Origin of the sequence: Pseudomonas sp. LTGT-11-2Z, from assembly GCF_003691445.1 — a bacterium.
Classification (GTDB): Bacteria; Pseudomonadota; Gammaproteobacteria; order Pseudomonadales; family Pseudomonadaceae; genus Aquipseudomonas; species Aquipseudomonas monteilii.
The window spans coordinates 5,951,233-6,066,575 of the sequence record NZ_CP033104.1 but is presented as its reverse complement, the minus strand read 5'-3'; the positions used below and the strand labels follow the sequence as shown (position 1 = coordinate 6,066,575).

Genomic DNA, 115,343 nt, shown 5'->3' with positions numbered 1-115,343 from the left:
GCCCGTCGCGAATTCCTAAGCCTGCCCGAGTTGCCGCGTACACCGGAGTTGCGCCGCGTGGTGCAGGCAATGAACCAGATGGTCGAGAAGCTCAAGGCCCTTTTCACCGAGCAGGCCGAGCGCAGCGAGCGGCTGCGTGCCGAGTCGTACCAGGACAGTTTGACTGGCCTGTCCAACCGCCGCTATTTCGAGATGCAGTTGAACACCCGGGTGAGCAACCTGGAAGAAGCGCGCGCGGGCTACCTGCTGTTGCTGCGCGTTCAAGGCCTGGCGGGTTTGAACGCCCGCCTGGGTGGCCAGCGCACCGACCAGTTGCTGCAAGCTGTGGGTGAGCAGTTGCGCCGTACCTGTGCCAGTTTCCCGGAAACCAACGACCTGATTTCCCGCAGCCGTGGCGGCGAGTTTGCCGTGCTGGCGCCGGGCATGGTGCATGAGGAAGCGGTACACCTTGCCCAGGCGCTGGAAGCGACGCTGCAGAGCCTGCACGAGACCGGCGCCAGTGATATCGACCCGGTTGCCTGCATCGGCCTTGCGCCGTTCAGCCCCGGTGATGCACCACAGGCATTGCTCAAGCTTGCCGACGAAGCCCTGGCCCGTGCCGAAAACCAGCCGACGCCAGGCTGGGTGTGCCTTGAACAAGGCGTGGCTGCTGTTGCGGCGGACAGCCAGCACGACTGGCATGAGCGGCTTGACCAAGCCTTTATCAACGGGCATTTCGAACTGTTCTTCCAGCCCGTGGTGGACTCCGGCACGCCACAACGGGTGCTGCACCACAAAGTGATTTCGCGCTTGAAGGATGGCCAGGGCGAGGCGTTGCCCGCGGGCCGCTTCCTGCCCTGGCTGGAACGCTTTGGCTGGATGCCTCGGCTGGATGTGCTGGTGCTGGAGAAAGTGCTGGCGCACTTGCGTGGGCATGACCAGGTGCTGGCGCTGAACCTGTCTGCCGCCACGCTGGCCGACCCCAAGGCCCTGCAGCGCGTCTTCGAGCTGCTGGGCCAGAATACGGCCATGGGGCCTCGGCTGGTGTTTGAAATTGGTGAGGAGCAGTTGCCTGAACAGGCGGCCCTGGAACACCTGACCCGGCGCCTGCACGCGCTTGGCTTTGGTCTGGCGCTGCAGCGTTTCGGTGGCCGCTTCAGCATGATCGGCAACCTGGCGCACCTGGGCCTGGCGTACCTGAAAATCGATGGCAGCTATATCCGCAACATCGACCAAGAGCAGCACAAGCGTCTGTTCATCGAAGCGATCCAGCGCGCGGCACACAGCATCGACCTGCCTTTGATTGCCGAGCGGGTCGAGACGGAAGGGGAGCGGCGGGTGTTGAAGGATATGGGTGTAGGCGGGATTCAGGGGCAGCTGGTTGGCGAACCTGCGCCCTGGCGTTAACTGAACCCGATCCCCTGTAGGAGCGGCACAAGGCCGCTCCTACAATGAGCCGCGCAGACTTGCTATCACCGCTCGCGCAGCGCTTCCGAACGCGCCTTCATGATCGGCTTGAGCAGGTAGCTCATGATGGTTTTCTTGCCGGTCATGATATCCACCGTAGCCACCATCCCCGGAATGATCAGCAGCGGTTTTTCGTCAGTCCCCAGGTGGCTGCGATCGGTGCGCAGCTTGATCAGGTAATACGTGGTCTTCTTGTCTTCATCGGTGATGGTGTCCGCACCGATCTGTTCCAGCTTGGCCTTGAGCCCACCGTAGATGGTGTAGTCATAGGCCGTGAACTTCACCGTCGCTTCCTGGCCAGGGTGCAGGAAGGCGATGTCCTTGGGCAGGATTTTCGCTTCGATGACCAGCGTGTCGTCCAGTGGCACGATCTCGATGATATCGCTGCCTGGCTGGATGACTCCGCCAATGGTGTTCACCAACAGCTGCTTGACGATACCGCGCACCGGTGAAGTGACCATGGTGCGGTGTACCCGGTCGTCCAGTGCTTTACTGGTGGCGGTCGCCTTGTTCAGCTCGGTGCGTGCCTCGTTCAGCTGGGTCAATGCTTCGCTGCGGAACTTGCCACGGGTTTCTTCGATCTTGCTCTGCACCTCGCGGATGGCGGCCTCGGCACGCGGGATGGCCAGTGCGGTGGAGTCAAGCTGGCCGCGGTTTTCAACTTCTGCACGGCGCAGGCGCAGCACTTCTACCTGGGAAATCGCACCGGTCGCCACCAGCGGTTCGGACATGCCGATTTCCTTGCGCAGCAGCTCAAGGCTGTTGGCGTACTGGGCGCGTTTGGAGCTGTACTCACGCAGTTCCTGCTGGCGCTGGACCAGTTGCTGCTGCAGGCCGCCAATTTCGTCCTGCAGTTGCTGGCGCCGGCTCTGGTACAGCGACTCTTCACTGGCTGCCTGGCTGGGTGCGGCTTTGCGCAGTTCTTCGTCGATCTTGAGCGGGCTGTCCTGAACTTCCGCACTCAGTCGTTCGACCCGCAGGGCCATGGCCAGGCGATCTGCCTCGGTTTCACCCACGTTTGAAGCGAAACGGGTTTCGTCCAGGCGCAGTAGTGGCTGGCCCACCTCTACGATCTGCCCTTCCTTGGCGAAGATCTCGGCGACGATGCCGCCTTCCAGGTTCTGGATCTTCTGCACTTTGGAAGACGGGATAGCCTTGCCTTCGCCCCGCGTGACCTCATCGATGGGCGCAACGCTGGCCCATACGATCATGAACACGAAGAACAGGATCACGCCCCAGATGGTCAGCCTTACCACCCTTGGCGCATCCTCGATCAGGGCTTTGTTTACCTCTGGCAGCGGCTGGCCGCCCAGTGAGTCGGAGCCCTTGAAATAGCGCCTCAGGCCATCCTTGAATTGCCCCATATCCAGCTTATGCAACACTGATCTGCCCCTTCTTCAGCGCATCCATGACCGCGGCTTTCGGGCCGTCGGCGACTATCTGTCCGCGATCGATCACGATCAGTCGGTCCACCAGCGACAGCAGCGAGGCGCGGTGCGTGACCAACAGCACCGTCTTGCCCTCCACCACGGCTTGCAGGCGCTGTTTGAGGCGTTCTTCGCCCGTGTTGTCCATGGCGCTGGTCGGCTCATCCAGCAGCAGGAGCTGCGGGTTGAGCAGCAGCGCACGCCCCAGGGCAACGTTCTGCCGCTGGCCACCGGACAGGTTCTGCCCGCGCTCCCCCACTTGCAGCTCGTAGCCGTCCGGGTGCAGGCGGGCGAATTCATGCACGCCTGCCAGCTCGGCAGCTTGCAGGATAAGCTCGTCCTCGATGTAGCGGGCACCGCTGACCAGGTTGTCGCGCAGCGTGCCAGCCAGCAGCTGGATGTCCTGCGGTACATAGCCGATGTTGTGGCGCAGTTCGCTGACGTCGATCTGGCGAATGTCTACACCATCGACCAGCAGCGAGCCGCCATTGGCCTCGTACAGGCCAACGATGAGCTTGGCCAGCGAGCTCTTGCCCGAGCCGCTGCGGCCAATGATGCCGACCTTCTCGCCGGGGCGGATGGTCAGGTTGATATTCTTCAGGGCCAGGTTCTGCTGGTTGGGATAGGTGAAATCGACCCCGCGGAACTCGACGCTACCCTGCAGCACCTTACGACTCAGCGGGCGCTCTTCGAAGTTACGCTCTTGCGGTAGCTCCATCATGTGGTCGGTGGAAACCATGGTCACCTTGGCCTGCTGGTAGCGGGCGAGCAGGCCGTTCAGCTGGCCCAGTGGGCCGAGCGCGCGGCCGCTGAGCATGTAGCAGGCCACCAGGCCACCCATGCTCAGGTTGCCATCGATGATCAGGTACACGCCGACGCAGATCATCGCCACGCCCGCCAGTTGCTGGATCAGCAGGGTGATGTTCATCGCCAGGCTAGACAGCACCTTCACCCTCAGCTCCAGGCGGCTGAGCGTACCGAGGGTCTGCTCCCACATGTACTGGCGTTCGCTTTCGGCGTTGTTGACCTTCACCGCGTCCAGGCCGGCCAGGGTCTCGATCAGGCTGGATTGGCGCTCCGAGGCCAGAGCCATCGTCCGTTCCATGGTCGCCATCAGGGGCCGCTGCAGGGCGTAGCCGATGCCCAAGGCCAGTGGGAAGGCGATGACCGGGATCCATACAAGGTGCCCGCCAATGATGGCGATGACGACCAGGATCAGGATGGTGAAAGGCAGGTCGATCAGGCTGGTAAGCGTCAGCGACGCGAGGAAGTCGCGCAGGCCCTGGAACTCGTGAATGTTCTGGGCAAAGCTGCCCACCCGTGCCGGCCGGTACTTCATCGACATGCCGACGATGCGTTCGAACAGCGTTGCTGAAATGATCAGGTCGGTTTTCTTGCCAGCAAGGTCCAGGCACAGGCCGCGCAGACCTTTGAGGATCAGATCGAAAATGTAGGCGCCGGCGATGCCGACGGCCAGCACCCAAAGTGTCGACGTAGCCTGGTTAGGTACCACGCGGTCATACACGTTCATCACGAACAACGGCGCGGCCAAGGCAATCAGGTTGATCACCAGGCTGGCGGCAATGGCATCGATATAAAGCCATTTGCTGCGCAGCAGCGTGTCGCGGAACCACGACTTCGCCCGTGGGATCAGGTTGCCGTGGTTGACGTCGAACTTGTGTTGCGGCTGGGCAAAGAACACCCGGCCGCTGTAGTCGCTTTGCAGGGCTTCGCGGCTGACATGCACCTCGCCACCGTCGCTCTCGCTGAGCAGCAGGCGTGCGGTATCTTCATTTTCCCAGCCCAGCAGGACGGCGCTGCGGCCTTCCTTGAGCAGCAACATGGCCGGCATGGCGATGCTCGGGATCTGCTCCAGCTTGCGTTGCAGCAGGCGCCCTTGCAGGCCCGCCCGGGCGGCGGCGCGCGGCAGCAGCTCGGGGCTCAGGCGCTGGGCGGGCAGCGGCAGGCCCGTGGTCAGCATGACCCGGCTGGCGGGTTTCTGGTGCAGGACACACAGGCTCAGCAGACTATCCAGCAAGGGATCGTCATGCTGACTGCGTGGATCGTGGCTGAGTTGGACTCGACTGACTTCAGATTCCACGCGGCGCTCTCTTCATCCTTGTGGTGGGTGGGGTGGGTGTGCCGCCGTTCAGGTCTATCGGCTCACCCTGACGTTCAATTGTGCTGCAAAGCAGCTGCCAATGGTCGCCTTGAATCGACACTGAGTAAACAATTCTACGTTGTTATTGCTACGGCATAGACGCAGCCATGCGGTGACTGTTTCATTTCTGATCCTGTTGGGGATCCGTTTCATGTGCAGCATAGCCTGCCATCCAGGCAACGCCGTTTGGGTGAATGATCGGCTCGCGGGCTTGTCAGTAAACAGGCGCTGATTTGTTGACGTTTTAAAGCGGGCAGATCATTAAAATTCATCGCGCGAAGAGCCTTTGCACATTGAACCGTAGTTCTGTAATCACCGATGGTTTGCCATCATTCCCATGCCCAGTATTCGCGTGCGGGTTCGCTATCTGTTTGATCTGCGGTAAATCGTTTGTTGGTGGCCGCAATCAATAGCAGGCTTTGGTTTGCAATGGCATGAGTGCGGCCCTGATTCTGCCTGGGTTTCAGACCCTTTTCCGGGTGACTTCAGGCAAGGTTTGTGCTTGTAAACGCGCACGGGCCTAGGGCAGCGGAAGTGACCAGAATGTTGACGCCAACGACCTTGACGGTAGCCGATGGACGGTGCTTCTAAAGTGTGTAATGACATCTGCCCGTATGTGGAAAAGGCTCCTGAACTTAACGGCCAGCGCATTTTTGATGATGTACGACATTGGTCCTCGGCAAACGGTTGGCTAAGGTACAAATATCAATGTGACATTACATTGCCGATTGTTTAGGATGGCCTGTATAAGGTCAATACTTTGGCAGTGTTGCGGTTTCAAAAAGTTATAGACGGAATGTTGACGCAAGAAAGCGTCAAGAGATCATCGACATAAGTTCCGCCTGAAGTGGCTTGCAGTGCCGCTCTGGCAGGGAAGTACCCATCGGGTCACACGGAGAGTCCAATGAGCAGCGTTGTAGCCATCGTCAAAAGCATTGTCGGCCAGGTTATTGCGGTATCCCCAGAGGGCATTCGTCGTGTGCTCATCGAGGGGGACCGCCTGTTGGCAGGTGAGGAAGTGCTCACTGGCCCGGGCGGTGCGGTGACTCTGGAGCTGGCCGATGGCCGTCTGCTTGACCTGGGCCGTGACAGCCAGTGGAGCGCCGATACGCCCGACAGCAGCACCGACCTGAGCCAGGCGACCGCACAGGCCGCGCCGTCGGTGGAAGAGCTGCAGCAGGCGATCGCTGCGGGTGTCGACCCGACTACCGAGCTTGAAGCTACCGCAGCCGGTCCGTCGGCCGCAGGCGGTGGTGGCGCGCTGGGGGGTGGTCACAGCTTCGTGATGCTCGAAGAAACGGCGGGCCGGGTTGACCCCACCGTTGGATTCCCCACTGAAGGGCTGGGCTTTGCAGCCACGCTGGACAGTGAAGAAGTCGGCCTGCTGGGTGACACCAACAACAACCTGGTGACCACGCCGACGACGGACACCAACGTTGCTACCGACCTGATCCTTGGCGCCACTCCTTCCATCAGCGAAGCGGGTGGCGTAATCGTTTATACCGCCACGGTTGGACAGGCACCGACTACCAACCTGGTCATTACCCTATCCAATGGCGCCGTGATCGTCATTCCGGCCGGGCAGACCAGCGGTAGTGTCAATGTCGTGGTCCCGGCGAACGATACACCGTATATCGACGGTGGGCAGATCTCGGCGACTGTGACCGGTGCCACCGGTGGCAGCGGTTTGACGGTGACATTGCCGCAAACGCCGGCGGTTACCCAAGTGACCGATACCATCGATACGACCACTGCGACACTGACTGCTTCGCCAAGCGTTACTGAAGGCGGCGTCATCACTTACACCGTGACCCTGAGCAACCCTGCTCAGACGCCGGTAACCGTGACCCTGTCCAATGGGCAGGTCATTACCATCGAGGCCGGCAAGACCCAGGGCAGCGTTGATTTCCAGACCCCGGCGAACGACGTCTACAACAACGGTTCGACTGTCAGACCACGATCAATGACTCGGTCGACACCACCACCGCGACCCTGACTGCGAGCCCGTCGGTCACCGAAGGCGGCGTGATCACCTATACCGTGACCCTGAGCAACCCTGCCCAGACTCCGGTGACCGTGACCCTGTCCAACGGCCAGACCATTACCGTTGAAGCCGGTAAGACCCAGGGCAGCGTTGATTTCCAGACCCCGGCGAACGACGTCTACAACAACGGTTCGACCGTCAGCGTTACCATCGAAAACGCCACTGGCGGCAACTTCGAGCAGCTGACGCCGAACCCGACCCCGGCTCAGACCACGATCAATGACTCGGTCGACACCACCACCGCGACCCTGACTGCGAGCCCGTCGGTCACCGAAGGCGGCGTGATCACCTATACCGTGACCCTGAGTAACCCTGCCCAGACCCCGGTGACCGTGACCCTGTCCAACGGCCAGACCATTACCGTTGAGGCCGGCAAGACCCAGGGCAGCGTTGATTTCCAGACGCCTGCGAACGACGTTTACAACAACGGCTCGACCGTCAGCGTCACCATCGAAAACGCCACTGGCGGCAACTTCGAGCAACTGACCCCGAACCCGACCCCGGCTCAGACCACGATCAACGATTCGGTCGACACCACCACCGCGACCCTGACTGCGAGCCCGTCGGTGACCGAAGGCGGCGTGATCACCTACACCGTGACCCTGAGCAACCCTGCTCAGACGCCGGTAACCGTGACCCTGTCCAACGGCCAGACCATTACCGTTGAGGCCGGCAAGACCCAGGGCAGCGTTGATTTCCAGACCCCGGCGAACGACGTCTACAACAACGGTTCGACTGTCAGCGTCACCATCGAGAACGCCACTGGTGGCAACTTCGAGCAGTTGACCCCGAACCCGACCCCGGCTCAGACCACGATCAACGATTCGGTCGACACCACCACCGCGACCCTGACTGCGAGCCCGTCGGTGACCGAAGGCGGCGTGATCACCTACACCGTGACCCTGAGCAACCCTGCTCAGACGCCGGTAACCGTGACCCTGTCCAACGGCCAGACCATCACCGTTGAGGCCGGCAAGACCCAGGGCAGCGTTGATTTCCAGACGCCTGCGAACGACGTTTACAACAACGGCTCGACCGTCAGCGTCACCATCGAAAACGCCACTGGCGGCAACTTCGAACAACTGACGCCGAATCCGACTCCAGCTTCGACTGTCATCAATGACAGCATCGATACCGTCACCGTTAGCATCGTCAGCAATGGCAATGTGACCGAAGACCAGCAGCCTTCCTTCACTGTAAAAGTAAGCCAGGCGCTGGACCGTCCGTTGACCGTAACACTGTCGAACGGCGACATCGTGACCATCGAAGCGGGTAAAACCGAAGTCGAGTACAAGACCCCGGTCCAGGGTGATGACGTCTACAACGACGCAGGCTCCATTACCCTCGGCGTCACCGGCGCAACAGTTGCGGGTGCCACCTTCGAGAATCTGGCTTTGGGCGGTCCGGCTACTGTTGAAATTTCGGATACCATCAGTGAAGTGGTGGCCAAGCTGACCGCGACCCCTTCGGTCACCGAAGGCGGCGAGATCACCTACACCATCACCCTGACCAACAAAGATGGTCTGCCGATCAACAACCATGGCGCTCTGACCTTCACGCTGAGCGACGGTAAAACCGTCATCACCGTACCGGCCAACGGCACTACCGGTTCGATCACCGTGACTGCACCGGACAACGTCTACACCGGCAGTAATCCGCCTGTGGTGCAGTCGATCGCAACCGTTGCTGGCGCTGATGTCGGCAAGTTCGAGCAACTGACCCTGGATAAGACTCCGGTCAGCACCACCGTTACCGACGAGCCAGGTACTCCGGGCAACGAAGGCGACCTGGTCAAGGTCACCATCACGGCCGACCAGACCTCGGTGGCCGAGAACGTCAAACCGACGTTCACCGTGCACATCAACCAGCCGCTGGACCACGACTTGGTCGTGACCCTGAGCAACAACGCTCAAGTCACCATCAAGGCCGGCGAAACCAGCGCGCCGTACACCCACGATGCGCAGGGCGATGACGTCTATAAAGACTCGGGCGAAATCAGCCTGGGTATCAATTCGGCGGTGGACGCCACCGGTGCGACCTTCGAGAACCTGCAACTGGGCGGCAACGCCTCCGTTCAGGTCACCGACACCACCGATGAGGTGGTGGCCAAGCTGACCGCGACTCCTTCGGTCACCGAAGGCGGCGAGATCACCTACACCGTCACCCTGACCAACAAAGATGGTCTGCCGATCAACAACCATGGCGCTCTGACCTTCACGCTGAGCGACGGTAAAACCGTCATCACCGTACCGGCCAACGGCACTACCGGTTCGATCACCGTGACTGCACCGGACAACGTCTACACCGGCAGTAATCCGCCTGTGGTGCAGTCGATCGCAACCGTTGCTGGCGCTGATGTCGGCAAGTTCGAGCAACTGACCCTGGATAAGACTCCGGTCAGCACCACCGTTACCGACGAGCCAGGTACTCCGGGCAACGAAGGCGACCTGGTCAAGGTCACCATCACGGCCGACCAGACCTCGGTGGCCGAGAACGTCAAACCGACGTTCACCGTGCACATCAACCAGCCGCTGGACCACGACTTGGTCGTGACCCTGAGCAACAACGCTCAAGTCACCATCAAGGCCGGCGAAACCAGCGCGCCGTACACCCACGATGCGCAGGGCGATGACGTCTACAACGACGCCGGCAGCATCAGCCTGGGTATCAATTCGGCGGTGGACGCCACCGGTGCGACCTTCGAGAACCTGCAACTGGGCGGTGCGGCTACCGTCCAAGTCACTGACACCACTGATGAAGTGGTGGCCAAGCTGACCGCGACCCCTTCGGTCACCGAAGGCGGCGAGATCACCTACACCATCACGCTGACCAACAAAGATGGTCTGCCGATCAATAACCACTCGGCACTGACCTTCACGCTGAGCGACGGTAAAACCGTCATCACCGTGCCGGCCAACGGCACTACCGGTTCGATCACCGTCACCGCGCCGGACAATGTCTACACCGGCAGCAATCCGCCTGTGGTGCAGTCGATCGCAACCGTTGCTGGCGCTGATGTCGGCAAGTTCGAGCAACTGACCCTGGATAAGACTCCGGTCAGCACCACCGTTACCGACGAGCCAGGTACCCCGGGCAACGAAGGCGACTTGGTCAAGGTCACCATCACTGCCGACCAGACTTCGGTAGCCGAGAACGTCAAACCGACGTTCACCGTACACATCAACACTGCACTGGCCCACGACCTGGTCGTGACCCTGAGCAACAACGCGCAGGTCACCATCAAGGCCGGCGAGACCAGTGCGCCGTACGAGCACGCAGCACAGGGTGACGACGTCTATCTGGACAGCGGTGAAATCAGCCTCGGCATCAAGACGGCTGTGGACGCCACCGGTGCTACCTTCGAGAACCTTGAGTTGGGCGGTGCGGCTACCGTTCAAGTGACCGACACCGTCGACGAAGTTGTGGCCAAATTGACCGCAAGCCAGTCGGTCACCGAAGGCGGTGAGATTACCTACACGATCACGCTGACCAACAAAGACGGCCTGCCGATCAACAACCACGCAGAGCTGTACTTCAAACTGACCGATGGCACCACGGTCATCGTGCCCGCGAACAGCACCACCGGCTCGGCCACTGCAACCGCGCCGGATAACGTCTATGTCGGTGCTAACGAGCCGGTGGTCAATGCCATCGACGCCGTCAGCGGCGCGGATGCGTGGAAGTTCGAAAACCTGAACCTGGACAAGACGCCGGTCAGCACCGAGGTTACCGACGAGCCAGGTACCCCGGGCAACGAAGGCGACATCGTCAAGGTCACCATCACCGCCGACCAGACTTCGGTGGCCGAGAACGTCAAACCGACGTTCACCGTACACATCAACACTGCACTGGCCCACGACCTGGTCGTGACTCTGAGCAACAACGCTCAGGTCACCATCAAGGCCGGCCAGACCAGCGCGCCATACGAGCACGCGGCACAGGGCGATGACGTCTACAAAGACGCCGGTGAAATCAGCGTTGGCATCAAGTCCGCTGTGGACGTTGACGGCCGTACCTTCGAGAACCTGGAGCTGGGCGGCGCTGCGAAGGCATCAAGTCCGCTGTGGACGTTGACGGCCGTACCTTCGAGAACCTGGAGCTGGGCGGCGCTGCGAAAGTGGATGTCACCGACACCACCGACGAAGTCGTGGCCAAGCTGACCGCGACCCCTTCGGTTACCGAAGGCGGCGAGATCACTTACACCATCACGCTGACCAACAAAGACGGCCTGCCGATCAACAACCACGGCGCCCTGACCTTCACGCTGAGCGACGGCAAAACCGTCATCACCGTGCCGGCCAATGGCACTACTGGTTCGATCACCGTGACTGCCCCGGACAACGTCTACGTCGGCACCAACCCAGCGGTGGTTAACTCCATCGCGACCGTTGCAGGCGCTGACGTTGGCAAGTTCGAGAAGCTGACCCTGGACAAGACGCCGGTCAGCACTACCGTCACCGACGAGCCAGGTACTCCAGGCAACCCAGGCGGTAACAACGAAGGCGATCTGGTCAAGGTCACCATCACCGCCGACCAGCCTTCGGTGGCCGAGAACGTCAAACCAACCTTCACAGTGCACATCAACCAGCCGCTGGACCACGACCTGGTCGTGACCCTGAGCAACAACGCTCAGGTCACCATCAAGGCCGGCGACACCAGCGCCCCGTACGAGCACGCTGCACAGGGCGATGACGTTTACAACGACGCTGGCCAGATCAGCGTGGGCATCAAGTCCGCTGTGGACGTTGACGGCCGTACCTTCGAGAACCTGGAGCTGGGCGGCGCTGCGAAAGTGGATGTCACCGACACCACCGACGAAGTCGTGGCCAAGCTGACCGCCACCCCTTCGGTCACCGAAGGCGGCGAGATCACCTACACCATCACGCTGACCAACAAAGATGGTCTGCCGATCAACAACCACTCGGCCCTGACCTTCACGCTGAGCGACGGCAAGACCGTCATCACCGTACCGGCCAATGGCACTACTGGTTCGATCACTGTGACTGCCCCGGACAACGTCTACGTCGGCACCAACCCAGCGGTGGTTAACTCCATCGCGACCGTTGCAGGCGCTGACGTCGGTAAGTTCGAGAAGCTGACCCTGGACAAGACGCCGGTCAGCACCACCGTCACCGACGAGCCAGGTACTCCAGGCAACCCAGGCGGTAACAACGAAGGCGATCTGGTCAAGGTCACCATCACCGCCGACCAGCCTTCGGTGGCCGAGAACGTCAAACCGACCTTCACCGTGCACATCAACCAGCCGCTGGACCACGATTTGGTCGTGACCCTGAGCAACAACGCGCAGGTCACCATCAAGGCCGGCGACACCAGCGCGCCGTACACCCACGATGCGCAGGGCGATGACGTCTACAACGACGCCGGCAGCATCAGCCTGGGTATCAATTCGGCGGTGGACGCCACCGGTGCGACCTTCGAGAACCTGCAACTGGGCGGCAACGCCTCCGTTCAGGTCACCGACACCACCGATGAGGTGGTGGCCAAGCTGACCGCGACCCCTTCGGTCACCGAAGGCGGCGAGATCACCTACACCATCACGCTGACCAACAAAGACGGCCTGCCGATCAACAACCACTCGGCACTGACCTTCACGCTGAGCGACGGTAAAACCGTCATCACCGTGCCGGCCAATGGCACTACCGGTTCGATCACCGTCACTGCGCCGGACAACGTCTACGCCGGTGCCAACGATCCAGTGATCAAGTCGATCGCTTCGGTGGACGGCGCTGATGTCGGCAAGTTCGAGCAACTGACCCTGGATAAGACGCCGGTCAGCACCACCGTTACCGACGAGCCAGGTACTCCGGGCAACGAAGGCGATCTGGTGCTGGTCACTATCACCGCCGACCAGCCTTCGGTGGCCGAGAACGTCAAACCAACCTTCACCGTACACATCAACCAGCCGCTGGACCACGACCTGGTCGTGACCCTGAGCAACAACGCGCAGGTCACCATCAAGGCCGGCGACACCAGCGCGCCGTACACCCACGATGCGCAGGGCGATGACGTCTATAAAGACTCGGGCGAAATCAGCCTGGGTATCAATTCGGCGGTGGACGCCACCGGTGCGACCTTCGAGAACCTGCAACTGGGCGGTGCGGCTACCGTCCAAGTCACTGACACCACTGATGAAGTGGTGGCCAAGCTGACCGCGACCCCTTCGGTCACCGAAGGCGGCGAGATCACCTACACCATCACGCTGACCAACAAAGACGGCCTGCCGATCAACAACCACGGCGCCCTGACCTTCACGCTGAGCGACGGCAAAACCGTCATCACCGTGCCGGCCAACGGCACCGTGGGCACCACCACCGTGACTGCGCCGGACAACGTCTACACCGGTACCAACGACTCGATCGTGAAATCGATCGCCTCGGTCAGCGGCACCGACGTCGGCAAGTTCGAGCAACTGACCCTGGACAAGGTGCCGGTGACCACCACCGTCACCGACGAACCAGGCTCGGGCACCCCGGGCACTGGCAACGAAGGCGATCTGGTCAAGGTCACCATCACCGCCGACCAGCCTTCGGTGGCCGAGAACGTCAAACCGACCTTCACAGTGCACATCAACCAGCCGCTGGACCACGACCTGGTCGTGACCCTGAGCAACAACGCTCAGGTCACCATCAAGGCCGGCGACACCAGCGCCCCGTACGAGCACGCTGCACAGGGCGATGACGTTTACAACGACGCTGGCCAGATCAGCGTGGGCATCAAGTCCGCTGTGGACGTTGACGGCCGTACCTTCGAGAACCTGGAGCTGGGCGGCGCTGCGAAAGTGGATGTCACCGACACCACCGACGAAGTCGTGGCCAAGCTGACCGCGACCCCTTCGGTTACCGAAGGCGGCGTGATCACCTACACCGTGACCCTGACCAACAAAGACGGCCTGCCAATCGACAAGCACGGTGCGCTGACCTTTACCCTGGACGATGGCAAAACCACCATCACCATCCCGGCTAACGGTACAACCGGCACCGCTACGGTCACTGCTCCGGACAACGTCTACACCGGCACCAACGCTCCGGTAGTGAAGGCTATCCAGTCGGTCACGGGTGCTGATGTCGGCAAGTTCGAGCAACTGATCCTCGACAAGACCCCGGTCAGCACCGCCGTCACCGACGAGCCAGGTTCGGGCACTCCAGGCACCGGTAACCAGGGCGACCTGGTGCTGGTCACTATCACGGCCGACCAGACCTCGGTCGCCGAGAACGTGAAGCCGACCTTCACCGTGCACATCAACACGGCGCTGGCCAACGACCTGGTCGTGACCCTGAGCAACAATGCCCAGGTCACCATCAAGGCTGGCCAGACCAGCGCGCCATACGAGCACGCTGCGCAGGGCGACGACGTCTACAAAGACGGCGGTGAAATCAGCCTGGGCATCAAGTCGGCTGCCGACATCGGCAACCGTCCGTTCGAGAACCTGCAGCTGGGCGATGCGGCGAAAGTCACCGTCACCGACACCACCGACGAAGTCATCGCGAAACTGACTGCTACCCCGTCGGTCACTGAAGGCGGCGTGATCACTTACACCGTGACCCTGACCAACAAGGACGGCCTGCCGATCAACAACCACTCGGCCCTGACCTTCACGCTGAACGATGGCAAGACCACCATCACCGTGCCGGCCAACGGCACCGTGGGCACTACCACCGTCACCGCGCCGGACAACCCGTACGTGGGTGCCAACGACCCGGTTGTGAAGTCGATCGCTTCGGTCAGCGGCACGGACGTCGGCAAGTTCGAACAGCTGACTCTGGACAAGGCGCCGGTCACCACCACCGTGACCGACGAACCAGGTTCGGGCACACCGGGTACGGGCAACCAGGGCGACGTCACTACGGTCGGCATCACCGGTACCACTTCGCTGACTGAAGGCGAAACTGGCCAGTACACGCTGACCCTGAGCAATGCGTCCAAGTCCGAAGTCACCATCACGCTCAGCTACAGCGGCACCGCCAAGAACGGTGAGGACTTCTCTGGTGTCACCACCGTGAAGATCCCGGCCAACAGCACAGGCACGACGTTCAACATCGCTACCATCGACGACAAGCTGGTCGAAGGTACCGAGAACTTCACCGTGAAGATCGAGACCGCCACCGGTGGTACCTTCGAGAACCTGCAGGTTGACAGCACCAAGTCGAGCGTGACCACTGCCATCCTCGACAACGACCACCTGCCGGTTTCGCCCGGTGGCGCGGTGTTTGGTGTGGAAGACACTGACTACGTGTTTGCATGGAGTGATTTCAAAACCACCGATGCCGATGGCAACACTGGCTTGTCCGTAACCATTACCTCGCTCCCGGCCGCCGGCACCCTGCAGTTCTTCAACGGTACGGCATGGGTGAACGTGACGGTCAACCAGGTGATCAGCCAGGCCGACATCACTGCCAATAACCTGAAGTTTGTGCCGGCTCTCAACCAGTCGGGCGCGGACAACTATGGTGGCAACGGCGTAGGCAACCAGCAGGCCGACTACGCGCAGTTCAAGTTCAAACCGAACGACGGCACCAACCTGGGTAGCGAAGTGACCATGAAGGTCGACATCAGCCCGGTTGCCGACAAACCGACCCTGAGCTTCGGCAGCGCTGACATCGACTCCAAAGGCCTGACCAAGGAAGTCTGGAACACCCTGAAAAACCTGGGTACTGGTGGTAATGGCATTACCGGTGACGACCTGAAGACGGTCTTTGCCAACTCTGGCAGTGCCAACTCCAGCAGCACCATTACCAACGTGCAGTCCGATGGCAGCGTCACCGCTGGCACCGGTTCGAAGACCTCGGGCCTGATCTACCTGGAGGCAGGCAAGACCTATACCTTCAGCGGTACCGCTGACGACAGCTTCGTGCTCACGATCGGTGGCAACACTGTGGTCACGGCTACCTGGGGTGCTGGTGGCAAGATTTCGGGCACCTTTACCCCGACCACCAGCGGTTACTACCCGATCGAGGTCTACCATGCCAACCAGTCCGGTCCAGGCAGCTATGACCTGAACATCCAGGTAGGCTCGGGTACTGTCACCGACCTGAGCAGCTCGAACATCAAGATGTACCAGAACGTGACCGAGATGGCCAATGCTGGCCTTGGCGTATCCGATCTGCACACCGTGAATGGTCAGAGCTACTACGACGGCTACAAGCTCAACGAAGGGCCGGAAGGTGGCTCGGTGAAACTGGTCGGTATCTCCACCGCCCTGACCGATACCGACGGCTCGGAAACCTTGAACGTAACCCTCAGCGGCATTCCGAAAGGGACCGTGCTGAGCGATGGTGCTGGCCATACCGTAACGGTAGGCAGTAGCCCGGTTGATGTGACGGGCTGGAAACTCAGCAGCCTGACACTGACTCCGCCGGCCTACTACAAAGGCTCGTTCGACATCACGGTCACCTCGACTGCCACCGAAAGCCTGGGCGGCTCGGCCACCACTACCGGCAATATTCCGGTGACGGTGTATGCCGCAACCTACAAGGCCAGCGTGGGTACCTCGGGTAACGACACGATGACCGGCAGCGAAGGTAACGACATCGTCGTCGCTGACGTGGCGGGCCTGAACGTGGTTCAGGGCAAGAACTACAACATCGCCTTCATGGTCGACAGCTCGGGCAGTATGAGCGACAAGTCGATTGCCGACGCGAAGACGCAGCTGGCTTCGGTGTTCAATTCGCTCAAGGCCAGCCTGGGTTCCGACACCTCGGGTACCGTGAACATCTTCCTGGTCGACTTCGACACTCAGGTGAACAAGAACGTGGCGGTGAACCTTGCCGACCCGGATGCCCTGAGCAAGCTGCAGGCGGTACTGAACTCGATGGTGGGTGGCTACAACGGTGGCGGTACCAACTATGAAGACGCGTTCAAAACCACGTCCAACTTCTTCAACAGCACCATGGCCACCAGCAATAAAGGTGCAGAGAACCTGACCTACTTCATTACCGATGGTAATCCGACGTATTACCAGAGCGGGGAGAACACCAACCCTAGCCTGTGGAAGAATGGCAAGAACCTGGACGATGTGGTCAACGTCAACAACTACAAGATGGGCGATACCTTCAGTGCCTGGGCCGACGCGACGCACAAGGTCGAGATCAGCAGCAGTGGCGTAGTCAAGGTGCTGACATACTCCGAGAACCGCTGGGGTACGCTGGTGCTTGACTCCACCAAGACGGTCGGCACCCTGCATGCACAGGGCGATGGCACCTACGAGTTCTCCAACCTGGGCGGTACTGGCTACGCAGAGTACTGGAACTATGTGGACTCGGCGGCAGGCTCCACCGCGAGTTTCGCTGTGCTGGGTGGCACCAGCGGCTTGAGCAAAGTCCAGGCTATCGGCCTGAACAGCGATGTCACGCTGAACGACTTGAAGCCATACGACAGCGCCGGCAAGCCGCAGACCAACATCGACCCGTCCGACCTGGCGAAGGCGATTCTCGGTCACACCGAAGCAACGGTGCCAGGTGCCGACACCATTGATGGCGGCAACGGCAATGACATCATCTTCGGCGACTTGATCACCCTCAACGGTGTTGTCAGCGAGGGTTACCAGGCCATGCAGACTTACGTCGCGCAGAAGAGCGGTGTCGAGGTCAGCTCCGTTACCACCAGCAATGTCCACCAGTACATCACCGAGCACTACACCGAGTTCGATATCTCCGGTGCCAAAGACGGCAACGACATCCTGTCGGGCGGCAATGGCAACGATATCCTCTTCGGTCAGGGTGGTAACGACACGCTCGATGGCGGCAAAGGTAATGACATCCTGCTGGGCGGCACCGGCAATGACACCCTGATCGGTGGCCAGGGCAACGATATCCTGATCGGTGGCAGCGGTGCCGATACCTTCGTGTGGAAGGCGGGCGACATCGGTAACGACGTCATCAAGGACTTCAAGGTGGCCGAGGGCGACCGTATCGACCTGAAGGACCTGCTCCAGGGCGAGAAGGGCAGCACCATCGACAACTACCTGAAGCTCACCACGGTGGAAGGCACGACGACGCTGCAAGTCAGCAGCGAAGGCAAGCTGAACGCCGAAGGTGGTATCGCCAACGCTGACGTGACCATCAAGCTGGAAGGGGTGAACTGGTCCAACACCACGATCAACTCGTTGATCAGCGGTGCCGACCCAACCATCATCATCCACAACAAAGACAGCTGATAGACCACCGGGGCCGCTTAGCGGCCCCGGCTCTTTCCTGCCATCTGCCAACAGCGCATACTCTTGCGCCGGGCCTGCGTGCCTGGCGATCTTTGCCTATGCTGCTGTCTACCAACAAGGAACCAACGTGACGAGGGACACCGCCATGTTCTACGTGCAACGCGACGCCGCTGGCCAGTTGCTGCGGGTAGAAGCAGCCGCTTTTGACCAGTTCACCGAAATGCTCCCCGCCGACCATGCCGATGTTCAGGAATGGTTCGCCGATGACGTTGTGGAAAACAGCCTGAACCAGCTCAAGCAAAGCGACCTGGACATGATCCGCGTGCTTGAAGACCTTATCGATGTGCTGACCGCCAAGGGCCTGTTCAAAATCACTGACTTGCCCCCAGGCGCGCAGGCCAAGCTGCTCAACCGCTCCACGGCACGCAAGGCGCTCAGCAGCCTGAACAACCTCATCGACGAAGAAGAGCAGGGCGGGTTGATCTGATCGCAGGCCGCCCCGTCCTCAGTGCTATGGTTATGCGTTAAAGGTATTTAAAATATTGCTCTTATGACTTTATAGTCGCTTCCACTGCGTACCCGTCGACCAATCGATGCGCCGCACGACTTGAACCCACACGGGAAAACCCCGTGCGTTTCTGATCGTTGCGCGCCATTGAAGTCGCGCACTGCGTGGGAGTGAAAAATGTCAGCCGCCTTGAACGCCTTGTCGACCATCGACAGCGCCCAGCCGCAAGTTTTCGAAGTTCGCCCCTTCTCGGGTGCCGTCGGCGCCGAGATCATAGGCCTGGACCTGGCCAAACCGGTCAGCGCCGAAGATTTCACCCGTGTCCATCGCGCCCACCTCGACCACCATGTGCTGGTGTTCCGCGACCAGCGCATCAGCCCGGAACAGCAAATCGCCTTCAGCCGCCGCTTCGGTGAGTTGCAGATTCATGTGCTCAAGCAGTTCCTGCTGACTGGCCACCCCGAGATCCTGATCGTTTCCAACATCATCGAAAATGGCCAGAACATCGGCCTGGGTGATGCCGGCAAATTCTGGCACTCCGACCTGTCGTACAAGGAGCTGCCAAGCCTCGGTTCCATGCTGCATGCCCAGGAACTGCCCAGTGAAGGCGGTGACACCCTGTTCGCCGACATGCACAAAGCCTGGGATGCTGTACCTGACGTCCTGCGCAAAGTGGTCGAGGGACGCAGTGCCGCTCACTCCTACACCGCTCGTTACGCCGAGACCAAATTCGAAGGCAACTGGCGCCCGACCCTGACTGCCGAGCAACTGGCGCAGGTAAAGGAAGTCATTCACCCGGTGGTCCGCACTCACCCGGAAAACGGCCGCAAAGCCCTGTTCGTCAGTGAAGGCTTCACCACCCGCATTGTCGGCCTGCCAGACGACGAAAGCCGTGACGTGCTGCAGCAGCTGTATGCCCTTAGCGTGCTGGAGCAGAACATTTACCGCCACCAGTGGCAGCCCCATGACCTGGTGTTCTGGGATAACCGCTCACTGATCCACCTGGCCACCGGCTGCCCCGCGCACCTGCGGCGCAAGCTGTACCGCACCACCATCCAGGGCGATGCCCCGTTCTGACGACTGAGGAAATCATCATGCGCAAATCCATCAGCCGCCTGGCGGCAAGCATCGGCCTGGGCGCAAGCCTGGTCATCGGCAGCCTGACCGCCCCCGCCGTGGCCCAGGCCGAAGGCAAGATCCGCATTGCCGAACAATTCGGCATCGTCTACCTGCTGCTGAACGTGGTGCGTGACCAGCACCTGATTGAGAAACACGGCAAGGAGCAGGGCATCGACATCGAAGTCGACTGGGCGCAGCTGTCGGGTGGCTCGGCCATCAACGACGCACTGTTATCCGGTTCGGTGGACATCGCCGGCGCTGGCGTCGGGCCGCTGTTGACCGTCTGGGACCGCACCAAGGGCCGGCAGAATGTGAAGGCCGTGGCTTCGCTGGGCAACTTCCCGTACTACCTGGTCAGCAGCAACCCCAACGTGAAGACCATCGCCGATATCTCCGACAAAGACCGTATCGCCGTTCCGGCGGTGGGTGTTTCGGTGCAGTCGCGCTTCTTGCAATACGCCGCTGCTCAGCAGTGGGGCGACAAGGAATACAACCGCCTCGATAAATACACCCTGGCCGTGCCACACCCGGACGCCACCGCCGCGCTGCTGGCGGGCGGCACCGAGCTGAACGGGCACTTCTCCAACCCGCCGTTCCAGGACCAGGTGCTGGCCAACAAGGACGTGCACGTAGTGCTCAACAGCTACGACCTGCTCGGCCCCAACTCGCCGACCTTGCTGTTTGCTACCGAGAAGTTCCGCAAGGACAACCCCAAAACCTACAAGGCCTTCGTCGATGCTCTGGCCGAAGCCGCAGACTTCGCCCAGAAAGACAAAGCGGCTGCCGCCGACACCTATATCCGCGTAACCAAGGCCAAGATCGACCGCGACGCGCTGATCAAGCTGATCGACAACCCACAGTACGAATTCACCGTTACGCCCAAGAACACCTACAAGCTGGCCGATTTCCTCTTTCGGGTAGGCGCCATCAAGCACAAGCCGGAGTCGTGGAAGGACTACTTCTTCCAGGATGAACGCCCGCTGCAGGGGAGCTGACCGATCATGACCGCCCCATTGCCAGGCCACACGGCCAGCAACCTGAGCCGTGTCGCAACGCCGCCTTTGCTCAAGGTGGATAACCTCAGCCTCGAATACCGCACCGCGCAACGCGTGGTGCGGGCCACCCATCAGGTCAGCTTCGAAGTCGACCGCGCTGATCGTTTTGTACTGCTCGGTCCCTCCGGCTGTGGCAAGTCCACCCTGCTCAAAGCCGTGGCCGGTTTTATCCAGCCGCAAGAAGGGCAGATTCTGCTGCAGGGCCAGACAGTGCGTGGCCCAGGCCCCGACCGCATCGTGGTGTTTCAGGAGTTCGACCAGTTGCCGCCGTGGAAAACGGTGAAGCAGAACGTCATGTTTCCGCTGCTGGTATCTGGCCAGCTCAAGCGCGCAGAGGCGGAGGAGCGGGCGCTGCATTATCTGGAAAAGGTCGGTCTGGCCGCCTTTGCCGATGCTTATCCACACACGTTGTCCGGTGGTATGAAGGCACGTGTGGCAATTGCCCGGGCCTTGGCCACCCAGCCCAAGATCCTGTTGATGGATGAGCCGTTCGCCGCCCTGGATGCACTGACCCGGCGCAAGATGCAGGAAGAGCTGTTGCTGCTGTGGGAGGAGGTGCGGTTCACCCTGTTGTTCGTCACCCATTCCATCGAAGAAGCACTGGTGGTTGGCAACCGTATCCTGCTGTTGTCGCCGCACCCGGGGCGAGTGCGTGCCGAAGTGCACAGCCACCAATACAACCTGGGCAGCCTGGGTGGTAGCGACTTCCAGGCCAGTGCCCGGCGTATTCACCGTTTGCTGTTCGACGAGGCGGATACCCCTGAGCAGGCTGACGACCTTGGCTTCAACGATATCCGCATCGCCTACTGACAGGAGCTTCAGCCATGACCACTACACCTGTACGCCAGGAATACGAGGTGCAGCTGGAGCCGTTGCTCAGTGTGCCTTTGGAACGACAACTGCCGTTGGCCCAGCGCTTGTGGCAGCAAGGCTGGCTGCGCAAGGCGGTTATCCTGCTGGGAATCGCCATGCTGTGGGAGGCCGTAGCCCGTTATCAGGGTAACGACCTGCTGCTGCCAGGCTTCTTGCAAACCGCCGCCGCCCTGTGGGACGGCCTGGCCAGCGGTGAACTGCCCGCCAAAGTCGGGGTTTCGCTGGTGATACTGCTCAAGGGCTATGTGCTGGGTATCGTCCTGGCCTTTGGCCTGACCAGTCTGGCGGTTTCGACCCAGCTGGGGCGGGACCTGCTAGGTACGCTGACGTCGATGTTCAACCCGTTACCGGCCATTGCGCTGTTGCCACTGGCCTTGCTGTGGTTTGGGCTGGGCGACAACAGCCTGATTTTCGTGCTGGTGCATTCGGTGCTGTGGGCGTTGGCGCTCAATACCTACGCCGGCTTCCTTGGCGTGTCGGAAACGCTGCGCATGGCTGGCCGCAACTATGGCCTGAAAGGGCTGCGGCTGGTGTTGCACATCCTGGTGCCGGCGGCCTTGCCGTCGATCCTGTCGGGGCTGAAGATCGGCTGGGCGTTTGCCTGGCGTACCCTGATCGCTGCCGAACTGGTCTTCGGTGCCAGCAGCGGCAAGGGCGGGCTCGGCTGGTACATCTTCCAGAACCGCAACGAGCTGTATACCGACAAGGTGTTTGCCGGGTTGGCGGTGGTGATCTTGATCGGTTTGCTGGTGGAGGGGCTGGTCTTCAACACCCTGGAGCGGCTGACCGTGCGGCGCTGGGGGATGCAGCGCTAGGCCGTGAGCCTGTACTGGCCCTTTTGCCGGTGGCCCCGCGCAAGGGCCAGTACAGGCTACAGATTCTGGTACTGAGCAGCTGCATTGCTCAGAATCTTGCCAATCTCTCCCCGCAATTCTGCAGGCTGCTCCACCACCACCCCATCCCCATGGCTCAACAGCCACCAGCGCAATGGCCAGCCGTCACTCACCGTGGCCCGCTACCGATGCCCATGCTCCAGTGCCGTCAGCTGCATATCGTTGCTCAACGGTGCAACCCGCAACTGCCGCGCCAGTGCGTCGCTGATCCGCGCCACCAGCTCCACACCTTTACCCTGCGCCGGTTGCAACGCGTCCCCCCGCAGGTGCGTCAGCAAGTCGAAATTACCGCGCAATTCGCCCACCGCACTTGCCGACCAGTGCCAGCCGAACGGGATGCTCTTGTCATTGCGTTCTAGCGGAAATATCAGCGAAAGCTCGTTGAGGTCACGCTCGACCGTGCGTTTGCTGACCGTGAAGCCCACGTCACGCAGGCGCCACACCAACTCGGCGCTGGTTATGCCTGGGGAGCGGCTGGGCAGCTGGCGCAGCAGTGCCCACTGTCGGCTGAGGGTGGCGCGGGTGGTGGCGAACGGCAAAAGATAACGTCCTTGTCTAGGCTTGCCGCAATAGGATGGCGGCACGCGAGGGGCATGGCAATTGGCCACAGCCTGCTCAGATCAAGGAAGTCGCATTTGGTTGCCTGGTACCGAATCGTTCGCGACAGGTTTTGACGTGACGTCACGCAGAATCACGCCTCATCACAGCCGAAGGTTGGGGTTGTGCGTCGTTCAATGAGGATGAACATGTCTGCTGCCAGCAATATCCATTCGCTGCTTGCCCGCCTTCTGCCCGAGCGGGTCATAGCTCCACCGACCCCCGTCGGGAGGCGGCTACCCCTGTTCGCCGGCGTGGGCTTGCCCAGCCAGCGCTCATTGCTGGTCAACCGCCTGGATGAGGCCAGTGATCTGCAGGCGGTATACGTCGACCTGCGCCGTCAGGCATTGCAAGGCAGTGTGGCGGCCCTGAACGACCTCGGCTGGATCTGGCTCAACGGAAAGTACTGGCGCGCCGATACCGTGCTGGCCGGTCACCTGCTGCGCATGGCTGCTCTGCAGGGCAATGCCGCCGCCTGGTTCAATCTCGGGCAGCAGCATTATTTTGGCAAAGGCATCGACCCCTCCTACGTGCAGGCGGCGGAGTGCTACCGGCAGGCCTTCGAACGGGGCATGTTGCACGCGGCTGCAGCATTGGGTGACCTGTATGAGGAGGAAGTGTGCGATGGCGACCAGGATTGGCAGGTCGACTTGGTGCAGGCTTACCAGTGGTTCATGCGCGGGGCCGAGCGGGGTGAGGCACGCTGCCGTTTCGAGGTGGGTTACCGGTTGATGCACGGGCTGTATGTGGATGCCGACCTCAAGGCCGCGTTGTACTGGCTGGAGCTGGCGGCCGCGGCGGGGGTGGTACAGGCAGCCGAGGAGTTGGCGGTGCATTTCAGCAGCCGGGACGCGGTGCGCTACCAGGAGTGGCGGGACCGGGCGGTGCAGATGGGCAGCACACTGGCACTGACCATGAAGCTGGAGGACCAGATCCAGCCATAAGGCCGCGCAAAATCCCCGGCATGAACAACAATTCATTCATGCCCCCCGTCACCCCCTGTTGACGACAGGGGTAGGGCAAGGCGTATATTGATAGTTAGCAAACTATGAATATCCTTGGTTCCTTCCATGTCCCTTGATCTCCTGCGCCTGCAAGTCAGCAGCGGCATGGTGGTTGCCGCTCGCCACTGGCGGCGCATCTGCCACACCGCCCTGACCGGTTACGGTATTTCCGAGGCCTGCGCCGCGCCTCTGCTGATGATCGTGCGCCTGGGCGATGGCGTGCATCAGGTGGCTGTTGCCCAGGCTGCCGGCCTCGAAAGCCCGTCGCTGGTGCGCCTGCTCGACCAACTGTGCAAGGCCGGCCTGGTATGCCGCAGCGAGGACCCACTGGACCGCCGCGCCAAAGCCCTGAGCCTGACCGCCGAAGGCCGCGCCCTGGCCGAAGCCATCGAAACCGAGCTGGTTCGCCTGCGCCGCGATGTGCTGAACGGCATCGACCAGGCCGACCTGGAAGCTACCTTGCGCGTGCTGCGTGCCTTCGAAGCGGCCGGCCTGGGCAGCACGGGCGGGGCGGCATGAACGGTTTCTTCAGCTCAGTCCCCCCGGCGCGTGACTGGTTCTACGGCGTGCGTACCTTCGCTGCCTCGATGATCGCCCTGTACATTGCGCTGCTCATGCAGTTGCCACGTCCCTACTGGGCGATGGCCACGGTGTACATCGTCTCTAGCCCGTTCGTCGGCCCGACCAGTTCCAAGGCCCTGTACCGCGCAGTGGGCACCCTGTTGGGGGCCGGTGGCGCGATTTTCCTGGTGCCGCCACTGGTGCAGTCGCCGTTGTTGCTGAGCATCGCCATTGCCTTGTGGACGGGCACCTTGTTGTTCCTTTCGCTGAACCTGCGTACGGCCAACAACTACGTGCTGATGCTGGCCGGTTATACCCTGCCGATGATTGCGCTGGCGGTTGTGGATAACCCGCTGGCATTGTTCGACGTGGCATCGTCCCGTGCGCAGGAAATCTGCCTGGGTATCGTCTGCGCGGCAGTGGTCGGTGCCATTTTCTGGCCGCGCCGGCTTGCCCCTGTGGTGGTGGGCGCCACCGGTAGCTGGTTCACCGAAGCGATCCGCTACAGCGACACCTACCTGGCCCGCGAAGTCAGTGCCGACAAGGTCGGTGGCATGCGCGGGGCGATGGTCGCCACCTTCAACTCGCTGGAGCTGATGATCGGCCAGCTCGGCCATGAAGGCGCCGGCCCGCATACGCTGAAAAACGCCCGTGAGTTGCGCGGGCGCATGATTCATCTGCTGCCAGTGATCGACGCCCTTGATGACGCACTGGTTGCCCTGGAAGGCCGTGCCCCGGCGCAGTTCGTTCAGCTTCAGCCACTGCTTGAAGCTGCCCGCGAATGGCTCAAAGGCACTGCCGAAAGTGCTTCGGTCGCACGCTGGACCGCACTGCATGAACAGATCGATCGCCTGCAGCCCGGCGCTGCCGCGCTCGACCAACGTGCCGAGCTGCTGCTGTCCAACGCCCTGTACCGTCTGAGCGAATGGGCTGACCTGTGGCAGGACTGCTGTACCCTGCAACATGCCCTGCGTACCGACGATACCAAGCCTTGGCGCGCGGTGTACCGTCACTGGCGCCTAGGCCGCCTGACGGCGTTCTTCGACCGTGGCCTGATGCTATATTCAGTAGCCTCCACCGTACTGGCGATCGTTGTCGCCTGCGGCCTGTGGATCGGTTTGGGCTGGAACGACGGCGCCAGCGCGGTGATCCTCGCCGCTGTGTCATGCAGCTTCTTTGCCGCCATGGACGACCCGGCACCGCAGATCTACCGGTTCTTCTTCTGGACGCTGATGTCGGTCATCTTCTCCAGCCTGTACCTGTTCCTGGTGCTGCCCAACCTGCACGACTTCCCGATGCTGGTGCTGGCCTTCGCCGTGCCGTTCATCTGCGTCGGCACCCTGACCGTGCAGCCGCGCTTCTACCTGGGTACCTTGTTGACCATCGTCAACACCTCGACGTTTATCAGCATCCAGGGCGCCTACGACGCCGACTTCTTCACCTTCCTCAACTCCAACCTGGCCGGCCCCGTGGGCCTGCTGTTCGCTTTCATCTGGACCTTGGTAATGCGCCCGTTCGGTGTGGAACTGGCGGCCAAACGCATGACCCGCTTCGCCTGGCGCGACATCGTCGAAATGACCGAACCCGCCACCCTGGCCGAGCACCGCCAGGTGGGTGTGCAAATGCTCGACCGCCTGATGCAGCACCTGCCGCGGCTGTCGCAAACCGGCCAGGACAGCGGCGTGGCACTGCGCGACCTGCGCGTAGGGCTAAACCTGCTCGACTTGCTCGCCTACATGCCGCGTGCCGGCCAGCAAGCCCGCGAACGCCTGAACACGGTGGTCGAGGACGTTGGCGCACACTACGCCGCCTGCCTGCGTGCCGGTGAACGCCTGCATGCCCCGGCCGCGCTGCTACGCAACATGGAGCGCGCACGCCTGGCGTTGAACCTGGATGAGCTGTACGAGCGCGGCGATGCCCGCACCCACCTGCTGCATGCCCTGAGCGGCCTGCGACTGGCGCTGTTGCCGGGTGTGGAAGTGATGCTCGAACCCGCCGAACAACCGCAACTGCCCCCCGGCCTCGACGGAGCCCCCCTGTGATTGGTGAACTGGATATCAGCGGGGTGTTCCTGCCCACGCTGCTGGTGATGATGTTTGGCACCTACCTGTTGTTCCTGGGGGTGCACGCGGTGCTGGTGCGCCTGCACTTTTACCGCCTGGTCTGGCACCGGGCGTTGTTCAACGTTGCTCTGTATGCCGTGCTGCTTGGCGCGGTGGACCACTTTTGCCGAAACCTGATGCTGCCATGAAAAAACCTTTGCTGACTCTGGGCCGTGTGGTCCTGACCTTGCTGGTAGTGACCTTCGCCGCCGTGCTCGTGTGGCAGATGGTGGTGTACTACATGTTTGCCCCCTGGACCCGCGACGGCCACATTCGCGCCGACGTGATCCAGATTGCCCCGGATGTGTCCGGGTTGATCCAGAAGGTCGAGGTGCGCGACAACCAGACCGTCAAACGCGGCGACGTGCTGTTCACCATCGACCAGGACCGCTTCACCCTGGCCCTGCGCCAGGCCAAGGCCACCCTCGGTGAGCGGCAGGAAACCCTGGCCCAGGCCTCGCGCGAAGCACAGCGCAACCGCAAGCTGGGCAACCTGGTGGCCGCCGAGCAACTGGAAGAAAGCCAGTCCCGCGAGGCCCGTGCCCGCTCGGCTGTCAGCGAGGCACAGGTGGCGGTCGATACCGCCCAGCTCAACCTCGACCGCTCGGTGGTGCGCAGCCCGGTAGACGGCTACCTGAACGACCGCGCCCCGCGTAATCACGAATTCGTCACCGCCGGCCGTCCTGTACTGTCCGTGGTCGACAGCGCTTCGTACCACGTCGATGGCTACTTCGAAGAAACGAAGCTGGGCGGTATCCAAATCGGTGATGCCGTGGACATTCGTGTGATGGGCGACAACACCCGCCTGCGTGGCCATGTGCAAAGCTTCGCTGCCGGCATTGAAGACCGCGACCGTAGCAGCGGCGCCAACCTGCTGCCCAACGTCAACCCGGCGTTTAGCTGGGTGCGCCTGGCCCAGCGTATTCCGGTGCGCATCGCCTTCGACGAAGTGCCGGCAGACTTCCGCATGATTGCCGGGCGCACTGCCACGGTGTCGATCATCGAGGGCCAACACCCATGAAACAGCTGATCCTGGCCGGCCTGTGCCTGTCGCTTGGGGCCTGCATGATGGTGGGCCCGGACTATGAGGTGCCGCAGGACGGGGCGGTACAACGTAGCGACCTTAACGGCCCGTTGCGCCAGGATGCCGACAGCGTGGTCTCGGCACCAGTGCCTGAGGACTGGTGGCAGCTGTATCAGGATCAACGGCTGAACGAACTGGTGCGCCAGGCTTTGAGTGCCAACACCGAATTGCGCGTAGCCGCCGCCAACATCGCCAAGGCCCGCGCGCAGGTTGAAGTGGCCGAATCGCAAGGTGGCTTCAACGGCGGCGTCAAACTGGGTGCCCAGCGCCTGCAGGAGTCGGGTGAAGCCTTCCTGCTGCCCGAGAAGGTGCCGGTAGCCAACATCGGCGAGGCCATCATCAGCGCTTCGTATCAGTTCGACCTGTGGGGCACTTTCAAGCGGGGTACCGAGGCTGCCAAGGCCAACGCCGACGCAGTGCAGGCCGCTGCCGACACTGCCCGCATCACCCTGGTGGCGGATGTGGTCAAGGCTTATACCCAAGTGTGCTCGGCCAACGAGGAATACCACATCGCCCGCGAGTCGCTCGATTTGCAGGAGCAGAGCGTGAAGCTGAACCAGCGCTTGCGTGATGCCGGGCGTGGCGATGAAACCCAGGTCACCCGGTCGCAAACCCAGTTCAAGTCGTTGCGTGCCGAACTGCCGCGTTTCAAGGCAGAGCGCGAGACCGGCATGTATACCCTGGCGGCTCTGCTGGCCAAGCCTGTTGACCAGTTGCCTGCCGGTACCGCCGATTGTGCCGAGCTGCCGCACCTGAACCAACTGGTGCCAGTGGGCGATGGCGCCGCGTTGCTCAAGCGCCGTCCAGACGTGCGTCAGGCCGAGCGCCAGCTGGCTGCGGCCACTGCCTACATCGGTGTTGCCACCGGCGCGTTGTACCCCGACATCAGCATCGGCGCCCAGGTTGGCACCATCGGCATCCTGGAGAACCTGGGCGAGCCCGCGACCAACCGCTGGGGCTTTGGCCCGCAGATCAGCTGGAGCATCCCTACCAACGGCACCCGTGCGCGCATTCGCATGGCCGAAGCCTCTACTCAGGCGGCCTTGGCAAACTTTGATGGCGTAGTGCTGAACGCCATTCGCGAAACCCAGACCCGCCTGGCGCAATACAGCGCGTTGCTGGACCGGCGCGATGCGCTGGCCGAGGCAGAAAAATCGGCCAAGGAAGCGGCGGACCAGACGCACCGGTACTACCAGGCGGGGCGTGAGTCGTTCCTGGCGGATTTGCAGGCGACGCGGACCTATACCGACATGCGTGCGCAGCTGGCTGCGGCCAATAGCCAGGTGGCGATGGGGCAGATTGGGGTGTTCCTTGCCCTCGGTGGTGGCTGGAAGGATACCGCCAGGCCTTGAGGCCCAATCGCCAGCAAGCCAGCTCACAAGTTCCGCGAATCTCCGCCCCATCAGATTTGTAGCAAGATTTTTCATGAATTCCGCCAAGCACCCTTGAGGGAAACCAAGTCGGAGTGAACAATGTTCTCTTTCGCATTCCCTCCGAGACTGGCCATGAAAACCCGTTCCCGTCTGCTTGCCTGGCTTCTGTGGCCGGTGCTGGCGCTGTGCAGCACCATGGCGATGGCCGAAGCCCCCGCCGAGGCCACCAAGGCCTTGCACCTGCTTGATTACATTGGCGCCGACTACCCGCCGACTGTGCGCGATGGCAAGGTGATCGACGATGGCGAATACCGTGAACAACAGGAGTTCAGCACGGTATTGGCCGACCTGGTAAAAGCCTTGCCGGCACACGCTGAGCAAACTGGGCTTGAGCAGGGTGTACAGGCGCTGCGCCAAGCCATTGATGAACGCCAGGATGGCGCGGCTGTAGCCAGGCAAGCCAGGCAACTGGGCGCACGTCTGGCGGTGGCTTATGAAGTCAGTCAGGCCCCGGTGATTACCCCGGACCCTGCCCGTGGCGCTGCGTTGTATGCGCAGAACTGCTCGATCTGCCACGGCGACACAGGCGCAGGCGATGGTCCTGCGGGTGTCGGGTTGGAGCCGGCGCCCGCTAACCTGCGTGACGCTGCGCGCCTCGACCAGTTGAGCCTGTTCGACCTCTACAACACCTTGGCCCTTGGCATCGACGGCACCGAAATGCCGTCCTTCGCCGATCAGCTGGACGACCGTCAGCGCTGGGATGTGGCCGCTTACATCGCCAGTTTCTCAGCCAACCCACAGGCCGCCAAAGGCGACAAGACCTGGAACATCGCCGACCTGGCACGCCAGACTCCAGCCGAAGTCGCCGCCAACGAAGGCAATGCGGTCGTGGAGGCATTTCGCGCCCAGCGTGCCCAGCCGCCTCAGGTCAAGCGGGGCCCGGCGCAATTGCTGGAATACACCGCCAGTACCCTGGACAAAAGCCTCGCCGCCTACCGTGCAGGCGATCACGACCAGGCCTATGATCTGTCAGTGGCGGCCTACCTGGAAGGCTTCGAACTGGTGGAAAGCTCACTGGACAACATTGACACCCAAGTGCGCAAGGACACCGAAAAATCCCTGATGGCCTACCGCCAATCGTTGCAGGATGGGCTGCCCGTGGGCCAGGCCGAGCAACGGCTGGCCGAAGCCAAGACCAGGCTCGACCAGGCCGCGAAACTGTTGGGTAGCGATGGCCTGAGCTGGTCACTGAGCTTTATCTCCGGCTTGCTGATCCTGCTGCGCGAAGGCCTTGAAGCCATTCTGGTTCTGGCGGCGATCCTGGCCTTCCTGCGCAACACCGGCCAGCCGTCGGCGGTGCGCAGCGTCAACATCGGCTGGGGCCTGGCGCTGGTTGCAGGCTTTGCCACCTGGGCGCTGGCGGCTTACGTGATCGATGTGGGTGGGGCCCAGCGCGAGCTGCTGGAAGGTTGCACGGCGCTGTTCGCTGCAGTGATGGTGCTGTGGCTCGGCGTGTGGATGCATGACCGACGCCACGCCGCAGCCTGGCAGAACTACATCAAGAGCAGCCTGGTCAGTGGCGGAGGGCGTTTCGGCTTCGCCTTGCTGGCGTTCTTCTCGGTGTACCGCGAACTGTTTGAAGTGATTCTGTTCTACGAAACCCTGTGGCTGCAGGCAGGCCCTGCCGGGCATCAGGCGGTGCTGGCAGGTGGCGCAACCGCGCTGGTGCTGTTGGTGGGGTTGGCGTGGGTGATCCTGCGTGGCTCTGCGAAGCTGCCGCTTTCACTGTTCTTCAGCATCAACGCCGCGTTGCTGTGCGCGCTGTCGGTGGTGTTCGCCGGGCATGGCGTGAAAGCGCTGCAAGAGGCCGGTGTACTGGGTACGCGACCGGTGGCGTTCTTCGAGTTCGACTGGCTGGGGATTCATGCCGATGCCTACTCGCTGTCAGCGCAGGCGGTGGCCTTGCTGGCCATCATGTTCCTGTATGGGCGCTCGCGGTTGGCGGAAAAGCGCAGGGCGGCGGCCAGCTGAGGCCGCCATCCTGAAAAACCTATTTGATCAGGCAGGTTGTGGCGCCTTGAGAATGTTCTGCAGCAGCTGGACACTTTCGACGGCGTCATGACCCAGGCTGGTCAGGTAGCCGCCATCAGGTTGATCGGTCAGCCCTTTTTCATGCAGACGTTGCGCAGCCGCGATCAGGGCAGGTGCGGCGGTGCTGGTTATCTTGATGCCTTCCTGGCTACTGTCGTGTTTGAACAGTGCGAGTACTTCCAGTTCGTCGATCAGATCGGGGGTAAAAGGCATGGCGGCTCCTGACTTCCAGACAAGGATGGCGGCACCGTCAGCGGTGCCTGACCTTGGAGTGTAGTCGGATTATTCGTCCTCGCTTTGATCCATCTCAGGCGGCAGCTCCGGCAGCGCCCGCAGGGCGTTCTCGTACCACTCGCCGTTGAACTCGCGGTCTTCCGTCAGCATGTTGTCGATCTCGAAGGCCAATACATGAGCCATCAGGTTGAGGATGTCCTCACGCTCGTAGCCGACCAGGGTCAGCTTGTTGAAGGTGGCCTTGGCCGCAGCCGGTTCGCCGCTCTCAATCTGGTTCTCGATAGCTTGGGTCAGCGTCGCCTCGGCGAAGGCTTCGTCGTCGTCATTGTCGATGTCGGTGGGCTCGCTCATGGCGTTACTCCTGTTGTGGGGCACACAGTGTGCCATGCCTGCAGCGGCAATGCCCGGGCATTGACGGGGTGCATGACGCTGGTCAGGGACGGGCGTACGGTCTATAAAAGCCGGGCCAACCCCTTACGGCCTGGAGGCTGTTACCTCATGCTCAAGCTTTACGGATTCTCGGTCAGCAACTACTACAACATGGTCAAGCTGGCCCTGCTGGAAAAAGGCCTGCCCTTCGAGGAAGTCGCTTTCTATGGCGGCCAGGCGCCACAGGCCTTGGCAGTGAGCCCTCGGGGCAAGGTGCCAGTGCTTGAAACCGAACACGGCTTCCTGAGTGAAACCAGTGTGATCCTCGACTATATCGAACAGACCCAGGGCGGCAAGGCACTGCTGCCGGCCGACCCGTTCGGGCAGGCCAAGGTGCGTGAGCTGCTCAAGGAAATCGAGCTGTACATCGAGCTGCCGGCGCGTACCTGCTATGCCGAGTCGTTCTTTGGCATGTCGGTTGAGCCGCTGGTCAAAGAGAAAGCCCGGGCCGATCTGCTGGCCGGGTTTTCCACCCTCAAGCGTAACGGTCGCTTTGCGCCGTTTGTGGCAGGCGAGCAACTGACGCTGGCAGACCTGATGTTCTGCTTCTCGGTCGACCTGGCTTATGTCGTGGGCAAGAAGGTGCTGAACATCGACTTACTGGCGGACTTCCCGCAGGCCAAGGCGTTGTTGCAGCTGATGGGCGAGAACCCGCACATGGCGCGGATCGTGGCAGACAAGGAGGCGGCGATGCCAGCCTTCATGGAGATGATTCGAAGCGGTAAACGCTAAGGGTCCGGGGCCGCGAGGCGGCCCCGGTTCCTGATCAACGCGAGGCCAGCAATGCCTTGCCGCGAATAACCGCCGCGCGCACCTGCGCCGGCGCCGTACCACCAATGTGGTCACGGGCATTCACCGACCCTTCCAGGGTCAGCACGGCAAACACGTCCTGCTCGATCTGGTCGCTGAACTGGCGCAGTTCGTCCAGGCTCATTTCGGCCAAGTCTTTGCCAGTGTCCACGCCATACTTCACCGCGTGGCCAACGATTTCGTGGCAGTCACGGAACGGCAGGCCACGGCGTACCAGATAGTCGGCGAGGTCCGTGGCGGTGGAGAAGCCGCGCAGGGCCGCTTCACGCATGATGGCGTGCTTGGGCTTGATCGCCGGGATCATGTCGGCAAAGGCACGCAGCGAGTCGCGCAGGGTATCGGCAGCGTCGAACAGCGGCTCCTTGTCTTCCTGGTTGTCCTTGTTGTAGGCCAGCGGCTGGCCTTTCATCAGGGTCAGCAGGCCGGTCAGGGCGCCGAACACGCGGCCGCTCTTGCCACGTACCAGTTCTGGCACGTCCGGATTCTTTTTCTGCGGCATGATCGAGCTGCCGGTGCAGAAGCGGTCCGGCAGGTCGATGAACTGGAACTGCGCGCTGGTCCACAGCACCAGCTCTTCGGAGAAGCGCGACAGGTGCATCATCGCCACGCTGGCAGCGGCGCAGAATTCGATGGCGAAGTCGCGGTCCGACACGCCGTCCAGCGAGTTGCCGGCCACGGCTTCGAAGCCCAGCAGCTTGCAGGTGAGTTCGCGGTCGATCGGGTAGGTGGTGCCCGCCAGCGCGGCGCTGCCCAGCGGCATGCGGTTGGTGCGCTTGCGGCAGTCGACCAGGCGCTCGTAGTCGCGGCTGAGCATTTCGAACCAGGCCAGCAGGTGGTGGCCGAAGGTGACCGGCTGGGCCGTCTGCAGGTGGGTGAAGCCAGGCATGATGGTTTCGGCTTCACGCTCGGCCTGCTCCAGCAGGCCCTGCTGCAGGCGGGTGATTTCGGCCAGGATCAGGTCGATTTCATCGCGCAGCCACAGGCGGATATCGGTGGCCACCTGGTCGTTGCGGCTACGGCCGGTGTGCAGCTTCTTGCCGGTGATGCCGATACGGTCGGTCAGGCGTGCTTCGATGTTCATGTGCACGTCTTCGAGGTCGACGCGCCAGTCGAAGTTGCCAGCCTCGATCTCGCCCTGGATGGTTTTCAGGCCATCGATGATGGTGTCGCGCTCGGCATCGCTGAGCACGCCGACCTGCGCCAGCATGGTGGCATGGGCGATCGAACCCATGATGTCGTGGCGGTAAAGGCGCTTGTCGAAATCGACCGAGGCGGTGAAACGGGCGACGAAGGCGTCGACGGGCTCACTGAAGCGGCCGCCCCAGGACTGATTGGTCTTGTCGGTGCTCATGGATTCACTCATTGCAGGCGTGAACGAAAAAGTGGCGCCGATGATAGCAGGGTTGGGCTGGCCGCCGCAGGGCGCTGGTCGAGAGAAATGCCCGGATAACGGCAGAGAACGATTTTAAGGAATGAACGGCAGTGTTCCACGGACCGTCTACAGTTGGACAGAGGACAGGCAGTGAATCTGCCGTCCGAGTGAATCTTTGGCCATCGCACCGGTCTAGAGCGTGACCGCAGTGTCGCTCGAACCACACCTGTCTACGCTATACCTGTGCGAGACTCATTCAGGAATCCAGCGCAATTATGAATGTCCTGATCGTTGATGACGAACCCCAAGGCCGTGAACGCCTCAGCCGGCTGCTCGGCGAACTGGAGGGTTACACCGTGCTGGAGCCTAGCGCCACCAACGGCGAGGAGGCCTTGGCGCTGATCGAAAGCCTCAAGCCCGATGTGGTCCTGCTGGACATCGGCATGCCAGGCCTGGATGGCCTGCAGGTTGCCGCACGCTTGTGCGAACGCGAGGCGCCGCCGGCGGTGGTGTTTTGCACCGGGGATGATGAATACGGTGCCGAGGCATTCAAGGACAGTACCCTCAGCCATGTGACCAAGCCATTCCAGGCCCAGGCGCTGCGCGATGCCTTGCGCAAGGCCGAAAAACCCAACCGCGCCCAGCTGGCGGCGCTTACCCGGCCGGCCAATGAAGGTGGTGGCCCGCGCAGCCATATCAGTGCCCGCACGCGCAAAGGTATCGAGCTGATTCCTTTGCCTCAGGTGATCTATTTCATTGCTGATCACAAATACGTGACCTTGCGCCACGAGGCAGGGGAGGTGCTGCTCGACGAGCCGCTCAAGGCCCTGGAAGACGAGTTTGGCGAACGCTTCGTGCGTATCCACCGCAATGCGCTGGTGGCGCGCGAGCGCATCGAGCGCCTGCAACGCACCCCGCTGGGGCATTTTCAGTTGTACCTGAAAGGCCTGGACGGTGATGCCCTGACCGTCAGCCGGCGGCATGTGGCGGGCGTGCGCAAGATGATGCAAACCCTCTGATTCGGCGCCCGCATGGCAAGGGCTGCGCCCTTGTTCGCGGCTAAAGCCGCTCCTACAGGTACGGTACCGCTCCGAAGGCGGTGATTAGCCTGTGGGAGCGGGTTTACCTGCGAAGGGGCCCTCAACTGATCCACATCTGCAAGCGATACCGGCGATGCTGTTATCATCGACGGTATTTCTCTGGATCGGGGCGTTTCATGTCCACTCGCGAAATCCGCATTGCCACCCGTAAAAGTGCCTTGGCCCTGTGGCAGGCCGAATACGTCAAAGCCCGCCTCGAGCAGGCTCATCCCGGTCTGCTGGTGACCCTGGTGCCCATGGTCAGCCGTGGTGACAAGCTGCTCGATGCGCCGCTGGCCAAAATCGGCGGCAAGGGCCTGTTCGTCAAGGAACTGGAAACCGCCCTGCTGGACAACGAAGCCGACATCGCCGTGCATTCGATGAAGGACGTGCCTATGGACTTCCCCGAAGGCCTGGGCCTGTACTGCATCTGCGAGCGCGAAGACCCGCGCGATGCCTTCGTTTCCAATACCTTCGACAGCCTTGAAGCGCTGCCTGCCGGCAGCATCGTCGGCACCTCCAGCCTGCGCCGCCAGGCCCAGTTGCTGGCGCGCCGCCCAGACCTGCAAATCCGCTTCCTGCGAGGCAACGTCAACACCCGCCTGGCCAAGCTGGATGCTGGCGAGTACGACGCCATCATCCTCGCCGCCGCCGGCCTGATCCGCCTGGGTTTCGAAGACCGCATCACTTCCACCATCAGCGTCGATGACAGTCTGCCGGCTGGCGGGCAGGGTGCGGTGGGTATCGAATGCCGCAGCGCCGACGTCGAGATCCACGCGCTGCTGGCGCCACTGCACCATGCCGACACTGCCGACCGGGTAGTGGCCGAACGTGCTCTGAACAAACGCCTGAACGGCGGCTGCCAAGTGCCGATCGCCTGCTACGCGGTACTCGAAGGCGACCAGCTGTGGCTGCGTGGCCTGGTCGGTCAGCCTAGCGGCGGTACTTTGTTGGTGGCCGATGCCCGCGCCCCCCGCTCTGCTGCTGAAACGCTTGGCGTACAAGTGGCCGAAGACCTGCTGGGCCAGGGCGCCGAAGCCATCCTCAAGGAAGTCTACGGCGAGGCCGGTCACCCGTGAGCCAATGGCGCCTGTTGCTGACCCGCCCTGCCGAGGACTGCGCAGCACTGGCGCAAAGCTTGGCGGCAGCGGGGGTAGGCAGCAGCTGCATGCCGCTGCTGGAGATAGAGCCCGTCACCGTGGAGGCCCGGCAACGCCTGTTGCTGGAAGGCCTGCATGGCTTCCAGGCGATCATCGTGGTCAGCAAACCTGCCGCCCGGCTGTTGCTTGAGCAACTGGCCGAGGCCGGTTTGCAGCCGCCAGGGCTAGGCTGGTTCACCGTGGGCGAGGCCACTGCCGCAGTGTTGCAGGAGAAAGGTCTGGGGGCGAGCTGCCCGCCGCGTGGCGATGACAGCGAAGCCTTGCTGGCGCTCCCGGCCCTGCGCCAGGCCGTTGCCGTGCCTGCGCCGCGTGTGTTGATCGTTCGCGGCGTCGGAGGTCGCGAACTGCTGGCAGAGCGTCTTGCAGAGCAAGGTGCTAGTGTCGAATATCTGGAACTGTATCGTCGCTGCCTGCCGGCTTACCCGGCGGGCACCCTGAAGCGTCGCATCGAAGCGGAACGCCTCAATGGCCTGGTGGTCAGCAGTGGGCAGGGTTTTGAACATTTGCAGCAGCTGGCCGGCGCCGATTGGCCGCAGTTGGCACAGTTGCCGCTGTTCGTGCCCAGCCCGCGGGTCGCCGAGCAGGCCAGGGCCGCCGGGGCCCAACAGGTTGTGGATTGCCGTGGCGCCAGTGCCACGGCCTTGCTGGCAGCCGTGCAGCGCAGCGCTGCACCTGCCTCTTAAGGCGCTAAGCTGAACGCGATGCGCCCCCATGCAAAGGATGGATACGTGAGCGAGACTGTCTTGTCCAAAAACGATCAGCCGTCGGCACAAGCGCCGGTGGAACCCGTCACCGCCCCACCCGCCAAGCGCTCCGGCAGTGGCCTGGCAGCGCTGGCCTTGCTGCTGGGTGCAGCCGGGGTGGCGGTAGGTGGCTGGAGTGTCTGGCAGGTACGCCAACTGCAAGGCAGTGAGTTCAACCAGGGCCAGCACATCGAAGCGCTGAACCAGCGCGCCGAAGCCTTGCAACAACGCGAACAGCAAATCAGCGCGCAACTGGCCAGCCTGCCGGCTGCCAGCGAGCTGGAAGACCGCCGCCGCCTGGTGGCGCAATTGCAAGGTGACCAGCAACGCCTCAGCCAGCGCCTGGAAACCGTACTTGGCGAGAGCCGCAAGGAATGGCGCCTGGCCGAGGCCGAGCACTTGCTGCGCCTGGCCACCCTGCGCTTGTCGGCACTACAGGACATCACCAGCGCCAAGGCCCTGGTCGAGGGCGCTGACGAAATTCTGCGCGAACAGAGCGACCCAGGTGCCTTCGCCGCTCGCGAACAACTGGCACGCAGCCTGGCCACGCTCAACAGCACCCAGCAGCCAGACCGTACCGGTCTGTTCCTGAAGCTGGCCGCTCAGCGCGAGCTGGTGCAGCAGCTCAGTGCCCAGTCCCCCGAGTTTGCCAGCAACGCCGATGCACTCGGCGCCCTGACTGCCGAAGGTGATGGTGCCAGTCGCCTGTCGCAGTGGTGGGCAGAAATATCCAAGTACTTCCAGATCGACTTCAATGCCGATGACAACGTGCGGCCGTTGCTGGCCGGGCAGCAACTGAACCAGCTGCGCCTGGCCCTCAGCCTGACCATCGAGCAGGCCCAGTGGGCCGCACTCAATGGTGATGCCAAGGTTTACACCCAGGCGCTGGACGACGCCCGTAGCGTACTGTTGGCCAACTTCAACGCCGACAACCCACAAAGCAAGGCCATGCTCGACAGCCTGAATGCCCTGGCCGATCAGCCGGTGTCGGTGGTTACCCCCGACCTCAGCGAGAGCCTGGCGGCCGTGCAGGCCTACATTCAGCGCCGCCACCTGCCGGCCGAGGCTGAAGGGGGCAAGCCATGAAGCGTGTCTACCTGCTGGCTGTGCTGGCGATTGTGGTCGCTGCGGCGTTGGGGATCGCAGTCGCCAAGCACAGCGGCTACGTGCTGATTTCCTATGGTGGCTTCCGCTATCAGTCGGGGCTTTGGGCGGCCTTGGCCGGCCTGCTGGCCGTGGTCGCACTGCTGTGGCTGTTGCGTTACCTGGTTGGCCTGGTGCTGACCTCCAGCGGCGTGGTCAACCCGTGGTCGCGGCGCAACCGTAGCCGGCGCATTCGCGTGGCCATCGAACAGGGCCAGCTGGACCTCGCCGAAGGCCGCTGGGCCAGCGCCCAGCGCCACTTGCACCGTGCCGCCGAGGCCGAGCGCCAACCGCTGCTGTATTACCTTGGTGCCGCGCGTGCCGCCAACGAGCAAGGCCGCACCGAAGACAGTGACAACCTGCTGGAGCGGGCGCTGGAGCGCCAGCCACAAGCGGAACTGGCCATTGCCCTGACGCATGCCCAGTTGCAGATGGACCGTGGCGAAAGTGACGGGGCCCTGGAAACCCTGCTGGCCATGCAGGAGCGTCACCCGCACAACACTCAGGTGCTGCGCCTGCTGCAACGCCTGCACCTGGAACGTGGTGACTGGTCGGCCCTCATCCGCCTTTTGCCCGACCTACGCAAGGGCAAGGTACTGCCGCCCGCCGAGCTGGCTGCCCTTGAGCAACGCGCCTGGGGCCAGAACCTGAGCCTGGCCACTACCCGTGGCGAAGACGCACAAAGTGCGCGTCAGGCCCTGGAGCGAGCCTGGCAGCAATTGACAGCAGCCCAGCGCCAGGAGCCACAGCTGGTGCTGGCATACGCCGAGCAATTGCGCCAGGTGGGCGCGCAGAGCGAGGCCGAACAGGTGCTGCGCACTGCGCTCAAGCGTGACTACGAAAGCCACCTGGCCCGCTTGTACGGGTTGGTGCGCGGTGATGACCCGGCGCGCCAGCTGCAAACCGCCGAAGGCTGGCTCAAGGCTCATCCGCAAGACGCCAGCCTGCTGCTGACCCTGGGCCGCCTGAGCCTGCAGAACCGCCTGTGGGGCAAGGCTCGTGACTATCTGGAAAGCAGCCTGCGCATGGAGCGCAACCCCGAGGCTTGTGCCGAACTGGCCCGCCTGCTTGCTGGCCTGGGCGAGACCGAACGCAGCAACCAGCTGTTCCAGGAGGGCCTCGGCCTGCTGGACGAGCGCCTGCTGGCCCTGCCGTTGCCAGAAGGCGTACGCGCCTGACCCACCCCAAGGCCCGCGCCAAGGTGCGGGCTTTGGGGGTTGGTAATTTATCTACGCCCGCACGTTGGCGCTGCAATCCATTTCTTCAGTCAGCTCCTACCGCCACTCTGGAAATTTCCTACACGATTCAGCGACTTGTCGTTGCTGTCGCGCCTTGAAACAAAGCGCGTCTTTCCTCTACCGTTTCAAGCCACTACATCTTCCCCGGGACCTTCACCGCCCATGCTGCCGGCCCGTTTGCGCTCCTTTTTCCTTCCTGCCTGCCTGGCCGCACTGGCGGTGCTGGCTGCGTCTTTCCAACTGGAAAACATGCCAGGGCTGGTGCCGTGCCCCTTGTGCTTCAGCCAGCGTTTGCTGCTCGCGGCGTACGCGTTGTTGTGCCTGGGGGCTTTGCTGCAGGCGCCAGGCTTGCAGGGCATCCGCCAGTACGCGCGGGCGACGCTGGGCTGCTCGCTGGCCGGTGCGTTGCTGGCGGCGCGGCATGTCTGGTTGCAGGGCGCTGGTACGGTCATGCATGTATGCCCGGTGCCGATTGGGCGGGTGTTTGAGCAATCCTGGAGCGAGGCGGCGCGGCAACTGTTGTTGGGTGGCCCGGATTGCAACTCGCTGACCTGGAGCTTTCTCGACCTGACACTGCCCGAGTGGAGCCTGCTGGCCTTCCTGCTGCTGGCGGCGCTGCCCTTGAGTTGCCTGCTGGCGTATCGTTTCCGCACCCTGGCAATAAACTGACCTGGCGCAAGGTTGCGTCATGAGTGCGACCAATGGCGCTGTAACGGGGTATTAAACACTTGTATGAACTTTGTGTGCTGCGTACCTTGATGGGCAGCACGCGCGGGAATAATCTCGCAGCACGTATACCGAAAACACAACTGCTCGATGCCGTCCTGCTGATGTCACCTTTGTGCTGCGCGGTCGTGGTGCGAGGTGCAGCGGCATCTACCCAGAAGGGAAGAGATCGCCATGCTCGATAGTTGTCAGAATGCTCAGGAACGCTGGGGTGGGGTTCACGACCTGATCGACCGGTGGCTGAAAGAGCGCCAGGAACTGGTGCAGGCTTTCCGCGCCCTGCGCGATGTGAAGCCGGCCTTCGCCGACAAGGATACGCACGGGGACTTCTGCGCACTCCTTGTCGACTACGTTTCGGCGTGGCATTTCGAAGTCTGCGAACAACTGGTCAGTGAGGCCAAGGCGTTCGATGACGAGAAAGCGTTGAAGCTGGCTGAAGAGATCAACCCGCGGATCAATGACATCACCCAGATTGCACTGGCTTTCAATGATCATTGCAGCAAGGGCGAGTGCAAGGACACCGAGCGCTTCGCCGAGAAGCTGGCCAAGCTGGGCGGCCTGCTGCACGAGCGCTTTGAACTCGAAGACTGCCTGATCGAAGTGCTGCACACTGCGCACAAGGAAGAGGGCGCTGTCGAGGCCTGAAGGTTGGCGTCAGTCGCCAACCGCCAGCAGCTCTATCTCGAATACCAAAGGTGTATAGGGTGCGATCAGGTCACCCGCTCCTTCGGCGCCATAGGCTTGCGCTGAAGGAATCACCAGGCGCCATTTGGCGCCCGCGTGCATCTTTGGCAGGGCCACCTGCCAGCCTTCGATTACAGAATCCAGGCTGAACCATTGGGGCGTCTGGTTCTGGTCGAACACCGAGCCATCCGGCAACTTTCCCACATAGCGCACTTGTACTTTGCCACCTGCTTTGGGTTGCGCGCCCGTGCCTGCCTGCAGTTCGCTGTAGAGCACGCCTTCCGGCAGTTCGTGTACCCCATAACGTCCGCGCTCATTGGCCATGAAGCGTGTTTCGGCTGCCTGCAATTTTTGTGTTGCGGCATCACTTTCCTGCGCTTCATGCTGCTGAAGCACTGCCTGCATGCGTGCCTTGTCGAGCTTTAGCGGTTGCCCCTGATAGGACTGCTTGAGGCCTTCGACCAGTGCTTCCAGTTGCAAGCCTGGCATCTCCTGGCGCAGGCGCTCACCCAGGCTGGCACCCAGGCTGTAGGCCAGATCGTGATCGTCGCTGTCGGCAAGGGCGATGGGTGCCAGCAGGCATAAACCTAAAACAAGATATCGAGGCAATGCCCGGACTCCCAAATATCAGCAATGATTAATTCAGCAACTACACTTTCACGCAGCTGCAAGATAACAACTTTGCCCAGGCATGCAACGCGGTGTAAATATTACGGTCAACATGCCCTAGCGGCGGTAGCAGCAGAAGCATAGTATGAGCCGCAATCTCGTCAGCCAGGAGGTAAACCATGTCGGCCAAAAAGAAGCCAGTAAGTACGCCGTTACACCTGCTCCAGCAACTTTCGGGCAGCCTGCTCGAACACTTGGAAGAGGCCTGCTCGCAAGCGCTGGCTGATGCGGAAAAATTGCTGGCCAGGTTGGAAAAGCAGCGTGGCAAAGCGCAGGAAAAACTGCACAACGGCCGCCTGAAATTGCAGGATGCCGCGAAGGCAGGTAAAGCCAAGGCGCAGACCAAAGCGCAAAAAGCCATCGGCGAACTTGAAGAACTGCTCGATTCCCTCAAGGAACGCCAAACCCAGACCCGCTCTTATATTCAGCAACTCAAGCGTGACGCTCAAGACAGCCTCAAGCTGGCCCAGGGTGTAGGCAAGGTTCGCGAAGCGGCAGCCAAGGCGCTGGATTCGCGTGCTGCCAAAACCAGCAAGCCGGCTGCAGCCAAGCCTGCAGCCAAGCCAGCTACCAAAGCGACCGCTGCAGCCAAGCCTGCGGCGAAGCCAGCCGCCAAAGCGACTGCTGCAGCCAAACCTGCGGCGAAGCCAGTTGCCAAAGCGAGCGCTGCAGCCAAAGTTGCGGCGAAGCCAGCTGCCAAAGCGACTGCTGCAGCCAAACCTGCGGCGAAGCCAGCCGCCAAAGCGACTGCTGCAGCCAAACCTGCGGCGAAGCCAGCTGCCAAAGCGACTGCTGCTGCCAAGCCTGCGGCGAAGCCAGCTGCCAAAGCGACCGCTGCAGCCAAACCTGCGGCGAAGCCAGCCGCCAAAGCGACCGCTGCTGCCAAGCCTGCGGCGAAGCCAGCTGCCAAAGCGACTGCTGCTGCCAAACCCGCAGCCAAGCCAGCCGCGAAACCAGCTGCCGCCAAAGCCCCGGCACGCAGGGCTGCCAAGCCAGCTGCCGCCAAACCTGTTGCCAGCAAACCAGCCGAAGCCAAACCGGCTACGCCTGCCGCCAGCACCCCGGCTGCTGCAACCAACTCGGCCACCCCGGCTGCTTCGGTAGCATCGTCGACACCCGCCAGCACCCCGGCTCAGGCGCCGTCTTCGGCGTCCTGAAGCGTAGCCGCTGCGGCGCGCAACTGATCCAGCGCGTCGTGGCGGCAGGCAGGCTCCGGCGCCAGCCGGGCCAGCCAGTCGTCCGTGAGCCCATGCGAGTCCGTGGGCCACTGTCGCGAGCGCTCCTGCAAACGCTCAAGCAAGGTCTTTTCGGCCTGCAACTCCAGCACCTTCACCTGTTCACGCAACGCCGCCAGTTGCGCATCACCCGATGCCGCTGCTCGCCATTGTTGGCGAAGGCAGCGTAACGGGGCGACCACGTCACGCTGCCAGGCCCCGGCGATTTCGGTTAACGCCTGCACGCGCTCATCCAGCACCGCCACGCCTCGCGCCTGCAGCCAGGTTGCGCACAACAGCAGGCAGACATCGCCGCCCAGTGCCTGTAGCTCAAGGCAGGCCGCTTCCGCGCCGGGCCTGGCATACAGGGCCAGGGCGTGATTCCACAGGTCGGTGTGCATGGTTCCACTCGCGCTATGGGCCGAGGAAGCTGGTAGACTCCGCGACCATCATGATCAGACTATCCAACCTCACTTTACAGCGTGGTCCGCAGCGCTTGCTAGAAGGCGCCGAGATGACCCTGCACGCCGGTCACAAGGCCGGCCTGATCGGCGCCAACGGTGCCGGAAAATCCAGCCTGTTCGCCTTGCTGCGCGGTGAGCTGTCACCCGATGCCGGTGACTGCCAACTGCCCGGTGACTGGCGCATCGCCCACATGCGCCAGGAGGTCGATACCCTCGATCGCCTGGCCGTGGACTATGTGCTCGACGGCGACGTGCGCCTGCGCAAGGTCCAGGCCGAACTGGCCGCCGCCGAGCAGGCCCACGACGGTACTGCCCTGGCGCGCCTGCACAGTGAGCTGGAAAGCGCCGACGGCTATACCGCCGATGCCCGCGCGCGCAAGCTGCTGGCCGGCCTGGGCTTCACCAACGAGCAGATGGATCGCCGCGTCGGTGACTTCTCGGGTGGCTGGCGGATGCGCCTGAACCTGGCTCAGGCGTTGATGTGCCCGTCCGACCTGCTGCTGCTCGACGAGCCCACCAACCACCTCGACCTGGACGCCATCCTGTGGCTGGAAGACTGGCTCAAGGGCTACCCCGGCACGCTGTTACTGATCTCCCACGACCGCGACTTCCTCGACGCTGTGGTCGACCATGTGCTGCACGTCGAGCAGCGCAAGCTGAACCTGTACAAAGGTGGCTACACCGCCTTCGAGCGCACCCGTGCCGAGCGCCTGGCGCAGCAGCAGCAAGCCTACGAGAAGCAGCAGGCGCAGCGCGCGCACATGGAAAAATACATCGCCCGCTTCAAGGCCCAGGCCACCAAGGCTCGCCAGGCGCAAAGCCGGATCAAGGCCCTGGAGCGCATGGAAGAGCTGTCGGCGGCGCATGTGGATTCGCCGTTCGACTTCGTTTTCCGCGAATCGCAGAAAATCTCCAGCCCGTTGCTGAGCCTGTCCGAAGGCCGGCTGGGGTATGGCGACAAGGCCATCCTCGACAAGGTCAAGTTGCAGCTCACCCCAGGCGCGCGTATCGGTTTGCTTGGGCCTAACGGCGCGGGCAAGTCGACGCTGATCAAAAACCTTGCAGGTGAACTGGAGCCATTGTCTGGCCGCCTGGTGCGGGGCGAAAACCTGGCCGTTGGCTACTTCGCCCAGCACCAGCTCGACTCGCTGGACGACAAGGCCAGCCCGCTGCTGCACCTGCAGCGCATCGCGCCCACCGAACGTGAGCAGACCCTGCGCGACTTCCTCGGTGGTTTCGACTTCCATGGCGCTCGTTGCGACGAGCCGGTCGTGAACTTCTCCGGTGGCGAAAAGGCCCGCCTGGCGCTGGCGCTGATCGCCTGGGAACGGCCGAACCTGCTGCTGCTCGACGAACCGACCAACCACCTCGACCTGGAAATGCGCCTGGCGCTGACCATGGCCTTGCAGGAGTTTGCCGGTGCCGTGGTGGTGGTATCCCACGATCGACATTTGCTCAAGAGCACCACCGACGACTTCCTGCTGGTGGCCGATGGCAAGGTGGACGCCTTCGACGGTGACCTGGACGACTACAGCCGCTGGCTGGTCGAGTACCGCCAGCGCAGTGCGCCGGCCAGTAGCGCCCCGGTCAACCCGGACAAGACCGACAAAAAAGCCCAACGCCAGGCTGCCGCCGCTTTGCGTCAGCAGCTTGCCCCGCACAAGAAGGCCGCCGACAAGCTGGAAACCGAGCTGAACCAGGTGCATGCGCAACTGGCCGAGATCGAGACCGCACTAGGCGACGGTGGGCTCTACGAGGCCGCGCGCAAGGATGAGCTGCGTGACCTTCTGGCGCGCCAGACCAAGCTCAAACAACGCGAAGGTGAGCTGGAAGAAGCCTGGATGGAAGCGCTGGAAACGCTCGAGGGCATGCAGGCCGAGCTCGAGGCGCTGTCCTGATGGAGGAACTGCGTTCGCTGCTGCCAGGGCAATGGATGGACACCTTCTGGCTGGGCTTGCAGATTCTGTTGATCCTGGTGGCAGCCTTCGTCCTGCAGCGCATCGTTGCCCGCGGGTTGAGCCGCCTGGGTCAGCGCTACCCGCTGCCACCGGAGCTGCTGGTGCCGGTGCGTGGCGGTTTGCGCTGGCTGATCATGGGCAGCGCGCTGTTGTTCGTGCTGGAGCGGCTGGGCGTTTCCGCGACGGTGCTGTGGACTGCATTGTCCGGCTTCGTCGCGGTGGCGGCAGTGGCCTTCTTCGCCATGTGGAGCGTGCTGTCGAACCTGTTGTGCGCGGTGCTGATTTTCACGGTGGGGCCGTTTCGCATTGGCGATGTGGTCGAGCTGGTCGACACCCTGGACAAGCCGGGCGTAAAAGGCAGGGTGATCGCTATCAACCTGCTGTTCACCACGCTGATGGAGCTGCCCGAGGTGGGTGGGGCGCTGGTGCAGGTGCCTAATAGCCAGTTCTTCCAGAAGTCGGTGCGGCGCTGGCGTGGGGCTGAAGTGCAGGCGATGCACAAAGAGTCAGTTGCCGAAGCTGATTAAACCTTTACCGGCCTCTTCGCGGGTAAACCCGCGAAGAGGCCGGTAAAGCCATTAACAATCCTCAAAATTTGCTGGTTATTTTTTCACCAACACCTTAGCTTAACGTTTTGCAACATATGTTCGAGCGAGGTGTGTGATGTCGATGGAAGTATGGCTGGGCTTCTTTGCCGCCTGTTGGGTGATCAGCCTTTCACCCGGTGCCGGGGCGATTGCCTCGATGTCCAGCGGCCTGCAATACGGCTTCTGGCGTGGTTACTGGAATGCCCTGGGCCTGCAACTAGGCCTGATCGTACAAATCGCCATCATCGCTGCCGGCGTCGGTGCCATCCTTGCCGCCTCGGCCACGGCCTTCCAGATCATCAAATGGTTTGGCGTCGCCTACCTCGTCTATCTGGCCTACAAGCAATGGCGTGCCTTGCCGATGGACATGGCCGATGAGTCCGGCGTGCGCCCGATCGGCAAACCGCTGAGCCTGATGTTCCGCGGTTTCCTGGTCAACGTCAGCAACCCCAAGGCACTGGTGTTCATGCTGGCGGTGCTGCCGCAGTTCCTTAATCCACATGCGCCGTTGCTGCCGCAATATGTGGCGATCACCGTGACCATGATCAGCGTGGACATGCTGGTGATGGCCGGATACACCGGGTTGGCTTCGCGGGTGTTGCGCTTGCTGCGTACGCCCAAGCAGCAGAAGCGCCTGAACCGGACCTTTGCCGGGTTGTTCATCGGCGCGGCCACGTTCCTGGCTACCCTGCGTCGCGCACCTCTCTGATAGATGACTGGGGCCTCGTAGCGGCCCCAGCTATTTCTGCCTGTCCACCAACCCCTTGAGCAGGTCCACCGGCAACGGGAAGACAATGGTCGAGCTCTTGTCCCCGGCAATCATCCCCAGCGTCTGCATGTAGCGTAACTGCATCGCCCCCGGTTCCTTGCTCAACATCTGCGCCGCCTGCATCAGCTTCTCCGAGGCTTGTAACTCGCCTTCGGCATGAATCACCTTGGCCCGTCGTTCCCGTTCAGCCTCAGCCTGCCGGGCGATGGCACGCACCATCGATTCGTTGAGGTCCACATGCTTGATCTCGACGTTGGCCACCTTGATGCCCCAGGCATCGGTCTGCGCGTCCAGCACCTGGCGGATGTCCAGGTTCAGCTGCTCGCGTTCTGCCAGCAGTTCGTCCAGTTCGTGCTTGCCCAGCACCGCACGCAGGGTTGTCTGGGCCAGCTGGCTGGTCGCCACCAGAAAATCCTCGACCTGGATGATTGCTTTCTGCGGGTCGAGTACACGGAAGTAGAGCACCGCATTGACCTTGACCGAGACGTTGTCGCGGGTGATCACATCCTGTGGCAGTACATCCAGCACCACGGTACGCAGGTCGACCCGCACCATTTGCTGGATCACCGGGATCAACAGGATCAGCCCTGGCCCCTTGACCTGCCAGAAGCGGCCCAGCTGGAACACCACGCCGCGCTCGTATTCGCGCAGGATGCGAAACGCCGATAGCAACAGCATCGTCAGCACGATCAGCACCGCGCCGAAACCCACTTGCATGAACATGCTCATTCTCCTTGCGCCGCAGACGTGGCGGCGCTCACTTCCAGCATCACGCCATTGCGCGCGGTCACCCGCACGTTCTGGCCAGCTTGCAGCGGTGTTGCGCATTGCACTTGCCATTGCTCGCCCTGGGCAAGCACCACGCCACAGAACGGGTTGCCTGGTATCACCTGGGTGACGGTGGCCAGGCTGCCGACCAGACCGGCGTCGCCGCTCACCAGTGCCCGCCGTCGTGCTTTCAGGGCCATGCCCAGCACACCACCGATCAGCAGCGCCGAAAGCACGGCCAAGGTACCGATCAAGGTCAGCGGGATACCGAAGCCTGGGGCATCGGTGTCGATCAGGATCAAAGCGCCGACCACGAAGGCGACGATGCCGCCAAAGCCGACCACGCCGAAGCTGGGCAGGAAGGCTTCGGCGATCATGAAGGCGATGCCCAGCAGGATCAGCGCCATCCCGGCGAAACTCACCGGTAGCAGTTGCAGGGCATACAACGCCAGCAGCAGGCATATGCCGCCGACCACACCGCCCACCGTAGAGCCGGGGTTCATGAACTCGAACAACAGGCCGTACACGCCGATCATGATCAGGATCAGTGCAACGCCGGGATTGGTAATCACGGCCAGCACCCGTGTGCGCCAATCCGGTAGGTGCTCGACCAGGCTGGCGCCGACAGTCTGCAGCTGGTGCGGTTGGCCGGCGACCTGCAGCGTTTTGCCATCCAGCTTGCGCAAAAGGTCGGGCAGGTCATCGGCTATCAGGTCGATCACATTCAGCCGCAAGGCTTCGCTGGCGGGCAGGCTGACGGCCTCGCGCACGGCCTTCTCCGCCCACTCGGCATTGCGCCCACGCAGTTGCGCCAGGCTGCGGATGTAGGCAGCGGCGTCGTTGACCTGCTTGCGTGCCAGGGTTTCATCATCGCTGCCCTTGGTCTTGTCGTCCTTGGGGGCACCTGGGGGGCCGCCGATCTGTACGGGGGTGGCGGCGCCCAGGTTGGTCCCGGGCGCCATTGCGGCAACATGGCTGGCGTAGAGGATATAGGTGCCGGCACTGGCGGCACGGGCTCCGCTGGGCGCAACGTAGGTGGCCACTGGCACGGGGCTGGCGAGAATCGCCTTGATCATCTGGCGCATGGCGCTGTCCAGCCCGCCTGGGGTGTCCATGCGAATGACCACCAGCTGCGCGCCCTGCGCCCGGGCCTGGTCGAGGCTGCGTACCAGGTAATCGGCGCTGGCAGGGCCGATGGCATCGTCGATGCCCAGCACCCACACTGCGCCGGGCGCTGCCTGACCGCCGGGCGTAATGCCAAGCAGCAACAGCAGCAACAGCCAGCGCCAGCAGCGGGCGATCACCTGTCGTCACCTCGTTTGCCTCTATTGCACAAGTTTAGCCCTGCCTGCCGCTGTCAGGCCTAAAATTGGAGATTGGGGGGCGAAACCGGAGGTGCATCATGCGTATGGCTAAAACCCTGCAGGCCCGCCTGGACAAGGCCAACTGCGATTACGACATCATTCCCCATCCCCATTCGGCCACCAGCCTGGAGTCGGCCCGGACGGCCGGCGTGCCCGCCGAGCGGGTCGCCAAGTCGGTGATGCTCGATGACCGTCATGGCAACTACATCATGGCCGTGCTACCGGCCAACCGGCACCTAGACATGACCAAGGTACGCATGTCCGGGGCCTGGCAACTCACCCGGGAAAGCGGCTTACCTAGCCTTTTCAGTGACTGCGAGCGCGGCGCCGTGCCGGCCCTTGGTGATGCCTATCAGATAAAAATGCTGCTCGACCCAAGCCTTACCCGCCAAGGCGATGTCTACCTGGAGGCGGGTGACCACGATCACTTGATCCACATGAGCATGGAGCAGTATATGAAACTGGTGCCGCACGCCGAAGTGCGCGAGCTGTGCTGATGTTTTCACACCACTGCCAGGCGGGCGTCGTGGACGGTTTGCCTGGCACCGAGGAGGAACCATGGAAGCGCCGATTCATCGCTTTGCCGACCTGTTCAAACAGCTGGGCCTGCCCGACGATCCCAAGAGTATCGATCAGTTCATCACCAGCCATTCACCGCTGAAGAACGAAATCAAGCTGGTGGATGCGCCGTTCTGGACCGACTCCCAGCGTGCCTTTCTCAAGGACAGCATCATTGAGGATGCCGATTGGGCGGAGCCTTTCGATCAACTCAACGAAGCGTTGCGTCGCCCCCGAAAATAAAGCGCCGAGCGGCACCTGACGAGTGATTGGCCGTTGCTATGCTCAGGAAAACAATAAGGGGATAGCGCGATGAAAGATCCCTACGCACCAGGCTTCTGGTGCTCCGTGACGATCCTGGGCACCCTGACGGCCAGTTACTTCTACGGCATCAGGCAGACGCAGCAGATGAACCAGGCAGTGCATTTCCTGTATGCCGCTGCCGCAGTCACTGTGGCGGTTGCGCTGGTGGCGCTGACCTGGATTGCCTGGCAGCAGTTGCACCTGAACAAGCGGGAAGTGATTCAGGGGCGAACGTTGCTGACCATCTGGAACACCAAGGTGGCGCTACGCCGCGTCGAAACAGTATTCGACCGCTACTTCTGGGGCAGTTACTGGCATTCGGGGCGTACGTTCGAAGAGGTCATGGGCGAGCTCAAGGGCACGCCGCTGGAGCAGAGCCTGGATGCCCTGAAGCGCCAGTGCCGAGCACTGGACCGTGAAATCCATGACCACCATCACCACTGGCTGGCCTACGCCCGCGACCTGTCCAGCGTGGCCCAGGCCATGGCCCGTGAACGCTACCAGCTGGACTTGGGCGAGCCCACCTGCAGTGGCCATGGTAATACTGCCGTGCTCAACCGTGACCTGGAGGTGCTGGTGTACACCTGGTCGGCGCGCCTGCGCAGTTTCGACCATCAGCTGGACGAGCTGGAGCGCGCCTACCATTGAGGCGCTTCATTCGCCGCGGATGTATTGCTCCAGTTGTTGAATCAGGCTGGCCTGTTCGGTGATGGTTTCCTTGACCAGGTCACCGATCGACAACAGGCCAAGCAGTTTGCCATTGTCGACCACCGGCAGGTGACGCAGGTGGCGAACGGTCATCAGGTTCATGCAGAAATCGAGCTTCTGCTTGGGCTCCACGGTCACCACTGGGGCACTCATGATTTCGCGCACGGGGGTGGCGGCGGACGAGCGGCCCTTCAGCACCAGTTTGCGCGCATAGTCCCGTTCACTGACGATACCCACCACTTGGTTGCCCTCGACCACGGGCAGCGCACCGACGTTTTTCTCCGCCAGCATTTTCAGGGCGTCGAGCACCGAGTCATCCGGGCCGATGGTGTACACGGTCTGGTGCTGGGACTTGGTCTTGAGGATTTGTTCGACGGTCTTCATACGGGCCTCTGCGGGGGAAAAAAGCGCTGTCTCGGAGTAACTAAAGCATCCGGCACGGCGCTCTGCACGGCAATGCAGGAAACGGCATGGAGTCGATTGAAAAACGTCATGGGTGATCGCCTGTTCCGGCCTTTTCGCGGCTGAAGCCGCTCCCACAGGAACTACACCGCCTTCGAAATCTGTGCGATCCCTGTGGGAGCGGGTTTACCCGCAAAGAGGCCAGTACAGCCAATCAAAGCTTCGGCATCTGCCCAAGCCGCGCGACCATCTCGCTCACGATCTGCAGGTCCAGCATGAACTGCTCCACCGTCTTGAACTCGTTGTCGTTGTGCCCGGTGTACTTCACATCCGGCATGGCCAGGCCGAACTGCACGCCGTTGGGCAGGTCGTGCACCGAGGTTGCGCCGGCCGAGGTGCCGAACTCATGTTTCATGCCCAGGTTCTCGGTGGCCACCGCGAGCAGGGCCTTGACCCATTCGCCCTCAGGGTTGCGGTACATCGGCTCGTCCAGGCTGTAGTCGAAGGCTACCGAGGTGTGGCTTTGGCGGGTCCACTTGCCCAGTTTGTCAGCCAGCTCGTCCTTGATCGTGGCGATTGGCTTGCCCTTCGGAATACGCAGGTTCACTGCCAGTTTCAGGCCCTTTTCATCTACCCCGACAAACGTCAGCGAGGCAGTCAGCGGGCCCATGAATGCGTCCTTGAACGCCACGCCGAGTTTGTTGCCCAGGTAGTCCAGGCCCCAGTTGTCGGCAGCATAGCGGGCGGCGTCGGTGAAGTGGTTGTGCTTGAGCGGTAGCTGCTTGCCCAAGCCGTTGATGAAGTCGAGCATACGGGCCACCGGGTTCACCCCGGACTCCGGCTCCGAAGAGTGGGCGGAAACACCGGTCACCGTTAGCAGCACGTTCTTGCCCTCAGCTTTGGCGTCGATGCTGAAGTCGCCGCCATGCTGCTTCACGTACTTGGCACCGGCTTGCTGCAACTGTTTGGCCAGCTGCGTCGGGTTGTCTGAAACCAGGGTCGCTACCGAAGTGGTCGGGATCTGGTTGGTGGCCAGGCCGCCTGTCAGGTTGACGATTTCTGCGCCCTTGCCAGTGGCCGCCCGCTTGCTGAAGCTGGCCATGACCGTGCCGTAGCCTTTCTCGGCGATCACCACCGGGTAGCCGCCGTCGAGGGCCAGGTTGTAGTCAGGGGTGGGGTTGCGTTCGAAGTAGTAGGGGATGGCATCGCCGCTGGTTTCTTCGGTGGTGTCGATCAGCAGCTTGAACTGCCGGGCCAGCGGCAGGTTCTCGTCCTTGGCCACTTTCAGCGCGTACATCGCCACCACGATACCGTTCTTGTCGTCTTCGGTACCACGGCCGTACATGCGGTCGCCAACCAGGGTGACCTTGAACGGGTCCAGGCGTGTGCCGTCGGCCAGCTTCCAGTTGTCCGGGTTGACCGGCACCACGTCGGCATGGGCATGGATGCCGATGACTTCCTTGCCGCTGCCGAGCGAAATCTCGTACACCCGGTTGTCAATGTTGCGGAAGGCCAGGCCAAAGCTGTCGGCCAGGGCCTTGATCTTGTCGGCAATCTTGAGGAACTCGGGGTTCTGGTACTGCGGCGTACCCTCGACATTGAAGGTGGGGATGGCCACCAGCTCGCGCAGGGTTTCGGTGGCTGCCTTGCCATACTTGATGCGGGTATACAGGCCGAGCAGGCGGTTGATCTCGTCTTGCTGCTCGGCGGCCAGTGGCTTGCTGGCCAGGTAGGCGTCGAGGGTTGCCTCGAGGTTGTCGGCCTTGGCAAGGTCGCTGCCTTTGAGCTTGGCGAGGAACTGCTTGAAGTCGCTTGGGTTGCTGCTGTCGAAGGCTTTGACGATGGCAGCGGACTGCTGCTGTGTGAGGTTGGCCTGGGCCGGCTGGGTGAACAGGCCGATGCTGGCCAGCAGCAGGGTGGTGGCGGTGAGTTTTTTCAGGTGCATGGTTGCGTGCATTCCTTCGCCAATCATTGTTGTGGGTTACCCGTCCGAAAAACGGGAAGACGCCCACGCTAACACCAATGACCTATGGCACGGGAGTGCCAAAAAGGCGACATGTCGCACAAACGAAAAAGCCCCGGGCTCAGGCCCAGGGCTTTTTTGATATGGCGCACTCGGCGGGATTCGAACCCACGACCCCTGCCTTCGGAGGGCAGTACTCTATCCAGCTGAGCTACGAGTGCAACGCGCACGCATGATACCCATCTGAATCGGTGGCGTCCATCGCCTTGATCTGTAGCTGTTTTTACCTGCCAAGTCACTCCGGCTGGGCGTTCAACCCGATCAGAGCGCGATCAGTTCCGGCCTTAGCCCTTCCACGCGACGTACTGGCGGCAGGTAACCGCCAGTTCCAGTAATCTGGTGCAGCACTTTCTCGCGCAGGCCATGCAGTGCAACGCCTGTGCGCAACCGGGGGTGCGGCAGGTCGATTTCCACCACCGACTTGATCCTGCCCGGGCGTGGCTCCAGCACCACGACCCGGTCCGCCAGGTAAGTCGCCTCTTCGGCATCGTGAGTGACCAGCAAGGTGGTGATGCCGGCACGTTCGCGAATGGCCAGCAACTCGTCCTGCAGTTGCTGGCGGGTCAGCGCATCCAGCGCGCCGAATGGTTCGTCTAGCAGCAGGATCCGAGGGCTGGCGACCAGCCCACGTGCGATAGCCACGCGCTGTGCCATGCCGCCGGAAAGCTGGTGCGGGTAAGCCGATTCGAAGCCCACCAGCCCCACCAGTTGCACGAACTCATGTACGCGCCGCGCACGTTCACCTTGCGTCAGCGACTCATTGACCAGGCCCAGGGCAATGTTCTGTTCCACGGTCAGCCATGGAAACAGACGATGCTCCTGGAACACGATGCCGCGCTCACCACCAATGCCTTTGACGGTATGGCCGTCGACGCGAATGCTGCCGCTGTAGTCGGTATCCAGCCCAACCAGCAAGCGCAGCAAGGTGGACTTGCCACAACCGGATGCGCCGACAATGGCGATGAACTCGCCTTCGTTGATCGACAGGTTGAAGTTGCGGATGGCCTCGAACGGTTGGCCGTCCACGGTGAACACCTTGCCGACCCCTTCGAAGCTGACCAGGGGCGGGGTGGTGTCGGGCTGGTTGGCCGCGTGCAGGTGTGAGGTGTTGAAGGCGTTCATGCGGTTCTCCAGCGCGTGGCGCGCGATTCGAGGCGTTGTCCAAGGTTGCCGAGCAGGGCGCCGACCAGGCCGATCAGGACCATGGCGGCCATTACCTGGTCCATGCGGAACAGTTGCTGGGCGCCGATCATCAGGCTGGCGATGCCGCCGTCCGAAGGCATGAAGTATTCGGCGCCGATGGTGCCCAGCCAGGCGTAGATCAGCGACAGGCGCAGCCCGGCGAAAATCGCCGGGGCCGCACCGGGCAGTACCAGCAGACGCAAGCGTTGCCACAGGTTCAGGCGCAGCGTGCGGGCGGCTTCGCCCAGCTGTGGCGAGAGGCTGGCGATACCCCGCTGAGTAGCGATCAGCAACGGGAAGAACGCGGCCAAGCCTACGAAAACGTGCTTGGCCCCTTCACCCAGGCCGAACCAGGCGGTGAGCAGCGGCACCCAGGCGAACAGCGCCACCTGGCGCAAGGCCGAAAGGCTTGGCCCGAAAAGGCGTTCTGCGTGGTTTGAAAGCCCTAGCAGCAACCCGGTCAGCAGGCCGGCGCCACCCCCCAGCAGCAGGCCGGTGAGGGTGCGTTCCAGGCTCAGCAGCAAGGCCTGCGGCAGCGACCCGTCGGCCAAACCGACCAGCAACGTGCGCAGTACCTCAAGTGGTGAGGTGAGAATGTTCGGGTCAACCCAGCCAAAGCTGCTGCAGGCTTGCCACACTGCCAGTAGTGCCAGCGGCAACAGCAGGCTTTGCCAGCCTCGTGGCACTGGCCCGCGCTGCTGTTCGCCGGTGGCCGGTTGTGGCCAGAACAGCACGTGCTTTTCCAGGATAGAGAAGCTGCGCTCCAGCACGGCACCGACCAGGCCGATCACCAGGATGCACAGCAGCACAAGGTCGAGCATGAACAGCTGCCGACCCCACACCATCAGGTAGCCGATCCCTTCGCTGGAGGCCAGCAACTCGACCGCCAGCAGCGAGGTCCAACCGGTGGCAAGGGCCAAGCGCACGCCGGTGAGAAACGCGGGCAGGGCAGCCGGCAGCAGCAGGCGCAGAAACAGCAAGTGCCGGGGCAGGCGCATGGCCAACGCGGCTTCACGCAGTTTGGGCTGGGCATCGCGTACACCTACCAGCGTGTGCAAGGTGACGGGAACCACCACGGCCTTTACCAGTACCACGAGCTTCAACAACTCGCCGATGCCGAAGAACAGCATGAACAACGGAATCCAGGCCAGCGTAGGAATCTGTGCCAGTGCCACGAAGGTTGGCAGCACCAATGTCTGTGCCCGCTGCGAAGCGCCCAGCCATAAGCCCAGCAGCAAGCCGCTGCCGATACCTACCGCCAGCCCCCAGAACAACCGTTGCAAGCTTATCCACAGGTGCCCCCAAAGCTCGCCCGAGCCAAACTCCACCGCGCTCTGCCACACCAGCGCTGGCGCCGGCAGAATCTGCTCGCTCATCCAGTGCTGCCGGCTGGCCACCACCCACAGAAGTGCAATCAGCACAGGCAGCAACCAAGGCAGAACTCGCTCTGCCGAGAGAATGCGGACCCTGTGGGAGCGGCCTTGCGCCGCGAATGGGTCGCGTAGCGGCCCCCCCCGATTCCTGCTCAGAACTCCATTCATCGGCCATCTCTCGAAGCGTTTTTAGGTTATTCATTTATGGAATTAAAAAAACCATAAAGTGACTTTCAAGAGATAAGAGCATGCGCCCCGTGCATACGGAAGCCCCCCGCCGTTGCGTTTTCCTCATATTTTCCATGCACTTTTCGCAAGCCTGTCGCAGGCCCGCATGCCGCCTAATTTATGCCTTCCAGTTACTAAAAAATGAAGTTTTGATCTTTGTAGGTTCTAACCAGACCTGCCTAGCTTCTGGCCAACGCGCCGGCCATCGCCGGTGGCAGCCTGCCAAGGAGCCTTGCCATGAAAACCCCGTTGCGCCACCTGATTACCGCCCTTGGGCTGGCCATCACCCTCAGCGCCCAGGCGACCGAGCCAGCCAAGCCTGAAAGCATCCGCATCGCCGTACCCGACCTCAGCGCCGGCAGCAAGCCCAGCGCAGGCGGCGTAGTCGATGTATTGCGTGACCAGCAGTTGCTGGAGAAGGAATTCGCCAAGGATGGCATCCGCATCGACTGGCACTTCTTCAAGGGGGCCGGCCCCGTGGTGAACGAGGCGTTGGCCAACGGCCAGGCCGACTTTGCCTACCTGGGCGACCTGGCTGCGATCGTCGGCAAGGCCAATGGCCTGGATACCCGCGTGCTGACGGCGGGCGTGCGTGGGGTCAAGAGCTACCTGGGCGTGGTGCCAGGCTCTGGCATCAAGAGCCTGCACGACCTCAAGGGCAAGCGCGTAGCGGTGTTCCGCGGTACAGCCAACCAGCTGTCGTTCGCCAGCGCCCTGGCCAGCCAAGGGCTGACCGAGCGTGAGCTGAAGGTGATCAACCTGGACTTCAACGCCGCCAACGCTGCGCTGGCGGCCAAGCAGATCGACGCCACCTGGGGCCTGTCCAACCTGCTGTCGCTGCGTGAACGCGGGCTGGTCGAGCTGCCGGTCAACTCGCGGGACCTCGAAGGCGCCGGTAGCACCCAGGCAGTGCTGCTGGGCACTGGTGACTTCATCCGCAAGTACCCCGAACTGGTCCAGCGCCTGGTCAACGCCCAGGAGCAGGCCAGTACCTGGTTGCGTGACGAACATAACCGCGACGCCTACATCAACCTGGTGGCCAACAACGCCAACTGGCCACGCAGCATCCTCAGTGATGACCTGGCCAAGGAAGACCTCGCCCACTACTTCGACCCACGCCTGGACGCCGAATTCGTCGGCCAGTTGCAGCAGGGCGTCGACCTGGCAGCCAAGGAGCGGCTTATCCGCCGTGGTTTCCAGGTTGCCGACTGGATCGAACCGCGCTTTCTCGATGCCGCGCTGAAACAGGAACAGGCCGTGCAGGCCGCCCGCTGAATCCGAACAACCCGACAACAACCGCAAGGACCACGACCATGAGCAATGCCGCCCTGGCCAACGTGCCACAAACCCTCGAACTCGACATTCACCCGGTTGCCGGCCGTATCGGCGCCGAAATCCGTGGTGTGCAACTGTCTGCCGACCTCGATGCCGCCACCCTGGACGCCATTCAGGCGGCGCTGGTGAAGCACAAGGTGATCTTCTTCCGTGGCCAGACCCACCTGGATGACCAGAGCCAGGAAGCCTTCGCCAAGCTGCTTGGCGAGCCGGTCGCCCACCCCACCGTGCCGGTGGTGGACGGCACCAGCTACCTGCTGCAACTCGATGGCGCCGAAGGCCAGCGGGCAAACTCCTGGCACACTGACGTGACCTTCGTCGACGCCTACCCGAAGGCCTCGATCCTGCGCAGCGTGGTGGCGCCGGCTTCGGGTGGCGATACCGTGTGGGCCAACACGGCTGCGGCCTATCAGGAACTGCCCGAGCCGCTGCGCGAACTGGCCGACAAGTTGTGGGCGGTGCACAGCAACGAATACGACTATGCCAGCATCAAGCCCGATGTGGACCCGGCCAAGCTGGAGCGCTATCGCAAGGTATTCACATCGACCGTTTACGAGACCGAACACCCGGTGGTGCGCGTGCACCCGATCAGTGGCGAGCGGGCGCTGCAACTGGGGCATTTCGTGAAGCGCATCAAGGGCTATTCGCTGGCGGATTCGCAGCACCTGTTTGCGGTGTTGCAGGGGCATGTGACGCGCCTGGAGAACACTGTGCGCTGGCGCTGGCAGGCGGGAGATGTGGCGATCTGGGATAACCGGGCGACGCAGCACTATGCGGTGGATGATTACGGGACTCAGCCACGAGTAGTGCGCCGGGTGACGTTGGCGGGTGAAGTGCCGGTCGGGGTGGATGGGCAGTTGAGCCGGACTACCCGCAAGGGCTAAGCCCTGATTGCAGTCCCTGTGGGAGCGGGTTTACCCGCGAATGCAGCGGTGATGCCAACATCGCATTCGCGGCGGTGCGGCGTTCCGATGAACCCGCTCCCACAGGGGCCGCCGCCAACCTTCAGATTTCGGTATCACAGGCTATCAACTGCCTGACCAACCCCTGCGCCAACGGCGACAAGCCATAACCCACCCGGCTCACCACACCATAGCGGGTATAGAACGTCTCCTCCTGCTCCGGCGTCAGGTCCGCCAGCTTCAACGCCACCAGTCCCCGTTCCATCTCATACGGCCGCAAATTGGCATTGCAGGCAATGCCGATGGTGTCCGAATGCATCACTACATTCAGCAGCGCATAGCCATGCTCGCACTCCACCGATGGCAGGAAGTCCTGCCGCCCGCTCAGGTCGCTGAGGATTTTGCGGATATTCGGCGGCCTGAAGGTCGTGGCCAGCGGGTAGTCGAACAGGTCACGCGCCTGCACGCTCTCCTGTTCGGTCAGTGGGTGCCCGGCGCGGCAGCAGAAATGCCAGCGTTGCGGGGCCAGCTTGTGCACTTGGTAATCCGGGTCGGACTCGAACTGGCGGGTGTCGGCAACAAAGAACTCGATCTCTTCGGCAACCAGCTTGCGGTTCAGCGCCTGCCAGTTGTCCACCTGAAAGCAGGTGCGCGCCGCCGGGTACTCGGCCACGAAGCGCGCCACCGCCCGTGGCACCAACCCTCCGGCCGGTGCCGGGCCGGAGCCGAAGCGCACCACGCCCGTGGTGGCGCCGTTGAACTGGTGGATTTCGTTGACCAGGTTGTGCGCCCCATGCACCAGCCGCCGCGAATGCTCCAGCACCAACAAGCCTTGGCGGGTGGGCGCCAGCTCCTTGCTGGCGCGGTCCACCAGGCGGCAGCCAATGTTGTGCTCCAAAGTCTGGATGCTGCGGCTGAACGCCGATTGTGACAGGTTCACGGCAGCCGCAGCGGCCACGAAACTGCGGTGCTCGACAAGGGCGATGTAGTGGCGCAACTGACGCAGATCGATATGCATTTTCTACATTAAAACCTTCGGTCAAATGCAATTGCTGACAAGGGTGAGTCCCCTTATAAAGGGTGTTGCTTATTCCACTAAATATGAATTACAAATATTTATATCACTTAAAAGAATATAAGCCCGACTGACCGCGATTCGGTTCCGCCAACGGAAATGCTCGCCAGGGCCCATGCCTCAAGGAGCATTTGCATGTCCGGACTTTCCCGTTGGCCTGCGCGCGCGTCGCGTTTAACCTTGCAACCCTTGGCCGCTGGCGTGCTGCTGGCGGCGTCTTCTGGCAGCTTCGCCGAAGAACCGGTCAGCGCCAGCCCGGCGGTGGAGCAGGAAGCCAAGCTTGGCACTGTCACGGTCAATGCCCGCCGTCGCGAAGAAACCGCGCAGAGCGTGCCCACGCCGATCAGCGTGCTCGACAGCGAGACCCTGGAAACCCAGCGCATCTACCGCGTGCAGGATCTGCAACAGCTGGTGCCCAGCACCAACGTCGCCTATGTGCATGCCCGCCAGTCGAGCATCTCGATTCGCGGCCTGGGCAACAACCCGGCCAGCGATGGTTTGGAGGGCAGCGTCGGCATCTATCTGGATAACGTCTACCTCGGTCGCCCCGGCATGGCGGTGTTCGACCTGCTGGACGTGGAGCAACTGGAGGTGCTGCGCGGCCCGCAGGGCACGCTGTTCGGCAAGAACACCACCGCCGGGGTGCTGAACATCACCACGCGCAAGCCCACCTTCTACCGCGAGGGCAGCATCCAGCAGTCGATTGGCGAAGACGGCTACCTGCAAACGCAAGGCAGCTTCTCGGGGCCGATCAGCGAGACCTTGGCCGGGCGTATCAGTGCCTACCGCACCGAAGATGATGGCTATGTGAAGAACATCCACAACGGCGACGACCTCAACGGAGGCAAGCGGCAGGGCTTTCGTACGCAGTTGCTGTTCAAGCCCAGCGACACCTTCAACCTGCGCTGGATCGGCGAGTACAACGAAGAAGACTCCAACAACGGCATCCTCAGCCTGTACAGCACCGGCCCCACCATCAATGGCGTCAACCGCTACGAAAGCCTGGCCGCCCAGGCGGGCGCGACACTGGTGTCGGGCAAGGACCGCAAGGTCAATTTCGACGCCGACCAGCAAGTAACGGTGTTCCAGGGCGGCACCTCGGTGGAGGCCAACTGGACGTTGCCCAACGATTTCACCCTGACTTCGATCACCGCCTACCGCTGGTGGGACTTCACCCCGCGCAACGACGATGGCCTGAACGTGCCGGTGTTCTACAACGCCGGGGTATCGGTACGTGACAAGCAGTACTCGCAGGAAATCCGCCTGGCTTCGCCCACCGGTGGCGCCTTCGACTATGTGCTGGGGGCGTACTACTTCAAGCAGGACCTGGACAACAAGTCCTTCACTTATTACGGACCGCAGGCGGATGTCTGGAACCTGACGCCCGCTGGTGCCTTGAACAATGTCGACACCATCGGCAACGGCCACATCGACACCGACAGCTACGCGCTGTTCGCCCAAGGCACCTGGCATGTCACCGATCGTCTGGATTTCACTGCCGGCATTCGCGGTACCTATGAGGAGAAGAGCGCCTGGGTAACCCGCGATGCACCAAGCGGCGGTGCGGCTGTAACGGGTGCTGCTGCAGCGGCGCGGCAGGCCCGGATAGGGGCCTACGACTCGGGTGACCTCAACCAGTACAGCTTCAGCCCCTCCGGCCTGCTGGGCCTGAGCTACCGCTTCAACGAGCAGTTGCTGGGCTACGCCACCCTGACCCACGGCGAGAAGTCGGGCGGCGTCAACCTTACCGTCGGTGCTGCGCCACGGTTGGGTACCGATTCGCTTCTGGTGGGCACCGAGCGGGTCAACAACGCCGAACTGGGTTTGAAAAGCACCCTGTTCGACGGTCGGCTGCAACTTAACAGCAACCTGTTCTGGGCCGAAGTACATGGCTACCAGGCCAACGTCTACGACCAGATCAACCGCGTGCAATACCTGGCCAACGCCGGCCGCGTGCGGTCGCGCGGGCTGGAGTTCGAGGCCACGGCGCTGCCGATCCGCGGGCTTACCGTCAACTTCAACGGCTCGTGGAACGATGTGCGCTACACCGAGTACAAGGACGCCCCGTGCCCACCTGAGGTGAGCCTGGCCAATGCCACCGCCACCTGCGACCTGTCCGGCCACCAGGTGGTCGGTGCCTCCAAGTACATCGCCAACCTCAACACCCAATACAAATGGCAGGCCACCGAGCACGTAGAACCCTACGTCACTGCCAGCTACGCCTTCCGCTCGAAGGCGGTGGGCACCATCGACGATTCCGATTTCGGCCAGATCCCCAGCTACGCGCTGGTCAACCTTTCAGCCGGTGTGCGCCTGGACCAGGGCGACGGCGTGGTCGACCTGTCGCTGTGGGTGAAAAACGCCGGCGACAAAACCTATTTCACCAGCCTGTGGAACTCCGCCAACGGTGGCTATGCCGGTGTACTCGGCACCCCGCGCACCTTCGGCGCAACTGCCCGTTACGACTTCTGAGCACAAGGAGCTTTGCCATGAATGCCAAGACTGAAACCCCTGCATTGCCTGAGGGCGCCTGCCTGACCGCGAAAGTGCCGGAACGCGACGAAACGCTGCTCGGCGACGTGGTGGTCAATCCTTACCGGCTGGCACCGCTGACCGCGATTATCCGCGACGGTGGGCGCAGCCTGAGTGCCGCGCATGTACGCGTGCTGGGGCGCGGGGAGCGCGGGGTGGACATCGTCTATGACGTGTCTGATCGCTCATTGTGGACCTACGGCGGCATCCCGGTGTTTGGCCTGTACCCGGACCACGTCAACCAGGTGGAGGTGACCTACAAGCTGGACGGCGAGCGTATTCGCCAGCAGTACCAGATCTACGCCCCGGCCGTGCGCCTGCCGGTGGTGGCGAAGCAGACCGCCGCGTTGCCGGAAGTGGAACCGATCAAGGTGGCGTCGGGTTTTGAAAAGCGCCTTTACCTCTTCAACCACTTGCAGGGTGACATCCCGGGTGGCCGTGCCTTCAAGTGGAACGCCCTGGGCGGTGCGGCGGAGTGGGACCAGGTGGGCAACAACTGGATCGCCGACAGCAACGGCGATGTGCGCTGGTATCTGGACATCGAGCAGATCCACGATTCCAACCGCCGCGATGGACTGGGCGGCACCATGGGCTTCCAGCAGACCCGCGATGGCAAGCTGATCTGGGGCCAGGGCCAGACCTATTCCAAGTGCGACCTGCTGGGTCGGCGTATCTGGCAGCGCTCGCTGCCCGACAAGTTCGCCGATTTCTCCCATGAAATCCGCGAGACCACCAATGGCACTTATCTGCTGCGGGTGGGTACCAGCGACTATCGCCGTCCGGACGGTAAGCGCGTACGTTCGATCCGTGACCACATCATCGAGGTTAACGAGGCCGGGGATGTGCTGGACTTCTGGGACCTCAACCAGATCCTCGATCCGTATCGAGGCGACTTGCTGGAAACCTTGGGCAAGGCCGCCATTCAGTTGCCGGAAGGGGTGCAGAAGCAAGACGAGCGGCTGGCAAATGAACTGGCCGAAGGTGATTTGCCCTTTGGTGACACCCCCGGCGTGGGCACCGGGCGCAACTGGGCGCACGTCAATGCCATCGACTACGACGCCGATGACGACAGCATCATCGTTTCAGCACGGCACCAGGGCGTGGCGAAGATCGGCCGCGACAAGCAGGTGAAATGGATCCTTGCCTCGCCCCAAGGCTGGCCGCAGCATCTGCGTGAAAAGGTACTGAAACCGGTCGAAAGCGAAGGTTTCGACTGGTCGTGGACCCAGCACACGGCCTGGCTGACCGGCAAGGGTACGCTGACCGTGTTCGACAATGGCTGGGGCCGTGACTTTGCACCGACCAAGCTGAGCGGCAACTACAGCCGGGCAGTGGAATACCGCATCGACGAGGCCAAGGGCACGGTCGAGCAGGTGTGGGAGTACGGCAAGGAGCGCGGTGACGAGTGGTACAGCCCGGTCACTTCGGTGGTGGCTTACCGGCCGGAGACCGATACCCAGTTCATCTACTCGGCATCGGTAAACTTCCTGACGCCGGACAAGTTGACCACGACCGTGCTCAACGAAGTGCGGCGTGGGACCCAGGAGGTGCTGGTGGAGTTGAAGGTGCACAGCCGTCAGCCGGGCAGTGTCGGCTACCGGGCACTGGTGATCGACCTGGCCAAGGCCTTCTGAGCTCGGTAGGCCTGACGTAATTTTTGTGTTGATACGTACATCGAGCGCCGCCCGCGCGGCGCATCGCGAGCTGTGCTCGCTCCTACGTCTGTTTCGGGCCAATAGCGCCTGCGCGCGCGACCGTCCGCCTTGTGTGTACGACGCGATATCCCGCCATGCGCCAAAGCGTACGCGCGCAAATCCCACAGGAAACATTGGCCCGAAACAAACGTAGGAGCGAGCGCAGCTCGCGATGCGCCGCGCGGGCGGCGCTCAGTCTGACAGGCGCAAAAGCTGTTATGGCAAGCGCCAAACTTTCACATTTCCCACCGCTCGATCGTCTAACCTGAAGCGACATTTCCGGACGGACTGTTCAACCATTCGTTCTTTTTTTCGAACAGCCTATTGTCCAACACCCCAGCAGCCGCTTAGCATTCGTTTGAGATTTCAAACGCTCGATGCCCTGCCTTGGGCGCTTTTCAACAATCAACAATTCGGGAAGCCGACATGCAGCTCAAAGACGCTCAGTTGTTCCGCCAGCAAGCCTACATCAATGGTGAGTGGCTGGATGCGGACAACGGCCAGACCATCAAGGTGACCAACCCGGCCACCGGTGAAGTCATCGGTACCGTGCCGAAGATGGGCACCGCGGAAACCCGCCGCGCCATCGAAGCCGCCGACAAGGCCCTGCCGGCCTGGCGTGCCCTGACCGCCAAAGAGCGTTCGGCCAAGCTGCGTCGCTGGTTCGAACTGATGATCGAGAACCAGGACGACCTGGCTCGCCTGATGACCACCGAACAAGGCAAGCCACTGGCCGAAGCCAAGGGCGAAATCGCCTACGCCGCCTCGTTCATCGAGTGGTTCGCCGAAGAAGCCAAGCGCGTCTACGGTGACACCATCCCTGGCCACCAGCCAGACAAGCGTCTGATCGTTATCAAGCAGCCAATCGGCGTTACCGCGGCCATCACCCCGTGGAACTTCCCGGCCGCCATGATCACCCGTAAAGCCGGCCCGGCCCTGGCCGCTGGCTGCACCATGGTGCTCAAGCCTGCCTCGCAAACCCCATACTCCGCCCTGGCCCTGGTCGAGCTGGCCCACCGTGCCGGTATCCCGGCTGGCGTGCTGAGCGTCGTTACCGGCAGCGCTGGCGAAGTGGGCGGCGAATTGACCGGTAACTCCCTGGTACGCAAGCTGTCCTTCACCGGCTCGACCGAAATCGGTCGCCAGCTGATGGAAGAATGCGCCAAGGACATCAAGAAGGTTTCCCTGGAGCTGGGTGGCAACGCCCCGTTCATCGTGTTTGACGACGCCGACCTGGACAAGGCGGTCGAGGGCGCGATCATCTCCAAGTACCGTAACAACGGCCAGACCTGCGTCTGCGCCAACCGTATCTACGTGCAGGACGGCGTCTACGACGCGTTCGCCCAGAAGCTGGCCGCCGCTGTCGCCAAGCTGAAGATCGGTAACGGCTTGGAAGAAGGCACCACCACTGGCCCGCTGATCGACGGTAAAGCTGTCGCCAAGGTTCAGGAACACATCGAAGACGCCGTTGGCAAAGGCGCCAAGGTGCTGTCTGGTGGCAAGATCATCGAAGGCAACTTCTTCGAGCCGACCATCCTGGTTGACGTACCGAAGACCGCTGCCGTCGCCAAGGAAGAGACCTTCGGCCCACTGGCGCCGCTGTTCCGCTTCAAAGACGAAGCCGAAGTCATCGCCATGTCCAACGACACCGAGTTCGGCCTGGCTTCGTACTTCTACGCCCGCGACATGAGCCGTGTGTTCCGTGTTGCCGAAGCCCTGGAATACGGCATGGTGGGTATCAACACCGGCCTGATCTCCAACGAAGTCGCGCCATTCGGCGGCATCAAGGCTTCGGGCCTGGGCCGCGAAGGTTCCAAGTACGGTATCGAGGACTACCTCGAAATCAAATACCTGTGCATCAGCGTCTGATAGCACGGTAAAGGCTTTACCTCTGCCAGCGGGGCGCGAGAGCGACGTCTCGCTGGCCTTTTTTACATCGCAGTACCTGGTGGCCAGGGCGTTTGCGGCAGTCGATCAACGAATACTGTTCGCGAGCACTCCCAGCCACCCCCGAATAAAAGCGCCATTCCTGTCGGCGCAATGAGGGCATTATGAGCAAGACCAACGAATCCTTGATGCAACGTCGTGTAGCTGCCGTCCCACGTGGCGTCGGCCAAATCCACCCGATCTTCGTCGACACCGCGAAGAACTCGACCGTGATCGACGTTGAAGGCCGCGAACTGATCGACTTCGCCGGCGGCATCGCAGTACTGAACACCGGCCACCTGCACCCGAAAGTGGTTGCAGCCGTGCAAGATCAGCTGACCAAAGTCAGCCACACCTGCTTCCAGGTGCTGGCCTACGAACCCTACGTAGCGCTGTGCGAAAAGATCAACAAGCTGGTACCAGGCGACTTCGACAAGAAAACCCTGCTGGTCACCACCGGCTCCGAAGCCGTTGAAAACGCCGTAAAAATCGCCCGTGCTGCCACTGGCCGCGCTGGCGTCATCGCCTTCACCGGCGGCTACCACGGCCGTACCATGATGACCCTGGGCCTGACCGGCAAGGTCGTACCGTACTCCGCTGGCATGGGCCTGATGCCAGGCGGCATCTTCCGCGCCCTGTTCCCGAGCGAACTGCACGGTATCAGCGTTGACGACGCCATCGCCTCGGTCGAGCGCATCTTCAAGAACGACGCCGAGCCACGCGACATCGCCGCGATCATCCTCGAGCCAGTACAAGGCGAAGGCGGCTTCCTGCCAGCGCCGAAAGAGCTGATGAAGCGTCTGCGCGAGCTGTGCGACAAGCACGGTATCCTGCTGATCGCCGACGAAGTACAGACCGGCGCTGGCCGTACTGGTACCTTCTTCGCCATGGAACAGATGGGCGTTGCGCCTGACCTGACCACCTTCGCCAAGTCCATCGCTGGCGGCTTCCCGCTGGCCGGTGTGTGCGGCAAGGCCGAGTACATGGACGCCATCGCGCCAGGCGGCCTGGGCGGCACCTACGCCGGTTCGCCGATCGCTTGCGCCGCGGCTCTGGCCGTGATCGAAGTGTTCGAAGAAGAAAAACTGCTGGACCGCAGCAAGGCTGTGGGTGAGCGCCTGACCACTGGCCTGCGCGAAATCCAGAAGAAGTTCCCGATCATCGGCGACGTCCGTGGTCTGGGCTCGATGATTGCTGTCGAAGTCTTCGAGAAAGGCACTCATACCCCGGACGCTGCTGCTGTTGGCCAGGTTGTTGCCAAGGCACGCGACAAGGGTCTGATCCTGCTGTCCTGCGGCACCTACGGCAACGTCCTGCGTATCCTGGTACCGCTGACTGCTGAAGACGCCCTGCTGGACAAAGGCCTGGCCATCATCGAAGAGTGCTTCGCTGAACTCGCTTGATGTGACGCGCTTCAGAAAAAACCCGCCTCGGCGGGTTTTTTTTGTGCCCAGAAAAGCCCTGGGGCGCTATCGTTAGCGGAGGATTTGCTTTGGAAGCTGCGACGGACTGTGTGTCAGGCTAATCAGGAGCTGTTGGCGATGAGCGCTGCAAACCCCACCGCACCACACGTACTGATTGTCGAGGGTGATCCCTGGGTACGTGACATGCTCAGCGAGATGCTGCTCAGCGTGCGTTGTGATGCCCGGCTGCAGGTATGCGCCGACGGCTCGCAGGCACTCAACCTGTTGGCCAACAAGCCTGACCTGATCATCGCCGCCCGCGAGCTGGCCGGTGTCGACGGCCTGGACCTGCTGCGCAAGGTCCGCGCCAAAGGGCCGGGCTTGCCGTTCATCCTCATGAGCAACCGCAGCGACAGCGCCAGTGTGCGCGAGGTGTTGCCTCTGCACCCCACCGCCTACCTGAGCAAACCACTGAACCTGGACAACCTGCGCAAGCGCCTGGAAGAGCTGCTGGTGGCCGTTGGCGAAGAAATCGCCTGCCCGGTGCCGGCTTTGCCGGCTGGCGCCAGCCTGCCCGCTTACCTTGAGCAGCGCCGTGCTACCGCCGATGGTGGGCCGCTGTTGGCCGATGTGCAGGTGGCGATCAAGCGAGCGCTCAACCCCCAGGGCCTGAACCTGAAGGTGCTCGAAGAGGAAGTGCGTAACGACCCTCAGGTTACCGCCGTGTTGATTGCCGCCGCCAACAGCGCCGCGCTGCACCGTGACGCCCCGGTACAAACGTTGCTGCAGGCCTTGAACAAGCTTGGCAGTACCCAGAGCATGAACCTGATCTTGGGCATGACCCTCAAGCGCAGCGCACGCCTCAGCGACCCGTTGCTGGCGGAACATGCCGCCCGTTACTGGGACCTGTCGCTGCACACTGCCGAATATGGCCGTACCTTGGCGCGCATGCTCGAACTGGACGAAGGGCGTTGTTATTGCGCGGGTTTGCTGCATTGCCTGGGGGACTTGGCGGTGTTGCGCTGCCTACAGGAGTGGCGCCTGGCCGGCGGCGAGCTGGACGAGGACAAGGTGCAGCTGTCGCTTGACGAATTTGGTGCGGCGTTCGGCTCGGCGCTGCGTACCCGCTGGCGCTTGCCGTTGACGCTGCGGGAGTTGATCGCGGCCATTTACCAGCTTGGCGGTGGTGTCTATTCGCGGGAGATTCTGGCCATGAACCTGGCTGGGCAGTTGTCACGGCTGCCGGCCGAGCAGGGGATGGAGAAGGTGGCCAGTGGCAAGACCGCGCGCTTGCTCAAGCTTGGGTTGCCAGCGCTGAACCGGCTGCGCAAGGTGGAAAACCCCGAAGCGAACCCCGTGCAGTTGGCCGAGGCGCCCTTGACAATCGACGAACCGACGCCCCCCGAGCAGCCCGAGCCAACCGAGCCGACTGCCTAAGCGTTTGCATGCGCTGTGCGCCTCCAGGGTAGTCGCGCAGCGCCCTGACCCCGCTACCCGGCCGCTGCTTAATTTTGTGTTAGTTGCGACAAAACACGACTTTTAGTGTGGGAATTGCTTCACAAAAAGCTATTTTTCACCAATTTTCTTCCCATCTACTGCAACTTTTCCTGCTCTCGCCCGTCACATCGCCCGATAAACGCCTCCGTACTTATCGGTCCACAAGGATGTGATATGCCTACCATCGCCCTCCGCCTGCTCCTGCTGGCCGGCTGCCTGAGCGCAGCGCAAAGCAGCCTTGCTGCCACAGCCGACGATCCTCTGTTGCGCCAACAGCAGCGCGAACGGGCATTGCGTGAGCAGCTTGAAGCCCAGCCGGATGTTCGCCTGGAAGCGCCCACCACCGCGCACGGAATACTGCCTGCCCGGGAAACCCCGTGCTTCAGGATCAACGACATTCGCCTGATCGGCGACGCCGCCGAGCAGTTCCAGTGGGCCCTGGCGGCGGCCAACCCCAACGGTGACCCCGCGCTGGGGCGCTGCCTGGGGTCGGGCGCTATCAACCTCACCATGAAGCGCATGCAGAATGCGATTATCGAAAAGGGTTACGTCACCACCCGGGTGCTGGCCGAAGCACAGGACCTGAGCAGCGGCATCCTGGTACTGACCCTGCTGCCGGGGCGTATTGGTGATATCCGTTTCGCCGAAGGCACAAGCCGCCGGGCCAACCTGTGGAACGCCATGCCGGCTCAGCCCGGCGACCTGTTGAACTTGCGTGATATCGAGCAAGCGCTGGAGAACTTCAAGCGTGTGCCCACCGCAGAAGCCGATATCCGCATTGCCCCCGCCAGCGGCCGCAAGGCCAAGCCCGGCGAGAGCGATGTGATCATTGCATGGCGCCAGCGCTTCCCGGCACGCCTGAGCCTGTCGGTGGACAACGGCGGTAGCAAGACAACCGGCAAATACCAGGGCGCCGTAGCGCTGTCGCTGGACAACCCGTTGAGCCTCAACGACCTGTTCTATGCCAGTTTCAACCATGACCTGGGCGGTGGCGAGTCCGGCGACAAAGGCTCCAAGGGCCATACGCTGCATTACTCGGTGCCCTTCGGTTACTGGCAGCTGGCGGTGACCAGCAGTGAGTACGACTACCACCAGAATGTGGCCGGGGTTAACCAGAGCTTCCAGTACCGCGGCGAGAGCCGCAACAACGAACTGCGCCTGTCGCGCCTGGTTTACCGCGATGCCGTGCGCAAGACCACGCTGTGGAGCAGCCTGTGGACGCGCTCGTCCGACAATTTCATCGATGACACGCAGATTCAGCAACAGCACCGGCGCATGGCTGGCTGGCAGGCGGGCTTCAACCACCGCGAGTTTATCGGGCCGGCCACCCTCGACCTGGGGGCCAGCTACCGCCGCGGCACCGGTGCCCATGGCTCGCTGGAGGCTCCTGAAGAGGCGATTGGAGACGGCTCGTCGCGCTCGAAAATCATCCTCGCCGATGCCCAGTGGCAAGTGCCGTTCAGCGCCTATGACCAGCGTTTACGCTATCTGGGTGCGTGGCGCGCGCAGTGGAACCGTACCGAACTGGTTCCCCAGGACCGCTTCAGCATCGGTGGGCGCTACAGCGTGCGCGGCTTCGATGGTGAAAACATTCTGGCCGCCGACCGCGGCTGGACCTTGAGCAACGAACTGGGCCTGGCCCTGGGCAGCAGCGGCCAGGAGCTCTACACCGGTATCGATTACGGCGAGGTGGGCGGCAATTCCGCCGACTACCTGGTTGGCCGGCGCCTGGCCGGCGCTGTGGTGGGAGTACGCGGCGGGTACCGTAACCTGTCCTACGACTGGTCGTGGGGCACGCCGCTGAAAAAGCCGGACGGTTTCGAGACCGCCCACTTCACCAGCGCCTTTACCGTCGCGTTGTCTTTCTGAGGGCCCACCATGCGATTCGACACCTTTGAGATCACGGCCCCTGGCGTGTTCGACGAGCCCTGGAACGAGGCCACGGCGCTGGGCAGCGCCACCTGGTTGTGGATGCACTCCCAAGCGCACCGTGATGTGCCGCTGCACACCCTGTCGAGCCTGCTGCTGCCGGCCCTGAAGCACCGCCAGTTCGTGCTGGGCAGCGAGGGTGGCAAGCCGGTGTTCTACCTGTCGTGGCTAAGCCTGGACGAGGCAGCCGAGCGCCGCTACCTGACGCGTTCGCCCATCGAGATGGACGACGCTGACTGGTGCAGCGGCCAGCGGCTGTGGGTGAACGACTGGGTTGCGCCGTTTGGCCACACCGAGGTGCTGAGCCGGCTGTTGTTAAGCCGCGTGTTCCCCAACAGCTGTGCCCGCGCGCTCTACCACAAGGGCGAACAGCGTGGCCTGAAGATCAAGACATTTCATGGCATCGGCGTGATCCCCGAACAGGCCCGTGCCTGGTTTGCCGCCCACCCCGTCGTCACCGCTGGCTGACCTGCAAGCGCAAAGGGAGTTGCAATGAACAAGCACCTTTACCGGATCGTTTTCAACAAGGCGCGCGGCCTGCTCATGGTGGTGGCCGAAAATGTCAGCGCGCAGGGCAAGGCGCCGGGCAACACGCAGGCGCCAGGACACAGTGCCGGACAGTGCATCGCAACCTTGGGCCGCTTGCGCTTTGCCGTGATGGGCGCCCTGGGCCTGGTAAGCCTGAGTGCTGCGCCGGCCTGGGCTGCGGGCATTGTTGCCGACCCATCGGCTCCAGGCGGCCAGCGGCCGATGGTGATGGAAAGCGCCAACGGCACACCTTTGGTCAACATCCAGGCGCCCAGTGCAGCAGGTGTTTCGCACAACACCTACAACCAGTTCGACGTCGATGGCCGAGGTGCCATCCTCAACAACGCCGGGAGCAATAGCCAGACGCAATTGGGCGGTTGGGTCGAAGGTAACCCGTACCTGGGCAATGGCAGTGCGCGTGTCATTCTGAACGAAGTCAACGCCAGCAACCCTAGCCAGTTGCGCGGCTATGTCGAAGTGGCCGGCAAGCGCGCCGAGGTTGTGATCGCCAACCCGGCGGGTATTACCTGTGACGGCTGCGGCTTCATTAACGCCGACCGCTCCACGCTGACCACCGGGCGTGCTCAGCTGGAGAATGGCCAGATCACCGGCTACCGCGTTGAAGGCGGCACCTTGAGCATCTCTGGCAAGGGCCTGGATGCCCGTGACAGTGACTACACCGACCTGATTGCACGCACCGTCGAGGTAAACGCCGGGGTGTGGGCCAGCGACCTGAAAGTCACCGCCGGGCGCAATCAGGTGAATGCAGCTAACACCCAGGCTACTGCGCTTGCAGACGACGGCAGCGCCAAGCCGGAAGTGGCAATTGATGTGGCTGCACTGGGAGGCATGTACGCCGGCAAGATCAAGCTGGTGGGCACCGAGGCCGGCGTAGGCGTGCGCAACGCCGGGCAAATCGGCGCCATGGCCGGTGACGTGGTGGTCAGCGCCGATGGCAAGCTGGTCAACCAGGGGGCGATCAGCAGTGCCAGTGCCTTGCAGGTAGCGGCCGGAGCTGTTGAAAACAGCGGCAGTGCGTATGCCAAAGGCTCACTGGAGGTGACCAGCGCCGGTAGCGTGACAAACAGTGGCGTGCTGGCTGGCCAAGGCGATGTGAATATCCAGGCCGCCACGCTCAGCAACAGCAAGGCTTCCTTGCTGGCGGCTGGCGTCGATAGCGCAGGCAAGTCCAGTGGCAATGCCCGCCTGCAAGCCAGCGCAGAACAGATCGCGGCCAATGGCCAGGTCCATGCCAGCGGCACGCTCGACCTGCAAGGCAAAAGCATCGACCTGCAGGGTAGCCAGGCCCAGGCCGGTGACATGCGGCTCAATGCAACTCAAGGTGACCTGGACTTGGCCGACAGCCAGATCAACAGTGCAGGCACGCTCAATGCCAGCGCCGTTGGCACCTTGCGCAGCGACAGTGCGAAGGTCAACGTGGGTAACCTGCAACTGACGGCCAAGCACATTGCCAACGTCGGTGGTGAGTTGGTGCAGACGGGCCAAGGCGCTTCCAGCATCCAGGCCGCAGGCACGCTGGATAACCACGACGGGCGCATCGCCAGCAATGGTCAGGACCTGACCCTGCAAGCCAGCCACCTGAATAACCAGCAAGGCAAGGTCGAACACGCCGGCAGCGGGCAACTGACGGTGCAGGCCGATCAGTTCGACGGCAAGGCGGGCACCTTGGCCAGTAACGGCAGCTTGCAGCTGACGGCGCAGGACGCCGTACTCGCCGAGGGGCAGACCCAGGCCCGCAAGCTGGTGCTCGACACGCGTACCCTCGACACCCGCGATGGCACGGTCATCGCCACGCAGGGCGGCTCCCTCGAAGTGCGCAGTGCCCAGCACCTGGACAACCGCGGTGGCACGCTTGCCGCCGGTGGTGCGGCCAGTTTCAACGTGGGTGAGTTGCTCAACGACGACGGCACCCTCAGCGCTGGTGGCGCCTTGAACATACAGGCCCAGCGCCTGAGCAACTTGGCCGGCACCGTGGCGGCCACCCAGGCCATGCAAGTGATGGCCGGCCAGCTGGACAACAGCGGCGGGGTACTCGGGTCGGTGAATGCCGGCTTGCAGCTCATGTTGGATAACAGGCTGCTCAACCTGGGCGGGCGTCTGGAAGCGACGGGGGACATTCAGCTGAGTGCAGCGGGTGTGGATAACCGTCAAGGTGTGGTCAGTGGCCGAAACCTGTTGCTCGACAGTCGCGGTCAAAGTGTCGATAACGGCGGTGGCACCCTCGATGCTGCTGCCACGCTCGACTTGCGCAGTGGCGAGTTGCTCAATGCCGCTGGCTTGATCCAGGCCGGTGGTCGCCTGCTGGTCGACACCGGCGACAAGGCGTTGCGCAATAGCGATTCCGGCACCACCCAGGGCATCGTCGGCCAGGGTGAAGTGCAACTGCACAGCGCACAGTTGATCAACGACCAAGGTTTCATCGCCGGCAAGGGCGACGTATTGCTGGCTGCCGAAACCCTGGTGAACCACGGCCAGATCATCGGTGAAAGCACGGTGCGTCTGACCGGCGCCCAACTGGATAACCAGACGGGCGAAGTCCAGGCACGTGGTGCGCTGACCCTCGAACAGGCCAACACGGTCGACAACCGCAACGGCCTGTTGCGCAGCGCCGGGCAGCTCACCTTGACCACGGTGCAGCTGGACAACAGCACGAGTGGGGGCCTGGACCATGGCACTGAAGGCCATTCGCTGCTGCTGCGCGCCGACAGCCTGGACAACCGTTCGGGCGCACTGCGCGCCGACAGCGACATCGACCTGGGCCTGAGCACTGGCCTGAACAACGATGCAGGCCTGGTTTCGGCAGGCGGCAAGCTGTTGCTGGCCGACCGTGACAGCAACGCCACGCGCCTGCGCATCGACAATGGCAGCGGTACCCTGCTGGCAGGCAGCCTGCTGTCGATGAATGCCGCCTACTTCAGCGGCAGCGGCCAAGCCTTGAGCCTGGGCGACCTTATCCTGCGCCAGCAGGGCGACCTGACCACCCGCGGGCGCCTGCAAGCCAATGGCACGCTGGACATCGCCATTGGCGGCAGCCTGAGCAACAGCGGCCAGCTGTTGGCCGGCAAAACCCTCGCGCTCAGCAGCCAGGCGCTGGATAACCAGGCCAGCGGCGAGCTGTCTGCCACTGCAGTGAATGTGCGCGTCGGTGGCCAACTGACTAACCGGGGCCTGTTCGACGGCCAGCACGTACGGCTTCAGGCCGCTACCCTCGACAACCTTGGCACCGGGCGCGTTTACGGCGATCAGTTGGCCATCTCTGCCAACGCGTTGAACAACCGCGACGAGCAGGGGCGTGCGGCGGTGATCGCTGCCCGCGAGCAACTGGACATCGGCGCCCAGTCCATCGACAACCGCGAAGACGCGCTGTTGTTCAGCGCCGGCGATCTGGCCATTGGTGGTGCACTCGATGCCGACGATCATGCCACCGGCAGTGCCGCAGAGCTGCGCAATGCCAGTGCCACTGTCGAGTCCCTGGGTGACCTGCGCCTGGCAGTGGCCGCATTGCGCAACACCAACGAACACTTCAGTACCGCCCAGGTGCAGGTCAGCAGCGAGCAACTGCGCGAGTACCAGATCAGTGGCTCGCCGAACCGCTACAGGCCTGACGAGGTCAGCGTCTACAACGACGAAGTCGACCACCTGCGCACACCGACGGGTACCCGCGACAACTTCAACCGCTACGACTACACCCGTACGGTGACCGAAACCCGCATCCTGACCTCGGCACCAGGGCAGATCCTGGCCGGTGGCAACCTCACCTTCAGCGGCGACTCGATTTACAACGACAAGAGCCGCATCCTCGCGGGTGGCCTGCTGCAGGCCGGGGCGGCCACGGTGACCAACACCGAGGTGGATGGTCAGCGTGTAACCACCGACGCCGGTACCGCCACCAACTTCTACCGGATTCAGCGCAAGGGGCGCGACCGCCAAGGCACCAGCGTCACCGCCTATCGCCCCGCACCGTTAATCCAGGACATCGACCTCACCCCCACCGAGTATGGCGAGCACGCCACCATCAGTGGCAGCGGCACCCAGATCAACGGGCGCGAGCAGCAGGCGGTGGGCCAGCAGGTCGCGGCAGTCGGGCAAGTGGACGCCCAGGTCAGCGAGCAGCACCAGGTGGGCGCCGTGGTAGAGGTGAAACTCGAAGACGGCCAGGGCGTGGCCGACCTGGTACGCAGCGGCGCGCCGAGCCTGGCGCTGCCGAGCAACAGCCTGTTCCAGACCAACCCTGCAGGCACCCAGGGTTACCTGATCGAGTCGGACCCGCGCTTCACCAGCTACCGTCAGTGGCTGTCGTCGGACTACATGCTCGACCGCCTGAAGGTCGACCCGGCCACCACCCAGCTGCGCCTGGGCGATGGCTTCTACGAACAGAAGCTGATCCGCGAACAGATTGCCCAGCTCACTGGGCGCCGCTTCCTCGACGGTTATGCCAGCGACGAAACCCAGTACCGGGCCCTGATCGATAATGCCGTTACCTTGGCAAACGACTGGAACCTGGTGCCGGGTGTTGCCCTGACTGCCGGGCAGATGGCCCAGCTGACCAGCGATATCGTCTGGCTGGTGCAGCGCTCGGTAACCCTGGCCAATGGCGAGACGCGCCAGGTGCTGGTGCCGCAGGTCTACGTGCGGGTACGTGAAGGCGACCTCACCGGCAATGGTGCCCTGATCGCCGGCCAACAGCTCAAGCTCGACCTCAGCAGCGACTTGCTCAACAGTGGTAGCCTGGGTGGGCGCAGCGTGATGGCGCTGACCGCGCAGAACATCGACAACCTCGGTGGGCGCATCCAGGCCAACAATGTGTCGTTGCAGACCCGCGACAGCCTCAATAACCTCGGTGGCCTGATCGGTGCCACCGACAGCTTGGCCATCGACGCCGGGCAGGACATCAACGTGCGTTCGCTGACCCGCGACAGCAGCAGCGAACAGGGCAGCCGCACCAACGTGTCGCGGGTGGCCGGGTTGTTTGTCAGCGGCGCCGAGGGCACGATGCGGGTGTCGGCCGGCAACGACCTAAACCTGGCTGCAGCCCAGGTGGTCAACACCGGCGCAGGGGGCGTCACTCAGCTTGAAGCCGGGCGTGACGTCAACCTGACCACGCTTGGCGAAAGCCACCAGCAGTCGCTGGTGTGGAACTCCAGCAACTGGCGCAACGAGGCCAGCCGTGGTGAGGCTGGCAGTACGGTGCAGGCTACCGGCGACCTGCGGGTTCAGGCTGGGCAGGATATTGCGGCCCGAGGCGCTACCTTTAGGAGTGAAGAAGGCATGGTGCTGGCCGAAGCCGGGCGCGACCTGACACTGGCCGCATCCGAGCAGTACCAGTTCGCCGATGAAGCCCACAAGTTCAAGGGCAGCAACGGGCTGTTCTCCAGCAAGACCACCACCCTGCGCGACACCGTGAGCCAGACCCAGGCCAGTGGCAGCACGCTCAGTGCCGAGCAGGCTTACCTGCAAGCGGGCCGCGACATCAACGTGCGCGGCAGCGATGTGGTATCCACCAGCCAGACCGTGCTGGCGGCTGACCGCGATATCAATATCGAGGCCGCCAGCGAAAGCAGCAGCGAGCGCCATGACAAGGCCACCAAGAAAAGTGGCCTATTCAGCGGTGGCGGTATTGCGGTCACCCTGGGCACCCAGGAACAGAGCGTCAAAGACCTCACCACCCGCGAAACCGCACGTGCCAGCACCGTCGGCAGCACTGAGGGCGACATTCTGATCGACGCCGGCCGCCAGTACCGCCAGGTGGGCAGTGATGTAATGGCGCCCAAGGGCGACATCGACGTGCTGGCCCAGCAGATTGCAATCACCGAAGCCCGTGAAACCACCGAACGCACCCGTGAAACACGCTTCAAGCAGACCGGTTTCACCCTGACCATCACCAACCCGGTCATCAGTGCCATCCAGACCAGCCAGCAGATGCACGACGCCTCGAAGAAAACCGAGGATGGCCGCATGCAGGCGCTGGCGGCGGCGACCACGGCACTGGCGGTGAACAATGCCGCAACTGCCGTAGCGCAGGACCCGGGGATGGCCGGTGGTATCAACATCAGCCTGTCACTGGGTACCAAACAGCAGCAGAGCACCACGGTGCAGCACAGCGATGCTGCTGCGGGCTCGACCATCGTCGCTGGCAACGACGTGCGCCTGCACGCCACCGGAGCGGGTAGCGACAGCGATATCACCGTGCAGGGCAGCGACATTCGTGCCGGCCGCGACGCCTCGCTGGTGGCCGATGGCGATATCAACCTGCTTGCCGCACGCAACACCAGCCAGCAGGACAGCGACAGCAAAGGCAGCAGTGCCAGCGTGGGCATTGGATTTTCGCTGGGGGGCAGTCGCAACGGCTTCACCCTCGACCTGGGGGTGAGCGGCAACCGTGGCGAAGCCGACGGCGATACCCTGACTCACACCAATAGCCATGTGCAGGCGGGCAACACGGCTTCATTGATTTCTGGCGGCGACACCAACCTGCGCGGTGCAGTGGTCAGTGGCCAGCAGGTGATCGCCGACGTGGGCGGTGATCTGAACATCGAAAGCTTGCAAGACACCGACACCTTCAAGGTTGACGAGAGCAGCATGGGCTTTGGCCTCAGCCTGTGCATCCCGCCGTTCTGTGCCGGCGTCAGCTCGGTGTCGGTGGACGGTGCCAGTGCCAACTTTGGCGGCACCAACATGGACTCGGACTACGCCAGCGTCACCGAGCAGTCCGGTATCAAGGCCGGTGATGGTGGCTTCGACGTGCGTGTGGGCGGCAACACCGACTTGGTCGGCGCAGTCATTGCCAGCAGCGACAAGGCCGTGCAGGACGGCAACAACCGTCTGGTTACCGCCAGCCTGACCAGCAGCGACATCCGTAACAAGGCCGAATACGACGCCAGCACATTCAACATCGGTGGCGGCTGGAAGGCAGCGGGCAAGGACCAGGAAGGCCAGGTGCAGACGGGCGGCAAGGTCAGCCCCGGCACCGAGCTGCCAACCAATGAAGACGAACTGGGCGCGAGCCTGCCCATCGCGATCAGCGCCAGCGACAGTGCCAGTAGCGTGACCCGCAGCGGCATCAGCGGTGGGTCGATCCTGATTACTGACGAAGCCGCCCAGCGCGAGCGCACCGGCAAGGGCGCTGAACAGACGGTTGCCGAGCTGAACCGCGATGTGTCCAGCGATCGCGACAGCAGCGAAGCGCTCAAGCCGATTTTCGATGAAGAGCAGATTCGTGCCGGGTTCGAGATCGTCAATGCCTTTGCCAACGAAGCCGGCACGCTGCTGGCGAACAAGGCCAAGGAAGTTGACGAGAAACGCAAGGCTGCGGCTGAAGCGGATGCGAAAGCCGATGCTGCAACCGACCCCTTGGCTGCCTTGGCCCTGCGCGAGCAGGCCATCAGCCTGCGTGGCCAGGCCGACGGCATCGCCGGCAACTGGGGCTCCGGTGGTACCTATCGGCAGATCACCACCGCTCTGGTGGCGGCTGCGAGCGGTAATATCAGTGCCGGCAACGGCGCCTTCCTGCAAGGAATGGTGGTCAACTATGTGCAGCAGCAAGGTGCCGGCTACATCGGCGACTTGGTGGCCGACGGCACGCTTGTCGAAGGCTCGCCCTTGCATGCGGCCTTGCACGGCATCGTTGCCTGCGCCGGCGCAGCGGCCAGCAGCCAGAGCTGTGGTAGCGGCGCGGCTGGCGCGGCAGCGTCGAGCTTGCTGACCGGGCTGTTCTCTGAAGCCAGCCCTACCGAAAGCGAGCGCGAGCGAGAGGCCAAGCGCAACCTGATCGTCAGCCTGGTCACGGGCCTTGCGGCTACCACCGGCCTGGATGCCGCGACGGCGACTGGCGCTGCCTCGGGGGCGGTAGATAACAACTGGCTGGCCACGCAGCAGCTGGTGCAGGCGAAGAAGGAAGTTGATGAGGCGGACGGTTTGTTGGCCAAAATGCAGGTCGCGGCCAAGTGGGGCTTCATCAGCAAGAAGCAGGACTTGTTGACCCAGACGGGCATTGGCGTTGGCTTGGTCGAGGCCGGTTTCAGCGATATCCAGGGGATAGCGCAGTTGCTCGCCCACCCAATCGATAGCCTCAATGGCATGAAGGCATTGGTTACCGATCGCGCAGCCCGTGAGGCATTCGGTGATCAGGTGGTCAATGAGCTGAGCGACAAGATCGACCGCATGAAACTGGCCCTTGAGCAGGGCGGGGACGACCAGGCTTTGCAGCTCGGACGTGACCTGGGTGAGCTGGTCTGGCAGGTGGGCAGCATCGCTACGGGGGCGGGTGGTATCGCCAAGGGCGGCGTGAAGTTGGCCACGGTCGGCATCAAGCTGAGCACCAGCAGCCTGGAAAGCATGGCGGGTATGGGGCGTTTCGAAAAGCTCTTGGCCAAAGGTGGGCAATTCAACCCCAACGGCACACCGATCATGGACTTCCGAGCGTTGAGCAATGCACAGAAAAGTATTGTTGGCGACCTGATGGGCGGCGAGCGCATTCAGCAGATCGTGCCCGGTGCGCAAAAAATTGGTCGGGCGCCTGACATCGGCCAGACAGGCATCGATGACTTGTACAAGGTCAACAAGCCTGATGTGGACTATCTGATTGTTGAATACAAGTTTGGCTCTTCAACGCTCAAGCAGACCAAGGATGGTATGCAGATGAGCGATAGTTGGTTGACAGGGGCGAACACTAACTACAATCGCGTTCTGGAGTCGGTAAGCGGTGATGCGCGCGAAGCGAGAAATATCCGGCAAGCGCTGGCTGCCGGGCGCGTTGAGAAGTGGTTGGTTCATACCGACCCGTTTGGCAATGTGACCGTCGGGGTGTTGGACAAGGCAGGCAAGTACGTGGCCGACCCGACGGCTACCTCCAAGTTACTGGGGATCAAGTGATGAAAATGCGTGCACCTCTTGGCGATCCTGCCTACTGGGCGGAGTGGGTCGCTTTCGGTGAGGAATCCATCGCCCTTGGCTGGGAAACAGCCAGCAAACCTTTCGGCGACCCATCCTATGCACCGCAATACCTGTTCGAATTGGCGCAGGATCATTGGCATCAGATGTTGCGTTGCTATTCGGCGGGTCTGCCAACCCCGTCGCTGGCAAGCTACTTTCCTGGGCTGCTCGATGCCTGGGAACGCTCTCAGGCATTAGGTGCGCAGCAGTGGACCGAAGATCAGGTATTCACCCGTAATGCTTGGCGAGTTAACTATGACCATTACATTACTTGCTTCTGGGTGGTGGCGTTGGCGCTGGTATTGGAAATTCCCGACGAGCAGTGGCAGCGGTTGGTCCGATTGGTGGGCAACGAAGGTGAAGATAGCCTGCTGGATCGCGTAATAGCGACCCGTTCGCCACAGCGGTGTATTGGCGGCGAGTTGCTTTACCCCAAACCATACGGGCGGTTGCAAACTGCGATCGATGCCGAGCGCCCCCAGCAAGCCAGTCTGCTGCGTGATTTTGTTGACCATTGGTATCTTGAGCTCGGTAATGGTGCACGGTCTGGCAAGTACAAACAGGCTGCAGCGTTCAAGCACCCCTACTGGTATCGCTATGGCGATGAGAACTTTGCTGGCGGTGCGTATTTTGGTCGCTGGTGCGTCGAGGCTGCGGCGGCGGTCAAGGTATTTGGACTGGATGATCAGCTTTGTCTCGGCCATGAGCATTACCCACAGGCGTTTTTGCATGAGCAGGCGGATTTGCCATCACCACCAGTAATCGAGCGCGAAAAACGTGGGTTCTGGGCCAGGTTGCTAGGCAAGTGACTGGAACACCTGATTAATCGAGGTTAAGCAGGCGCTCGGATTGCCTTCACTTGTCATCAAGCATCCGTTGATTAGCGCTGCAACGACCGGTTGGGGCTGACTCGCATGCCTGCGCTGCGGTCAGCCGCAGACGATCTGGTTCTTGCCCTGCCGTTTGGCCTGGTACATTGCCGCATCGGCCCGGGCATACAGGCTATCCAGCGTCACATCTTCATCCGTTAGCGCAGTTAGCCCCTGGCTCACTGTCACCCCGTACACCTGCTCTTCATGGCTAAAGCTCAAACGCTGAATCGCCCGCTGCAAGCGTTCGGCAATCTGTTCTGCCGCCTGGGCATTGCAACCCGGGAACACCGCCGCGAACTCCTCACCACCAATACGCCCGAACAGGTCGCCACGGCGTAGCACGGCCTTGCCGCTGTCGGCGATGCGTTGTAGCACCTGATCGCCTTCTTGGTGACCGTAGCTGTCGTTGATGCGCTTGAAATCATCGATGTCGAGCAGCAAAAAGGCCAACGGTGTGCCGTCTTCGCGGGCGCTGTCAAAGGCTCGCTGGGCGCACTCGAAGAAGTGCCGACGGTTACTGCTCTGGGTCAGCACGTCAGTGGTGGCCAGGCGTTGCAACTCGCCTTCAAGCTGTTTCTTTTCAGTGATGTCTTCGGCGATGCCGACAATGATCACCCGGTCGCCGTCGTGCTGCTGGTTGATGTAGCACTTGTCACTTAGCCAGCGCAGTTGACCGTCGGCATTGAGAATGCGGTATTCGCGGTCTTCCACCGAACCTTTGAGCAGCACCTGGGCCAGGCTGCGCTCGGCGTACTCCAGGTCGTCGGGGTAGATGCTGTCGCGCCATTCGTTGTAGTCGGCCAGCACCAGGCTGACCGGGCGGCCGAAGATTCGCTCGTAGGCGGGGCTTACGTACAGCACCTGGCGGGTTTCCCAGTCGAAGGCCCAGAGCACCGCATTGACACTGTCGAGCAGTGAACTGAACAGTTGCTCGCGTTCGCTCAGGCGGGCGACTTCGCCTTGGGCGTGGAGCAAGGCCAGCAGAGTCTGGGCGGCTTCAGGAGGCGGGGTACCGGGCAGGATCGTGGGGATGTTCTTGGCCATGTGCACGAATCGGGTCTCGACTTGAAAGCGTGCGGCCAGCATCCTGCCCGCCACGCGGGCGATGTGCGATTTTGAGTGGTGGCGAGGGGGCGAAGTTCCGAACGGCATGCCCCGAAAGGGGGCATGCCGACTAACGGCGGTCAGGCGCCGGAGGGGCGTAGGGAATAGGTTTTCAGCTGCGCTGCGAAGTCGCGCAGGGCATGAATGCCGCTGGTTTCGGCTTCGTGTACCCAGTCCTTCATGGCCGCTAGCATGTCGTGCCCGTTGGCGCTGGTGCGCGCCCAGATCTGCTGCAGGGCCAGGCGTTTTTCGTAAATGGTCTTCAACGCCTGGCTGTGCGCAAGCATGGACTCGATGCGCATGTGGTGGCGGTCTTCCAGCAGGCTGGTTTCACGCGACAGCAGGCGCTTGGCGCGGCGGAAGTGGTGACTTACCGAGGCGTCTACCCGGGCCAGCTCCTGCTTGACCAGCGGGCCGATCACCAGCTTGCGGTACTGCGCCATGATCTGGAAGCGGTTGTTGAGGATGGCCATGGCGGTGTCCATGTCCAGGCTGGCCTTGCCCGCCACCCGGTGAGCGATCGGCGCCACACGCTGCACCTTGGCCAGGCGCAACAGGCAGAACAGGCGTATCCAGGCCCAGCCCATGTCGAACTCCCAGCGCTTGACCGACAGCTTGGCCGAGTTGGGGTAGGTGTGGTGGTTGTTGTGCAGTTCTTCACCCCCGATGACGATGCCCCATGGCACCAGGTTGGTGGCAGCGTCGCGGCATTCGAAGTTGCGATAGCCCAGTGCGTGGCCCAGGCCGTTGACCACGCCGGCCGCCCAGAACGGAATCCACATCATCTGCACGGCCCAGATGGTGATACCGATGGTGCCGAACAGCAGCAGGTCGATGACGGCCATCAGTGCAATGCCGCCCAGCTTGTAGCGCGAATAGAGGTTGCGCTCGATCCAGTCCTCCGGGCAGTTCTTGCCATAAATGCGCAGGGTTTCGGGGTTGCGCGCCTCTTCCCTGTACAGCTCGGCGCCCTTGCGCAATACCGTGCTCAGGCCTTTGTGAACAGGGCTGTGCGGGTCGTCGGGGGTTTCGCATTTGGCGTGGTGTTTGCGATGGACGGCGGTCCACTCGCGTGTGTTCTGCGCCGTGGTCAGCCACAGCCAGAAGCGGAAGAAGTGCTTGAGCGCGCCGTTGAGCTCCAGTGCCCGGTGCGCGGAGTAGCGATGCAGGTAGACCGTGACGCTGACAATGGTCACATGGGTCATCAACAGAGTGATGCCGACCAGTTGCCAGGCCGACAAGTCGAGCAGGCCGTTGTACCACATAGGTGTAAAAACCCTCGGAATGCAGGAGGAGGGGCTGATTATCCCTCGGGAGGGAAATAAAACCAGTCACCCGTTCAGATAGGAGGTCACGACATGTTTCAGCCTTTATACTGCCCCATTATTTCTGATGGGCTATCCCACCCGACATGTCTGTTTCCGTTCGCGACGCCTTGCGCATGGCTGCGCTGTATGTAGTGCTCTCGATCCTCTGGCTGGTGCTGGCCGAGGTGGTGCTGCACGGCATGACTGACGATCCCCTTGCATTGACCGTGGGGCGGCAGATCAATGTGGTGCTGTGGGTGCTGTTCAGTGCTTTGCTGATTTACGTGTCGCGGGTGCACCTGCTTAACTTCATCGGCCGTGGTGCCCGCTTGCGTTGCGAAGACCGGGAACGGCTGCGCATGGCGGCTGCGGTGTTCGACAGCACACTCGAAGGGGTGCTGGTCACCGACCGCCAGGGCCTGATCGTGCACGTCAACCGCGCATTCATGCGCATCACCGGCTACCAGCAGGATGAGGTCATCGGGCAGCGCCCGAACAAGTTCAAATCAGGCCGCCATGGGTTGCCGTTCTACGAGCAGATCTTCGCCACGCTGGCCGATAAGGGCGAGTGGAGCGGGGAAATCTGGAACCGGCGCAAAAGCGGCGAAATCTACCCGCAATGGCAGACCATTTGCGCCATTCGCGACGACGATGGTGAACTGAGCCATTACGTGGCGGTATTCAGTGACATCAGCGCAATCAAGCATTCGGAGCAGGAACTGGCCTACCTGGCCCACTACGACCCGTTGACCGGCCTGCCCAACCGCCTGCTGTTCACCGACCGCGTCGAGCAGGCCTTGGCGGCGGCTCAGGCCAACAAGCGCGGTTGTGCCCTGTTGCTGCTGGACCTGGACCACTTTCAGAGCATCAACGATGGCCTGGGCCACACCATCGGTGACCAGTTGCTGAAGCTGGTGGGCGAGCGCCTGGGGGAGGTACTGGGTGCAGGCGTGACCTTGGCGCGCTTGGGTGGCGACGAATTTGGCGTGCTGGCGGAGAACTGCCAGCAGGTCGGCCAGGCGGGCAAGCTGGCGCAGTGCATCATCGAGCGTATGCGCGAGCCGTTCCAGTTCGATGGCCATCGCCTGTTCATCAGTGTCAGTGCGGGCATCAGCCTGTTCCCCAGCGACGCGTTGAGTGCCGAACAACTGCTGCGCAATGCCGATTCGGCACTGTTCAAAGCCAAGAGCAACGGGCGGGCGTGCTATGCGCTGTATACCGAAGAGCTGACCGCCCATGCCCAGCACCGGGTAGAGACCGCCGGTGAGCTGCGCCGGGCCCTGGAGCAGGATGAGCTGCGGGTGTACTTCCAGCCGGTACATGACCTGGCTTCAGGCCGACAAGTCGGGGTCGAAACGCTGGTGCGCTGGCAGCACCCCCAGCGCGGCCTGGTGCCGCCGGGCGAGTTCATCCCGATTGCCGAGCGCACGGGGCTGATTGCCGAGATCGACTCCTGGGTGCTGCGCCAGGCCTGCCGACAAATGGTGCAGTGGCAGGCTGAAGGCCGGCAGCTGGCGTTCGTGGCGGTAAACATCTCCAGCCGCCTGTTTGGCCAGCACGAGTTGTACCGGCAGGTGGCCGAAGTGCTGCACGAGACGGGCCTGGCCCCGGCCCTGCTGGAGCTCGAAGTAACCGAAAGCGCGGTGATGGAAGACCCGGAAGTGGCACTGGAGCAGTTGCACCGGTTGCGTGAGCTGGGGGTGACCTTGGCCATCGATGACTTTGGCACCGGGTATTCGTCGCTGCTGCGGCTCAAGCGTTTGCCGGTGCAGAAGCTGAAAATCGACCAGGGCTTCGTGGCCGGTTTGCCGTACGATGAAGACGACATCGCGATCGTGCGGGTGATCATCGCCTTGGCCCACAGCATGGGTATGCAGGTGCATGCCGAGGGCATCGAGCTGGCAGAGCAGGCCAGCTTCTTGCTGCAAGAGCAGTGTCAGCTGGGGCAGGGCTATTGGTTCGGGCGGCCGGTACCGGCTGGGGATATTCGCTGGGATTGAGATCTTGGGGCTGCAAAGCAGCCCCCGGCATTCAACGCTTGTTCAAGCCCTTCGCCAAGCGGTCCCCGCCCAGCTGGATCAACGCCACCAACGCCACCAGCATGGCGATCACGGTCAGCATGATTTGGCTGTCGAAACGCTGGTAGCCATACCGGTAGGCAATATCCCCCAACCCCCCCGCACCAATCGCGCCGGCCATGGCCGAAGAGTTGATCAGGGTTACCAGGGTAATGGTGAAGCCGCCGACAATGCCGGGCAGCGCCTCAGGCAAGAGCACATGCCAGACGATGTGCCAGCGTCGGCAGCCCATGGCCTGCGCAGCTTCCACCAGGCCATGGTCCACTTCGCGCAGGCTGACCTCGGCAATCCGCGCGAAGAACGGGGTGGCGGCAATGGTCAGCGGCACCACCGCCGCCCATACGCCGTAAGTGGTGCCTACCACCAGGCGTGTGAAGGGGATCAGCGCGACCATCAGGATCAGGAACGGAATCGAACGGAACAGGTTGACGAAGGCGCCCAACACGCGATTAAGCAGCGGTGCTTCGAAGATGCCACATTTGTCGCTGGTGACCAGCAGCACCGCCATCGGTACCCCTACCAGCAGGGCGATCAGCGACGACACACCGACCATCAGCAGGGTATCGAGCAAACCTTCCAGCAAGCGATCAAACCACATGGCCCAGTACCTCAACGTCCTCGGCCCAGCGGCGGGCGCGCTCCAGTAATTGATGAGTGTCATGCGGCGAGTGCCGCACCGAAAGGATCAGTTGGCCCAAGGCATGTTCGCCAATGGTCTCCACGCCGCCCTGCAGCAAGCGCACACGCCCACCCAGTTCGTTGAACAGGGCAGACAGTTCAGGTTCGCCCAGCACCGTCAGTTTCAACACCACGGCACTGTCGCGGCTCGCCGGGCTGGCTTGCAGGCTGGCTTGCAGCGCGGCAGGCAGCCTGGCCTGCAGTGGTGCAAGCAAGGTGCGGGTGACCTCGTGGCGAGGCGAACCGAACACCCGCCAGACCTCGCCCTGTTCGACCACTTCGCCACGCTCGAGCACCACCACCCGGTGGCAGATATCGCGGATCACGGCCATTTCGTGGGTGATCAGCACGATGGTCAGCCCCAGGCGCTGGTTGATGTCGCGCAGCAGCTCAAGGATCGAGGCCGTGGTTTCCGGGTCCAGCGCGGAGGTGGCCTCGTCGCACAGCAGAATCTCGGGGTCGTGTACCAGCGCCCGGGCAATACCGACGCGCTGCTTTTGCCCGCCGGACAGCTGCGCCGGGTAGACGTGGTGTTTTTCCTGCAGGCCAACCAGCTCCAGCAGTTCACGCACCTTGCGCTGGCGCTCGGCCTTGGCCACACCGGCCACTTTCAACGGCAGCTCGACGTTCTGCCACACCGTTTTGGCCGACATCAGGTTGAAGTGCTGGAAGATCATGCCGATGCGCCGACGCAGCGCCACCAGGTGGTCTTCGTCGAAGGGGGCGATGTCCACCTGATTGATCAGCACTCGGCCCTGGCAGGGTTGCTCCAGACGGTTGATGGTACGCAACAGCGATGACTTGCCGGCTCCGCTGCGGCCGATGATGCCGAAGATCTCGCCATGGCGGATGTTCAGGTCGATGCCTTGCAAGGCCGGTTGTGCCTGGCCAGGGTAGGTCTTGCCCAGGCCGATGAAGCGCACATGGGCTTCATTGACCTCCGGGCGCAGGGCCTGTTCCTTGACCGTTGGCGGCAATGGTTGGGGGGTAGGCGCCCTGAGCGCGCTGGCCTGGCTCATATCAGCCTTCCCAGCCGGCTTGATAGAGCTTGCCGTGGGCTTTGTCGAGCGCTGCACGCACGGCTGGCGAGTGCTGATAGATGTCAACGAACTTGGCCAGGCGCGGGTCGTCCTTGCTCTGTGGGCGAATGACGAACTGGATCACGTATTCCTTGTTCTCCAGGCCGTCGAACAGCAGCGCAGAGCCTGCGTCGAAGCTGTTGGCCAGGCGGATGTAGGCCGGGTAACCCTGCACCAGGTCGGCGTCATCGTAAGCGCGTACCAGCTGAACTGCCTCGACCTGAAGGATTTTCAGTTTTTTCGGGTTGGCGACGATGTCGTCCTCGGTGGCCTTGTAGCCAACGCCCGGCTTGAGGGAAATCAGCCCGGCCTTGGCCAGCAGTTGCAGGCCACGGCCGCTGTTGATCGGGTCGTTGGCAATGGCCACGCTGGCGCCTTCAGGCAGCTCGGCAAAGCTTTTGTACTTTTTCGAGTACAGGCCAACGTTGTTGATGATGCCCGGTGCATAAGGCACCAGGTTGAAGCCAGCAGCTGCCTTGGCGTTTTCCAGGAACGGGATGTGCTGGAAGTAGTTCACGTCGATGTCGCCGCTGTTGAGGCTGACGTTGGGTGCGATCCAGTCGCTGAACTCGATCAGCTTCACTTCCAGGCCTTGTTTGTGCGCTTCTTCCACGGCGGCTTCCAGCGGTATCGCAAAGGCCGAGGTGGTGCCGATCTTCAGTGGGTCGGCTGCCAGGGCGTGGGCGGACAGGCCAAGGGTGAGGGCAATGGCCGCGACGGGCCGGAACAGTTTCTCAAGCATGGTGCGGGACTCCAGTCGGGGCAGGGGAAGGGACAAAACGATAGGCCGAACCAGGGTGATCGGCGGGCAAGTGCGGGTGGTCGGACTGGAACAGCTTCTCGCGCAGGGTGCCTTCGGCGTAGGCCGTCTTGTAGCGGCCACGCCGCTGCAGTTGCGGGATGACCAGGTTGATGAAGTCTTCGAAGCTTTCCGGGGTGACGGTACGGGTCAGGTTGAAACCGTCCAGGCCGGTTTCATCAATCCATGCGATCAACTGATCGGCCACCTGTTCGGGAGCGCCGACCAAGGTTACGTAGCGGCCACCGAGGGCGTGCTGCTCAAGCAGACGGCGGCGGGTCCAGGCGTTGTCTTGTAACTGGCGCGTGGCGGACTGAATGGCGTTGCTCTGGCTGAAGCCGATTGGCTCATCCAGTTCATAGGCCGCAAAGTCTATGCCGGTGGATGCAGCGAAGTGCGCGACGCCGGCTTCAGGGCTTGCATGGCGCAAGTACTCGGCATGCTTGGCCTGGGCCTCTTGCTCGGTGGCTGCGACGATTACCGTGATCCCCATGAACACCTTGATTGCCTGCGGGTCGCGGCCGGCCGCTTGCGCAGCGGCGCGTACCTTGTCGACCTGGGCGCGTGTGGCCGCTTTGTCCTGGCCACTGATGAACACGCATTCGGCGTGGCTGCCGGCAAAGGCCAGGCCGCGCTGCGAGCTGCCGGCCTGGAACAGTACCGGCGTGCGCTGTGGCGAGGGTTCGCTCAGGTGATAGCCCTCGACGTTGTAGAACTCGCCGTGGTGGCTGACTTTGCGCACCTTGTCGGGCTGGGCGTACACGCGCTGCTGGCGGTCGGCGACCACCGCATCGTCGGCCCAGCTGCCTTCCAGCAGCTTGTACAGCACCTGCAGGTATTCGTCGGCCTGGTCGTAGCGGCGGTCATGCTCCGGTTGTTGTGCCAGGCCCATGGCCCGGGCGGCACTGTCGAGGTAGCCGGTGACGATGTTCCAGCCCACCCGGCCATTGCTCAGGTGGTCGAGGGTGGACAGGCGGCGGGCGAACAGGTACGGCGCCTCGTAGGTGAGGTTGGCGGTAAGGCCGAAACCCAGGTGGCGGGTAACTGCTGCCATGGCCGAGACTAGCAGCAGCGGGTCGTTGACCGGCAGCTGGATCGACTCCTTGAGGGTGACGTCCAGCGACTGGCCGTAGATGTCGTAGGTACCCACGATGTCGGCAATGAACAGCCCATCGAACAGGCCGCGTTCCAGCAGGCGTGCCAGGTTGGTCCAGTAGTCCAGGGTCTTGTACTGGGTCGAGGTGTCCCGTGGGTGGGTCCACAGGCCGTGGTTGATGTGCCCGATGCAGTTCATGTTGAAGGCATTGAGCAGGAGCTGCTTGGCCATCAGATAGTCCCCCGGCGTGGCGGGTTGGCATCGTTGAGGTAGTAGTTGCCGATGGCGTGGTACTTCCAGCGCACCGGGTCGTGCAGGGTGTGCACGCGAGCGTTGCGCCAGTGTCGGTCGAGGTTGTGTTCGGCCAGGGTGGCCTGGCTGCCGCCCAGTTCGAACAGGGCGGTACCGGCGGCAAGGGAGATCTCGGTGCTGATGGCCCGTGCTTCGGCCACGGCGATGGAGGCGGCGGCCACATTGTCGGCGGTGCTGTCGTCGCGGGCGCGGTCGAGGTATTCACCGGCGCGTTCCAGCAGGGCCTCGGCGGCGTGCAGGCGGATGGCCAGGTGGCCGAAGCTTTTGAGTGTCAGCGGGTCATCGGTGGCCTTGTCCAGCCCGGAATCGACCCACGGGCGGCTGCGGGTACGCACGAAGTGCAGGGCATCTTCATAAGCGGCGCGGGCGATGCCGGTGTCGATGGCGGCATGAAGGATCTGCGCCAGCGGGCCGACCGGAGTAGGGCGCTCGAAGGCGCTCTGGAACGGCACGACGTCGGCAGCGCTGACGTACACGTTGTCGAACACCACCGAGCCACTGCCGGTAGTGCGTTGGCCGAAACCGCTCCAGTCGTCGATCACTTGCAGGCCCTGGCTGTCGGCCGGGACGAAGGCCAGTTGCTGTACGCCTTGGTCATCAACGACCGAAGTCGGGATGCGCTGGGCATAAATGGCGCCAGTCGAATAGAACTTGCGGCCGTTTATGCGGAAACCGTCACCATCACGGCTCAGGCGAGTGGTGCGCTCGTTGGCGGTCTTGGTGCCCAGCTCGGCCAGGGCGTTGCCGAAACGCCTGCCGGCCAGTACTTCGGCGTACAGGCGTTGCTGCTGCTCGGGTGTACCGTTTACCCGTAGCACTTCCAGGCCGTAGAAGTGGTTTTGCGGGATTTGCCCGAGCGAGCCGTCGGCCTGGGCGATACGGGCGATGACCTTGGCCAGGGTGACGTTGGACACGCCAGCGCCGCCGAAGGCCTTGGGTACGCTGATGGCCCACAGGCCGGAGCGGGTGAACAGCTCCAGTTCGGCGTGGGGCAGGCGGCGTTCGCGGTCGCGCAGGGCGCTGTCGCGGCGCAGTTGCTGGGCGATGTCTTCGGCGACATTCAGGGCTTCTGTGTCGCTGGTGATGATGTTTGTAGTCATGGTGTTCTCCGGGGGCCGCTGCGCAGCCCTTCGCGGGCATTCCCGCGAAGGGCTGCGCAGCGGCCCCAAAGGCAGCAAATCAGATCCAGGAATGCCGCGCAGGCAGGGTGCCGTTGAGGTGGTACGCGCCCACCGCGTGGTACTTCCAGCGCACCGGGTCATGCAGGGTATGCACCCGGGCGTTGCGCCAGTGGCGGTCGAGGTTGAACTCGCCAAGGGTGGCGCGGCTGCCGGCCAGTTCGAAAAGCTTTTCGCTGGCTTGCAAGGCGATTTCGGTGGTCAGCACCTTGGCCTCGGCCACGGCAATCGAGGCTCGCGCCGCACTGGCTGCGTCGATTGGCGCGGCATTGACTTCGTCCAGTACCCGCGCAGCCTTGCGCAGCAGGGCTTCGGCGGCGTGTAGCTCAAGCTTCAGGCGGCCGATGTCGGCGATTACATACGGGTCGTCGCTGGCGCGGTCCACGTTGGCTTCGATCCACGGGCGAGACTTTTCGCGCACGAAGGTGATCGCATCATCAATCGCTGCTTCAGCGATGCCGGCATCAATTGCCGCCTGGATCAGCTGTGAAGCCGCACCCTGGATGTTGGGGATATCACGCTGGCGCCAGTTGTCGATCACCAGCTCCGCGTCTACCGGCACCTGGTCGAGCAGCACGGTGCCGCTGGCGGTGGTACGTTGGCCAAACCCGGACCAGTCATCGACGATGCGCAACCCCGGGCTGCCGCGGCGCACGAACGCCAGGCGCTGGCGGCCCTCGTCGTCCAGTGCCTTGACGGCCACCCAGTGGGCGAACAGGGCGCCGGTGGAATAGAACTTCTCGCCGCTGATGCGATAGCTGTCGCCAGCGCGAGTGATCCGGACCTTGAGGGTGAGGGTGTCTTTGGTGCCGCGCTCGGGGCCGGCATTGCCGATGCGCCAACCGTCGAGCACGCTGCGGAAGATCAGCGCCTGTTGCGCCTCGGTGGCTGTCAGGCGAATCAGTTGCAGCATGCCGAACTGGTTCTGCGGGATCTGCCCCAGAGCCGGGTCGGCGGCGCTGATCACGCGGAACACTTCGGCAACGGTTTCGAACGACACGTCGGGGCCGCCGTGGGCCTTGGGTACGCTGATGCTGCCCAGGCCGCTGCGGGTGAACAGTTCGATCTCGGCCCAAGGCAGTTTGCGTTGCTGGTCGCGGCGTGCGGCCTGCTCGCGGGCGACCTCAGCCAGTTCGCGGGCCGCTTGCAAGGCTTCGGCGTCGTTGCGCAGAACTTTGGCCGGCAGCAGCAAGGGCGAGCTGTCGAGATCGCTGTGGAATTGGGTGTTTGGCTGGCTGGACATCAGTACCGCTCCTTGGCTGCACTCAATGCCCTGGCGTTACGCACTGGGGTGATTGTGATCCTGACCATTCCTGACCTCACAAAAAAGTTGTGCCGCTACAGCTGATCGCGACAGATATGTGCTGGTCCGGTGGTCCGGTTTATATACCCTAATGCTTTATAAAAAGTTTATGAACTAACTCTTTGGAATATGTATAGAAGGAGGGATTTACAGCGGATGTGCCGGCCCTTTCGCGGGTAAACCCGCGAAAGGGCCGTAACAGGTTTACTCGGAGGCGGCAGTACCCAGGAACTTGCGCAAGAACTGCCGGGTACGCTCTTCCTTTGGCGCCGCAAACAGTGCCTTGGCTTCCCCCTGCTCCACGATCACGCCCTTGTCGAAGAAGATCACCCGGTTCGCCACATCCCGGGCAAAGCTCATTTCGTGCGTAACGATGATCATGGTGCGCTTCTCCTCGGCCAGGCCGCGGATGGTCGCCAGCACTTCACCCACCAGCTCCGGGTCCAGTGCCGAGGTGGGTTCGTCGAACAGGATCACCTCCGGCTCCATGGCCAGTGCGCGGGCGATGGCCACCCGTTGCTGCTGGCCACCGGACAAGCGCCGGGGGTAGGCGTCTTCCTTGCCTGCCAGGCCAACCTTGGCCAGCAGGCGCCGGCCAAGGTCGATGGCCTGCTCGCGGGGCGTCTTCTTGACGATCACCGGCCCCTCGATCACGTTCTCCAGCGCGGTGCGGTGCGGGAACAGGTTGAAGTTCTGGAACACGAACCCGGCTTGCTGGCGCAATCGGCGAATCGCACTTTGCTGCCCGCCCAAAGGGCGGTTGGCATCGATGCTGATATCGCCGATCTTGATCTGCCCGGCGTCGGGCGTTTCCAGCAGGTTGAGGCAGCGCAGGAAGGTGGTCTTGCCCGAGCCACTGGGGCCAATGATGGCCACCACTTCGCCGGGCTGTACGGTCAGGTCGATACCGTTGAGCACGGTCTGGCCCTTGAACCGCTTGGTCAGGCCTTTGACTTCAATCATGCTCAGTGCTCCTGGTCATGCTGGTTGACCCGCGCTTCCATGCGGTTCTGGAAGTGCGCAAGGATGCTGCACAGCACCCAGTAGATGACCGCGACCGCCACGTACATGGTGAACACTTCGAAGGTGCGTGCGGTAATCAGCTGCGCCTGGCGGAACAGTTCGGGCACCTGGATGGTGGCCGCCAGGGCGGTGTCCTTGACCAGCGAAATGAAGCTGTTGCCCAAGGGGGGCAGGGCAGTGCGCAAGGCTTGCGGCAGGATCGCCCGGCGCATGGCCTGAACGCGGGTCATGCCGATGCTGGCGGCCGCTTCCCACTGGCCACGGTCGATTGAGGAGATTGCTGCGCGCAGGATCTCGCAGATGTAGGCCGCCATGTTCAACGACAGGCCGATCAGCGAGGCGGGGATGGGGTCGAGTTCGATGCCGATCTGCGGCATGCCGAAATAGATCACGAACAGCTGCACCAGCAGCGGCGTGCCGCGAAAGAACGACACGTAGATCCGCGCCAGCCAGTTCAGCGGCAAGATCTTCGACAGACGCATCAGCGCCAGGGCAAAGCCCAGCACCAGGCCGAAGAACATGCCGCCAACGCTGAGCAGCACCGTATAACCCGCGCCCTTCAGCAGGAAGGGCGTGGAGTCGACAACGAGTTGCAGGCTTTCAGCGATCATTTGGTGACATCAGCACCGAAGTATTTCTCGGACAGCTTGGCCAGCGTGCCGTCAGCCTTGAGCTTGTCGATGGCCTTGTTGATGGCATCGAGCAGCTCTGGCTCGCCCTTGCGCAGGGCTACGCCACTTTCCAGGCGGGAGAACGCATCGCCGGCCAGCTCCGTGTCCTTGGCTTTTTGCGCGTATTCCAGTGCGGCCAGGCGGTCGATCAGGATGGCGTCGATGCGACCGTTACGCAGGTCGGCGAACTTGCTCGGGTCGTCTTCATAGGTGCGCACATCGGCTTGCGGCACGTCTTTTTTCACCCACTGTTCGTAGTTGGTGCCCAGGCCCACGCCCACTTTCTTGCCGGCCAGGTCGGCGGCCTTGTGGATGTTCAACTGCTCGGCCTTTTTCTTCAGGATCAGCGCCTGGATGCCGGAGATGGTGTAGGGCTCGGAGAAGTCGTACTTCTTCTTGCGCTCTTCGGAAATCGTCACCTGGTTGATGACGACGTCCAGGCGCTTGGACTCCAGCGCAGCGAGGATGCCGTCCCATTTGGTCGGCTGGACCTTGGCCTTGACCCCCAGCTCCTTGGCCAGCAACTCGGACAGCTCCACTTCGAAGCCGGTCAGCTTGCCGTTTTCGTCCTGGAAGCTGAACGGTGGGTACGTGCCTTCCAGGCCGACGTTGATCACGCCTTTTTCCTGGATGGTCTTCAGCTGCTCGCCCGCGAAGGCCTGGCTGAGCAGGCCGGTACCCAGCAAAACAGCCAGGGTAGCGTTGAGTAGCGGTTTGGCGAATTTCGACATGTCAGAGCCCCGCGCTTGTTGTGTAAGTAGTGAGGTGGCGACTATAGGGTTGGCTGCTTAGGCCAGGAAATACTAAAAAATTATTTTGTTATTTCCATTTTGATTGGTGCCAGGAGCTGGCTGCTTTGAGGGTAGGCGATGATGCCTGTGCCGTCATCGCGGCTTATGCCTGACTTAGCGCAGGATGGAATAAAGCGTTGTTTTTTCCAAGGGGCTGATTTGCCGTAGAGTGGATTGCATGTAGGCAGGCCCGGCCTTTTCGCGGGCCTGGCGACACCATTAGATGGCCTATACGGCAGGAGAAAACCGTGAGCGAACAACCTTCATCCGCGCACTGGCAGTTGCAGAGCATCGTCAGTGGCCTGCGCGGCGCCCGTGAGCAATGGCGCACCCGTAATGGCCGCAGCATTGGCGAGCAGGGCGGGCGCGAGTTGCCTTCGCGCGAGGCGATGCGGCAGATTCTGGAGCAACTGTGCGGCGCGCTGTTCCCCATGCGCCTGGGCCCAGTCGATTTGCGCGAAGAAAGCGAAGATTTCTATGTCGGCCATACCCTGGATGCCGCGTTGACCGCCTTGCTTGCCCAGGCTCGCCTTGAACTGCGCTATGCGGCACGGCAAAGCAAGGCTGAGCTGGCTGGCGTCGACGCCCATGCGCTGAGCCTGATCCAGGGTTTCGCAGCTGCGCTACCGGAGCTGCGCGTACTGCTCGACACCGACGTGCTGGCCGCCTACCACGGCGACCCGGCAGCGCGTAGCGTGGATGAAGTGCTGCTGTGCTACCCGGGTATCCTGGCGATCATCCACCACCGCCTGGCGCACCACTTGTACCAGGCCGGCTTGCCGCTGCTGGCGCGGATCAGCTCGGAGCTGGCGCATTCGGCCACCGGTATCGACATTCACCCTGGCGCGCAGATTGGCCCGAGCTTCTTCATCGACCACGGGACCGGTGTGGTGATTGGCGAAACCGCGATCATCGGCGAGCGCGTGCGCATCTACCAGGCCGTGACCCTGGGCGCCAAGCGCTTCCCGAGCGATGAGTCTGGGACCCTGCACAAAGGCCTGCCACGGCACCCGATTGTCGAGGACGATGTGGTGATCTATGCCGGGGCCACGGTGCTCGGGCGCATTACCATCGGCAAAGGTTCGACCATTGGCGGCAATGTGTGGCTGACCCGCAGTGTGCCGGCTGAAAGCAACATTACCCAGGCCAACCTGCAGCTGGATTGCCAGGACAAGAATTGATCTGGCATTTGTATTGGTTGTTCCGGCCTCTTCGCGGGTAAACCCGCGAAGAGGCCGGAACAGGAAGGCACCAATCAGCACCCCAATTCGCAATGAAATCCGATCCATGTTTAACTTGAACGCTTGTTCAATGAAAAAACGCTGGTCCGCTGCCGGTGTTCAACAGGAGGATTCCTTTGCTGAACCCGTTCATTCCGAACCTTACGTCATTTGACGAGGTGCACGCCCGATGAGTGCACCGACCCCGTCCATTGCCAATGGCAAAATCCGCATGAACCCTCCGGTGTTCTACTTTGCGGCAAGTTTCATCCTCGTTTTTGGCCTGGTAGTCATTTCCAACCCGCAAGCGGCAGGTGATTGGTTGCTGGCAGCGCAGAACTGGGCGGCCAACACGGTCGGCTGGTACTACATGCTGGCCATGACGCTGTACCTGGTCTTCGTGGTGGTCACCGCCTTGTCCGGCTACGGCAAGATCAAGCTCGGTGCCGACCACGACGAACCCGAGTTCAGTTACCTGTCTTGGGCCGGCATGCTGTTTGCCGCCGGTATCAGCATCACGTTGTTCTTCTTCTGTGTTTCCGAACCGCTGACCCACATGCTGCAGCCGCCCCAGGGCGAAGCGGGCACGGCAGAGGCCGGGCGCCAGGCGATGCAGATTCTGTTCCTGCACTGGGGCCTGCATGGCTGGGGGGTGTTCGCCTTCGTCGGCATGGCCCTGGCCTATTTCGCCTACCGGCACAACCTGCCGCTGGCGTTGCGTTCGGCGCTGTACCCGCTGATCGGAAAGCGCATCAACGGGCCGATCGGCTACGCAGTGGATGGCTTCGGCATCATCGCCACGGTGTTCGGCCTGGGGGCCGACATGGGCTTTGGCGTGCTGCACCTGAACGCTGGCCTGGACTACCTGTTCGGTATCAGCCACAGCCAGTGGGTGCAGGTGATCCTCATCACCCTGATGATGGGCGCGGCGGTAGCCGTGGCCGTTGCCGGGGTGGAGAAGGGCGTGCGGGTGATGAGCGACATCAACCTGTTCCTGGCCTGCGCACTGCTGCTGTTCGTGCTGTTCGCCGGGCCGACCCAGCACCTGTTCAACACATTGATCCAGAACCTGGGTGACTACCTGGGCGCCTTGCCGCGCAAGAGCTTCGATGTGTATGCCTACGGTGAAAACCGTGACTGGCTGGGCGGCTGGACAGTGTTTTACTGGGCCTGGTGGATTGCCTGGGCACCGTTCGTGGGCCTGTTCATCGCCCGTATCTCCCGTGGCCGTACCATCCGCGAGTTCGTCTTTGGCGTGCTGCTGATTCCGTTGGGGTTCACCCTGGCGTGGATGTCGATCTTCGGCAACAGCGCGCTGGACCAGGTGATCAACCATGGCATGACCGCACTGGGCCAGTCGGCACTGGATGACCCGTCGATGAGCCTGTACCTGCTGCTGGAGACCTACCCTTGGAGCAAGGCGGTGATCGCCACCACGGTGTTCATCAGCTTCGTGTTCTTCGTCACGTCGGCCGACTCGGGCACCGTGGTGCTGTCGACCTTGTCGGCCAAGGGGGGGGAAGCCGATGAGGACGGGCCGAACTGGCTGCGCATCTTCTGGGGCGCGATGACCGCGCTGATCACCAGTGCGCTGTTGTTCGCGGGCAGCATCGACTCGCTGAAGTCGGCGGTGGTGCTGACCTCGCTGCCGTTCTCGCTGATTCTGTTGTGCATGATGTGGGGTTTGCATAAGGCGTTCTACCTGGAGTCGCAACGGCAGATCGCGCAGATGCACTCGCTGGCCCCGTTCGCCCAGTCACGTCGCGGCCGTGGTGGCTGGCGCCAGCGCCTGAGCCAGGCCGTGCATTTCCCGTCGCGTGATGAGGTGTACCGCTTCATGGACGACGTAGTGCGCCCGGCGATTGCCGAGGTCCGCGAGGTGTTCGAGCAGAAGGGCCTGGTGCTGATTACCCAGGATGACCCGAGCCACGACAACGTCAGCCTGAAGATTGGCCATGGCGAGGAGCAGCCGTTCATCTACCAAGTGCAGATGCGTGGGTATTTCACGCCGTCGTTCGCCTTGGGTGGGCTGGGCACGCAGGAGTTGAAGAACCGCCGTTATTACCGGGCGGAGGTTCACCTGAGCGAAGGCAGCCAGAACTATGACCTGGTGGGCTACAGCAAGGAGCAGATCATCAACGACATTCTGGACCAGTACGAACGGCACATGCAGTACCTGCATCTGGTCCGCTAGGTTGTCGTTGGTTTCACCGGCCTCTTCGCGGGACAAGCCCGCGAAGAGGCCGGTACAGGTCACATCAAAGTTCAGAACGGCGCATCCCCCAGGATGGTCGCCCGATGCATCACCCGCCGGTTCGGCCGGTAGTCATCCACCGCAAAATGCTGGGTCACGCGGTTGTCCCAGAACGCCACGTCGTTCTCCTGCCAACGCCAGCGAATGCTGAACTCCGGCCGCGTCGCATGGGCGAACAGCAGCTTCAACAGCGCCTCGCTTTCCAGCTCGCTCAACTCATTGATACGCGTGGTGAACCCTTCATTGACGAACAGCGCCTTGCGCCCGCTAACCGGGTGAGTGCGCACCACCGGGTGTGACAGCGGCGGGTTGTTGCGCCGCGTTGCTTCCCAGCGCGCCAGGTCTTCCGGCGTGGTGCCAAAGCGCTCCAGCGGAAACGACTTGGTGAAGTCGTGGGTGGCGGTCAGCCCAGCGAGCATTGCACGTAGCGGCGCCGACAAGGCTTCAAAAGCGGCAATCCCGCTGGCCCACAGCGTATCGCCACCGTAAGCGGGCAATTGCTTGGCGCTGAGCACCGCGCCCAGTGCCGGGGTCGGCAAGAACGTCACGTCGGTGTGCCACACGGCGTTGTCGCGCACATCGGTCACCGCCGTGTCGAGCACCAGCACCTGCGGGGTTTCGGGCACGTTGGGGTAGATCGGGTGAATGTGCAGGTCACCGAAGCGGGCTGCAAAGCGCGCTTGCTGTTCCGGGTTGATCGGCTGGTCGCGGAAGAACAGCACCTGATGCTGCAGCAGCGCCTGTTCGATGGCGTCGCGCTCTTCTGCGGTGATCTCGCGGCTGATGTCTACGCCGCTGATCTGCGCACCCAGCGCCGGGCTGATGGGGGTAACGGTCAGGCTCATGTCTTTTCTCGCTCTAGGCGCCGGGTTGCCGGCGTGGTCAATCGGCAATCAGTGGCTCTGCCCGTGCCAGGGCACCAGTTTGCGTTGCAGGGCACGCAGGCCCATTTCCAGGGCGAAGGCGATCAGGGCGATCAGCAGGATGCCCAACACCACCACATCGGTGACCAAAAACTGCGCCGCCGACTGCACCATGAAGCCCAGGCCGCTGGTGGCAGCAATCAGTTCGGCGGCCACCAGGGTCGACCAGCCGACCCCCAGGCCGATGCGGATGCCAGTAAGGATGTCGGGCAGCGCACTGGGCAGGATCACATGGCGGATCAACTGGGCCTTGGTGGCGCCCAGCGACTGCGCCGCACGCAGCTTGGCCGGGTCGACCGTGCGCACGCCGGTGGCGGTGGCGATGGCGATGGGGGCGAAGATCGCCAGGTAAATCAGCAGCACCTTCGACAGCTCGCCGATGCCGCACCAGATGACGATCAGCGGCAGGTATGCAAGCGGCGGTATCGGCCGGTAGAACTCGATCAGCGGGTCGAGGATGCCACGGGCCACGCGGTTGTAGCCGATGGCGATGCCCACCGGGATCGCGGTCAGGGTCGCTGCAACCAGCGCCAGGCCAATGCGGCCCAGGCTTGCGCCCAGGTGCTGCCACAGGCTGGCGTCCATGTAGCCTTGGGTCAGCAGGGTCCAGGCCTTGGCCAGGATGTCGCCGGGCGAAGGCAGGAACAGCGGTTCGATCCAGCCAGCGGCGGTCACCAGCCACCAGACCAACAGCAGGCTGGTCAGGGTCAGGGTACTGATCCAGCGGGTAGAGCGTTGGCGGCGTGCTGTTGCAACAGGCCGGGTTTGGGTGTCGTGCTTGCCGGCAACCGGCAGGTCCAGGCTGCTCATGCGCGCTCCTGCAGGCTTTGGCGTTGGGAGAACACCCGCGCCAGCACATGCTCGCGGGTTTCGATGAAGCGTGGGTCGGATTTGATTGCCCGGGCCGATTCGCCAGCGGCATAGCGCTGGCCGAAGTCCAGTTGCAGGCGCTCCACTACGCGGCCCGGGTTGGGTGCCAGTAGCACCAGCTCGCTGGCGAGGAACACCGCTTCTTCAATGTCGTGGGTAATCAGGAACACCGGTTTGGCGGTGCGTTGCCAGACCTGCAGCAGCAGTTCCTGCATTTGTTCGCGGGTGAAGGCGTCGAGGGCGCCGAACGGTTCATCCATCAACAACACCCGTGGGTCGGCCGCCAGTGCGCGGGCCAGGCCTACGCGCTGTTTCTGGCCACCGGACAATTGCCAGATGCGCCGCTCGCCAAAGCCATCCAGGTCGACGAGTGCGAGCATTTCACGGGCCTTGGCTTCACGCTGGGCGCGGGGTACGCCAGCCAGTTCGAGGCCGAAGGCGACATTGCCCAGCACGTTCTGCCATGGCAGCAGGGCGTCGTCCTGGAACACCACGCCGCGCTCGGCACCCGGGCCTTGTACCGGTACGCCATCGAGGGTTATTCGCCCGCCACTGGGGGCGACGAAGCCGGCGATCAGGTTGAGCAGCGAGGTCTTGCCGCTGCCGGACGGCCCCAGGGCCACCAGCAGCTGGCGCGGGCCCAGGCTCAGGTTGATGTCGGCCAGCACCGCGGTGCTGGCGCCAGGGTACTGTGCGCTGATGCGCTCCAGTTCAAGCAAGGCCATGACGGGCTCCGGATCAGTTTGGAAGGAACTTGGCGCTGACGTACGGCGAGTAGTCCGGCAGCACGGCGTCAACCTTGCCTTGCTGCTTGAGGAAGTTGGCCGTGTCGGTCAGTGCCTGGGTGGTCGGCGCGCCCAGGGCGTTGGCCTGGTCGGCGGCCAGCGGGTAGACGTTGCCCTCCAGCAGCACCGGGATATCGCTGGCCTTGGCGCCCGAGAGCTTCACCAGTTTGTCGACGTTGCCTTTGTCGGCCAGCCAGGCTTTCGGGTCTTTGCGGTAATCGGCGTAGGCGTCCAGGGTGACTTTGGCAAAGGCTTTGACCACCTCAGGGTGCTTGTCGGCGAAGTCTTTGCGCACGATCCAGGCATCGAAGGTGGGAGCGCCTTTCTGGGCCAGTTCGCCAGAAGTGATCAGCACCTTGCCGTTCTCCTTGGCTACGCCCAGTGCCGGGTCCCACACGTAGGTGGCGTCGATGTCACCGCGTTTCCAGGCCGCAATGATGGCCGGTGGTGCCAGGTTGAGGATCTGTACCTTGGACGGGTCGATATTCCAGCTTTTGAGTGCGGCCAGCAGGCTGTAGTGGCCGGTGGACACAAACGGTACGGCGACTTTCTTGCCGATCAGGTCTTGCGGCGTCTTGATGCTGTCGCGGGCGACCAGCGCTTCACCGGCACCAATCTGGGTGGCGATGAGGAATGTTTCTACGGGCAGCTTGCGGGTAGCGGCTGCGGCCAGCGGGCTGGAACCCAGATAGCCGATCTGCACATCACCGCTGGCCACGGCGGTGATCACGTCAGCGCCATTATCGAATTTGCGCCAGTCGATGCTGGCCTTGCTGGCTTTTTCGTAGTCGCCATCGACCTGCGCCACTTTGGCAGGGTCGACGGTGGTCTGGTAGGCCACGGTCAGGTCGGCAGCCTGGGCAAACCAGCTGGTGCTGGCGAGGGTCAGGGCGGCGAACAGGCGCAGCGGAGCGTGCGGGATCATGGTGGACCTCTCGTCAGGCAATCGATGTGATGGATGACGAGAAGACTAAATGATCTAAGAATTCAAAAATAAATAACTTTTTTGCATTAGCTTAGGAGCCAAATGCTTTAAGCCCAGGATCGGTGATTACCCTCAATGGCGAATGTCGAGGCACCTGCTAGGCTTTTTCGTCCCTATAGAACGATACGGAATTAGGTTATGAGCAAACGTTTGCAAATAACCAAATGTTATGAATGGCGCGGCTGCTACAACGAATGGTAGTAAAGGTTCCTAACATATTCCTTAAAAATCTTACAAATTCATAAAACGGTCATTTTGGATTTATAGGATTGTCATTATCCTGTAGCGCAGGTGGCGTCTTAGACCAAAGTCTCGAAACGTTTAGAAACGATTGACTTATGAGTCACGCTTTGGGACTAAATCGCCAATCCACGGTGAGCGGGGCAGCAGACCCCTCCGCCAGAGATACACAAGAATTAGAACGTAGAGGAGCAAAACATGTACAAGTCCAGCCTGGCCCTGGCCGTGGCACTGGGGGTTCTCGCCCAACAAGCAGGCGCTGCCGGTTTCGTTGAAGACAGCAAACTGTCGCTCAGCTCGCGCACCATGTACTTCAACAACGACAACCGTGATGGCGGTGCCGACAACCGTGAGTCGGGTCAGGGCTTCAAGCTCGACTACATCTCCGGCTTCACTGAAGGCACCGTTGGCTTCGGTGTCGATGCCCAGGCCCTGTGGGGTATCCACCTGGATGGTGGCCGTGGCAAGCACCCAGACAACAGCAGCTTCTTCCCGAGCGACACCGACGGTTCGGCTGTAAGCCAGTGGGCTCGTGTTGGCGCCAACGCCAAGGCACGCTTCTCGAAGACTGAGGTTCACTACGGTAGCGCCCTGGCGCCAAACCTGCCGATCCTGGTCTCCAACGATGGCCGTCTGCTGCCGCAAACCTTCGAGGGTGGCACCATCCAGTCGAAGGAAATCGACAACCTGACCATCAACGCCGGCCAGCTGACCCACGCCATGGGCCGCGCTTCGAGCAACCGTACCGGCCTGTCGATTGCCGGTGCCAGCCAGGACAGTAACAAGTTCCGCTACGGTGGTCTGGACTACAAGCTCACGCCAGACCTGACCCTGCAGTACTACTACTCGAACCTGGAAGACTTCTACAAGCAGCACTTCCTGGGCGCGACGCACGTATTCAAGATCGCTGACGACCAGTCGTTCAAAACCGACCTGCGCTACTTCGACAGCAGCAGCGACGGCAAGAACGGCGACGGCGGCGGTTACAACTTCAACAACAACGGTGGCTATGCCAAGAACCTCGGCGAGGTCGACAACAAGACTTGGTCCGCGATCTTCACCTATACCCTGGGTGGCCACTCGTTCCTGCTCGGCCACCAGCGCGTCAATGACGACGGTGGCTTCGTCTGGCTGAACCAAGGCAGCGTTGTTGATGGCAACGGTCGCAACGAAGGCGCCGGTGGCTCCAGCTTCTACCTGTTTACCGACAGCATGATCAACCAGTTCGCCAAGGCCGGTGAAAACACCACCTTCGGTCAGTACGCCTATGATTTCGCACGTCTGGGCGTGCCAGGCCTGAAAGCTTCGGTTTCCTACCTGAAAGGTGAAGACGGCAAGAACGCCAACGGCAACGGCACCTTCAGCGAATGGGAACGTGACGCCCGCGTTGACTACGTCATCCAGGAAGGCACCTTCAAGGGCCTGGGCGCCAGCCTGCGTCACGGCGTATACCGTGGCACCGGCACCAGCTCGCTGGCTGACCAGGATCAGACCCGTCTGATCTTCAACTACACTTACAACTTCCTGTAAGCCGTAGCTGATCCAAGAGCCTCGCCTAGTGCGAGGCTTTTTTGTGCCTACAAATTGGTATGTATTTTGGTTATAAATAAATTGTTATTTATTCTTTTTGTTTTTAACCGAATGCAGGCACATTGAACCCATACGGTACAGAACCCAGCCAAGGAGCCGCAGCCCATGAGCCTCAAACTCGGCGATATCGCCCCCGATTTCGAACAGGATTCCAGCGAAGGCAAAATCCGCTTCCACGAGTGGCTGGGCAACAGCTGGGGGGTATTGTTCTCCCACCCCGCCGACTTCACCCCGGTGTGCACCACCGAGCTGGGCCTGACCGCCAAGCTCAAGGATGATTTCGCCAAGCGTGGAGTCAAGGCCATCGCCTTGTCGGTGGACCCGGTCGACTCGCACCACCGCTGGATCGATGACATCAACGAAACCCAGAACACCGTGGTCAACTTCCCCATCATCGCCGACGCCGACCGCAAGGTGTCCGACCTGTACGACCTGATCCACCCGAACGCCAGCGACACCCTAACCGTGCGTTCGCTGTTCGTGATCGACCCGAACAAGAAGGTGCGCCTGACCATCACCTATCCGGCCAGTACCGGGCGCAACTTCAATGAAATTCTGCGGGTGATCGACTCGCTGCAACTGACCGACAACCACAAGGTCGCCACCCCCGGTAACTGGCAGGACGGCGACGAGGTGGTGATCGTGCCTTCGCTCAAAGATGAGGAAGAGCTCAAGCAGCGCTTCCCCAAAGGTTACCGGGCGGTCAAACCCTACCTGCGTCTGACCCCGCAGCCGAATCGTTAAATGCATTCCTCGTTGTATTGCTCTTAGCCAAGCAGGGATTTTCGGACCGTTTCGACGGCCCTTTTTTATGCCTGCTGAAACAAGTGGAGGAAATTGAGGAAAAACAAAAATGGAATAAACAAATGAAAAAATATGATTTCTAGATATATGTGGCAGCTGTTAATGTCACTTCCAACAGAACACAAGGAAGCGCTGCAATGCTGGTCGTATCAATCGGTGGTAGCCCCAGTACCCGCTCACGCTCTGGCGTGCTGCTCGAGCGTTCGCGCCAGTGGCTGCAGGACCGTGGCGTAGAGGTCGTGACGTTCCAGGTACGTGACTTCTCCGCCGAAGACCTGCTGCATGCCCGTTTCGACAGCCCGCAGGTACAGCACTTCCAACAGTTGGTAGCCCAGGCCGATGGCCTGATCGTTTCCACCCCGGTGTACAAGGCCTCGTTTGCCGGCGCCCTGAAAACACTGCTCGACCTGCTGCCCGAACGCGCTCTGGCGCACAAGATCGTATTGCCGATCGCCACGGGCGGCAGCATCGCCCACATGCTGGCGGTGGATTACGCGTTGAAACCCGTGCTGTCGGCACTCAAGGCTCAAGAGACCCTGCAAGGGATCTTCGCCGACGACAGCCAGGTGGCTTACGCAGAAGGCTCCAAACCCGCGCAGCTGGCACCGGCGCTGGAAGAACGCCTGCTGGACTCGCTGGAAGCCTTCCACGTTGCCTTGGCCCGCCGCCCACGCCCCGTGGCCCCCGGCGTACTGAATGAACGCCTGATCAGCGCTCGCTGGAGCATCTGACCGGCCCAACCCGCTACACCACCTTACTCGCCCGACAACGAGGCAAGCAGGTGCAACCCGAACCCAAACGTACAGGAGAGCGCCATGCGCACAGTCTTCTTGCGTCGCGGTCTGGTCGCCCTGTTTGCGGCGGCTGTGTCCTTCGGCGCCATTACCCAAGCCCAGGCCGAAAGCCTGCGTATCGGTTACCAGAAATACGGCACCCTGGTGCTGCTCAAGGCCAAGGGCACGCTGGAAAAGCGCCTGGCAGAGCAGGGCGTGCAGGTGCAGTGGACCGAGTTTCCTGGTGGCCCACAGCTGCTTGAAGGGCTGAATGTCGGCTCCATCGATTTCGGCGTGACTGGCGAGACCCCGCCTGTATTCGCCCAGGCTGCCGGCGCCGACCTGCTGTATGTGGCGTACGAGCCGCCTGCACCACACAGCGAGGCGATCCTGGTGCCGAAAGGCTCACCGATCCAGTCGGTGAAAGACCTCAAGGGCAAGAAAGTCGTCCTCAACAAAGGCTCGAACGTTCACTACCTGTTGGTACGCGCGCTGGAAGATGCCGGCCTGAAATACAGCGACATCCAGCCCGTGTACCTGCCACCCGCCGATGCCCGCGCCGCCTTCGAGCGGGGCAGTGTGGATGCCTGGGTCATCTGGGACCCGTACCAGGCCGCCGCCGAGCAACAGCTGCAGGCCCGCACCCTGCGTGATGGCAAGGGCCTGGTCGACAACCACCAGTTCTACCTGGCCACCCGCAACTACGCCAGCCAGCACCCGGCGGTGATCAACACCGTGATCGAGGAAGTGCGCGCCGTGGGCGAGTGGTCCCAGGCCAACCCGCAAGAAGTGACCGACCAGGTCGCACCGCTGCTCGGCCTGCCCACCGACATCACCCTGACCTCTGTCAAACGCCAAGGCTACGGAGCAGCGCCGCTCACCCCTGAGGTTGTGGCCGCACAACAGAAAATCGCCGACACCTTCCAGGCGCTCAAGCTGATACCCAAGCCACTGAGCATCAAGGACGTGATCTGGACACCCCCGGCCAAGGTCGCTAGCGCGCCTTGATTGATTCGCCTGTGCCGGGGCGTCGCCCTGGCTTGAGCCACCCTTGAGGAGACAACTCCAATGAGCCTTAACATTTTCTGGTTCCTCCCAACCCACGGTGACGGCAAGTACCTGGGCACTTCCGACGGCGCCCGTGCGGTCGACCACGGTTACTTGCAGCAGATCGCCCAAGCCGCTGACCGTCTGGGTTTTGGCGGGGTGCTGATCCCCACCGGGCGCTCCTGCGAGGACTCCTGGCTGGTGGCCGCGTCGCTGATCCCTGTGACCCAGCGACTGAAATTCCTGGTAGCCCTGCGCCCAGGCATCATTTCGCCAACCGTGGCAGCACGCCAGGCGGCAACGCTGGACCGCCTGTCCAATGGCCGTGCCCTGTTCAACCTGGTAACCGGTGGCGACCCGGACGAACTGGCCGGTGATGGCCTGCACCTGAGCCATGAAGAGCGCTACGAAGCCTCGGTCGAGTTCACCCGTATCTGGCGCAAGGTGCTGGAAGGCGAAAACGTCGATTACGACGGCAAGCACATTCAGGTGAAGGGCGCCAAGCTGCTCTACCCACCTATTCAGCAGCCACGTCCGCCGCTGTATTTCGGCGGTTCGTCCGAGGCAGCACAGGACCTGGCCGCCGAGCAGGTCGAGCTGTACCTGACCTGGGGTGAGCCACCGGCAGCCGTTGCCGAAAAAATTGCCCAGGTGCGCGAAAAAGCGGCCGCTCAAGGCCGAGAAGTACGCTTCGGTATCCGCCTGCACGTGATCGTGCGGGAAACCAACGAAGAGGCCTGGGCCGCTGCCGACAAGCTGATTTCGCACCTGGACGATGACACCATCGCCCGTGCCCAGGCCTCACTGGCGCGCTTTGACTCGGTGGGCCAGCAGCGCATGGCTGCCCTGCACGGCGGCAACCGTGACAACCTGGAAGTCAGCCCCAACCTGTGGGCAGGTGTTGGCCTGGTCCGCGGCGGCGCCGGTACCGCACTGGTGGGCGATGGCCCGACTGTGGCGGCACGGGTCAAGGAGTACGCCGAGCTGGGTATCGATACCTTCATCTTCTCGGGTTATCCACACCTGGAAGAGTCGTACCGGGTTGCCGAACTGCTGTTCCCACACCTCGATGTGCAACGCCCGGAGCAACCGAAAACCGGCGGCTACGTAAGCCCGTTCGGCGAGATGGTGGCCAACGACATCCTGCCCAAGTCCGTGTCGCAGAGCTGAGGGCCGGGCCATGAGTCGTGCAACTTCTTCCAACCTGGCCCAGCGCCTGGCGCCGTGGGCGCTGCCGGTACTGCTGTTGGCAGCCTGGCAGCTGGCGGTCAGCGCTGGCTGGCTGTCGACACGCATTCTGCCGGCACCCAGCGCTGTGGTCAGCGCCGGTGTCGAGCTGGTGCGCAGCGGTGATATCTGGACTCACCTGGCCATCAGTGGCTGGCGTGCCGGCCTGGGCTTTGCCATCGGCGGCAGCATCGGCCTGGTGCTGGGGTTCATCACCGGCCTGTCGAACTGGGGCGAACGCCTGCTCGACAGCTCGGTGCAGATGATCCGCAACGTGCCACACCTGGCGCTGATCCCGCTGGTGATCCTGTGGTTCGGTATCGACGAGTCGGCAAAGATTTTCCTGGTCGCGCTGGGCACGTTGTTCCCGATTTACCTGAACACCTACCACGGCATTCGTAATGTCGACCCGGCATTGGTGGAAATGGCGCGCAGCTATGGCTTGTCCGGCTTCAGCCTGTTCCGTCAGGTGATCCTGCCGGGGGCGCTGCCATCGATTCTGGTGGGGGTGCGCTTCGCGCTGGGCTTCATGTGGCTGACCTTGATCGTGGCGGAAACCATCTCGGCCAACGCCGGCATCGGTTACCTGGCAATGAATGCCCGAGAGTTCCTGCAGACCGACGTGGTGGTACTGGCCATCGTCTTGTACGCCGTGCTCGGCAAGCTTGCCGACCTCGCCGCTCGCGGCCTGGAGCGTGTGTGGTTGCGCTGGCACCCAGCCTATCAAGTCGCCAGGAAGGAGGGCGCATGACCGTGCTCAAGGAACAGCCGCCTCGCCTGCTGCGTGGCATCCCGCTGGCCTCCAACGGCCTGCGCAAGACTTTTGGCCAGCGCGAAGTGCTGAAAGGTATCGACCTGCATATTCCGGCCGGTCAGTTCGTTGCCATCGTTGGCCGCAGCGGCTGCGGCAAGAGCACCTTGCTGCGCCTGCTGGCCGGGCTCGATCAACCCACCGCCGGCCAACTGCTGGCCGGTGCTGCGCCGCTGGAAGAGGCCCGTGAGGAAACACGCCTGATGTTTCAGGACGCACGCCTGCTGCCCTGGAAGAAGGTGATCGACAACGTTGGCCTGGGCCTGTCTGGCGACTGGCGCCCGCGTGCGCTGGAAGCGCTCGAGGCGGTGGGCCTGGCCGACCGCGCCAATGAATGGCCGGCCGCGCTTTCGGGTGGCCAGAAGCAGCGCGTGGCCTTGGCCCGCGCCTTGATTCACCAGCCACGCCTGCTGCTGCTGGATGAGCCGCTGGGTGCGTTGGATGCATTGACCCGTATCGAGATGCAGCAATTGATCGAGCGCCTGTGGCGTCAGCATGGCTTCACCGTGCTGTTGGTTACCCACGATGTCAGTGAAGCCGTTGCCGTGGCTGACCGGGTGATTCTGATCGAGGACGGCGAGGTCGGGCTCGACCTCACTGTCGACCTGGCACGGCCCCGGGCGCGTGGTTCGCACCGCCTGGCCTCGCTGGAAAGCGAAGTGCTCAACCGTGTTCTGTCGGCCCCGGGCGCTGCGCCCGAGCCGGACCCTGTAGCCCCTCTGCCCACGCAGTTGCGTTGGGCGCACTGACTCACTCACTTACCAGACTGAAGCCATAGAGAAGGAATCAAACCATGACTATCAAAGCCATCAACGTCCGCAACCAGTTCAAAGGCACCGTGAAAGAAATCCTCGAAGGCCCGGTACTGTCGGAAATCGACGTGCAGACTGCCTCGGGTATCGTCACCTCGGTCATCACCACCCGCTCCGTGCGTGAGCTGGAGCTGCAGGTTGGCAGCGAGGTAATTGCTTTTGTGAAGTCGACTGAAGTGTCTATCGCCAAGCTGTGATGGCGCTGCCGATACCGGGGCTGCAATGCGGCCCCGGTAATGTCAGCTGGAACGTTTGGCCAGAAACGGCGGCAGGTACAACCCCAGATACGCCTCGAACACCCGCTTGCCTTCTTCGGCCATGCGCGGGGTGATCGCTTCGTGCAACTGCACCGATCGCGCATACACCCGGTCGCTCAGTTCCATGGCCAGGGCAAACACGTCCACATCCAGTGGCATCACCGGCAGGTGAAAATGCTGGTCGAACAACTTGTGCATCAAGTCGCCCAGTTCCATGTCGTGCTGCCGGTCGGCCTGCACCACCTCACTCAGTCCATGCTGGGCCAGGATCAACTGCCGCGCTGCGGCATCCCCGTTATAGATATCAAGCATGCGTTCTTCGATCAGCCGTGACAGCTCGTGCCAGCTGCTGAACGCAGTGCTGTCGATTGGTGCGCCCAGTGCCTCGCGAAACGCCCGGTGTACATCGGCCGTCAACGCTTCCAGCAACGCTGGCACGCTGGCGAAGAAGTGATACACCGAAGACGGCGGAATCTGTGCCCGTTCGGCCACACTGTAGATGGACAGTGCCGCCACCCCTTGCTCGGCCAGCAATTCGCGTGCAGCCGCCAGGATCGCTTCGATCCTGGCCTGGCTGCTTGCGCGTGGCTTGCGCGGGGTGGCGGTGCGGTTCATCAGTTGCTGATTGCCAGGATACTGGCCTGGTAGGCACCGACGAACAGGTCGAAGTCACCGACTTCTTGCTGTTCCAGCTCGGACTGCTTGGCAAGCGATTCACGGGCCAGTGTTTCGAACGCCTGCTGTTGCTCGTTGCTCAGAGGCTGCTCGCGGAACGTTTCGGCGTGGATCCGGCTTTGGCGCAGAGAGAACTGGACGAAGGTTTCGTCGTGTTCGGCCATGCGTGCCAGCACCTGGGCCGACGGGGTCAGCGAAGCGTCGTCGACCTTGGCTTGCTGCGCATCCAGGGCCTTGGCGTGATCCTCACCACCTTGCGCCTGGTCGAGCAGATTGGCCAACGGTCGAATACGCTGAATCAGTTCGCTGGCCCAGTCTTTCAGGCTGATCGGCTGGCCATTGCGGTGCAGCTCAAGGCCCGGGCGGCGGCCTTCCTTGACCACGGTCAGGAAGTTGCTGGTGCACTGGCCGCATTCGCCGTTGTCCAGCTGCGGGCTGTCTTCCAGTGCGCAGAACAGCAGGAACGCATCGAGGAAGCGTGCCTCGGGCAGGTCGATGCCTACCGGCAGGAACGGGTTGATGTCCAGGCAACGCACTTCCACATACTGCACGCCACGCGAGGTCAGGGCCTGGATCGGCCGTTCGCCGGTGTAGGTGACCCGCTTGGGGCGGATGTTCGAGTAGTACTCGTTCTCGATCTGCAGGATGTTGGTGTTCAGTTGCACCCACTCGCCGTCCACGTGGGTACCGACTTCAACATAAGGCGGGTAGGGCGTACCCACGGCCTTGCGCAGGCTATCGGTGTAGCTGGCCAGGTTGTTGTAGCACGGCGTGAGGCCGGCCTGGGCGTTGCTCTGATAGCCCAGGTCGCTCATGCGCAGGCTGGTGGCATAGGGCAGGAACAGGGTTTCGGCATCCAGCTCTTCGAGCTGGTGCGGGCGGCCACGCAGGAAGCCTTTGTCCAGGGCTGGCGAGGCGCCGAACAGGTACATCAGCAGCCAGCTGTAGCGGCGGAAGTTGCGGATCAGGGCGATGTAGGCTGACGACTGGTAGTCGCGGTCGTTTTCGCTAGCGCCCTCTGCCTCACGCAGCAGCGGCCACAGGGCCTCGGGCAGCGAGAAGTTGTAATGGATACCGGCGATGCACTGCATGGTGCGGCCGTAGCGCAGGGCCAGGCCCTTGCGGTAGACGTGCTTGAGCTTGCCGATGTTCGAGGTGCCGTACTCGGCAATCGGGATGTCCTCCTCGGCCGGCAGCGTGCACGGCATCGACGGGCTCCACAGGTATTCGTCGCCCAGCTTGCTGTAGACGAAGCGGTGGGTCTGTTCGAGGCTTTCGAGTACCTTGGCCGGGCCGGGCAGGGCTGGGGTGATGAACTCCAGCAGCGACTCGGAATAGTCGGTGGTGATCTGCTCGTTGGTCAGCGCCGACCCCAGGGCTTCCGGGTGCGGGGTCTGGGCCAGGCGACCTTCGTCGGTCACGCGCAGGCATTCGCGCTCAATACCGTGCAGGCACTGCTTGAGCAGGGGAAGATTGGCGCCGAGCAGGCTCAGGCGGCGGTTGAGGAGGTCGCTCAAGATGTATTCCTTCACGCGTCAGTCGCCCCAATATGGGGGTAGAGATAACGGTCTACAAGGGTAGGAAGAAAGGAACTGGCGTTGTCGCCTGGTTTACGCGGTTCCAGCAGTGCCAGCGCACTGCTGAAAATACCGCAGATACAGCTTGGTGAGCTAGAGAACCGCGAAGGTTCCTTGCGCTTTTGCCACCAGTTTGTCGCCCTGGACTACGTCGGCGTCGACCACCAGGGTACGCCGCCCGGCGTGCAGCACGCGGGCGGTACACAGCACTTCGCCGTCACTGACGGCGCGCATGTAGTTGATCTTGCACTCGATGGTGACGCTTTGCTGGTCAAAGCCATGGCTGGCCGAGCAAGCCAGGCCCATGGCGATGTCTACCAGGCTGAAGATCGCCCCGCCGTGCAGCTTCTGGCCACGGTTGCGCAAGTGCGGCTCAAGTGCCAGGGCTACCTCGGCAACACCGGTTTCCAGGCGTTGCAGGCGGCAGCCCAGCAGTTGGCTGAAGGCGCTCTCGACGTATTCGCGTGGTACGTCCATCACTTCTTCTTCAGCTGCTTGGCGTTGGCGAACAGGGCGGCCATGGCGTTGTTGGCCGGTGCGGCAGTTGCGGTTTCACGCTGGCGTGGGGCCTGCTGCTGACGGTTGCCGCCATTGCCACGGTTGCCGCCGCGGTTGCCTTCGACCTTTTCGCCCGGTGTGTCGCTCATGCGCATGGACAGGCCGACGCGCTTGCGCGGGATGTCCACTTCCATGACCTTGACCTTGACCACGTCGCCAGCCTTGACCGCTTCACGCGGGTCCTTGACGAACTTTTCCGACAGCGCCGAGATGTGTACCAGGCCGTCCTGGTGTACGCCGATGTCGACGAAGGCGCCAAAGTTGGTGACGTTGGTGACCACGCCTTCGAGGATCATGCCCGGCTCCAGGTCCTTGAGGTCTTCGACGCCGTCCTGGAAGGTGGCGGTCTTGAACTCGGGGCGTGGGTCGCGGCCCGGCTTGTCCAGCTCCTGCAGGATGTCGGTGACGGTCGGCAGGCCGAAGGTTTCGTCGGTGAACTTTTTCGGGTCCAGGCGCTTGAGGAAGCTGCTGTCGCCGATCAGCGAACGGATGTCGCGGTCGGTGTCGGCGGCAATGCGTTGCACCAGCGGGTAGGCCTCGGGGTGTACTGCAGAGGCGTCCAGCGGGTTGTCGCCGTTCATCACACGCAGGAAGCCGGCGGCTTGCTCGAAGGTTTTCTCACCGAGGCGGCTGACCTTTTTCAGGGCTGCACGGGTAGCGAACGGGCCGTTGGCATCGCGGTGGGCGACGATATTCTGCGCCAGCGTGGCGTTAAGGCCGGAAATACGGGTCAGCAGCGCCACCGAGGCGGTGTTCACGTCCACGCCGACGGCGTTCACGCAGTCCTCGACCACGGCATCCAGGCTACGCGCCAGTTTCAACTGGGACACGTCGTGCTGGTACTGGCCGACACCGATGGATTTCGGGTCGATCTTCACCAGCTCTGCCAGTGGGTCCTGCAGGCGGCGGGCGATCGACACGGCGCCTCGGATCGACACGTCCAGGTCCGGGAACTCGCGGGCGGCCAGTTCCGATGCCGAGTACACCGAAGCACCAGCTTCGGAGACCATGATCTTGGTGATTTTCAACGCTGGGTATTTTTTCACCAGTTCGGTCACCAGCTTGTCGCTTTCGCGGCTGGCGGTGCCGTTGCCGATGGCGACCAGCTCCACCGAGTGCTTGGCGCACAGCGCGGCCATGATGGATAGGGTGCGGTCCCAGTCGTTTTTCGGCGCGTGCGGGTAGACCGTGGTGTGGTCCAGCAGCTTGCCGGTGGCATCGACCACGGCGATCTTGCAACCGGTGCGCAGGCCCGGGTCGAAGCCCAGGGTGGCGCGCGGGCCGGCCGGGGCGGCCAGCAGCAGGTCGTGCAGGTTGTGGGCGAACACGTTGATCGCCTCGCCTTCGGCGTTGTCACGCAACTCGCCGAACAGGTCGGTTTCCAGGTGGGTGTACAGCTTGACCTTCCAGGTCCAGCGCACCACTTCACCCAGCCACTTGTCGGCCGGGCGGCTGCGGTTTTCGATGCCGACGTGGTTGCCGATCATCACTTCGCACGGGTGCAGGGTGCCAGGCAGCTCTTCGCCGACTTTCAGCGAGGCACTCAGCACGCCTTCGTTGCGCCCACGGAAGATTGCCAGGGCGCGGTGCGACGGGGCGGTGCGCAGCAGTTCGTCGTGGGCGAAGTAGTCGCGGAACTTGGCGCCTTCTTCTTCCTTGCCCGGTACCACGCGGGCGCTGAGCACCGACTCCTGCTTGAGGAAGTTGCGCAGTTTTTCGAGCAGCGAGGCGTCTTCGGCGAAACGCTCCATCAGGATGTACTTGGCGCCTTCCAGCGCAGCCTTGACGTCGGCCACGCCTTTTTCGGCGTTGACGAAGCGTGCGGCTTCGCTTTCCGGTGCCAGGGTCGGGTCGTTGAACAGGCCGTCGGCCAGTTCGCCCAGGCCGGCTTCCAGGGCGATCTGGCCCTTGGTGCGGCGCTTTTGCTTGTACGGCAGGTACAGGTCTTCGAGGCGGGTCTTGGTGTCGGCCAGCTTGATTTCGCGGGCCAGCTCCGGGGTCAGCTTGCCTTGTTCCTCGATGCTGGACAGGATGCTGGCGCGGCGCTCGTCGAGTTCGCGCAGGTAGCGCAGGCGCTCTTCCAGATGGCGCAGTTGGGTGTCGTCCAGGCTACCGGTCACTTCCTTGCGATAACGGGCGATGAAAGGCACGGTCGAGCCTTCGTCCAACAGGCCCACGGCCGCCTCGACCTGCTGGGGGCGTACGCCCAGTTCCTCGGCGATACGGCTGTTGATGCTGTCCATGTAAACCACCTGACATTTGTGAATACGGGGGTCGCCTGTGGGCTTTTCGCCCGGCGGCGCTGGATGAAAGCCGCGCATTATACCCACCGCAAACGGCTTGCGGTGATGGCGCCCGGCCAGCCGGAACTGGCGCCCGGGGAAAAATCTGCTAACAATGCTCACGCAACGTGCAGCAATGGCTACGCCATAATGCGCGGCGATATCAGAGGAGTTATTCATGACCGGCACCGCAAACACCGCTGAAGGTGACAAGATTCTCATCGTCGACGACGACCCGGGGCTAAGCAGCCTGCTGGAACGTTTCTTCACCAGCAAGGGCTACCGTGCCCGTGCAGTGCCCAACACCGAACAGATGGACCGCCTGCTGCAGCGCGAGGTGTTCAACCTGGTGGTGCTCGACCTGATGCTGCCGGGCGAGGATGGCCTGTCCGCATGCAAGCGCCTGCGCCAGCAGAACAACCAGATCCCGATCATCATGCTCACCGCAAAAGGCGATGAGTTGAGCCGTATCAAAGGTCTGGAGCTGGGCGCCGACGACTACCTGGGCAAGCCGTTCAACCCGGACGAGCTGATGGCCCGCGTCAAGGCCGTGCTGCGCCGCCAGGCACCCGCTGTACCAGGGGCACCGGGTAGCGAAGACGAATCGGTCACTTTCGGTGATTACGAGCTGTCGCTGGCTACCCGCGAACTCAAGCGTGGCGATGAAGTGCACATGCTCACCACCGGTGAGTTCGCCGTGCTCAAGGCCTTGGTGATGCACGCCCGCGAACCGCTGACCCGTGACAAGCTGATGAACCTGGCCCGTGGCCGCGAGTGGGATGCACTGGAGCGCTCCATCGACGTGCAGATCTCGCGCCTGCGCCGCATGATCGAGCCGGACCCGTCCAAGCCGCGTTACATCCAGACCGTCTGGGGCGTGGGCTACGTGTTCGTGCCAGACGGAAACGCCGGTAAATGATGCCTGGCCGTCGATGAAAACCCCGCTCTGGTTTCCGCAAAGCTTCTTCGCCCGCACCCTGTGGCTGGTGTTGATCGTGGTCCTGTTCAGCAAGGCCTTGACCCTGGTCTACCTGCTGATGAACGAGGACGTGCTGGTCGACCGTCAGTACAGCCACGGTGTGGCGCTGACCTTGCGTGCCTATTGGGCTGCCGACGAAGAAAACCGCGACAAGATTGCCGAGGCGGCTGGCCTTATCCGCGTGACCGGCTCGGGTGTGCCCGAGGGTGAACAGCACTGGCCCTACAGCGAGATCTACCAGCGGCAGATGCAGGCGGAGCTGGGCGAGGACACCGAGGTTCGGCTGCGCATTCACGCGCCACCGGCGTTGTGGGTCAATGCGCCAAGCCTGGGCCCCGGCTGGCTGAAAGTGCCGCTGTACCCGCACCCGCTGCGCGGGCAGAAAATCTGGAACGTACTGGGCTGGTTCCTGGCCATTGGCCTGCTGTCCACCGCTTCGGCCTGGATCTTCGTGCGCCAGTTGAACCAGCCGCTCAAGCGCCTGGTGTTCGCCGCTCGTCAGCTGGGCCAAGGGCGCAGCGTGCGCCTGCCGATCAGCGATACGCCCAGCGAAATGACCGAGGTGTACAAGGCCTTCAACCAGATGGCCGAGGACGTCGAGCAGGCCGGGCGCGAGCGTGAGCTGATGCTGGCCGGGGTTTCCCATGACCTGCGCACACCGCTGACCCGTTTGCGCCTGTCGCTGTCACTGCTGAACAGCGACAGCGACTTGAGCGAGGACATGGTCCGCGATATCGAAGACATGGACGCCATCCTCGATCAGTTCCTGGCCTTTATCCGCGATGGCCGTGACGAGCCGGTAGAAGAGGTCGACCTGGCGGACCTTGTGCGCGAAGTGGTGGCGCCGTACAACCAGCCGGAAGAACGTGTGCGCCTTTGCCTGGAGCCTATTCCGCCATTTCCGCTGCGCC

The 115,343-nt window shown here is 62.5% G+C and carries 85 protein-coding genes, 1 tRNA gene and 2 pseudogenes (2 of these 88 only partly in view); 53 read left to right on the top strand and 35 right to left on the bottom strand.

The annotated features are described in order from the left end of the window. On the top strand, positions 1 to 1,386 hold the 3' portion of the coding sequence (lapD, locus tag D8767_RS28555) for a cyclic di-GMP receptor LapD (RefSeq protein ID WP_016714384.1). The gene continues 561 nt to the left of window position 1, outside the view; 1,386 of the gene's 1,947 nt are visible here — the last part of the coding sequence; its start codon lies off the left edge, out of view; the stop codon is at positions 1,384 to 1,386. Positions 1,387 to 1,451: 65 nt separating this feature from the next. On the opposite strand, the gene D8767_RS28550 is transcribed toward lapD, so the two are convergent. After that, on the bottom strand, positions 1,452 to 2,810 hold the full coding sequence (locus D8767_RS28550) for an HlyD family type I secretion periplasmic adaptor subunit (protein ID WP_174442283.1): 1,359 nt from the start codon (positions 2,808 to 2,810) through the stop codon (positions 1,452 to 1,454). A gap of 7 nt (positions 2,811 to 2,817) precedes the next feature. Beyond that, entirely contained in the window at positions 2,818 to 4,974 is a 2,157-nt protein-coding gene (locus tag D8767_RS28545; RefSeq protein ID WP_016714386.1) for a type I secretion system permease/ATPase, read from the bottom strand. Between the two features lie 964 nt (positions 4,975 to 5,938). Between D8767_RS28545 and D8767_RS29820 the strand changes: the two are divergent. From D8767_RS29820 to D8767_RS28510, 6 genes and pseudogenes are all read left to right on the top strand, one after another. Next, a pseudogene (locus tag D8767_RS29820) lies at positions 5,939 to 18,248 on the top strand (retention module-containing protein); the annotation flags it as partial. A 148-nt stretch (positions 18,249 to 18,396) separates the two neighbouring features. Continuing rightward, on the top strand, positions 18,397 to 18,738 hold the full coding sequence (locus tag D8767_RS28530) for a hypothetical protein (protein ID WP_016714389.1): 342 nt from the start codon (positions 18,397 to 18,399) through the stop codon (positions 18,736 to 18,738). A 198-nt stretch (positions 18,739 to 18,936) separates the two neighbouring features. Further along, positions 18,937 to 19,836, top strand: coding sequence for a TauD/TfdA family dioxygenase (locus tag D8767_RS28525; protein WP_016714390.1), 900 nt, complete (start codon positions 18,937 to 18,939; stop codon positions 19,834 to 19,836). Between the two features lie 17 nt (positions 19,837 to 19,853). Further along, positions 19,854 to 20,873, top strand: coding sequence for an ABC transporter substrate-binding protein (locus D8767_RS28520; protein ID WP_016714391.1), 1,020 nt, complete (start codon positions 19,854 to 19,856; stop codon positions 20,871 to 20,873). Positions 20,874 to 20,879: 6 nt separating this feature from the next. Beyond that, positions 20,880 to 21,743 (top strand): ABC transporter ATP-binding protein, encoded by an 864-nt coding sequence (locus tag D8767_RS28515; protein ID WP_016714392.1) that lies wholly within the window; start codon positions 20,880 to 20,882, stop codon positions 21,741 to 21,743. A 14-nt stretch (positions 21,744 to 21,757) separates the two neighbouring features. Then, on the top strand, positions 21,758 to 22,621 hold the full coding sequence (locus D8767_RS28510; RefSeq protein WP_016714393.1) for an ABC transporter permease: 864 nt from the start codon (positions 21,758 to 21,760) through the stop codon (positions 22,619 to 22,621). 56 nt (positions 22,622 to 22,677) lie between these two features. Here the strand turns inward: D8767_RS28510 and D8767_RS28505 are convergent. Then, positions 22,678 to 23,238 (bottom strand): annotated as a pseudogene (locus tag D8767_RS28505) (WYL domain-containing protein). Between the two features lie 207 nt (positions 23,239 to 23,445). On the opposite strand from D8767_RS28505, the gene D8767_RS28500 reads away from it, so the two are divergent. From D8767_RS28500 to D8767_RS28470, 7 genes are all read left to right on the top strand, one after another. After that, positions 23,446 to 24,240, top strand: coding sequence for a tetratricopeptide repeat protein (locus tag D8767_RS28500; RefSeq protein WP_016714395.1), 795 nt, complete (start codon positions 23,446 to 23,448; stop codon positions 24,238 to 24,240). A 126-nt stretch (positions 24,241 to 24,366) separates the two neighbouring features. Next, entirely contained in the window at positions 24,367 to 24,819 is a 453-nt protein-coding gene (locus tag D8767_RS28495) for a MarR family winged helix-turn-helix transcriptional regulator (protein ID WP_016714396.1), read from the top strand. Continuing rightward, on the top strand, positions 24,816 to 26,903 hold the full coding sequence (locus tag D8767_RS28490) for an FUSC family protein (RefSeq protein WP_121757476.1): 2,088 nt from the start codon (positions 24,816 to 24,818) through the stop codon (positions 26,901 to 26,903). The genes D8767_RS28495 and D8767_RS28490 overlap by 4 nt, the downstream gene beginning before the upstream one ends. Then, positions 26,900 to 27,112, top strand: a complete 213-nt coding sequence (locus D8767_RS28485; RefSeq protein ID WP_003255905.1) for a DUF1656 domain-containing protein — start codon at positions 26,900 to 26,902, stop codon at positions 27,110 to 27,112. Before D8767_RS28490 ends, D8767_RS28485 begins: the two co-directional genes overlap by 4 nt. Then, a complete protein-coding gene (locus tag D8767_RS28480) occupies positions 27,109 to 27,984 on the top strand; it encodes an HlyD family secretion protein (protein WP_019097418.1) in 876 nt (291 codons plus the stop codon). Before D8767_RS28485 ends, D8767_RS28480 begins: the two co-directional genes overlap by 4 nt. After that, positions 27,981 to 29,399: an efflux transporter outer membrane subunit gene (locus D8767_RS28475; RefSeq protein WP_016714399.1), complete on the top strand. Its 1,419-nt coding sequence runs from the start codon at positions 27,981 to 27,983 to the stop codon at positions 29,397 to 29,399. The genes D8767_RS28480 and D8767_RS28475 overlap by 4 nt, the downstream gene beginning before the upstream one ends. Before the next feature lie 120 nt (positions 29,400 to 29,519). Next, complete coding sequence (locus D8767_RS28470) at positions 29,520 to 31,451, top strand: cytochrome c/FTR1 family iron permease (RefSeq protein WP_016714400.1); 1,932 nt, start codon at positions 29,520 to 29,522, stop codon at positions 31,449 to 31,451. Between the two features lie 27 nt (positions 31,452 to 31,478). Here the strand turns inward: D8767_RS28470 and D8767_RS28465 are convergent, their stop codons facing one another. Continuing rightward, positions 31,479 to 31,724, bottom strand: coding sequence for a TIGR02647 family protein (locus D8767_RS28465; protein ID WP_016714401.1), 246 nt, complete (start codon positions 31,722 to 31,724; stop codon positions 31,479 to 31,481). 69 nt (positions 31,725 to 31,793) lie between these two features. Next, positions 31,794 to 32,096: a hypothetical protein gene (locus D8767_RS28460; protein ID WP_016714402.1), complete on the bottom strand. Its 303-nt coding sequence runs from the start codon at positions 32,094 to 32,096 to the stop codon at positions 31,794 to 31,796. A 147-nt stretch (positions 32,097 to 32,243) separates the two neighbouring features. Here D8767_RS28460 and D8767_RS28455 point away from each other — a divergent pair, with 147 nt between their 5' ends. After that, on the top strand, positions 32,244 to 32,906 hold the full coding sequence (locus D8767_RS28455; protein WP_016714403.1) for a glutathione S-transferase: 663 nt from the start codon (positions 32,244 to 32,246) through the stop codon (positions 32,904 to 32,906). 34 nt (positions 32,907 to 32,940) lie between these two features. Here the strand turns inward: D8767_RS28455 and argH are convergent, their stop codons facing one another. Beyond that, the gene (argH, locus tag D8767_RS28450; protein ID WP_016714404.1) at positions 32,941 to 34,335 is read right to left on the bottom strand and encodes an argininosuccinate lyase; all 1,395 of its coding nucleotides are present in this window, start codon (positions 34,333 to 34,335) and stop codon (positions 32,941 to 32,943) included. 296 nt (positions 34,336 to 34,631) lie between these two features. Here argH and D8767_RS28445 point away from each other — a divergent pair, with 296 nt between their 5' ends. From D8767_RS28445 to D8767_RS28420, 7 genes are all read left to right on the top strand, one after another. After that, a complete protein-coding gene (locus D8767_RS28445) occupies positions 34,632 to 35,375 on the top strand; it encodes a LytTR family DNA-binding domain-containing protein (RefSeq protein WP_015268539.1) in 744 nt (247 codons plus the stop codon). 197 nt (positions 35,376 to 35,572) lie between these two features. Further along, positions 35,573 to 36,514, top strand: a complete 942-nt coding sequence (gene hemC / locus D8767_RS28440) for a hydroxymethylbilane synthase (RefSeq protein ID WP_016714405.1) — start codon at positions 35,573 to 35,575, stop codon at positions 36,512 to 36,514. After that, positions 36,511 to 37,278, top strand: a complete 768-nt coding sequence (locus tag D8767_RS29425) for a uroporphyrinogen-III synthase (RefSeq protein WP_016714406.1) — start codon at positions 36,511 to 36,513, stop codon at positions 37,276 to 37,278. The genes hemC and D8767_RS29425 overlap by 4 nt, the downstream gene beginning before the upstream one ends. A gap of 45 nt (positions 37,279 to 37,323) precedes the next feature. Then, positions 37,324 to 38,424 carry a uroporphyrinogen-III C-methyltransferase gene (locus D8767_RS29420; RefSeq protein WP_016714407.1) on the top strand — a complete coding sequence of 367 codons (1,101 nt, stop codon included), beginning with the start codon at positions 37,324 to 37,326 and terminating at the stop codon, positions 38,422 to 38,424. Next, complete coding sequence (locus D8767_RS28430; protein ID WP_016714408.1) at positions 38,421 to 39,659, top strand: heme biosynthesis protein HemY; 1,239 nt, start codon at positions 38,421 to 38,423, stop codon at positions 39,657 to 39,659. Before D8767_RS29420 ends, D8767_RS28430 begins: the two co-directional genes overlap by 4 nt. A 222-nt stretch (positions 39,660 to 39,881) precedes the next feature. Next, on the top strand, positions 39,882 to 40,388 hold the full coding sequence (locus tag D8767_RS28425) for a disulfide bond formation protein B (RefSeq protein WP_016714409.1): 507 nt from the start codon (positions 39,882 to 39,884) through the stop codon (positions 40,386 to 40,388). Positions 40,389 to 40,619: 231 nt separating this feature from the next. Next, on the top strand, positions 40,620 to 41,090 hold the full coding sequence (locus D8767_RS28420) for an Rsd/AlgQ family anti-sigma factor (protein WP_016714410.1): 471 nt from the start codon (positions 40,620 to 40,622) through the stop codon (positions 41,088 to 41,090). A 9-nt stretch (positions 41,091 to 41,099) separates the two neighbouring features. Here the strand turns inward: D8767_RS28420 and D8767_RS28415 are convergent, their stop codons facing one another. After that, positions 41,100 to 41,738, bottom strand: a complete 639-nt coding sequence (locus D8767_RS28415) for an FKBP-type peptidyl-prolyl cis-trans isomerase (RefSeq protein ID WP_016714411.1) — start codon at positions 41,736 to 41,738, stop codon at positions 41,100 to 41,102. Between the two features lie 179 nt (positions 41,739 to 41,917). Here D8767_RS28415 and D8767_RS28410 point away from each other — a divergent pair, with 179 nt between their 5' ends. Beyond that, complete coding sequence (locus D8767_RS28410) at positions 41,918 to 42,955, top strand: AlgP family protein (protein WP_121757477.1); 1,038 nt, start codon at positions 41,918 to 41,920, stop codon at positions 42,953 to 42,955. Here D8767_RS28410 and D8767_RS28405 read toward each other — a convergent pair. Beyond that, entirely contained in the window at positions 42,931 to 43,413 is a 483-nt protein-coding gene (locus D8767_RS28405; RefSeq protein ID WP_028699563.1) for a TIGR02444 family protein, read from the bottom strand. The genes D8767_RS28410 and D8767_RS28405 overlap by 25 nt on opposite strands. Positions 43,414 to 43,463: 50 nt before the next feature. Between D8767_RS28405 and D8767_RS28400 the strand changes: the two genes are divergently transcribed. The 3 genes from D8767_RS28400 to D8767_RS28390 all read left to right on the top strand — a co-directional run bounded on the left by D8767_RS28400 (position 43,464) and on the right by D8767_RS28390 (position 46,730). Then, complete coding sequence (locus D8767_RS28400) at positions 43,464 to 45,374, top strand: ATP-binding cassette domain-containing protein (RefSeq protein ID WP_028699562.1); 1,911 nt, start codon at positions 43,464 to 43,466, stop codon at positions 45,372 to 45,374. Continuing rightward, a complete protein-coding gene (locus D8767_RS28395; protein WP_016714415.1) occupies positions 45,374 to 45,961 on the top strand; it encodes a mechanosensitive ion channel family protein in 588 nt (195 codons plus the stop codon). The genes D8767_RS28400 and D8767_RS28395 overlap by 1 nt, the downstream gene beginning before the upstream one ends. Positions 45,962 to 46,097: 136 nt before the next feature. Then, positions 46,098 to 46,730, top strand: coding sequence for a LysE family transporter (locus D8767_RS28390; RefSeq protein ID WP_016714416.1), 633 nt, complete (start codon positions 46,098 to 46,100; stop codon positions 46,728 to 46,730). A 30-nt stretch (positions 46,731 to 46,760) separates the two neighbouring features. Here D8767_RS28390 and D8767_RS28385 read toward each other — a convergent pair whose 3' ends face one another. Together D8767_RS28385 and D8767_RS28380 are read right to left on the bottom strand one after the other, a co-directional pair. Continuing rightward, complete coding sequence (locus D8767_RS28385) at positions 46,761 to 47,513, bottom strand: slipin family protein (RefSeq protein WP_122048512.1); 753 nt, start codon at positions 47,511 to 47,513, stop codon at positions 46,761 to 46,763. Between the two features lie 2 nt (positions 47,514 to 47,515). After that, on the bottom strand, positions 47,516 to 48,862 hold the full coding sequence (locus tag D8767_RS28380) for a nodulation protein NfeD (protein ID WP_016714418.1): 1,347 nt from the start codon (positions 48,860 to 48,862) through the stop codon (positions 47,516 to 47,518). 98 nt (positions 48,863 to 48,960) lie between these two features. Between D8767_RS28380 and D8767_RS28375 the strand changes: the two genes are divergently transcribed. The 3 genes from D8767_RS28375 to D8767_RS28365 all read left to right on the top strand — a co-directional run bounded on the left by D8767_RS28375 (position 48,961) and on the right by D8767_RS28365 (position 50,431). Continuing rightward, positions 48,961 to 49,419: an aminoacyl-tRNA deacylase gene (locus tag D8767_RS28375; protein WP_016714419.1), complete on the top strand. Its 459-nt coding sequence runs from the start codon at positions 48,961 to 48,963 to the stop codon at positions 49,417 to 49,419. 61 nt (positions 49,420 to 49,480) lie between these two features. After that, entirely contained in the window at positions 49,481 to 49,723 is a 243-nt protein-coding gene (locus D8767_RS28370) for a DUF2789 domain-containing protein (protein ID WP_016714420.1), read from the top strand. 69 nt (positions 49,724 to 49,792) lie between these two features. Further along, a complete protein-coding gene (locus D8767_RS28365) occupies positions 49,793 to 50,431 on the top strand; it encodes a hypothetical protein (protein ID WP_016714421.1) in 639 nt (212 codons plus the stop codon). Between the two features lie 6 nt (positions 50,432 to 50,437). Here the strand turns inward: D8767_RS28365 and D8767_RS28360 are convergent, their stop codons facing one another. The 5 genes from D8767_RS28360 to D8767_RS28340 form a co-directional block, all read right to left on the bottom strand. Continuing rightward, complete coding sequence (locus D8767_RS28360) at positions 50,438 to 50,875, bottom strand: CBS domain-containing protein (protein WP_016714422.1); 438 nt, start codon at positions 50,873 to 50,875, stop codon at positions 50,438 to 50,440. Positions 50,876 to 51,107: 232 nt separating this feature from the next. Next, positions 51,108 to 52,838 (bottom strand): dipeptidase, encoded by a 1,731-nt coding sequence (locus tag D8767_RS28355; RefSeq protein ID WP_016714423.1) that lies wholly within the window; start codon positions 52,836 to 52,838, stop codon positions 51,108 to 51,110. A gap of 162 nt (positions 52,839 to 53,000) precedes the next feature. Then, positions 53,001 to 53,077, bottom strand: a tRNA-Arg gene (locus D8767_RS28350). Between the two features lie 100 nt (positions 53,078 to 53,177). After that, the gene (locus D8767_RS28345; protein WP_016714424.1) at positions 53,178 to 54,038 is read right to left on the bottom strand and encodes an ABC transporter ATP-binding protein; all 861 of its coding nucleotides are present in this window, start codon (positions 54,036 to 54,038) and stop codon (positions 53,178 to 53,180) included. Further along, positions 54,035 to 55,639 (bottom strand): ABC transporter permease, encoded by a 1,605-nt coding sequence (locus D8767_RS28340; RefSeq protein ID WP_028699559.1) that lies wholly within the window; start codon positions 55,637 to 55,639, stop codon positions 54,035 to 54,037. Before D8767_RS28340 ends, D8767_RS28345 begins: the two co-directional genes overlap by 4 nt. Positions 55,640 to 55,936: 297 nt before the next feature. On the opposite strand from D8767_RS28340, the gene D8767_RS28335 reads away from it, so the two are divergent. Both D8767_RS28335 and D8767_RS28330 read left to right on the top strand, forming a co-directional pair. Continuing rightward, positions 55,937 to 56,974, top strand: coding sequence for an ABC transporter substrate-binding protein (locus D8767_RS28335; protein ID WP_016714426.1), 1,038 nt, complete (start codon positions 55,937 to 55,939; stop codon positions 56,972 to 56,974). 38 nt (positions 56,975 to 57,012) lie between these two features. Further along, positions 57,013 to 57,918 (top strand): TauD/TfdA family dioxygenase, encoded by a 906-nt coding sequence (locus D8767_RS28330; RefSeq protein WP_016714427.1) that lies wholly within the window; start codon positions 57,013 to 57,015, stop codon positions 57,916 to 57,918. Between the two features lie 121 nt (positions 57,919 to 58,039). Here the strand turns inward: D8767_RS28330 and D8767_RS28325 are convergent, their stop codons facing one another. Continuing rightward, a complete protein-coding gene (locus tag D8767_RS28325) occupies positions 58,040 to 58,954 on the bottom strand; it encodes a LysR family transcriptional regulator (protein ID WP_016714428.1) in 915 nt (304 codons plus the stop codon). Between the two features lie 192 nt (positions 58,955 to 59,146). Here D8767_RS28325 and D8767_RS28320 point away from each other — a divergent pair, with 192 nt between their 5' ends. The 9 genes from D8767_RS28320 to D8767_RS28280 all read left to right on the top strand — a co-directional run bounded on the left by D8767_RS28320 (position 59,147) and on the right by D8767_RS28280 (position 80,281). Next, positions 59,147 to 61,483, top strand: coding sequence for a TonB-dependent receptor (locus D8767_RS28320; protein WP_016714429.1), 2,337 nt, complete (start codon positions 59,147 to 59,149; stop codon positions 61,481 to 61,483). A gap of 17 nt (positions 61,484 to 61,500) precedes the next feature. Continuing rightward, positions 61,501 to 63,177, top strand: a complete 1,677-nt coding sequence (locus D8767_RS28315) for an aryl-sulfate sulfotransferase (protein ID WP_016714430.1) — start codon at positions 61,501 to 61,503, stop codon at positions 63,175 to 63,177. A gap of 486 nt (positions 63,178 to 63,663) precedes the next feature. Then, on the top strand, positions 63,664 to 65,106 hold the full coding sequence (gabD, locus tag D8767_RS28310) for an NADP-dependent succinate-semialdehyde dehydrogenase (RefSeq protein WP_015268576.1): 1,443 nt from the start codon (positions 63,664 to 63,666) through the stop codon (positions 65,104 to 65,106). Positions 65,107 to 65,288: 182 nt separating this feature from the next. After that, positions 65,289 to 66,566 (top strand): 4-aminobutyrate--2-oxoglutarate transaminase, encoded by a 1,278-nt coding sequence (gene gabT, locus D8767_RS28305; protein ID WP_016714431.1) that lies wholly within the window; start codon positions 65,289 to 65,291, stop codon positions 66,564 to 66,566. A gap of 138 nt (positions 66,567 to 66,704) precedes the next feature. Next, on the top strand, positions 66,705 to 68,003 hold the full coding sequence (locus D8767_RS28300) for a response regulator (RefSeq protein WP_016714432.1): 1,299 nt from the start codon (positions 66,705 to 66,707) through the stop codon (positions 68,001 to 68,003). A gap of 234 nt (positions 68,004 to 68,237) precedes the next feature. Next, positions 68,238 to 69,932 (top strand): ShlB/FhaC/HecB family hemolysin secretion/activation protein, encoded by a 1,695-nt coding sequence (locus tag D8767_RS28295; RefSeq protein WP_016714433.1) that lies wholly within the window; start codon positions 68,238 to 68,240, stop codon positions 69,930 to 69,932. A gap of 9 nt (positions 69,933 to 69,941) precedes the next feature. Beyond that, positions 69,942 to 70,460, top strand: a complete 519-nt coding sequence (locus D8767_RS28290) for a toxin-activating lysine-acyltransferase (RefSeq protein WP_016714434.1) — start codon at positions 69,942 to 69,944, stop codon at positions 70,458 to 70,460. Between the two features lie 24 nt (positions 70,461 to 70,484). Then, positions 70,485 to 79,412, top strand: a complete 8,928-nt coding sequence (locus D8767_RS28285; RefSeq protein WP_122048511.1) for a hemagglutinin repeat-containing protein — start codon at positions 70,485 to 70,487, stop codon at positions 79,410 to 79,412. Then, entirely contained in the window at positions 79,412 to 80,281 is an 870-nt protein-coding gene (locus D8767_RS28280) for a PoNe immunity protein domain-containing protein (protein ID WP_016714436.1), read from the top strand. The genes D8767_RS28285 and D8767_RS28280 overlap by 1 nt, the downstream gene beginning before the upstream one ends. Before the next feature lie 120 nt (positions 80,282 to 80,401). Here the strand turns inward: D8767_RS28280 and D8767_RS28275 are convergent, their stop codons facing one another. Together D8767_RS28275 and desA are read right to left on the bottom strand one after the other, a co-directional pair. After that, positions 80,402 to 81,430: a sensor domain-containing diguanylate cyclase gene (locus D8767_RS28275; RefSeq protein WP_016714437.1), complete on the bottom strand. Its 1,029-nt coding sequence runs from the start codon at positions 81,428 to 81,430 to the stop codon at positions 80,402 to 80,404. A gap of 98 nt (positions 81,431 to 81,528) precedes the next feature. Further along, positions 81,529 to 82,713: a delta-9 fatty acid desaturase DesA gene (gene desA / locus D8767_RS28270; protein ID WP_019096488.1), complete on the bottom strand. Its 1,185-nt coding sequence runs from the start codon at positions 82,711 to 82,713 to the stop codon at positions 81,529 to 81,531. Between the two features lie 146 nt (positions 82,714 to 82,859). Here desA and dibA point away from each other — a divergent pair, with 146 nt between their 5' ends. Beyond that, positions 82,860 to 84,755 (top strand): phosphodiesterase DibA, encoded by a 1,896-nt coding sequence (gene dibA / locus D8767_RS28265; RefSeq protein WP_016714438.1) that lies wholly within the window; start codon positions 82,860 to 82,862, stop codon positions 84,753 to 84,755. Between the two features lie 31 nt (positions 84,756 to 84,786). On the opposite strand, the gene D8767_RS28260 is transcribed toward dibA, so the two are convergent. The 9 genes from D8767_RS28260 to tcyJ all read right to left on the bottom strand — a co-directional run bounded on the left by D8767_RS28260 (position 84,787) and on the right by tcyJ (position 93,703). Then, on the bottom strand, positions 84,787 to 85,431 hold the full coding sequence (locus D8767_RS28260; RefSeq protein WP_016714439.1) for a methionine ABC transporter permease: 645 nt from the start codon (positions 85,429 to 85,431) through the stop codon (positions 84,787 to 84,789). Continuing rightward, entirely contained in the window at positions 85,421 to 86,530 is a 1,110-nt protein-coding gene (locus tag D8767_RS28255; protein ID WP_016714440.1) for a methionine ABC transporter ATP-binding protein, read from the bottom strand. The genes D8767_RS28260 and D8767_RS28255 overlap by 11 nt, the downstream gene beginning before the upstream one ends. A 1-nt stretch (position 86,531) precedes the next feature. Continuing rightward, positions 86,532 to 87,332, bottom strand: coding sequence for a MetQ/NlpA family ABC transporter substrate-binding protein (locus tag D8767_RS28250; protein ID WP_016714441.1), 801 nt, complete (start codon positions 87,330 to 87,332; stop codon positions 86,532 to 86,534). Further along, positions 87,325 to 88,716: an LLM class flavin-dependent oxidoreductase gene (locus D8767_RS28245; RefSeq protein WP_016714442.1), complete on the bottom strand. Its 1,392-nt coding sequence runs from the start codon at positions 88,714 to 88,716 to the stop codon at positions 87,325 to 87,327. The genes D8767_RS28250 and D8767_RS28245 overlap by 8 nt, the downstream gene beginning before the upstream one ends. Continuing rightward, on the bottom strand, positions 88,716 to 89,897 hold the full coding sequence (locus tag D8767_RS28240; protein WP_012270030.1) for an SfnB family sulfur acquisition oxidoreductase: 1,182 nt from the start codon (positions 89,895 to 89,897) through the stop codon (positions 88,716 to 88,718). The genes D8767_RS28245 and D8767_RS28240 overlap by 1 nt, the downstream gene beginning before the upstream one ends. A gap of 79 nt (positions 89,898 to 89,976) precedes the next feature. Beyond that, positions 89,977 to 91,218, bottom strand: a complete 1,242-nt coding sequence (locus D8767_RS28235) for an SfnB family sulfur acquisition oxidoreductase (protein WP_122048510.1) — start codon at positions 91,216 to 91,218, stop codon at positions 89,977 to 89,979. A gap of 264 nt (positions 91,219 to 91,482) precedes the next feature. Then, entirely contained in the window at positions 91,483 to 92,241 is a 759-nt protein-coding gene (tcyN, locus tag D8767_RS28230; protein WP_016714444.1) for an L-cystine ABC transporter ATP-binding protein TcyN, read from the bottom strand. 2 nt (positions 92,242 to 92,243) lie between these two features. Continuing rightward, complete coding sequence (gene tcyL / locus D8767_RS28225) at positions 92,244 to 92,912, bottom strand: cystine ABC transporter permease (RefSeq protein WP_016714445.1); 669 nt, start codon at positions 92,910 to 92,912, stop codon at positions 92,244 to 92,246. Next, the gene (gene tcyJ / locus D8767_RS28220) at positions 92,909 to 93,703 is read right to left on the bottom strand and encodes a cystine ABC transporter substrate-binding protein (protein ID WP_016714446.1); all 795 of its coding nucleotides are present in this window, start codon (positions 93,701 to 93,703) and stop codon (positions 92,909 to 92,911) included. Before tcyJ ends, tcyL begins: the two co-directional genes overlap by 4 nt. A gap of 308 nt (positions 93,704 to 94,011) precedes the next feature. Here tcyJ and epsC point away from each other — a divergent pair, with 308 nt between their 5' ends. Beyond that, a complete protein-coding gene (gene epsC / locus D8767_RS28215; RefSeq protein WP_016714447.1) occupies positions 94,012 to 94,944 on the top strand; it encodes a serine O-acetyltransferase EpsC in 933 nt (310 codons plus the stop codon). Positions 94,945 to 95,215: 271 nt separating this feature from the next. Beyond that, positions 95,216 to 97,177, top strand: coding sequence for a choline transporter BetT (betT, locus tag D8767_RS28210; RefSeq protein ID WP_162998291.1), 1,962 nt, complete (start codon positions 95,216 to 95,218; stop codon positions 97,175 to 97,177). Between the two features lie 71 nt (positions 97,178 to 97,248). Here the strand turns inward: betT and tauD are convergent, their stop codons facing one another. Genes tauD through tauA form a run of 4 tightly spaced genes read right to left on the bottom strand, consistent with a single transcriptional unit; the run spans position 97,249 to position 100,740 of the window. Further along, positions 97,249 to 98,082, bottom strand: a complete 834-nt coding sequence (tauD, locus tag D8767_RS28205) for a taurine dioxygenase (RefSeq protein ID WP_016714449.1) — start codon at positions 98,080 to 98,082, stop codon at positions 97,249 to 97,251. Positions 98,083 to 98,130: 48 nt separating this feature from the next. After that, complete coding sequence (gene tauC / locus D8767_RS28200) at positions 98,131 to 98,970, bottom strand: taurine ABC transporter permease TauC (protein WP_016714450.1); 840 nt, start codon at positions 98,968 to 98,970, stop codon at positions 98,131 to 98,133. Further along, positions 98,967 to 99,755 carry a taurine ABC transporter ATP-binding subunit gene (tauB, locus tag D8767_RS28195; protein ID WP_016714451.1) on the bottom strand — a complete coding sequence of 263 codons (789 nt, stop codon included), beginning with the start codon at positions 99,753 to 99,755 and terminating at the stop codon, positions 98,967 to 98,969. The genes tauC and tauB overlap by 4 nt, the downstream gene beginning before the upstream one ends. A 13-nt stretch (positions 99,756 to 99,768) precedes the next feature. Then, the gene (gene tauA / locus D8767_RS28190; protein ID WP_016714452.1) at positions 99,769 to 100,740 is read right to left on the bottom strand and encodes a taurine ABC transporter substrate-binding protein; all 972 of its coding nucleotides are present in this window, start codon (positions 100,738 to 100,740) and stop codon (positions 99,769 to 99,771) included. A gap of 498 nt (positions 100,741 to 101,238) precedes the next feature. Between tauA and D8767_RS28185 the strand changes: the two genes are divergently transcribed. From D8767_RS28185 to D8767_RS28150, 8 genes are all read left to right on the top strand, one after another. Further along, positions 101,239 to 102,570 carry an OprD family porin gene (locus D8767_RS28185; protein ID WP_016714453.1) on the top strand — a complete coding sequence of 444 codons (1,332 nt, stop codon included), beginning with the start codon at positions 101,239 to 101,241 and terminating at the stop codon, positions 102,568 to 102,570. Between the two features lie 165 nt (positions 102,571 to 102,735). Next, positions 102,736 to 103,374, top strand: a complete 639-nt coding sequence (locus tag D8767_RS28180) for a peroxiredoxin (protein WP_016714454.1) — start codon at positions 102,736 to 102,738, stop codon at positions 103,372 to 103,374. A 197-nt stretch (positions 103,375 to 103,571) separates the two neighbouring features. Next, positions 103,572 to 104,165 carry an NADPH-dependent FMN reductase gene (gene ssuE, locus D8767_RS28175; RefSeq protein ID WP_016714455.1) on the top strand — a complete coding sequence of 198 codons (594 nt, stop codon included), beginning with the start codon at positions 103,572 to 103,574 and terminating at the stop codon, positions 104,163 to 104,165. 84 nt (positions 104,166 to 104,249) lie between these two features. Then, positions 104,250 to 105,215, top strand: a complete 966-nt coding sequence (locus D8767_RS28170; protein WP_016714456.1) for a sulfonate ABC transporter substrate-binding protein — start codon at positions 104,250 to 104,252, stop codon at positions 105,213 to 105,215. A 60-nt stretch (positions 105,216 to 105,275) separates the two neighbouring features. Continuing rightward, complete coding sequence (ssuD, locus tag D8767_RS28165; RefSeq protein ID WP_016714457.1) at positions 105,276 to 106,424, top strand: FMNH2-dependent alkanesulfonate monooxygenase; 1,149 nt, start codon at positions 105,276 to 105,278, stop codon at positions 106,422 to 106,424. A 10-nt stretch (positions 106,425 to 106,434) separates the two neighbouring features. Beyond that, positions 106,435 to 107,232 carry an aliphatic sulfonate ABC transporter permease SsuC gene (ssuC, locus tag D8767_RS28160; RefSeq protein ID WP_016714458.1) on the top strand — a complete coding sequence of 266 codons (798 nt, stop codon included), beginning with the start codon at positions 106,435 to 106,437 and terminating at the stop codon, positions 107,230 to 107,232. After that, a complete protein-coding gene (gene ssuB / locus D8767_RS28155) occupies positions 107,229 to 108,041 on the top strand; it encodes an aliphatic sulfonates ABC transporter ATP-binding protein (RefSeq protein WP_016714459.1) in 813 nt (270 codons plus the stop codon). The genes ssuC and ssuB overlap by 4 nt, the downstream gene beginning before the upstream one ends. Before the next feature lie 44 nt (positions 108,042 to 108,085). Continuing rightward, complete coding sequence (locus D8767_RS28150; protein WP_003255829.1) at positions 108,086 to 108,301, top strand: molybdopterin-binding protein; 216 nt, start codon at positions 108,086 to 108,088, stop codon at positions 108,299 to 108,301. A 42-nt stretch (positions 108,302 to 108,343) separates the two neighbouring features. On the opposite strand, the gene D8767_RS28145 is transcribed toward D8767_RS28150, so the two are convergent. The 4 genes from D8767_RS28145 to D8767_RS28130 all read right to left on the bottom strand — a co-directional run bounded on the left by D8767_RS28145 (position 108,344) and on the right by D8767_RS28130 (position 113,414). Beyond that, entirely contained in the window at positions 108,344 to 108,976 is a 633-nt protein-coding gene (locus D8767_RS28145; protein WP_016714460.1) for a TetR/AcrR family transcriptional regulator, read from the bottom strand. Further along, a complete protein-coding gene (gene gshA / locus D8767_RS28140; RefSeq protein ID WP_372237764.1) occupies positions 108,976 to 110,553 on the bottom strand; it encodes a glutamate--cysteine ligase in 1,578 nt (525 codons plus the stop codon). Before gshA ends, D8767_RS28145 begins: the two co-directional genes overlap by 1 nt. A gap of 153 nt (positions 110,554 to 110,706) precedes the next feature. Further along, entirely contained in the window at positions 110,707 to 111,090 is a 384-nt protein-coding gene (locus D8767_RS28135; RefSeq protein WP_003257433.1) for a PaaI family thioesterase, read from the bottom strand. Then, positions 111,090 to 113,414 carry a Tex family protein gene (locus tag D8767_RS28130; protein ID WP_016714462.1) on the bottom strand — a complete coding sequence of 775 codons (2,325 nt, stop codon included), beginning with the start codon at positions 113,412 to 113,414 and terminating at the stop codon, positions 111,090 to 111,092. Before D8767_RS28130 ends, D8767_RS28135 begins: the two co-directional genes overlap by 1 nt. Before the next feature lie 217 nt (positions 113,415 to 113,631). On the opposite strand from D8767_RS28130, the gene ompR reads away from it, so the two are divergent. Together ompR and D8767_RS28120 are read left to right on the top strand one after the other, a co-directional pair. Further along, positions 113,632 to 114,372, top strand: a complete 741-nt coding sequence (gene ompR, locus D8767_RS28125) for a two-component system response regulator OmpR (RefSeq protein ID WP_016484407.1) — start codon at positions 113,632 to 113,634, stop codon at positions 114,370 to 114,372. Positions 114,373 to 114,385: 13 nt separating this feature from the next. Next, positions 114,386 to 115,343: the 5' portion of an ATP-binding protein gene (locus tag D8767_RS28120; protein ID WP_016714463.1), read on the top strand. It continues 356 nt past the right edge of the window; only the first 958 of its 1,314 coding nucleotides appear in the window; the start codon lies at positions 114,386 to 114,388; its stop codon lies off the right edge, out of view.

Coding starts and splice junctions, on each gene's coding strand:
- D8767_RS28335 (WP_016714426.1), top strand. CDS start 55,937: ATGAAAACCCCGTTGCGCCACCTGATTACCGCCCTTGGGCTGGCCATC.
- D8767_RS28135 (WP_003257433.1), bottom strand. CDS start 111,090: ATGGACGTACCACGCGAATACGTCGAGAGCGCCTTCAGCCAACTGCTG.
- D8767_RS28420 (WP_016714410.1), top strand. CDS start 40,620: ATGCTCGATAGTTGTCAGAATGCTCAGGAACGCTGGGGTGGGGTTCAC.
- D8767_RS28340 (WP_028699559.1), bottom strand. CDS start 55,639: ATGAATGGAGTTCTGAGCAGGAATCGGGGGGGGCCGCTACGCGACCCA.
- D8767_RS28475 (WP_016714399.1), top strand. CDS start 27,981: ATGAAACAGCTGATCCTGGCCGGCCTGTGCCTGTCGCTTGGGGCCTGC.
- D8767_RS28180 (WP_016714454.1), top strand. CDS start 102,736: ATGAGCCTCAAACTCGGCGATATCGCCCCCGATTTCGAACAGGATTCC.
- D8767_RS28510 (WP_016714393.1), top strand. CDS start 21,758: ATGACCACTACACCTGTACGCCAGGAATACGAGGTGCAGCTGGAGCCG.
- D8767_RS28250 (WP_016714441.1), bottom strand. CDS start 87,332: ATGCTTGAGAAACTGTTCCGGCCCGTCGCGGCCATTGCCCTCACCCTT.
- D8767_RS28145 (WP_016714460.1), bottom strand. CDS start 108,976: ATGAACCGCACCGCCACCCCGCGCAAGCCACGCGCAAGCAGCCAGGCC.
- ssuE (WP_016714455.1), top strand. CDS start 103,572: ATGCTGGTCGTATCAATCGGTGGTAGCCCCAGTACCCGCTCACGCTCT.
- D8767_RS28385 (WP_122048512.1), bottom strand. CDS start 47,513: ATGTTCATGCAAGTGGGTTTCGGCGCGGTGCTGATCGTGCTGACGATG.
- tcyJ (WP_016714446.1), bottom strand. CDS start 93,703: ATGTCGAAATTCGCCAAACCGCTACTCAACGCTACCCTGGCTGTTTTG.
- dibA (WP_016714438.1), top strand. CDS start 82,860: ATGTCTGTTTCCGTTCGCGACGCCTTGCGCATGGCTGCGCTGTATGTA.
- D8767_RS28185 (WP_016714453.1), top strand. CDS start 101,239: ATGTACAAGTCCAGCCTGGCCCTGGCCGTGGCACTGGGGGTTCTCGCC.
- D8767_RS28375 (WP_016714419.1), top strand. CDS start 48,961: ATGCGTATGGCTAAAACCCTGCAGGCCCGCCTGGACAAGGCCAACTGC.
- argH (WP_016714404.1), bottom strand. CDS start 34,335: ATGAGCACCGACAAGACCAATCAGTCCTGGGGCGGCCGCTTCAGTGAG.
- D8767_RS28240 (WP_012270030.1), bottom strand. CDS start 89,897: ATGACTACAAACATCATCACCAGCGACACAGAAGCCCTGAATGTCGCC.
- tauB (WP_016714451.1), bottom strand. CDS start 99,755: ATGGCCTTGCTTGAACTGGAGCGCATCAGCGCACAGTACCCTGGCGCC.
- D8767_RS28445 (WP_015268539.1), top strand. CDS start 34,632: ATGAATGTCCTGATCGTTGATGACGAACCCCAAGGCCGTGAACGCCTC.
- D8767_RS28260 (WP_016714439.1), bottom strand. CDS start 85,431: ATGTGGTTTGATCGCTTGCTGGAAGGTTTGCTCGATACCCTGCTGATG.
- D8767_RS28480 (WP_019097418.1), top strand. CDS start 27,109: ATGAAAAAACCTTTGCTGACTCTGGGCCGTGTGGTCCTGACCTTGCTG.
- D8767_RS28365 (WP_016714421.1), top strand. CDS start 49,793: ATGAAAGATCCCTACGCACCAGGCTTCTGGTGCTCCGTGACGATCCTG.
- D8767_RS28425 (WP_016714409.1), top strand. CDS start 39,882: ATGCTGCCGGCCCGTTTGCGCTCCTTTTTCCTTCCTGCCTGCCTGGCC.
- D8767_RS28405 (WP_028699563.1), bottom strand. CDS start 43,413: ATGCACACCGACCTGTGGAATCACGCCCTGGCCCTGTATGCCAGGCCC.
- tauD (WP_016714449.1), bottom strand. CDS start 98,082: ATGAGCCTGACCGTTACCCCCATCAGCCCGGCGCTGGGTGCGCAGATC.
- D8767_RS28525 (WP_016714390.1), top strand. CDS start 18,937: ATGTCAGCCGCCTTGAACGCCTTGTCGACCATCGACAGCGCCCAGCCG.
- gabT (WP_016714431.1), top strand. CDS start 65,289: ATGAGCAAGACCAACGAATCCTTGATGCAACGTCGTGTAGCTGCCGTC.
- ompR (WP_016484407.1), top strand. CDS start 113,632: ATGACCGGCACCGCAAACACCGCTGAAGGTGACAAGATTCTCATCGTC.
- D8767_RS28490 (WP_121757476.1), top strand. CDS start 24,816: ATGAACGGTTTCTTCAGCTCAGTCCCCCCGGCGCGTGACTGGTTCTAC.
- D8767_RS28315 (WP_016714430.1), top strand. CDS start 61,501: ATGAATGCCAAGACTGAAACCCCTGCATTGCCTGAGGGCGCCTGCCTG.
- D8767_RS28170 (WP_016714456.1), top strand. CDS start 104,250: ATGCGCACAGTCTTCTTGCGTCGCGGTCTGGTCGCCCTGTTTGCGGCG.
- D8767_RS28495 (WP_016714396.1), top strand. CDS start 24,367: ATGTCCCTTGATCTCCTGCGCCTGCAAGTCAGCAGCGGCATGGTGGTT.
- D8767_RS28300 (WP_016714432.1), top strand. CDS start 66,705: ATGAGCGCTGCAAACCCCACCGCACCACACGTACTGATTGTCGAGGGT.
- betT (WP_162998291.1), top strand. CDS start 95,216: ATGAACCCTCCGGTGTTCTACTTTGCGGCAAGTTTCATCCTCGTTTTT.
- D8767_RS28325 (WP_016714428.1), bottom strand. CDS start 58,954: ATGCATATCGATCTGCGTCAGTTGCGCCACTACATCGCCCTTGTCGAG.
- D8767_RS28235 (WP_122048510.1), bottom strand. CDS start 91,218: ATGTCCAGCCAGCCAAACACCCAATTCCACAGCGATCTCGACAGCTCG.
- D8767_RS28295 (WP_016714433.1), top strand. CDS start 68,238: ATGCCTACCATCGCCCTCCGCCTGCTCCTGCTGGCCGGCTGCCTGAGC.
- D8767_RS28285 (WP_122048511.1), top strand. CDS start 70,485: ATGAACAAGCACCTTTACCGGATCGTTTTCAACAAGGCGCGCGGCCTG.
- tcyN (WP_016714444.1), bottom strand. CDS start 92,241: ATGATTGAAGTCAAAGGCCTGACCAAGCGGTTCAAGGGCCAGACCGTG.
- tauA (WP_016714452.1), bottom strand. CDS start 100,740: ATGATCCCGCACGCTCCGCTGCGCCTGTTCGCCGCCCTGACCCTCGCC.
- D8767_RS28290 (WP_016714434.1), top strand. CDS start 69,942: ATGCGATTCGACACCTTTGAGATCACGGCCCCTGGCGTGTTCGACGAG.
- D8767_RS28470 (WP_016714400.1), top strand. CDS start 29,520: ATGTTCTCTTTCGCATTCCCTCCGAGACTGGCCATGAAAACCCGTTCC.
- D8767_RS28330 (WP_016714427.1), top strand. CDS start 57,013: ATGAGCAATGCCGCCCTGGCCAACGTGCCACAAACCCTCGAACTCGAC.
- D8767_RS28345 (WP_016714424.1), bottom strand. CDS start 54,038: ATGAACGCCTTCAACACCTCACACCTGCACGCGGCCAACCAGCCCGAC.
- D8767_RS28130 (WP_016714462.1), bottom strand. CDS start 113,414: ATGGACAGCATCAACAGCCGTATCGCCGAGGAACTGGGCGTACGCCCC.
- D8767_RS28515 (WP_016714392.1), top strand. CDS start 20,880: ATGACCGCCCCATTGCCAGGCCACACGGCCAGCAACCTGAGCCGTGTC.
- tauC (WP_016714450.1), bottom strand. CDS start 98,970: ATGAGCAGCCTGGACCTGCCGGTTGCCGGCAAGCACGACACCCAAACC.
- D8767_RS28550 (WP_174442283.1), bottom strand. CDS start 2,810: ATGGGGCAATTCAAGGATGGCCTGAGGCGCTATTTCAAGGGCTCCGAC.
- D8767_RS28520 (WP_016714391.1), top strand. CDS start 19,854: ATGCGCAAATCCATCAGCCGCCTGGCGGCAAGCATCGGCCTGGGCGCA.
- D8767_RS28355 (WP_016714423.1), bottom strand. CDS start 52,838: ATGCACCTGAAAAAACTCACCGCCACCACCCTGCTGCTGGCCAGCATC.
- ssuB (WP_016714459.1), top strand. CDS start 107,229: ATGACCGTGCTCAAGGAACAGCCGCCTCGCCTGCTGCGTGGCATCCCG.
- tcyL (WP_016714445.1), bottom strand. CDS start 92,912: ATGATCGCTGAAAGCCTGCAACTCGTTGTCGACTCCACGCCCTTCCTG.
- D8767_RS28410 (WP_121757477.1), top strand. CDS start 41,918: ATGTCGGCCAAAAAGAAGCCAGTAAGTACGCCGTTACACCTGCTCCAG.
- ssuD (WP_016714457.1), top strand. CDS start 105,276: ATGAGCCTTAACATTTTCTGGTTCCTCCCAACCCACGGTGACGGCAAG.
- D8767_RS28395 (WP_016714415.1), top strand. CDS start 45,374: ATGGAGGAACTGCGTTCGCTGCTGCCAGGGCAATGGATGGACACCTTC.
- D8767_RS28255 (WP_016714440.1), bottom strand. CDS start 86,530: ATGAGCCAGGCCAGCGCGCTCAGGGCGCCTACCCCCCAACCATTGCCG.
- D8767_RS28280 (WP_016714436.1), top strand. CDS start 79,412: ATGAAAATGCGTGCACCTCTTGGCGATCCTGCCTACTGGGCGGAGTGG.
- D8767_RS28390 (WP_016714416.1), top strand. CDS start 46,098: ATGTCGATGGAAGTATGGCTGGGCTTCTTTGCCGCCTGTTGGGTGATC.
- D8767_RS28500 (WP_016714395.1), top strand. CDS start 23,446: ATGTCTGCTGCCAGCAATATCCATTCGCTGCTTGCCCGCCTTCTGCCC.
- D8767_RS28465 (WP_016714401.1), bottom strand. CDS start 31,724: ATGCCTTTTACCCCCGATCTGATCGACGAACTGGAAGTACTCGCACTG.
- D8767_RS28530 (WP_016714389.1), top strand. CDS start 18,397: ATGTTCTACGTGCAACGCGACGCCGCTGGCCAGTTGCTGCGGGTAGAA.
- hemC (WP_016714405.1), top strand. CDS start 35,573: ATGTCCACTCGCGAAATCCGCATTGCCACCCGTAAAAGTGCCTTGGCC.
- D8767_RS28245 (WP_016714442.1), bottom strand. CDS start 88,716: ATGGCCAAGCAGCTCCTGCTCAATGCCTTCAACATGAACTGCATCGGG.
- D8767_RS28275 (WP_016714437.1), bottom strand. CDS start 81,430: ATGCTGGCCGCACGCTTTCAAGTCGAGACCCGATTCGTGCACATGGCC.
- gabD (WP_015268576.1), top strand. CDS start 63,664: ATGCAGCTCAAAGACGCTCAGTTGTTCCGCCAGCAAGCCTACATCAAT.
- D8767_RS28460 (WP_016714402.1), bottom strand. CDS start 32,096: ATGAGCGAGCCCACCGACATCGACAATGACGACGACGAAGCCTTCGCC.
- D8767_RS28455 (WP_016714403.1), top strand. CDS start 32,244: ATGCTCAAGCTTTACGGATTCTCGGTCAGCAACTACTACAACATGGTC.
- D8767_RS28430 (WP_016714408.1), top strand. CDS start 38,421: ATGAAGCGTGTCTACCTGCTGGCTGTGCTGGCGATTGTGGTCGCTGCG.
- desA (WP_019096488.1), bottom strand. CDS start 82,713: ATGTGGTACAACGGCCTGCTCGACTTGTCGGCCTGGCAACTGGTCGGC.
- D8767_RS28150 (WP_003255829.1), top strand. CDS start 108,086: ATGACTATCAAAGCCATCAACGTCCGCAACCAGTTCAAAGGCACCGTG.
- D8767_RS28400 (WP_028699562.1), top strand. CDS start 43,464: ATGATCAGACTATCCAACCTCACTTTACAGCGTGGTCCGCAGCGCTTG.
- D8767_RS28370 (WP_016714420.1), top strand. CDS start 49,481: ATGGAAGCGCCGATTCATCGCTTTGCCGACCTGTTCAAACAGCTGGGC.
- D8767_RS28360 (WP_016714422.1), bottom strand. CDS start 50,875: ATGAAGACCGTCGAACAAATCCTCAAGACCAAGTCCCAGCACCAGACC.
- ssuC (WP_016714458.1), top strand. CDS start 106,435: ATGAGTCGTGCAACTTCTTCCAACCTGGCCCAGCGCCTGGCGCCGTGG.
- D8767_RS28320 (WP_016714429.1), top strand. CDS start 59,147: ATGTCCGGACTTTCCCGTTGGCCTGCGCGCGCGTCGCGTTTAACCTTG.